The organism is Mitsuaria sp. GD03876 (genome assembly GCF_029840635.1).
Lineage (GTDB): Bacteria > Pseudomonadota > Gammaproteobacteria > Burkholderiales > Burkholderiaceae_C > Roseateles.
Map to the genome: position 1 here is coordinate 57,114 of NZ_JAOCCU010000006.1, position 102,562 is coordinate 159,675.

The 102,562-nt window shown below is 70.5% G+C and carries 91 protein-coding genes and 1 tRNA gene (1 of these 92 running past the window's edge); 43 read left to right on the top strand and 49 right to left on the bottom strand.

Going from position 1 to position 102,562, the window contains the following annotated elements; translation table 11 throughout:
* From yjjJ to ribA, 5 genes are all read right to left on the bottom strand, one after another.
* Positions 1-254, bottom strand: the 5' end (the start) of a protein-coding gene (gene yjjJ / locus N5D62_RS05675) for a type II toxin-antitoxin system HipA family toxin YjjJ (protein ID WP_279756682.1). 997 nt of this gene lie to the left of the window's left edge; only the first 254 of its 1,251 coding nucleotides appear in the window; its start codon is at positions 252-254; its stop codon lies off the left edge, out of view.
* 11 nt (positions 255-265) lie between these two features.
* Positions 266-790 (bottom strand): hypothetical protein, encoded by a 525-nt coding sequence (locus tag N5D62_RS05680; protein WP_279756683.1) that lies wholly within the window; start codon positions 788-790, stop codon positions 266-268.
* A gap of 6 nt (positions 791-796) precedes the next feature.
* Complete coding sequence (locus tag N5D62_RS05685) at positions 797-1,987, bottom strand: XRE family transcriptional regulator (protein ID WP_279756684.1); 1,191 nt, start codon at positions 1,985-1,987, stop codon at positions 797-799.
* Between the two features lie 135 nt (positions 1,988-2,122).
* Complete coding sequence (locus tag N5D62_RS05690) at positions 2,123-2,644, bottom strand: hemerythrin domain-containing protein (protein WP_279756685.1); 522 nt, start codon at positions 2,642-2,644, stop codon at positions 2,123-2,125.
* A gap of 77 nt (positions 2,645-2,721) precedes the next feature.
* Entirely contained in the window at positions 2,722-3,345 is a 624-nt protein-coding gene (gene ribA / locus N5D62_RS05695) for a GTP cyclohydrolase II (RefSeq protein ID WP_279756686.1), read from the bottom strand.
* A gap of 208 nt (positions 3,346-3,553) precedes the next feature.
* Between ribA and N5D62_RS05700 the strand changes: the two genes are divergently transcribed.
* Positions 3,554-5,290, top strand: a complete 1,737-nt coding sequence (locus N5D62_RS05700) for a M14 family metallopeptidase (protein ID WP_279756687.1) — start codon at positions 3,554-3,556, stop codon at positions 5,288-5,290.
* 32 nt (positions 5,291-5,322) lie between these two features.
* Here N5D62_RS05700 and ypfH read toward each other — a convergent pair whose 3' ends face one another.
* From ypfH to N5D62_RS05720, 4 genes are all read right to left on the bottom strand, one after another.
* Complete coding sequence (ypfH, locus tag N5D62_RS05705) at positions 5,323-6,024, bottom strand: esterase (protein ID WP_279756689.1); 702 nt, start codon at positions 6,022-6,024, stop codon at positions 5,323-5,325.
* A 16-nt stretch (positions 6,025-6,040) separates the two neighbouring features.
* Entirely contained in the window at positions 6,041-6,379 is a 339-nt protein-coding gene (locus tag N5D62_RS05710) for a thioredoxin family protein (RefSeq protein WP_279756690.1), read from the bottom strand.
* A gap of 60 nt (positions 6,380-6,439) precedes the next feature.
* Complete coding sequence (locus N5D62_RS05715; RefSeq protein WP_279756691.1) at positions 6,440-8,599, bottom strand: HAMP domain-containing sensor histidine kinase; 2,160 nt, start codon at positions 8,597-8,599, stop codon at positions 6,440-6,442.
* A 139-nt stretch (positions 8,600-8,738) separates the two neighbouring features.
* Entirely contained in the window at positions 8,739-9,449 is a 711-nt protein-coding gene (locus N5D62_RS05720; RefSeq protein WP_279756692.1) for a response regulator, read from the bottom strand.
* Between the two features lie 166 nt (positions 9,450-9,615).
* On the opposite strand from N5D62_RS05720, the gene N5D62_RS05725 reads away from it, so the two are divergent.
* Both N5D62_RS05725 and N5D62_RS05730 read left to right on the top strand, forming a co-directional pair.
* Entirely contained in the window at positions 9,616-10,947 is a 1,332-nt protein-coding gene (locus N5D62_RS05725; protein ID WP_279756693.1) for an SPFH domain-containing protein, read from the top strand.
* A gap of 53 nt (positions 10,948-11,000) precedes the next feature.
* Positions 11,001-12,785, top strand: coding sequence for a hypothetical protein (locus N5D62_RS05730; RefSeq protein ID WP_279756694.1), 1,785 nt, complete (start codon positions 11,001-11,003; stop codon positions 12,783-12,785).
* On the opposite strand, the gene N5D62_RS05735 is transcribed toward N5D62_RS05730, so the two are convergent.
* Positions 12,772-16,023, bottom strand: coding sequence for a PAS domain S-box protein (locus tag N5D62_RS05735; RefSeq protein ID WP_279756695.1), 3,252 nt, complete (start codon positions 16,021-16,023; stop codon positions 12,772-12,774). The genes N5D62_RS05730 and N5D62_RS05735 overlap by 14 nt on opposite strands.
* Before the next feature lie 205 nt (positions 16,024-16,228).
* A complete protein-coding gene (pyrF, locus tag N5D62_RS05740; protein ID WP_279756696.1) occupies positions 16,229-17,059 on the bottom strand; it encodes an orotidine-5'-phosphate decarboxylase in 831 nt (276 codons plus the stop codon).
* 155 nt (positions 17,060-17,214) lie between these two features.
* Between pyrF and N5D62_RS05745 the strand changes: the two genes are divergently transcribed.
* The 4 genes from N5D62_RS05745 (at position 17,215) to N5D62_RS05760 (ending at position 20,955) form a co-directional block, all read left to right on the top strand.
* Positions 17,215-17,982: a GNAT family N-acetyltransferase gene (locus N5D62_RS05745; protein ID WP_279756697.1), complete on the top strand. Its 768-nt coding sequence runs from the start codon at positions 17,215-17,217 to the stop codon at positions 17,980-17,982.
* Positions 17,983-18,144: 162 nt separating this feature from the next.
* On the top strand, positions 18,145-18,852 hold the full coding sequence (locus N5D62_RS05750) for a response regulator transcription factor (RefSeq protein ID WP_279756698.1): 708 nt from the start codon (positions 18,145-18,147) through the stop codon (positions 18,850-18,852).
* Positions 18,852-20,171 carry an ATP-binding protein gene (locus N5D62_RS05755; protein WP_279756699.1) on the top strand — a complete coding sequence of 440 codons (1,320 nt, stop codon included), beginning with the start codon at positions 18,852-18,854 and terminating at the stop codon, positions 20,169-20,171. The genes N5D62_RS05750 and N5D62_RS05755 overlap by 1 nt, the downstream gene beginning before the upstream one ends.
* 208 nt (positions 20,172-20,379) lie before the next feature.
* Positions 20,380-20,955 (top strand): porin, encoded by a 576-nt coding sequence (locus N5D62_RS05760; protein ID WP_279756700.1) that lies wholly within the window; start codon positions 20,380-20,382, stop codon positions 20,953-20,955.
* A gap of 207 nt (positions 20,956-21,162) precedes the next feature.
* Here N5D62_RS05760 and purB read toward each other — a convergent pair whose 3' ends face one another.
* Positions 21,163-22,530 (bottom strand): adenylosuccinate lyase, encoded by a 1,368-nt coding sequence (gene purB / locus N5D62_RS05765; protein WP_279756701.1) that lies wholly within the window; start codon positions 22,528-22,530, stop codon positions 21,163-21,165.
* A 215-nt stretch (positions 22,531-22,745) separates the two neighbouring features.
* Here purB and N5D62_RS05770 point away from each other — a divergent pair, with 215 nt between their 5' ends.
* A complete protein-coding gene (locus N5D62_RS05770) occupies positions 22,746-25,592 on the top strand; it encodes a polysaccharide deacetylase family protein (RefSeq protein WP_279756702.1) in 2,847 nt (948 codons plus the stop codon).
* A gap of 150 nt (positions 25,593-25,742) precedes the next feature.
* Positions 25,743-26,252, top strand: coding sequence for a GNAT family N-acetyltransferase (locus tag N5D62_RS05775; RefSeq protein ID WP_279756703.1), 510 nt, complete (start codon positions 25,743-25,745; stop codon positions 26,250-26,252).
* A gap of 227 nt (positions 26,253-26,479) precedes the next feature.
* Here the strand turns inward: N5D62_RS05775 and N5D62_RS05780 are convergent, their stop codons facing one another.
* The 3 genes from N5D62_RS05780 to N5D62_RS05790 all read right to left on the bottom strand — a co-directional run bounded on the left by N5D62_RS05780 (position 26,480) and on the right by N5D62_RS05790 (position 29,556).
* Positions 26,480-27,142, bottom strand: a complete 663-nt coding sequence (locus N5D62_RS05780) for a glutathione S-transferase (RefSeq protein WP_279756704.1) — start codon at positions 27,140-27,142, stop codon at positions 26,480-26,482.
* Positions 27,143-27,235: 93 nt separating this feature from the next.
* Positions 27,236-28,363, bottom strand: a complete 1,128-nt coding sequence (locus tag N5D62_RS05785) for a M48 family metallopeptidase (RefSeq protein WP_279756705.1) — start codon at positions 28,361-28,363, stop codon at positions 27,236-27,238.
* Complete coding sequence (locus N5D62_RS05790) at positions 28,363-29,556, bottom strand: YjgN family protein (RefSeq protein WP_279756706.1); 1,194 nt, start codon at positions 29,554-29,556, stop codon at positions 28,363-28,365. Before N5D62_RS05790 ends, N5D62_RS05785 begins: the two co-directional genes overlap by 1 nt.
* 256 nt (positions 29,557-29,812) lie before the next feature.
* Between N5D62_RS05790 and N5D62_RS05795 the strand changes: the two genes are divergently transcribed.
* The 4 genes from N5D62_RS05795 to metW all read left to right on the top strand — a co-directional run bounded on the left by N5D62_RS05795 (position 29,813) and on the right by metW (position 34,435).
* Positions 29,813-30,445, top strand: coding sequence for a glutathione S-transferase C-terminal domain-containing protein (locus N5D62_RS05795; RefSeq protein WP_279756707.1), 633 nt, complete (start codon positions 29,813-29,815; stop codon positions 30,443-30,445).
* 181 nt (positions 30,446-30,626) lie between these two features.
* The gene (sppA, locus tag N5D62_RS05800) at positions 30,627-32,498 is read left to right on the top strand and encodes a signal peptide peptidase SppA (protein WP_279756708.1); all 1,872 of its coding nucleotides are present in this window, start codon (positions 30,627-30,629) and stop codon (positions 32,496-32,498) included.
* Between the two features lie 165 nt (positions 32,499-32,663).
* A complete protein-coding gene (locus N5D62_RS05805; protein ID WP_279756709.1) occupies positions 32,664-33,854 on the top strand; it encodes a homoserine O-acetyltransferase in 1,191 nt (396 codons plus the stop codon).
* Positions 33,851-34,435, top strand: a complete 585-nt coding sequence (gene metW / locus N5D62_RS05810) for a methionine biosynthesis protein MetW (protein ID WP_279756710.1) — start codon at positions 33,851-33,853, stop codon at positions 34,433-34,435. Before N5D62_RS05805 ends, metW begins: the two co-directional genes overlap by 4 nt.
* A gap of 72 nt (positions 34,436-34,507) precedes the next feature.
* Here metW and N5D62_RS05815 read toward each other — a convergent pair whose 3' ends face one another.
* Positions 34,508-35,494, bottom strand: a complete 987-nt coding sequence (locus tag N5D62_RS05815) for a succinylglutamate desuccinylase/aspartoacylase family protein (RefSeq protein WP_279756711.1) — start codon at positions 35,492-35,494, stop codon at positions 34,508-34,510.
* Between the two features lie 66 nt (positions 35,495-35,560).
* Here N5D62_RS05815 and N5D62_RS05820 point away from each other — a divergent pair, with 66 nt between their 5' ends.
* The 3 genes from N5D62_RS05820 to N5D62_RS05830 all read left to right on the top strand — a co-directional run bounded on the left by N5D62_RS05820 (position 35,561) and on the right by N5D62_RS05830 (position 39,077).
* Positions 35,561-36,409: a lysophospholipase gene (locus N5D62_RS05820; RefSeq protein WP_279756712.1), complete on the top strand. Its 849-nt coding sequence runs from the start codon at positions 35,561-35,563 to the stop codon at positions 36,407-36,409.
* Positions 36,410-36,497: 88 nt separating this feature from the next.
* Entirely contained in the window at positions 36,498-37,973 is a 1,476-nt protein-coding gene (locus N5D62_RS05825; protein WP_279756713.1) for a M20 family metallopeptidase, read from the top strand.
* A gap of 99 nt (positions 37,974-38,072) precedes the next feature.
* Positions 38,073-39,077 carry a LysR family transcriptional regulator gene (locus tag N5D62_RS05830; protein WP_279756714.1) on the top strand — a complete coding sequence of 335 codons (1,005 nt, stop codon included), beginning with the start codon at positions 38,073-38,075 and terminating at the stop codon, positions 39,075-39,077.
* A gap of 115 nt (positions 39,078-39,192) precedes the next feature.
* On the opposite strand, the gene N5D62_RS05835 is transcribed toward N5D62_RS05830, so the two are convergent.
* Positions 39,193-40,317, bottom strand: a complete 1,125-nt coding sequence (locus tag N5D62_RS05835) for a phosphotransferase (RefSeq protein ID WP_279756715.1) — start codon at positions 40,315-40,317, stop codon at positions 39,193-39,195.
* Positions 40,318-40,519: 202 nt separating this feature from the next.
* Here N5D62_RS05835 and lptD point away from each other — a divergent pair, with 202 nt between their 5' ends.
* Genes lptD through rsmA form a run of 3 tightly spaced genes read left to right on the top strand, consistent with a single transcriptional unit; the run spans position 40,520 to position 45,083 of the window.
* Entirely contained in the window at positions 40,520-42,892 is a 2,373-nt protein-coding gene (gene lptD, locus N5D62_RS05840) for an LPS assembly protein LptD (protein WP_279756716.1), read from the top strand.
* Positions 42,885-44,291: a peptidylprolyl isomerase gene (locus N5D62_RS05845; protein ID WP_279756717.1), complete on the top strand. Its 1,407-nt coding sequence runs from the start codon at positions 42,885-42,887 to the stop codon at positions 44,289-44,291. The genes lptD and N5D62_RS05845 overlap by 8 nt, the downstream gene beginning before the upstream one ends.
* A gap of 18 nt (positions 44,292-44,309) precedes the next feature.
* Positions 44,310-45,083, top strand: coding sequence for a 16S rRNA (adenine(1518)-N(6)/adenine(1519)-N(6))-dimethyltransferase RsmA (rsmA, locus tag N5D62_RS05850; RefSeq protein WP_279756718.1), 774 nt, complete (start codon positions 44,310-44,312; stop codon positions 45,081-45,083).
* Between the two features lie 95 nt (positions 45,084-45,178).
* Here rsmA and N5D62_RS05855 read toward each other — a convergent pair whose 3' ends face one another.
* The 3 genes from N5D62_RS05855 to N5D62_RS05865 form a co-directional block, all read right to left on the bottom strand.
* Positions 45,179-45,301 carry a hypothetical protein gene (locus N5D62_RS05855; RefSeq protein ID WP_255488907.1) on the bottom strand — a complete coding sequence of 41 codons (123 nt, stop codon included), beginning with the start codon at positions 45,299-45,301 and terminating at the stop codon, positions 45,179-45,181.
* 41 nt (positions 45,302-45,342) lie between these two features.
* Positions 45,343-45,774, bottom strand: coding sequence for a barstar family protein (locus tag N5D62_RS05860; RefSeq protein WP_347881804.1), 432 nt, complete (start codon positions 45,772-45,774; stop codon positions 45,343-45,345).
* A 417-nt stretch (positions 45,775-46,191) separates the two neighbouring features.
* Entirely contained in the window at positions 46,192-48,489 is a 2,298-nt protein-coding gene (locus tag N5D62_RS05865; protein ID WP_279756720.1) for an NADP-dependent malic enzyme, read from the bottom strand.
* Positions 48,490-48,744: 255 nt separating this feature from the next.
* On the opposite strand from N5D62_RS05865, the gene N5D62_RS05870 reads away from it, so the two are divergent.
* From N5D62_RS05870 to N5D62_RS05890, 5 genes are all read left to right on the top strand, one after another.
* Positions 48,745-50,844, top strand: a complete 2,100-nt coding sequence (locus tag N5D62_RS05870; RefSeq protein WP_279756721.1) for an ATP-binding protein — start codon at positions 48,745-48,747, stop codon at positions 50,842-50,844.
* Positions 50,841-51,497 (top strand): response regulator, encoded by a 657-nt coding sequence (locus N5D62_RS05875; RefSeq protein ID WP_279756722.1) that lies wholly within the window; start codon positions 50,841-50,843, stop codon positions 51,495-51,497. The genes N5D62_RS05870 and N5D62_RS05875 overlap by 4 nt, the downstream gene beginning before the upstream one ends.
* Before the next feature lie 28 nt (positions 51,498-51,525).
* The gene (gene thiL / locus N5D62_RS05880) at positions 51,526-52,500 is read left to right on the top strand and encodes a thiamine-phosphate kinase (protein WP_279756771.1); all 975 of its coding nucleotides are present in this window, start codon (positions 51,526-51,528) and stop codon (positions 52,498-52,500) included.
* Positions 52,497-53,018, top strand: a complete 522-nt coding sequence (locus N5D62_RS05885; RefSeq protein WP_279756723.1) for a phosphatidylglycerophosphatase A — start codon at positions 52,497-52,499, stop codon at positions 53,016-53,018. Before thiL ends, N5D62_RS05885 begins: the two co-directional genes overlap by 4 nt.
* 69 nt (positions 53,019-53,087) lie before the next feature.
* A complete protein-coding gene (locus tag N5D62_RS05890) occupies positions 53,088-53,588 on the top strand; it encodes a CinA family protein (protein WP_279756724.1) in 501 nt (166 codons plus the stop codon).
* 90 nt (positions 53,589-53,678) lie between these two features.
* Here N5D62_RS05890 and N5D62_RS05895 read toward each other — a convergent pair whose 3' ends face one another.
* Positions 53,679-55,796 (bottom strand): tetratricopeptide repeat protein, encoded by a 2,118-nt coding sequence (locus N5D62_RS05895; RefSeq protein ID WP_279756725.1) that lies wholly within the window; start codon positions 55,794-55,796, stop codon positions 53,679-53,681.
* 198 nt (positions 55,797-55,994) lie between these two features.
* Between N5D62_RS05895 and N5D62_RS05900 the strand changes: the two genes are divergently transcribed.
* Both N5D62_RS05900 and N5D62_RS05905 read left to right on the top strand, forming a co-directional pair.
* Positions 55,995-56,720 (top strand): hypothetical protein, encoded by a 726-nt coding sequence (locus tag N5D62_RS05900; RefSeq protein ID WP_279756726.1) that lies wholly within the window; start codon positions 55,995-55,997, stop codon positions 56,718-56,720.
* 58 nt (positions 56,721-56,778) lie between these two features.
* Positions 56,779-57,189 carry a hypothetical protein gene (locus N5D62_RS05905; protein ID WP_279756727.1) on the top strand — a complete coding sequence of 137 codons (411 nt, stop codon included), beginning with the start codon at positions 56,779-56,781 and terminating at the stop codon, positions 57,187-57,189.
* Between the two features lie 23 nt (positions 57,190-57,212).
* Here the strand turns inward: N5D62_RS05905 and N5D62_RS05910 are convergent, their stop codons facing one another.
* Both N5D62_RS05910 and N5D62_RS05915 read right to left on the bottom strand, forming a co-directional pair.
* Positions 57,213-57,512, bottom strand: coding sequence for a type II toxin-antitoxin system RelE/ParE family toxin (locus N5D62_RS05910; protein WP_279756728.1), 300 nt, complete (start codon positions 57,510-57,512; stop codon positions 57,213-57,215).
* Positions 57,509-57,727, bottom strand: coding sequence for a type II toxin-antitoxin system ParD family antitoxin (locus N5D62_RS05915; RefSeq protein WP_279756729.1), 219 nt, complete (start codon positions 57,725-57,727; stop codon positions 57,509-57,511). Before N5D62_RS05915 ends, N5D62_RS05910 begins: the two co-directional genes overlap by 4 nt.
* Positions 57,728-58,149: 422 nt before the next feature.
* Here N5D62_RS05915 and N5D62_RS05920 point away from each other — a divergent pair, with 422 nt between their 5' ends.
* From N5D62_RS05920 to N5D62_RS05945, 6 genes are read left to right on the top strand one after another with little or no spacing between them, the layout of a single operon-like run.
* Positions 58,150-58,344, top strand: a complete 195-nt coding sequence (locus N5D62_RS05920; protein WP_279756730.1) for a hypothetical protein — start codon at positions 58,150-58,152, stop codon at positions 58,342-58,344.
* Positions 58,345-58,401: 57 nt separating this feature from the next.
* Positions 58,402-59,586: an efflux RND transporter periplasmic adaptor subunit gene (locus N5D62_RS05925; protein WP_279756731.1), complete on the top strand. Its 1,185-nt coding sequence runs from the start codon at positions 58,402-58,404 to the stop codon at positions 59,584-59,586.
* The gene (locus tag N5D62_RS05930; RefSeq protein ID WP_279756732.1) at positions 59,579-62,758 is read left to right on the top strand and encodes a CusA/CzcA family heavy metal efflux RND transporter; all 3,180 of its coding nucleotides are present in this window, start codon (positions 59,579-59,581) and stop codon (positions 62,756-62,758) included. The genes N5D62_RS05925 and N5D62_RS05930 overlap by 8 nt, the downstream gene beginning before the upstream one ends.
* On the top strand, positions 62,755-64,146 hold the full coding sequence (locus N5D62_RS05935) for a TolC family protein (RefSeq protein WP_279756733.1): 1,392 nt from the start codon (positions 62,755-62,757) through the stop codon (positions 64,144-64,146). Before N5D62_RS05930 ends, N5D62_RS05935 begins: the two co-directional genes overlap by 4 nt.
* 39 nt (positions 64,147-64,185) lie before the next feature.
* On the top strand, positions 64,186-64,866 hold the full coding sequence (locus N5D62_RS05940; RefSeq protein ID WP_279756734.1) for a response regulator transcription factor: 681 nt from the start codon (positions 64,186-64,188) through the stop codon (positions 64,864-64,866).
* Positions 64,859-66,265, top strand: a complete 1,407-nt coding sequence (locus N5D62_RS05945) for an ATP-binding protein (protein WP_279756735.1) — start codon at positions 64,859-64,861, stop codon at positions 66,263-66,265. The genes N5D62_RS05940 and N5D62_RS05945 overlap by 8 nt, the downstream gene beginning before the upstream one ends.
* 22 nt (positions 66,266-66,287) lie before the next feature.
* Here N5D62_RS05945 and N5D62_RS05950 read toward each other — a convergent pair whose 3' ends face one another.
* The 11 genes from N5D62_RS05950 to N5D62_RS06000 all read right to left on the bottom strand — a co-directional run bounded on the left by N5D62_RS05950 (position 66,288) and on the right by N5D62_RS06000 (position 76,881).
* Complete coding sequence (locus tag N5D62_RS05950) at positions 66,288-66,593, bottom strand: type II toxin-antitoxin system RelE/ParE family toxin (protein ID WP_279756736.1); 306 nt, start codon at positions 66,591-66,593, stop codon at positions 66,288-66,290.
* Entirely contained in the window at positions 66,590-66,847 is a 258-nt protein-coding gene (locus tag N5D62_RS05955) for a type II toxin-antitoxin system ParD family antitoxin (RefSeq protein ID WP_279756737.1), read from the bottom strand. The genes N5D62_RS05950 and N5D62_RS05955 overlap by 4 nt, the downstream gene beginning before the upstream one ends.
* 101 nt (positions 66,848-66,948) lie before the next feature.
* Positions 66,949-69,363, bottom strand: coding sequence for a bifunctional diguanylate cyclase/phosphodiesterase (locus N5D62_RS05960; RefSeq protein WP_279756738.1), 2,415 nt, complete (start codon positions 69,361-69,363; stop codon positions 66,949-66,951).
* 7 nt (positions 69,364-69,370) lie between these two features.
* On the bottom strand, positions 69,371-70,078 hold the full coding sequence (locus tag N5D62_RS05965; protein WP_279756739.1) for a methylamine utilization protein: 708 nt from the start codon (positions 70,076-70,078) through the stop codon (positions 69,371-69,373).
* Between the two features lie 27 nt (positions 70,079-70,105).
* On the bottom strand, positions 70,106-71,173 hold the full coding sequence (holA, locus tag N5D62_RS05970) for a DNA polymerase III subunit delta (protein WP_279756740.1): 1,068 nt from the start codon (positions 71,171-71,173) through the stop codon (positions 70,106-70,108).
* A 49-nt stretch (positions 71,174-71,222) separates the two neighbouring features.
* Positions 71,223-71,732: an LPS assembly lipoprotein LptE gene (lptE, locus tag N5D62_RS05975; protein ID WP_279756741.1), complete on the bottom strand. Its 510-nt coding sequence runs from the start codon at positions 71,730-71,732 to the stop codon at positions 71,223-71,225.
* A gap of 4 nt (positions 71,733-71,736) precedes the next feature.
* Entirely contained in the window at positions 71,737-74,370 is a 2,634-nt protein-coding gene (gene leuS / locus N5D62_RS05980; protein ID WP_279756742.1) for a leucine--tRNA ligase, read from the bottom strand.
* Positions 74,371-74,459: 89 nt separating this feature from the next.
* The gene (locus N5D62_RS05985; RefSeq protein ID WP_279756743.1) at positions 74,460-74,906 is read right to left on the bottom strand and encodes a biopolymer transporter ExbD; all 447 of its coding nucleotides are present in this window, start codon (positions 74,904-74,906) and stop codon (positions 74,460-74,462) included.
* A gap of 28 nt (positions 74,907-74,934) precedes the next feature.
* Entirely contained in the window at positions 74,935-75,579 is a 645-nt protein-coding gene (locus tag N5D62_RS05990; protein WP_279756744.1) for a MotA/TolQ/ExbB proton channel family protein, read from the bottom strand.
* Positions 75,580-75,589: 10 nt separating this feature from the next.
* The gene (dapB, locus tag N5D62_RS05995) at positions 75,590-76,396 is read right to left on the bottom strand and encodes a 4-hydroxy-tetrahydrodipicolinate reductase (RefSeq protein WP_279756745.1); all 807 of its coding nucleotides are present in this window, start codon (positions 76,394-76,396) and stop codon (positions 75,590-75,592) included.
* Positions 76,393-76,881 carry an outer membrane protein assembly factor BamE gene (locus N5D62_RS06000; protein ID WP_279756746.1) on the bottom strand — a complete coding sequence of 163 codons (489 nt, stop codon included), beginning with the start codon at positions 76,879-76,881 and terminating at the stop codon, positions 76,393-76,395. Before N5D62_RS06000 ends, dapB begins: the two co-directional genes overlap by 4 nt.
* A 188-nt stretch (positions 76,882-77,069) precedes the next feature.
* On the opposite strand from N5D62_RS06000, the gene fur reads away from it, so the two are divergent.
* A complete protein-coding gene (gene fur, locus N5D62_RS06005; protein WP_279756747.1) occupies positions 77,070-77,501 on the top strand; it encodes a ferric iron uptake transcriptional regulator in 432 nt (143 codons plus the stop codon).
* Positions 77,502-77,582: 81 nt separating this feature from the next.
* Here fur and hprK read toward each other — a convergent pair whose 3' ends face one another.
* The 3 genes from hprK to raiA form a co-directional block, all read right to left on the bottom strand.
* A complete protein-coding gene (hprK, locus tag N5D62_RS06010) occupies positions 77,583-78,545 on the bottom strand; it encodes an HPr(Ser) kinase/phosphatase (RefSeq protein ID WP_279756748.1) in 963 nt (320 codons plus the stop codon).
* 49 nt (positions 78,546-78,594) lie between these two features.
* Positions 78,595-79,065: a PTS IIA-like nitrogen regulatory protein PtsN gene (gene ptsN / locus N5D62_RS06015; RefSeq protein ID WP_091730784.1), complete on the bottom strand. Its 471-nt coding sequence runs from the start codon at positions 79,063-79,065 to the stop codon at positions 78,595-78,597.
* Positions 79,066-79,352: 287 nt separating this feature from the next.
* The gene (raiA, locus tag N5D62_RS06020; protein WP_279756749.1) at positions 79,353-79,694 is read right to left on the bottom strand and encodes a ribosome-associated translation inhibitor RaiA; all 342 of its coding nucleotides are present in this window, start codon (positions 79,692-79,694) and stop codon (positions 79,353-79,355) included.
* Between the two features lie 722 nt (positions 79,695-80,416).
* Here raiA and corA point away from each other — a divergent pair.
* A complete protein-coding gene (gene corA, locus N5D62_RS06025) occupies positions 80,417-81,406 on the top strand; it encodes a magnesium/cobalt transporter CorA (RefSeq protein WP_279756750.1) in 990 nt (329 codons plus the stop codon).
* A 598-nt stretch (positions 81,407-82,004) separates the two neighbouring features.
* Here corA and N5D62_RS06030 read toward each other — a convergent pair.
* Positions 82,005-82,622: a glutathione peroxidase gene (locus N5D62_RS06030; RefSeq protein WP_279756751.1), complete on the bottom strand. Its 618-nt coding sequence runs from the start codon at positions 82,620-82,622 to the stop codon at positions 82,005-82,007.
* A 181-nt stretch (positions 82,623-82,803) separates the two neighbouring features.
* Here N5D62_RS06030 and N5D62_RS06035 point away from each other — a divergent pair, with 181 nt between their 5' ends.
* From N5D62_RS06035 to N5D62_RS06055, 5 genes are all read left to right on the top strand, one after another.
* The gene (locus tag N5D62_RS06035; RefSeq protein WP_279756752.1) at positions 82,804-83,685 is read left to right on the top strand and encodes a ferritin-like domain-containing protein; all 882 of its coding nucleotides are present in this window, start codon (positions 82,804-82,806) and stop codon (positions 83,683-83,685) included.
* 175 nt (positions 83,686-83,860) lie between these two features.
* Positions 83,861-84,280 carry a VOC family protein gene (locus tag N5D62_RS06040; RefSeq protein WP_279756753.1) on the top strand — a complete coding sequence of 140 codons (420 nt, stop codon included), beginning with the start codon at positions 83,861-83,863 and terminating at the stop codon, positions 84,278-84,280.
* Positions 84,281-84,348: 68 nt separating this feature from the next.
* A complete protein-coding gene (locus tag N5D62_RS06045; protein WP_279756754.1) occupies positions 84,349-85,245 on the top strand; it encodes a DUF3034 family protein in 897 nt (298 codons plus the stop codon).
* 33 nt (positions 85,246-85,278) lie between these two features.
* Positions 85,279-85,734, top strand: coding sequence for a group 1 truncated hemoglobin (locus N5D62_RS06050; RefSeq protein ID WP_279756755.1), 456 nt, complete (start codon positions 85,279-85,281; stop codon positions 85,732-85,734).
* 149 nt (positions 85,735-85,883) lie between these two features.
* Positions 85,884-86,528 carry a hypothetical protein gene (locus N5D62_RS06055; protein WP_279756756.1) on the top strand — a complete coding sequence of 215 codons (645 nt, stop codon included), beginning with the start codon at positions 85,884-85,886 and terminating at the stop codon, positions 86,526-86,528.
* A gap of 119 nt (positions 86,529-86,647) precedes the next feature.
* Here the strand turns inward: N5D62_RS06055 and N5D62_RS06060 are convergent.
* The 5 genes from N5D62_RS06060 to rsmB form a co-directional block, all read right to left on the bottom strand.
* A tRNA-Phe gene (locus N5D62_RS06060) sits at positions 86,648-86,723 on the bottom strand.
* A 76-nt stretch (positions 86,724-86,799) separates the two neighbouring features.
* Entirely contained in the window at positions 86,800-87,531 is a 732-nt protein-coding gene (locus tag N5D62_RS06065; RefSeq protein ID WP_279756757.1) for a response regulator, read from the bottom strand.
* Positions 87,532-87,544: 13 nt separating this feature from the next.
* Positions 87,545-89,803 (bottom strand): ATP-binding protein, encoded by a 2,259-nt coding sequence (locus N5D62_RS06070; protein ID WP_279756758.1) that lies wholly within the window; start codon positions 89,801-89,803, stop codon positions 87,545-87,547.
* Between the two features lie 64 nt (positions 89,804-89,867).
* Positions 89,868-90,482, bottom strand: coding sequence for a DUF4390 domain-containing protein (locus N5D62_RS06075; protein WP_279756759.1), 615 nt, complete (start codon positions 90,480-90,482; stop codon positions 89,868-89,870).
* Between the two features lie 29 nt (positions 90,483-90,511).
* The gene (gene rsmB, locus N5D62_RS06080) at positions 90,512-91,903 is read right to left on the bottom strand and encodes a 16S rRNA (cytosine(967)-C(5))-methyltransferase RsmB (RefSeq protein ID WP_279756760.1); all 1,392 of its coding nucleotides are present in this window, start codon (positions 91,901-91,903) and stop codon (positions 90,512-90,514) included.
* Between the two features lie 104 nt (positions 91,904-92,007).
* Here rsmB and folE point away from each other — a divergent pair, with 104 nt between their 5' ends.
* On the top strand, positions 92,008-92,724 hold the full coding sequence (gene folE, locus N5D62_RS06085; RefSeq protein ID WP_279756761.1) for a GTP cyclohydrolase I: 717 nt from the start codon (positions 92,008-92,010) through the stop codon (positions 92,722-92,724).
* A 43-nt stretch (positions 92,725-92,767) separates the two neighbouring features.
* Here the strand turns inward: folE and N5D62_RS06090 are convergent, their stop codons facing one another.
* Together N5D62_RS06090 and queC are read right to left on the bottom strand one after the other, a co-directional pair.
* A complete protein-coding gene (locus N5D62_RS06090; protein WP_279756762.1) occupies positions 92,768-93,310 on the bottom strand; it encodes a LemA family protein in 543 nt (180 codons plus the stop codon).
* A gap of 14 nt (positions 93,311-93,324) precedes the next feature.
* Positions 93,325-94,086, bottom strand: a complete 762-nt coding sequence (gene queC / locus N5D62_RS06095; protein ID WP_279756763.1) for a 7-cyano-7-deazaguanine synthase QueC — start codon at positions 94,084-94,086, stop codon at positions 93,325-93,327.
* 139 nt (positions 94,087-94,225) lie between these two features.
* Here queC and N5D62_RS06100 point away from each other — a divergent pair, with 139 nt between their 5' ends.
* Positions 94,226-95,950 carry a mucoidy inhibitor MuiA family protein gene (locus N5D62_RS06100; RefSeq protein ID WP_279756764.1) on the top strand — a complete coding sequence of 575 codons (1,725 nt, stop codon included), beginning with the start codon at positions 94,226-94,228 and terminating at the stop codon, positions 95,948-95,950.
* 84 nt (positions 95,951-96,034) lie between these two features.
* Here the strand turns inward: N5D62_RS06100 and N5D62_RS06105 are convergent, their stop codons facing one another.
* Entirely contained in the window at positions 96,035-97,309 is a 1,275-nt protein-coding gene (locus N5D62_RS06105) for a glutamate-5-semialdehyde dehydrogenase (protein ID WP_279756765.1), read from the bottom strand.
* 257 nt (positions 97,310-97,566) lie between these two features.
* Here N5D62_RS06105 and N5D62_RS06110 point away from each other — a divergent pair, with 257 nt between their 5' ends.
* Together N5D62_RS06110 and N5D62_RS06115 are read left to right on the top strand one after the other, a co-directional pair.
* Positions 97,567-97,977 carry a BlaI/MecI/CopY family transcriptional regulator gene (locus N5D62_RS06110; RefSeq protein ID WP_279756766.1) on the top strand — a complete coding sequence of 137 codons (411 nt, stop codon included), beginning with the start codon at positions 97,567-97,569 and terminating at the stop codon, positions 97,975-97,977.
* On the top strand, positions 97,970-100,423 hold the full coding sequence (locus N5D62_RS06115; RefSeq protein WP_279756767.1) for a M56 family metallopeptidase: 2,454 nt from the start codon (positions 97,970-97,972) through the stop codon (positions 100,421-100,423). The genes N5D62_RS06110 and N5D62_RS06115 overlap by 8 nt, the downstream gene beginning before the upstream one ends.
* Positions 100,424-100,635: 212 nt before the next feature.
* On the opposite strand, the gene N5D62_RS06120 is transcribed toward N5D62_RS06115, so the two are convergent.
* From N5D62_RS06120 to N5D62_RS06130, 3 genes are all read right to left on the bottom strand, one after another.
* Complete coding sequence (locus tag N5D62_RS06120; protein WP_279756768.1) at positions 100,636-101,211, bottom strand: hypothetical protein; 576 nt, start codon at positions 101,209-101,211, stop codon at positions 100,636-100,638.
* Between the two features lie 437 nt (positions 101,212-101,648).
* Entirely contained in the window at positions 101,649-102,047 is a 399-nt protein-coding gene (locus N5D62_RS06125; RefSeq protein WP_279756769.1) for a hypothetical protein, read from the bottom strand.
* Positions 102,013-102,562: polymorphic toxin type 44 domain-containing protein (locus N5D62_RS06130; protein WP_279756770.1), on the bottom strand; the 550-nt coding region annotated here is incomplete at its 5' end. The genes N5D62_RS06130 and N5D62_RS06125, both read right to left, overlap by 35 nt.

Genomic DNA, 102,562 nt, shown 5'->3' on the forward strand with positions numbered 1-102,562 from the left:
CGCCCGAGGAATCCTTGCGGCCGCATGTCCTGCAGCGGATAGGGCATTCCGTCGAAGCGGCCGCCACGCATGTCCGCGTCGAGCGGCCATCCGAACGGCGCCAGGAACTCCATCGAGACGCCTTGTGGATGCAGCAGATGCATCCGGGCGATCAGCGAGGGCTGGCCGTGCAGGTCGACGCGGTACAGCGGCAGCGTGTCGCGGGAGCCGCGCAATGCGCGCGTGGCAAGGTCCTTCAGTGAGTTGGGCTTCATCGTCGCCGCCCTCACGAAGGAATCAAGTCCGCGAACGAATCGAAGTTCATCTTGTAGCGCTTCAGTTCCAGCTGCGCCTTGAACTCGTCCGCCTCTTCGACGGTGATGACACCGTGCTCGATGCAACGCCCAAGCACGGTTTCCGTCCGAAGCAATCGATGCGCTCCCAACAGTTGCTTCGCGAAGCGCTCGGCATGACGGCGCTCATCCGTGGCGACTGAATGACCGCCGGCAGCGGCGATGGCGATGCAAGCAGCTTCACCGCTCTCGATCTTTTCCGAGAGAACGTCGAACAGTTCGGAAGCCGCCGTCTCGCTCGTGTTGCAGCGATCCAGATGGCGACATTCGAAGGACTTGGCCAACGCCGTGGCCTGGTCGGCATGGGTGACTTCATCGACGACCTGGTCGGGGATCGAGAAGCGATGGCGAGGGAGGCGATTCAGAAGCTCCAGTTGCTTGAGATGAATGAAATTGATCAGGACATTGGCGTCGGTGATGACCACTTGCTGGTCGGTCAGATTCGTCGTCGGGGTCATCGTCGGTCACTCCAGGGCGAGGGCATGGACAACCGCCGCGACCGTCTCCCGCGGAATGCCGAACTTCCGGCCGATCTCGAACAGCTTGCGAATCGAGATCTCATCGCGTCGCAAGGCTTCACAGCCCAGGCCGAGCAGGCGCCCCAGGCTGGCGCTGCGACTGTCAGGTTCCGGTGGATTGAAGAGCCCCAACAACGTCGAGTACTTCGCCCCTTCCCCATTCCTTTCCTGCTCGACAAGGGACGCATGGTCGTCGTCGCGGACGAGTTTCAGATGCCGCACCCGGCGAAGCGCCGATCGGCGACTGATCCGGAAGGACTGAGCGACGGCCGCGATGTCGAGCATTTGGACCCGCGGCCACCGGCCGCCCGCGTCGCCTGCCGCCGCTTCCGCGACCTTGCGCTCTCGATGGCGGAAGAGGATCCCGACAACGTCTTCCCGCGGCATGAGGAACTCCGCGGCAAAGGCGTCAGCGCGAAGTTCAATCAGGTCTTCCCGTTGATCGATCCTGCTGAGCGACCCGAGACGATGACGATCCATCAGCACATGGGCGTACTCGTGCGCGAGGGCGAATCGCTGGCGCGCCGTGTTCAACGCCTCATTGAACAGGACGAACGCGCCGATCCTCGATTCGTGGAGCATCAGGCCCGAGACGCCCTCGGGCAGCGGGACCGCCACGCTGCCGACGCCCTGCGTCTCGAGCAGATGTTGCATGCGATCGAAACAGAGTTCGTCCAGCGTGAGGCGCTGGCGCTCCTGCGCCGCGATGCGTTCGCCTTGTTCGGTGGCGTCGTCGCAGCTCGTCGGGTCAGGAAGATCGATCGCAGGTGGAAGCACCCTGTCGCGGTCAATGCCCAGCATGGCTTCGAGCGACGAGAACTGCAGCGCGAAGGCGATGCCCCGTTGCAGGGCGATCGACAGTTGTCGACGGTCCGCGACCTGCGGGTTGGCGCGAAAGAGCGCGGAGAGCGCGCCACTGTCGACGAAGTCCACTGCGTGGAACTCCAGCGCCTGTCGACCGGTGGCATGCGCGATGCGCGAGAGCGTGCTCGACGGCATCGACCGCTCCCCTCGCTCGATCGCTTCAATGTCCTGCGTCGACAGATCGACGAATTCCCCGAGTTCCCGCGGGGTCAGGTGGAATCGTTCCCGGGCGATGCGAATCCGCTCGCCGAGCTGCTGCTGCGTCACCGTCATCACGGCTCCCATCGAGGTGGAAAGCCGCAGATCCTGAACCTCGGTTCGTCCGCGCGCGATGGCTCAGGCTGGGAGTCGTGCGTGCAAGTGCCACTCGTTTGAGGCGAACCCGCCCCGCGATGAGGAGTGCCGTCGTCAGACGCGCCGGCGGCCCGCCATTTCGCGGCCCATCGCGCTCAACTCCGGCTCCGCGAGCGACTCGCCCGCCATCGGATACGCGTCGTGATCCTCGGCGTCGATGTGGTCGGCATGCAGCGCCGTGAACGCCGCCCAGCGCGCGCGCTCGGCGGGCAGCGACGTCGGATCGAGCACGCCATCGCGGATCGCCTCCAGCCCCGGCCGGATCGCGGCCCAGGCGGCCTCCATCTCCCGATGGTCCTTCAGCAGCCGGTCCGCGAGGTCGTCTCGCCCCCGCGCCCGCAGGCGCGGAATCACGTGCAGCTCCTCGTCCTGGTGATGCAGCGGCGCGGCGATCGTGAAGTAGCGCAGCACGTCCTTCGCCGCGTCCCGCGCCTGCGCGTCGCAACCGTGCGTCGCGACGTGCTCGCCGATCCGTCCCAGCAAGCCCAGCGTGCGCGCCATCCGCTCGTGGCATGCCGCCATCAGTTCGAATGGCTCGTCGAAGCCGGCGGCGGGCGCAGCGTGCAGCGGCTTCATGGACGATCCTTTCGAGACGTCACGGGGACCACGCGGGGAACGCTCCCCTCGAGGGTCACCCGAGGCTCGCCCGAGGCTCACTCGAGGTAGTGCCCCATGCGCTTGCGCTTGGTCTCGAGGTAGCGCTCGTTGTGCGGATTGGCCGCGATGCGCAGCGGCACCAGCGCCTCGACCTCGACGCCGCCCGCGACCAGCGCGTCGCGCTTCTGCGGGTTGTTGGTGATCAGCCGCACGCTCTTCACGCCCAGCAGGCACAGGATGTCGATCGCGTCGGCGTAGTCGCGCTCGTCCTCGGCATGGCCCAGGCGCAGGTTGGCGTCGATCGTGTCCACGCCGGCCTCCTGCAGCGCGTACGCGCGCAGCTTCTCGACCAGCCCGATCCCGCGGCCCTCATGCCCGCGCATGTAGATGACGATGCCGCCCTCGTCCTTGAGCAGGTCCAGCGCCCCCTGCAGCTGCGGGCCGCAGTCGCAGCGCAGCGACTGGAACACGTCCCCGGTCAGGCACTCGCTGTGGATGCGCAGCAGTCCGCCGCGCTCCTGCAGCGGGCCGACCGACAGCACCAGGTGCTCCGACCCCGTGGCCGGGCTGCGGAACGCCCGGGCCTGGAAGTCCCCCAGCGACGACGGCAGGTGCACCACTTCCCACTCGGTCGCCCCTTGCGTCCCCAACGGGATCTTCTCGCAGTGATTCACAGCCATCTCTCCAGCAGTCCCCGGACGCCCTCGCCGGGCGCCGCGTCGTTCATGTCGTGCGGTGCGCGCCCGTCGACGGAGCGTCGTGCGCGCGGCAAGGGCAGCAATTTACCCCGTCTCAGGGAAAACGCGCTGTCGCCACGTGGAGAGGCCTCTCGGTCGCCAGGGCGTCGGCATGCAAAATCGCCGGCACCGCCATCGCCCTGGGATGCCCATGACCGCTCTCCCGCCCGCCTCCGAACCCGCGTCCGACCCGACGCTGCCGCGTCCGCGCTTCGACGAGTTCCCCCGCTACGAGGCGCTCACCCAGCTGCTGTTCGCCTACGCGGAGGCGCGGCCGAACCTGGTGTCGGTGCGCTCGATCGGCCGCAGCTTCGAGGACCGCGAGATCTGGGCCGTGATCCTGACCAACACCGCCACCGGCGCGGATGTCGAGAAACCCGCCTTCTGGATCGACGGCAACATCCACGCCGCCGAGCTCACCGCCTGCACCACCTGCCTGTACTACCTGCACGACCTGCTGAGCCGCTACGGCACCGACGCGCAGGTCACGCAGCTGCTGGACACGCGCACGATCTACCTGGTCCCGCGGCTGAACCCCGACGGCGCCGAGCTGGCGCTGGCGGACCGTCCGCGGCACATCCGCTCGTCCACGCGCCCCTATCCGTACGACGAGGAGCCGGTCGAGGGCCTGAGCGTCGAGGACATCGACGGCGACGGCCGGGTGCTGACGATGCGCGTGGCCGACCCGCACGGCGGCTACAAGGCCCATCCGGACGACCCGCGGCTGATGGTCCCGCGCGAGCCCGGCGAGTTCGGCGGCACCTACTACCGGCTGATGCCCGAAGGCCTGGTCATCAACCACGACGGGCTGACCATCAAGGTCAACCGCGACAGCGAGGGCCTGGACCTGAACCGCAACTTCCCCGCCGGCTGGCGCCAGGAGTTCGAGCAGGTCGGCGCCGGCCCGTACCCGACCAGCGAGCCCGAGGTCCGCGCGATGGTGGACTTCATGGTCGGCCATCCCAACATTGGCGCGGCGATCAGCTTCCACACGCACAGCGGCGTGATCCTGCGACCCTGCGGCACGCGCAGCGACGACGAGATGGCGCCCGAGGACCTGTGGGCCTACCAGCGCTTCTCCAAGCTCGGCGAGCAGCACACCGGCTATCCGGCGGTGAGCATCTGGCACGAGTTCAAGTACCACCCCAAGGAGGTCATCACCGGCACGCAGGACTGGGTCTACGAGCACCTGGGCGCGCTGTTCTGGGTGGTGGAGCTGTGGTCGCCGAACAAGGAGGCCGGCATCACCGGCTACAAGTGGATCGACTGGTTCCGCGACCATCCGGTCGAGGACGACCTGAAGCTGCTGAAGTGGAGCGACGAGCACTGCGGCGGCCAGGCGCACGTGGACTGGGCGCCGTTCATGCATCCGCAATTGGGGCCGGTGGAGATCGGCGGCTGGGACAAGATGAACTACTGGCGCAATCCGCCGCCGCACCTGCGCGAGCGCGAGGCCGCGCGTTTCCCCGCCTGGATCAACCAGATCGCGCTGAGCCTGCCGCGGCTGGAGCTGCTGCGCACCGAGGTGCGGGCGCTGGGGCCGGACACCTGGCGGGTGCGGATGGCGGTGGGCAACAGCGGCTGGCTGCCGGCCTACGTGACCAAGCAGGCGCTGGCGCGCAAGCAGGTCCGCGGGGTGATGTTCGAGATCTTCCTGCCGGTGGATCCGGAGGTCGGGCTGGTCAGCGGCAAGCCGCGGATGGAAGGTCCGCAGCTGGAGGGGCATGCGCCGAAGCAGACGCAGCTGGCGTTCCTGCCGGAGCGGGACATCACCGGCGATCGCGCCTATGGCGAATGGGTGGTGCGCGCGCCGCAGGGCACGCGCGTGAGCCTGGTCGCGTGGGCCGACCGCGCCGGCACCGTGAGAACGGAAGTCACGTTGGATTGAGGATCGCCGCCGGGCGGGGGTGAGGGCTCGTGTCAGTGCTGCGGCTCGTTCTTGTCCTGCTCAGCCGCCGCCAGCACCGCCTCGCGCCACAGCCGCGCGGGGATGAACGTCCGCAACTGCTCCATCGCGCGCTCGATGAGATCCGGATGCAGCTCATGCCCGACGCGCGGCAGCACGTCCGCGGTGATGTCGGCGCCCAGCGCCATCAACTGCCGCGCCGCGTTCAGCAGCGGCGCATACGGCAGCTCCGCGTCGTCCTTGCCGTGCAGCAGGTGGATCGACACCTCCTTGGGCGCATGCTCCGGCCAGTAGGCATACGCCCCGCCGAAGGCCAGCACCCGGCCGGCCAGCTGCTCTTCCTGCTGCAGCGCCTCCAGCGCCAGGATCGCGCCCTGCGAGAACCCGCCCAGCGCGACCCGCTCCCAGCTCAGCCCCAGCTTCTCCGCCCAGGCCCGCACCAGCGTCACCAGCACCGGCACCGCGGCCGTCAGCCGCTGCGCCTTGGCCGCGTCGTCGCCCTGCTCGGAGAACCACTGGTGCCCCGCGCCGCCGCCCGGGATCGCGTCATACGGCTCGAAGCCCTCGGGCAGCACCAGCGCCGCGCGCGGGTACTGCAGATGCAGCGCCTGGGCGAGCGGACGCATCTGTTCGGCATCGGCGCCGGCGCCGTGCAGCAACACGAACATCAGGTCGGGCGCTCCCTCCTTGGGGAGCAGCACATGGGCTTGGCTCATGGGCCGCGATTGTCCGTCAGCCGCCGTCGATGCGCGCCAGCGCGGCCCGGATATCCGCGGCGTTGGTGGGCCTGACCAGGCGCTCGACCTCCTGGCCGTCCTTCATGAAGATCAGCGTCGGCCAGAGCTTGACCTTGAACGAGCGCCCCAGCGGCTGCCCCTTCCCGTCCTCGACCTTGATGTGCTGGACCCGCTCGTGCCCGCCGTCGAAGGCCTGCGCCAGCAGCGGCTGCGCCGCCTCGCAGATCGGGCACCACGAGGCGCCGAACTCCACCAGCAGCGGGTGCTCCTGGGACAGCGTGTCGACCGCGTCGCGGATCGGCTCGGTCAACGCGTAATGGGGATTCATCGACATGGGGATCTCCTGGTTCGGCGACGGCGCGCGGGTGGACGGCGAGCCCGGGGACGCGCCGGCTCAGGCCGTGACGCGCCGCAGGCTCATCTCGAAGACCACGCCATCGGGCAGGTTGAATGCCTGGATGCCGCCGTCCATCTTCGCCAGGTAGGTCCGGGCGACGAACAGCCCCTGGCCGCGGCGTTCGCCGGCCGCCTGTGGCGCGGTGTCGGAGACACCGTACTCGAAGATCTGCTCGAGCATCGCCGGATCGATCGGCGGCCCCTGGTTGCGGATGCGCAGCAGCACCGTGCCGGGCTCGCCCGCCTCCAGCGTCAGGGCAATGGGCGTGCCCCGGGGGCGGTAGCGGTCGGCGTTGCGCAGCACGTGGGTGACGGCATCCTCCAGCGCGTAGGCCTCGGCCCGCACCGGTTGCGGCTCGGGCAGCGCCGTCGTGAAGGTCACGTCGTCGATGCCGGCGTAATGCGCGTTGGCGGCCACCTCGCGGCAGAAGGCCACCAGGTCCAGCACCTCGGGATGCAGGTCGGCCGAGGCCAGCGCCTCGCTCGGCGGCGCGCTGCCGTAGAGCACCTTCACCGCCTGCTGCATCCGCTGCACGTAGCGATGGCTGGGATCGTCCGCGGCCCCATGCAGCAGCATCAGCGACTGCAGCGGCGACATGATCTCGTGCCCGACCGCGTGCCACATCTCGCGCTCGCGCTCGGCGCGCAGCTGCTCGCGGCGCAGCCCGTCCTTCACGCGGCTGAGCGCGTCGGCCAGGCTGCCGGCCAGGATGCCCAGCTCGTCGCGGCCGCGCAGGTCGGCCACGTCCAGCTCGCCGATGCGCTGGTCCGCCCGCGCGTCCTGCATGTTGTAGGAGACCGCGGCCGCGCGCTTGGTCAGCACCGCGATGCCGCGGATCAGTCCCAGCTCCACCATCAGCCACGCCAGCGCGACCGCCGCCAGCATCGCCGCGGCCAGCCAGGCGAGCGGCCGCGCCTCCAGCGCCAGCTGCCGGTCCAGGCTGCGCAGGTCGCCGCGCAGCTCGAGCCGATAGCGGCCGCTGGGCGTGGCGACCTCGTCGGCGGCCGTCAGCCAACGGACCTCGGCCGCGTCGGTGTCGGCGCCCACGCCCAGGATGTCGCCCTGCACCGGCAGCCGCCGCATCACGTGGATCAGCCAGGGCAGGGCGCGCTCGGAGAGCTCCGGCCCGCGCCGCTCGGCGATCGTCTGCGGCCGCGGGCCCAGGCGTTCGATGCGCAGCGTCTCGCCGGGCTGCAGCGCCGCGCCGATGCGGTCCAGCGACAAGGCCAGCGACGCGCCCGGCCGCGCGCTGTCGAACAGCACCGGCGGCGCCTCGCCCTCGGCGCCGGGGCCGAGCAGCTCGACCCGCACCCGCGCCTGGTCCAGGTCGGCCGGCGGCCAGACCGGCCGCGCGCGGCGGCCGTCGCCGTCGAACAGCGCGTCCTGGAAGGCCTCCACCGGCAGCCGGATCGAATAGAAGGCCCGCCGCGCGCAGGCCGGGCCGCTGCTGCCCTCGGCGCAGGGGCCTTCGCGCCAGAGCCAGCCGCGGAACTCGCGCACCGGGCGCGCCTTGCCGGGCAGCTGCGGCCCCGCGCCGGCGAATCCGGTCAGCCGGCCGCGCTGCGAGCCGTCGGACGCCGCGGCGCCCTCGAACGGCGCGATCCAGGTCTGCGTCTGGCCGCGCAGCGTCAGCGTCACCCGCGCGCGATGCACGCCGCCCAGATCGAGCGCGCCGTGCTCGCGACCGACCAGCGGGCCGCTCTCCAGGCTGCCGACCAGGTAGAGGAAGCCGCCGGCGTAGGCATTGGCGCCGACGGCGGCGCACAGGCTGGCGCCGTCGGGCCAGCGCAGGCCGCAGCCGGCCATCTCGACGGCGCGCTGGGCCTTGTTCTGGTCGTCGAAGTCGATCGCCGCGAACGGCAGCAGCACCGGCGCCTGGCCGTCGCGGTCGCCGGTGCCCATCGTCGGATTGAGCAGCGCGAGCTGGCCGCTCGGATGGCGCAGCTGAAGCACGATCTCCGCCAGCGACTGGCGGAAGCCCTGCGCGTAGCGCTGGTAGGCGCGCTGCTTCTGGTCGATCAGCACCGTCAGCACCAGGCCGACCGTCGCCAGCGCCAGCAGCAGGAAGGCCAGGTGCACCACCGCGCGGCGCCGGAACGCCGCCGGCCCCAGTCGCGGCACCGCGAGCGCGGGCAACTCGACCGGTCCGAGCTTCATGCGACGCCTCGCCTGTCCGACCCGCGCCGGCATGCCCCGGCGGGCACCTGTCGGGCTTCTTCTCCCGCACCACGGGCGACGGGCGCCGGTCGGGCTCCCTCTCCCGCACTGCGGGAGAGGGTGGGGGTGAGGGCCGGGATCACCGCGGGCCCGACCACCGGAAGCCGCGCATCGGCACGTTCTCGATCGCGTCGAAGGCCGGGTCGACCTCCTTGAGCGCCTCGCGCAGCGTCGACACATGCTTGCGGACGTTGTCGCGGGTGCGGCCGCTCTTGACGACGTCGTAGAGCTCCTCGTACGACACCACCTGCGGCGCGCGCTGGTGCAGCGTGGCCAGGATGCGCTGCGCGGTCAGCGGCAGGTTGATGCGCTGGCCCTTCCACAGCGGACTGCGCTGCCACAGCGGGTCGAGCTGCAGCGTCTCGGGCGCGGCGGCGGCCGGCTCGGCCGGCGCGCGTGCCCGGGCGGCGCGCAGGATGTCGAGGAAGGTGTCGATGAACTCGGCCTCGTCGAAGCTGGTCTTCTGCAGGTAGTCCCAGGCGTCCAGCGCCTTCATGATCCCGCGGTAGATCGCCGCGGGCATCGCCGACACCACCAGCACCGGCGTGCCGGCGCCCAGCTTGTTGATCTCGTTGATCAGCGCGATCCCGGCGTTGCGCTCGCGGCCCAGCTCGATGTCCAGCACCACCATCTCGTAGGGCTCGCGGGCCAGCGCGGCCTCGGCGGCGTCGCGGTCGAACCATTGGTCGACCTGCAGCTCGGGCCGAGCGGCGCGGATCCAGCCGGCGAGCTGCTCGCTGGTGGGGCGGTCGTCCTCGATGACGGCGACCTTGTTCCTGGGGGTGACCATGGCGCCGGATTATGGACAGCCCCGGCCGCGCCGGCGCCGCCGCCCCGTGAAGGTTTCTTCCGGACCGTGAAGGGAGCCGCCGCCCGGGCGCATTGAGGCTTCCGCGCCCCATGCGGACCATGAGCGTCATCCCAACAGCCCGTGGACGGGCACCCCGGAGGACCTCATGAACGACCGCCTGCAATCGATCCGCAACGCCGCCGCCCGGCTGAAGGCTCGGCTGCCCGGTTTCTCCCGCCGCGACGGCGAGTTCGGCGGCGAAGGCGCCGGTGCCGGCGCTGGTGGCGGTGCCGGTGGCTTCGGCGCGCCGATGCGGCGCGCGGGTGCCGGCTTCGTCCGCGCCTTGCCCTGGCTGGCCGGCCTGACCGCCGTGGCCGGAGCGGTGGCGCTGCTCGTCGCCCATCCGCCGGTGCACGAGGTGCCGCGCGGCGCCGTCAGCCTGCGCACCAACCAGCTGACCGGCGGCCTGACCGAGGCCCGTTCGGGCTCGCTGCTGGCGATCCCCGGCCTGCACGACGTCCGCGACCTGCCGCTGCGCGACCGCAGCTACCACCCGACCCGCTTCGCCCGCGCCGACGGCGAGGCGCCGCTGCAGTCGCTGGAGGGCCTGTCGCTGGGCCTGGACCTGACGGTGCGCTGGACCGTCGACCCGGCGCGGCTGGCGCAACTGGCCGCGACGCTGCCCGACGACATCGAGGGCGACGTGATCGCCCCGGCGCTGCAGGGCATCGTCTACCGCCAGATCGCCACGCACACGGTGCGGGAGATCTTCTCGACGCAGCGCGGGCCGATCCAGGCCGCGCTGGAGGGCGAGCTGCGCCGCAAGCTGGCGGCCGACGGCATCGTGCTGCGCGGGCTGGAGATCGGCAATGTCGACCTGCCGCAGGAGTACCGCGCGGGCCTGGAGAACCTGCTGTCCGAAGGCCTGGCCAGCGAGAAGATGCGCTACACGCTGGAGCTCAAGGAGAAGCAGGTCAAGCAGACCGAGCTCGAGGCGGCCGCCGAGAAGGTGCGCCGCGAGACCGCGGCCGAGGCGTCGGCGCGCGAGCAGGTCATCGCCGCCAAGGGCCAGGAGGAGGCGATGAAGCACGTGCTGCCGTTCAAGCAGCGCCAGGTCGAGCAGCGCCAGCTGGAGGCCGAGGCGGAACGCGTCGCGCGGGTCCGCATGGCCGAGGGCAACGCGCAGGCGCGCGGCATCGAGGCCGACGGCGAAGCCAAGGCGCGCGAGAAGCTGGCCGACGCCGAGGCCTATCGCCAGACGCGCATCGGCAAGGTGGCGGTGGACCAGATGGCGGCCGAGGGCGCGCTGCTGAGCCGCCATCCGCTTCTGATCCAGAAGGCGATGGCCGACAAGCTGTCCGACAAGGTGCAGGTGATCATCGCGCCGCCGCCGTCGGATGGCGGATTCATCGGCAAGACGCTGCTGGGCGCGAAGCGCGACGCGCGTCCGGAAGGCGAGGAGACCGAGGGGGCCGCGCAGGGCCAGTCCTCGCAATGAGCGCGCCCGCCGCCGCCCTGGCCTCGACACGCCCGATGTTCCCGATGACCCGCATGGACTCGATTCGAAAGGGTTCCGACATGTGCCGCATGAAGCTCGTGATGGCCGCCGCCATCGCCGCCGTCGCCGTTCAACTGCTGTGTGTCCACACGGCCAGCGCCGCGACGCCCGGCGCCGCGGCCGCCGAGGACACCGCGCCCAAGCCGCCGATCAAGCGCGCCGACGCCGGCGCCGACGGCGCGACGGTGCGCACGGCGCTGGTCGTGCAGGACAACGTCGCGATGCGCGCCTCGGCGCGCGACGGCGCGCCGGCGCAGGCGCAGCTCTGGCGCGGCGAGGCGCTGGAGATCCGCGGCGAGCGCCCCGACCATTTCCAGGTCTACGACTACCGCCGCGAGCGCGGCGGCTACGTGCGCAAGGCGGCGCTGCTGCCGCTGGCCGGCCCGGCCGCGCAGCCGCAGGCGCTGCTGGCCGCGCTGCGCGTGGTGCGCCAGCAGACCGGCGCCGAGTCGCTCGGCCTGGGCCTGGCCGCCGCCTACATCCAGGCCGCGAGCGCGGAGCAGGTCAACGGCGCGGACGGCGCCGAGGCGCTCGACGCGATGGGCACGCTCGCCGAGCGGCTGGCCGACCGCGCCTCGCGCGCGCAGCCGCGGCCGGACGGCGCCGCCACCGCCGCCGAGGCGCAGGTCGCCGCGCAGCTCGACGTCGCCGCGCGCTACGGCCTGCGCTTCCGCACGCTGGAGCGCGACGCCGGCGCGATGCAGCTCTGCTACGACGGCGAGGCGTTTCGCCGCGTGCTGGCGATGCCGGCCTCGACGCCGGAACAGAAGGCGCGCGCCGCGCTGGCGCTGACGCGGACCGACTGCCTCGACCCCGCCGCGACGCCGCCGCAACGCGAGCAGATGGACCAGTGGCGCGCCGACGTGCTCGACAAGGTGGACCTGCGCGATCCGATGCTGGCGACGCACTGGCGCAACCGCGTGCTGATGCGGCAATCGGGCGTGTGGAGCAGCCTGGCGTTCATCCGCGCGCGCCGCGCGGGCGCGGCCGTCGCCGCATCGGCCGCATCGGCCGCATCGATCGCATCGACCCCGTCGACCTCGGGGATCGCGGCTGTCGCCTCGAAGGCGACGGCATCCCCCGGAACCGCCGGAGCGACCGCCGCGACGCCAGTCCCAGCGCTGCAGGTCGACGCGTCGTCGTCGGCGTCGCGCCGCGCGCTGGAAGCCTTCGCGCGGATCGTGCCGGCCGAGCTGTCGGAGGACGACCAGCCGGCCTACAACGACGCCGCGATGCGCGGCAACGCGATGCGCTGGGCCGCGCTGCCGGCCGCGGCGTCGACGCAGACGCTGGCCGGCGTGACGCTGACGGTGCTGCCTGGCCAGCCGGGCGAGACCTGCCTGACGCTGGCGCTGAACGGCGCGCGCGAAGGCGCCTCGCCGCTGCTGCGCCACTGCGCCTGGGGGCTGGTGATGACGGCCTCGGCGCGGATCAACCGCGAGGGCAACGCGATCGCGATCGCCTCGGTGCCGGCGGACGGCTGGCGCGAGCTGTGGCTGCTGCGCCGCACGCCGCAGGGCTGGCGGGTGTCGGTGCTGCCGCCGGTGGCGGCGCAGCCGGGCCTGGGCTACGCGGAGTTCGCCGGCTGGGTGCCCGGCGGCCGGGAGCTGCTGGTGGCGCGCGAGTCCCGCGCCGAAGGCCGCTACAAGCGCAGCTACGAGCAGGTCGACCTCGACACGCTGGAGACGAAGCGCCAGGCCGGCGACGCGGCGATGCTCGGCGCGTTCCAGCGCTGGCAGGCCGCGGACTGGAAGGGCGCGTCGCTCAGTCTGCGGTGAGCCGCACCAGCACCTGCCGCAGGCGCTGCGCGTCGATCGGCTTGGTCAGGAACTCGTTCATGCCGGCGGCCAGCGCCTCGTCGCGCTCCTGCACCAGCGCCGCGGCCGTCAGCGCCACGATCGGCAACTGCGCCTGGTCGTAGCGCTGGCGCAGCTGGCGCGTGGCCTCGTGGCCGCTCATGACCGGCATCTGCACGTCCATCAGCACTGCATCGAAGGGCTTGCCCATGCTCGCCGCTGCCGTCACCGCCTCGACCGCCTGGCTGCCGTCGCTGGCCTGCGAGACCTCCGCGCCCCACTGCTCCAGCATCGCCACCGCGATCATCATGTTCACCGGGTTGTCCTCGACCATCAGGATCCGCCGCCCCGCCAGCTCCGCGTCCTCCGCCGGCGCCCGGCGCTGCGTGCTCATCGGCGCCGGCGCCGCCGGCAACGGCAGCTCGGCCCAGAAGGTCGCGCCCTCGCCGGGCCGGCTGTCCACGCCGACGCTGCCGCCCATCAGCGTCGCCAGCTCACGGCAGATCGACAAGCCCAGCCCCGTGCCGCCGTAGCGGCGCGTGGTCGACTCATCCGCCTGGGTGAAGGGCTGGAACAGCCGCTCGTGCATCGCCTCGGCGATGCCGGGGCCGGTGTCGCTGACCTCGATGCGCAGCCGGCGCTCGTCCATCCGGCGCACCCGCACCGCGACGCTGCCCTGCTCGGTGAACTTCAGCGCGTTGCTCAGGTAGTTGCTCAGGATCTGGCGCGTGCGCACCGGATCGCCGATCACCCAACCCGGCACCGCGTCCTCGACCTCGATGCCGAACCCCAGCCCGCGCGCCTGCGCCAGCGTCAGGTAGCCCATGCGCATCGTCGCCAGCATGTCGCGCAGCGCGAAGGGCACCGTCTCCAGCGTCAGCCGGCCGGCCTCGATCTTGGACAGGTCCAGGATGTCCGACATCAGCCCCGACAGGCTCTCCGCGCTGTCCACCATCTGGTCCAGGTAGTGGCTGCGGGTGTCGCCGGCCAGGTCGGGCTGCTGCAGCAGCCGCGCCAGGCCCACCAGCCCGTTCAGCGGCGTGCGGATCTCATGGCTGATGTTGGCCAGGAAGGCGCTCTTGGCGCGGTTGGCCGCCTGCGCCTCGTCCTTGGCCTGCGCCAGCGCGGCCTCGACGCGCCGGCGTTCGGTCACGTCCTCCATGATCCAGATCGTGCCGCCGCGGCTCGGGTGGTTGGGATCGACCGCCCGCGCCAGGATCCGGCACAGGAAACGGCCGCCGTCGCGCCGGCGCATCAGCCGCTCGACCTCGACCTGCTCGCCCGCCGCCAGCCGCGGCCCGATCTCGCGGCCCACCGCGTCGTAGTCCTCGGTGCTGGGCCACACCACGGCGCCGGGCTGGCCGATCAGCCCGCCCGCGGGCCAGCCCAGCATCTCCTCCACCAGCCGGTTGGCCTGCACGAAGCGCTGGTCGCGCGTCAGCGCGATGCCGATCGACGCGTTCTCCAGGATCGCCGCGTGAACCAGCCGGGTGCGCTCGGTGTCGCTGACGTCGCGCGCGTTGACCACCAGGTAGGACACGCCGTCCATCACGAACGGCGCCGCCGACAGCAGCATCGGGATCGGCTGGCCGCGCCGGTTCATGAAGGTCGCCGGCATGTCGACGACGCGGCCCTGCTGGCTCAGCGCCTCGACCAGCCGCTCGCGGTCGCCCAGGTCCTGCCAGATGCCGACTTCCTCGGAGCTGCGGCCCAGCACCTCGTCGGCGGTGTAGCCGCTCATCGACTCGTAGGTCTTGTTGACCATCACGTAGCGGCCGCTGACGGTCTCGGTCAGCGTGACGACGTCCGGGCTGGTCGCGAACAGGTGCGACAGCAGCGCCTCCGAGCGCCGCAGCGCGTCCTGCGCGCGCGAGGTCTCGGTCTGGTCGATGAAGAAGGACAGCGTCGCCGGCCCCGAGGCCGCGTCCACCCGCACGCTGGTGGCCTGCACCTGGCGGCGGCGGCGCGACAGCGTGCGCAGCCGGAATTCCGTCATCGGCAGCATCGCGCCCACCGGCAGCGTCTCGATCTTGGCGGCGCGCTGGCGGGCGCGCTCCTCGTCGCCGGGCTCGTAATGCGAGAACAGGTCCTGGCCGATCATCGACGAGCGCTGGGTGTAGCCGAACATCGCCATCGCCGCCGGGTTGGCGTCCATCACCCGGCCCCAGCGGTGCAGCACCAGCGGCGACGGCGAACGCCGGAACAGCTCGCGGTAGCGGGTCTCGGTGGCCACCATGGCCTGCTCGGTCTGGACCTCGTCGGTGACGTCGCGGCCCACGCCCCAGTAGCCGCGGAAGTTGCCCTTGGCGTCGAAGCGCGGCTCGCCGCTGATCGAGACGTAATGCAGCGCGCCGTCCTCGGCGGTGCGGCGCATCACCAGGCCGCGGAAGGGGCGGTGCGATTCCAGGTCGGCGCGGTGCGCGTCGAGTTCCTCGTCGCTCAGGCCCAGGTGTTCGATCTCCCACGGCGCGCGGCCCAGCCGCTCGGCCAGCGACAGGCCGGACGAGCCGGGCTGGTGCTCGGCCAGGTGGGTGAAGCGGAACTGGCGGTCCATTTCCCAGTACCAGTCGGCCGCCATGTTGAGCAGGTGGCGGAAACGGGCGTGGCGCTCGTTGACCTCCTGCATCGCGCGCCGGATCAGCTTGGCCGTGCCCAGGCCGACGACCAGCCCGGCGGTCAGCAGCAGCAGCTGGGTCAGCAGCCGGGCCGTCAGCCCGACCGGCGCCGAGCCGACCTGGATCCAGCCGCCCAGCTCCGCCGAGGCCAGCCCGCCCAGCGCCGCCAGGCCCAGCCCGAACAGCGCCAGCCCGGCGCCCAGGCCGATCATCCCGGTGCTCAGCGCCACCATCAGGCCCATGATCCCGAGGCTGGCCGCGTTCAGCCCCAGCTGGCGCGACACCGCCAGCGCCAACGCCGTGGCCATCGCCAGGCACATCAGCACGATCGCGGCCGACGGGCCGCGGTGCGCCGGCAGCTTCCACAGCATCGCCAGCCCGGCCACGGTGGTGAGCCCGGCCAGCACCGGCGGCACCAGGCCGCCCAGCGGCTCGGCCGCGCCGGCGCTGCCCAGCAGCAGCAGCCCCGCCAGCCCGGACAGCAGCACGCACGCGGCCATGAACAGCCGCGCCGCGCGCCACTGCAGCTTGGCGGGCAGGCTGTCGCCGCGCGACAGCTCCTGGCCCACCAGGCTGCTCAGATCGTCCTGGGAATCCTTGCTCACTCGTCCCCGCCCTCGTCGTGTGTGGACCCGCCTCGATCGACCGCGCCGGCCCGGAGGCGCGCGGCGGTCTCGGAATGCAACGTCCGGTAACGGAGTCTCGGCGAGCGGCGCCGGTTCTGAAGAGACGAGGAATCCCGAAACGCGGGGCTGTCGGCGCGCGTTCGGGGTTTCTGCCAATTAATTGGCGGGCGTCGAGGGCCCCGCCTCAGGCGCCGGTGGCGGGGCGCAGCGCGTCGCGTGTCGCCAGCGCCACACGGCGGGCGGCGGCGGCGAAATCCTCGCCGGCGGACGCGTACAGGATGGCGCGGGAGGAATTCACGATCACCGTGCCGGCGTCCTGGCGCCAGCCGGCCGCGACCGTGGCCGCCGCGTCGCCGCCCTGGGCGCCGACGCCCGGGATCAGCAGCGGCAGCGTCGGGGCCAGCGCGCGCACGCGTTCGATCTCCTTCGGGTAGGTCGCGCCGACGACCAGGCCCAGCTGGCCGTTGGTGTTCCAGTCGCCCTGGGCGATCGCGGCCAGGTGCTCGAACAGGCGCGGCTGGCCCGGCACGTCGGCCAGGCGCTGCATCTGCCAGTCGTCGCCGCCCGGGTTGGAGGTGCGGCACAGCAGGAAGGCGCCCCGGTCGGGATAACGCAGGTAGGGCTCGACGCTGTCGCGGCCCATGAACGGCGACAGCGTCACCGCATCGGCCTGGTAGCGCTCGAAGGCCTCGCGGGCGTACTGCTCGGCGGTGGCGCCGATGTCGCCGCGCTTGGCGTCCAGGATCACCGGCACGTGCGGCGCGTTGCGCTTGATGTGGGTCATCAGCTGCTCGAGCTGGTCCTCGGCGCGGTGCGCGGCGAAGTAGGCGATCTGCGGCTTGAAGGCGCTGACCACGTCCTTGGTGGCATCGACGATGGCGGCGCAGAAGTCGTAGATCCGGCCGGCGTCGCCCTTCCAGGGGGCGGGGAACTTGCCCGGGTCGGGATCGAGGCCGACGCACAGCAGGGAGTCGTTCAGGCGCTCGGCGGCCTGCAGCTTCTGCATGAATTTCATGAGGTGTCCGGGAGAGGGTCGTTCGGGGCGTCCGGGCGGCGGCGGGCCGGGCCGGCGGGGTGCGGTATTGTCCCGCTTTTGCCCGGCGGCCCCGATCCACGAGAGCAGGCGGCCGCGCGGGCGTGGTCATCGCTCACGCACGCTGGGAGGCGGGGATGGAAGTGTTGAGGACGGCGCGGCTGCGCCTGCGGTGGTTCCGGCAATCGGACGCGGACTTCGTCGTGGGGCTGCTCAACGAGCCGGCGTGGATCGAGCACATCTACGACGCGCAGGTCCGCACCGCGGAGCAGGCCGCGGCCTGGATCCGCGAGCGGCTCGAGACGCGCTACTGGCTGCTGGGCTTCGGCTTCTGGGCCGTCGAGCGGCTGGAGGACGGCGAACTGGTCGGCCTGGCCGGCGTGATCCAGCGCGAGGGGCTGCCTCATCCGGACATCGGCTACGGCTTCCCGGCGCGCCACTGGGGCCACGGCTACGCGCGCGAGGCGGCCTCGGGCACCTTCGACTACTGCCGCCAGGTGCTGGGCATGCGCCACGTGATGGGCACGACCTCCACGGAGAACCATGCCTCCGGGCGGGTGCTGCTGGCCATCGGCATGACCGACGAGGGGGACCAGCAGACCGAGGCGCACGAGGGGCTGTCGCGGGTCTACACCTGGCATGACCCGGTCGAGCGCACCGACGCCGAGGAGATCGCCGCGCTGCGCCTGCGCTGGCGCGCGGCCGTGGACGGTCCGGCGCGGCCGGCGCTGACGGCCTGCCTGACGCCGGACGCGCTGGAACGGGTGATGGCCGCGCGCACCGACCTGTCGCCCGAGGCGCTGGACCACCTGGCGCGGCGCTGGGCGCCGCTGGCCGACGACCCGACGCTGCGCGCCGTGCGGACGCCGGCGGGGTGGCGGCTGGACGTGCCGGCGGACCGCTGAGGGCGCCGAGGGCGCCGAGCGTGCCGAGCGCGCCGACCAACCGCCGAGCCGGCCCGATCGGCCTGTTCCCGAGCGCGAGGGCGCATGCGGGCACGCGAGCACCCGGGCGCGCTTAAGAATCCCTGAAGGTGGCGCGGGACGGCCTCGCCTATGCTCGCGGCCATGGAACTTTCTGCCCCGCCGACGGCGCGCATCCTGCTGATCGAGGACGACGAGCGCCTGGCGCTGCTCGTCGCCGACGCGCTGCGCAAGGCCCATTACGCCGTGACCCTCTGCGGCGACGGCCTGGCCGGCGAGGCGCTGATGCGCCAGGAACCCTTCGACCTGGTGCTGCTGGACGGCCACCTGCCGGGCAAGGACGGCTTCGACGTGCTGCGCGACACGCGCCGCGACTTCGCCGGCCGCATCGTGATGCTGACCGCGCGCGACGACGACATCGACCAGGTGCTCGGCCTGGAGGGCGGCGCGGACGACTACATCGCCAAGCCGGTGGCGCCGCGGGTGTTGCTGGCGCGGCTCAAGGCGCTGCTGCGCCGCGACGCGCTGCCCGCGGCGCACCCGGTCGGCGAGGCGCTGCACTTCGGCCCGCTGACGCTGCTGCCGCAGTCGCGCGAGCTGCGCCTGAACGGCGAGACCGTCCCGCTGACGACGGCCGAGTACGAGCTGCTGAACTTCCTGGCGCAACGCGCCGGCCAGGTCGTCAGCCGCGACGACATCATGCAGGGCCTGCGCGGGCTGGAGTTCGACGGCCTGGACCGCGCGATCGACGCGCGCATCTCGCGGCTGCGCAAGAAGATCGGCGACGACGCGCAGGCGCCGGTGCGGATCAAGACGGTGCGCGGCCAGGGCTACCTCTTCGCGATCGACTGATGGCCGCCGAGCTCTCGCTGCGCGCCTCGCTGCTGCGGATGGCGCTGGGCCTCGGGCTGGCGGTGCTGGCGCTGATCCTGCTGGTCGAGGGGCTGGTGCTGATCGGCGCGTCCGAGGTCACCAACGACTACGTCCGCAACTTCATGCGCGGCACGGTGGACCTGCTGGTGCGCGACCTCGCGCCGCTGGACCCGTCGGCGCGGCGCGAGCGGGTGCAGCAGCTCGACGCGCAGTTCGACTACCCGGTGCGGCTGATCCGCACCGACCTCGCGCAGCTCAGCGCCGAGCAGCGCCGCAAGCTGGGCCGCGGCGAGGTGCTGGTCACCGGCTTCAACCGCCGCATCTACGCCGCGCTGCCGGGCGAGCCCGACCAGCTGCTGCTGCTCGGGCCGCTCGATTCGAAGCGGGCCGGCGAGCTGCCGAAGGAGCTCGCCGCGCAACTGGGCGTGGCGGTGGTGATCGCGCTGGCGGTGGCGCTGATCGCGTGGTGGCAGCTGCGGCCGCTGTGGCGCGACCTCCGTGGGTTGCAGCGCGCGGCCGAACGGCTGAGCGCCGGCCGCCTCGACACCGAGCTGCCGCCGCTCAAGAGCCGGCTGTTCGCGCCGGTGGCGGCGGCGACGCGCGCGATGCTGGAGCGGCTGGCCGCCGCGATGGCCACGCAGCGCGAGCTGACCGGCGCGGTGTCGCATGAGCTGCGCACGCCGCTGGCGCGGTTGCGCTTCGCCGTCGACGCGCTGGTCGACGAGGACGACCGCGACGCGCGCGAGCAGGCGGTGATGGCCTGCGAGCGTGACATCGCCGAGCTCGACGAGCTGATCGACGCCAGCCTGACGCTGGCGCGGCTCGACATGGGCGCGTTGCAGCCGCACGTGGTCGAGGGCGACCTCGGCGACATGCTGGCGCGCGAGGCGGCGTCGCTGGCGCCGCTGCTGGACGGCAAGGGCCTGGACACGGACCTGCGGCTGCCCGACGCGTTGCCCTTCGACGAACGGCTGCTGCCCTACGCGGTGCGCAACGGCCTGCGCAACGCGGCGCGCTACGCGAAGGCGCGCATCCTGCTGACCGCGTGGGTGGAGGCGGGCCAGCTCTGGCTCGCGATCGACGACGACGGCGAAGGCGTGCTGCCCGCGTTGCGCGAGGCGGCCTTCGAGCCCTTCAAGCGCCTGGAGCGCAAGGGCCGCGGGACGCGAGGCTTCGGCCTGGGGCTCGCGATCGTGCGGCACGTCGCGCACGCGCATGGCGGCAACGCGCGCCTGGGCGAGGCGCCGCGGCTGGGCGGCGCGCGGCTGCTGCTGCACTGGCCGGTGACGAAGGCCTGACGGCCGCCGGCGCGTGCGCTGGCCGCCCCGCGTGAAGCTTCGTCAAGGCGCAGGGCGCACGCTGTCATAGACCGTCACAGAAGCGCCCCACTCGGTCCACAGACAGCGGGTGATCGAATTCTCAGAATTGGTTCCATGTCGAACGAGCCTGGCGGATGTCCAAGGCAACCCCGGACGACATCGATCAACAGCTCTGAAGGAGTTTCGAATGAACCGCAACAACAACAACACCCGCACTTCGATCAACGGCAAGAAGGCCGGCCTGCTGGGCGCCGCCGCGCTGGCGCTGACGCTGGGCGTCGGTGTCGCGCACGCCGATCCGGTGACGCCGTATTACATCGGCGGTGACGTCGGCAAGACCACGCAGCGCGTGGACGGCAACTCGCAGAAGCGCACCAGCGACAGCTACAGCATCTTCGGCGGCTACAAGTTCAACGAGAACTTCGCGGTCGAGGCGGCCTACACCGACCTGGGCAAGGTCGACTTCGGCGGCGTGACCGCGAAGAACAAGGTGTACTCGCTGGACGGCATCGCCCGCGCGCCGCTGGGCGCCGGCTTCGGCGTGTACGGCAAGGTCGGCGTGGCGTACGCCCAGCGCGACTTCAGCAACGGCCTGGGCGACAAGGACAAGACCGGCCTGAAGCTGGGTGTCGGTGTCGACTACGCGCTGACGAAGAACGTCTCGCTGCGCGCCGAGGCGACCCGCTTCAACAACATGCCGCAGGCCAATGGCTTCGACAAGAAGGACGACCGCCTGAGCCTGGGCGTGGCCTACCAGTTCTGATCGACCGGCGAGCGATCGCCGACCACCGGTTACCGATGCCGATTCCCCCCGGCATCGGCGCCTTCCGGGGCTGCTCCTGAGCGACACCCCGATCCCCCGATACCCGGAAGGTGCCAGGGCAGTGCAGCGATGCACTGCCCTTTTTTCATGGACGCCGGAGCTCCGCCGGCGATCACGACGGCCGCGCCGACGGGCGCGGCCGCTCGATCAGATCTTCTTCGCCAGCGCCTCGGCCTTGCCGGTGTAGTTCCCTGGCGTCATCGCCAGCAGGCGCTGCTTCTCGGCCTCGGGCAGCTCCAGGCCCTGGATGAACTGCTGGATCGACTCGCGCGTGATCGTCTTGCCGCGGGTCAGTTCCTTCAGCCGCTCGTACGGGTTGGGCAGCGCGTAGCGGCGCATCACCGTCTGGATCGGCTCGGCCAGCACTTCCCACGACGCGTCCAGGTCCGCGTCCAGCGCCGCCTGGTTGAGCTCGAGCTTGTCCAGCCCCTTGCTCAGCGAGTCGTAGCCCAGCAGCGCGTAGCCCAGCGCCACGCCCATGTTGCGCAGCACCGTCGAGTCCGTCAGGTCGCGCTGCCAGCGCGAGATCGGCAGCTTCTGGCTCAGGTGCGTCAGCACCGCGTTGGCCAGGCCGAAGTTGCCCTCGGCGTTCTCGAAGTCGATCGGGTTGACCTTGTGCGGCATCGTCGACGAGCCGATCTCGCCCGCCTTCGTCCGCTGCTTGAAGTAGCCCAGCGACACGTAGCCCCACACGTCGCGCGACCAGTCCACCAGGATGGTGTTGGCGCGGGTCACGGCGTCGAACAGCTCGGCCATGTAGTCGTGCGGCTCGATCTGGATCGTGTACGGGTTGAAGGTCAGGCCCAGCTGCTTTTCGATCACCGCCTGGCTGAAGGCCTCCCAGTCCGTCTCCGGATAGGCCGACAGGTGCGCGTTGTAGTTGCCCACCGCGCCATTCATCTTGGCCAGCAGCTTGACCTCGGCGATCACCGCGCGCGCGCGGCGCAGGCGCGCCACCACGTTGGCGATCTCCTTGCCCACCGTCGTCGGGCTGGCGGTCTGGCCGTGCGTGCGGCTCAGCATCGGGTTGGCGGCCATCGCCTGCGCCATCGCGGCCAGTTTGTCGATCACCCGGTCCAGCGCCGGCAGGATCACCTGCTCGCGCGCGGCCTTGAGCATCAGGCCGTGGCTGGTGTTGTTGATGTCCTCGCTGGTGCAGGCGAAGTGCACGAACTCGCCGGCGCCCTCCAGCTCCGCCTTGCCGGCGAACTGCTGCTTGATCCAGTACTCCACCGCCTTGACGTCGTGGTTCGTCGTCTTCTCGATGTCCTTGATCGCCTGCGCGTCGGCCTCGGAGAAATTCGCCGCCAGCGCCCGCAGGAACTCGCGCGACGCGGCCGACAAGGGCTTGAACTCCGCCAGGCCGGCGTCGGACAACGCGATGAACCACTCGATCTCGACCTGCACGCGGCGGTGCATCAGGCCAAACTCCGACAGCAGCGGACGCAGCGCGGCCATGCGCGACGCATAGCGGCCATCCAGGGGCGACAGGGCGGTGAGGGCGGAGAGATTCATGGCGCGCGGCGGCCGGGCGGACCGGCCGGACAGGGATTGGGGCAAACCCGGGATTCTACAGAGGGGCCTCCCGGCGCCCGCGCACCGCGACCGCGTGTGACCTTGCTCCTCGCGTGCGTCACATCGCTGCCGTCACAATGGCGCCCGCATTCCACCAACCCGTCCGGCCCATGCCGCCGGCGAATGCATCCGATGAATGACTCGATGAGGATGGCATGAGGGAGAACACGATCCGCCGCACCGCAGCCTGGGCCGCGGCCATCGCCTTGCCGCTGGGCCTGCTGGCCGGCTGCGGCAAGTCCACCGAGGCGCCGAAGCCGCTCGCGCCGCTCCAGGCCGCGTCGGCCAGCCCGGCCGTCGCCGCCACGCTGCGCCAGCAGAGCGACGACGTGCTCGCCCGCTACCGCCAGATGATCGTGCTGATGGACGGCGAGGCCGCCCTCAAGCCCACCGAGCGCGACGCCGTGCGCGCCGTCGGCCAGCTGCTGTTCCACGACATGCAGGACAGCATCCGTGCGCTCGAGGACACCGCCGCGAAGAGCACCGACCCCGCCGGCCTGGCCGCGCTGGCCGAATTGCTCGACCGCGTCGAGCAGGAACCGTCGTGGTTCGACGCCGACCGGCTCGCCTTCAAGGAATTCCTGACGCAGCTGTCGCAGCAGTTCTCGACCTCGCAGAGCATCGCCGGGCTCAAGCTGGCCAAGCGCGCCGGCGAGGACCTGGCCGTGCTGGCTGAGATCGAGAACGCCTACGAGCAGGAATTGCGCGACACCTTCGGCCGCTTCGTGCAGCGCGGCATCGTGCCCAAGCGCGAGAAGTGGACCGACTACGTCGCCAAGCTCAAGAAGCTCTACACCCGCGAGGGCATCCTCAAGGACTACGCGACCATCCTGCCGGACCTGAGCGCGCGGCCCAGCGTCGTCGACACGCCCGAGGCCGGACCCGCGACCGCGCCGGCGACGGCCGCCGCGACCCGCGGCCCGAGCAAGGAGGAACGCGAGTACTTCGGCCGCCAGCTGCCGCCCAAGACGGTGCTGCTGACCTTCGACGACGGCCCGCATCCGCGCTACACCGACGAGATCCTGGAGATCCTCAAGCGCTACCAGGCGCCGGCCGTGTTCTTCGAGCTGGGCCGCAACCTCGGCAGCGTCGACGCCAACGGCAAGGTCAAGCCGGGCGCCGGCAGCGAGGTCGCCAAGCGCGTGCTCGCCGCCGGCCATCCGATCGCCAACCACAGCTTCAGCCACGGCGTGATGTCGAAGTTCGAGCTCGACAAGGTCCGCCAGGAAGCGAGCTCGACCGAGGCGCTGCTCGACGCCGCCGGCCGTGACGGCCAGGCGCTGTTTCGCTTTCCCTACGGCGCGCGCAACGACGCGGCGCTCGGCGCGATCGAGGCGCTCAAGCTGCGCTCGATGATGTGGAACGTGGACTCGCTGGACTGGTCCGACCCGATCCCGAAGTCGATCGCGGCGCGGGTGCTGGGCGAGCTCGGCAAGCAGCAGCGCGGCATCGTGCTGTTCCATGACATCCACGCCCGCACCGTCGAGGCGCTGCCGCTGGTGCTGGACCAGCTCAAGGCCGAGGGCTACAAGTTCGCCGCCTGGAAGGACGGCAAGATCGTGCCGGTCGACGCGCCCGCAGCGGACACCGCGCCGGACCTCGCCGGCGCCAACCTCTATCGCGACAGCTATGCGCTGGTGATCGGCATCGACCAGTACAAGACCTGGCCGCGGCTGCAGCACGCGGTGCGCGACGCGCGCGCGATCCAGGAGACGCTGCAGACGCAATTCGGCTTCCGGCCGGAGAACGTCACCACGCTGACCGACGCCGAGGCGACCCGCGCCAACATCCTGCGCGCGCTCAATGCGATGGCGCGCCGCGGCGGCGACGGCGCGAAGGTCAAGCGCGACGACCGCGTGTTCGTGTTCTTCGCCGGTCACGGCAGCACCCGCAAGCTGCCCAGCGGCCGCGATGTCGGCTACATCATCCCGGTGGACGCCGGCACCGACGACCTGCAGACCGATGCGATCGCGATGCCGCAGTTGCAGGAACTCGGCGAGGCGCTGCCCGCCAAGCATGCGTTCTTCGTGATCGACGCCTGCTACTCGGGCCTCGGCCTGACGCGCGGCGGCGCGCCGGGCGGCAGCGCCAACTTCGTGCGCGACAACGCCAAGCGGCTGGGCCGCCAGATGATGACGGCCGGCGGCGCCGACCAGCAGGTCGCCGACGACGGCCCCGGCGGCCACTCGGTGTTCACGTGGACGCTGCTGCAGGCGCTCTCCGGGAAGGCCGACCTCAACGGCGACGGGCTGATCACCGCGACGGAGCTGGCCGCTTACGTGGCGCCGGCCGTGTCGTCGATCGCGCACCAGACGCCGGCCTTCGGCAGCCTGCCGGGCAGCGAGGGCGGCGAGTTCATCTTCGAGCTCGCCTCCGCGCAGGAACAGGCGCTGAGCGGCGACAGCAACCAGCTCGACGCCAAGGCCAGCGCGCTGGCCAAGCAGGCCGACGACGCCCGCAACGCGCAGCTGCAGCCGGTGGCTCAAGCCTCCGCGCCCAGCGGCGGCGCGCCCGGCACGCCGGCGAGCGCGACGGCGGTCCAAATCACCCTCAAGGGCCTGGACGGCAGCGACACCGCGATCGCCACCAGCGCCGCGCCGGCGCCGATCAGCGCCCGCGTCGCGGCGCAGCGCGCCAACGACCGCGGCCTGCAGCTCTACAAGGAACGCCGCTACGACGAGGCCGAGGCCGCCTTCACCGAGGCGCTCAAGCTGCAACCCAAGTTCGCGCTGGCCGCCAACAACCTGGGCTTCATCTACTACAAGCGCGACAAGCCGGCCGAGGCCGCCCGCTGGTACCGCAAGGCCATCGAGATGGACGGCAGCCGCGCGCTGGCGCACCTGAACCTCGGCGATGCGCTGCTGCGCGCAGGCGACGACGCGGGCGCGCAGGCGGCCTACCGCGCCTTCATCGAGCTCTCGCCCAAGCACCCGCGCAGCGCGGAGCTCAAGGCCTGGGTCGAGCATCCGGACAGCGCGAAGAAGCCGGAACCGTCGCGCTGAGCCTTCGGTCGGCCACGCCCGCGCCAAGCCCGGCGCGGGTACCGGCGCGAGGGCCGGCGGCAGGCGGGTTGTCCCCGATGTCGGGGGCGCCCGCTTGCTGCTTAATCCGGCCTTTTCCGCTCGGTTGACGACTGGTTACCGCTCCGCTCGATGCTTTCCCTGGCCTCCGATGGCGCCGCACCGCGCCTGATCCGCGTGCATCAGATCGACCCCCTCGCCTGGGCCCCGTTGCTCGCGGCCAGCGAGAACGAAGGCTGGCAAATGCTCCGCCGTCTGATGGACGAATGGCGCACCGGCGCCAATCGCTACGAACAACCCGGAGAATCACTCTGGGCCTGGTTCGATACCCACGGCCAAGCCATCGCCGTCGGCGGACTCAACGTCGAACCTCCCCCCGGACGAACCGGCACCGCACGCATGCGGCGCTTCTACGTTCATCCGGAGTGGCGCAAGCACGGCTTGGCCAAACGCCTCGTCAACGCGGTGCTCGCCAGCGCGCAAGGCCACTTCCACCGCCTCCACGTGAATTGCGAAAGCACGGAGTCCGCCACCTTTTGGACCCGGTGCGGCTTCGCCCCCGTCGAGACGCTCGGGGAACCAGCGGCACGACCTGCCCGCTACACCCACGTGCGGTTGCTGCCGCAGTTCGTGGCGGTTTGAGGAGCCTTCCCCCTCCTTCTTTGACTCCGCCACGTCGGCACAAGCCGGGGCAGCGTCCGCTCATACGTCTCGCAGGCTCCACAAATCGCGGCCACCGCCCCGGCTTGTGCCGACTCGAACCGAGGACTTCCGCTCCATCGCGCTAAGCCGGACCGGGACTTCCGCTCAACTGCGCTAACCCGGATCGAGGACTTCGGCTCCGTGCGCTGACTCGGACCGTGGTCCGCTCAGGTCTTGGGCCAGTGGGTGGCGCAGACCTCGGCGACCTGCGGAAGCGCCTCGATGCGCTGCAGCAGCGCGAAGAACTCGGGGCGCTTGGCTTCGAGATGCTTTCTCGATCCAGACCACTTCGACACGATCACCGCCATCGCGTCGAGCGCCCCCGGCGCCTCGCCACTCAACCAGGGACGGCCCGGGAACATGTCCGCGAACACCTCCCAGTGCCGGTGCAACCGGTCCTTCGTGCCCGCGATGATTGCGTCGTGATCCGCCTTCTCGACACTCGTCGTGTAGCGGGCCGGATAGTCAATGACGCTGATGCAGCTGTAGCAGTTCGCCGCGATGTAGACGAGCCCTCGCAGGATCTGGTCCCGCTGCCGCTCGTCGCCAGCGAGCAACCCGGCCGCCGGAAAACGCAGCCCCAGATGCATCAGGATCGCGCCGCTTTCCGTCAGCACTTCGCCCTCGGGCGTGCGCAGCGTCGGGATCTGCATCAGCGGATTGAGCGCCCGCAGCGCGGCCTGCTCCGAGGCGTCCTCCCACGACGACGCATGCACCGTCCGGTAGTCCCGGCCGCACCAGCGCAAGCCGATCTCCACGATCGCCGACCCCGAACCCCGGGTGCCGTACAGGACATAACCACCATCGGAAGCCGTGCTGGACGCCGTCATCGCGAACTCCGCTGAGAGGGAGCGGCGAGTGTAGGAGCCGCTTCCCGCGGCCGCGAAACCCGCGCGCCGCGCAGGGCCGTGTTCGCCGCGCGATCAGCGCTCGAAGAAGCGCATCCGTTCCTCGTCGGCCGGGTGCGAGCTGAACGCGATCCGCAGCATCTCGCCGGCGCCGACGGTCGCCGCCTCGCGGACGTCGCGACCGAGGCCCTTGGGCTCGGACGCCGCGGCCTGCTTCGCCGCGACCTCGCGATCGTGGCGCCAGTCGTTCAGGCGCTCGAACAGCGTCAGCATCGCCCGCGGCGAGCGTCCGCTGTCGATCAGCAGCTGCCGGGCCTGCGCGTCCGCGGCCCGCTCGAAGTCGCGCGAGTAGCTGGCATTCATCAGCAGCGTCGGCGCGCCGGCCAGCAGGCTGGAGAAGTCGCCGATGGCGAACCCCAGCAGCGTGCCCACCAGGCTCGCGCGCATCATCAGCCGCATGCCGTGCTGCTCGCGGACATGGCCCAGTTCATGGGCCAGCACGCCCAGCACCGCGTCGGGCTGGTCGCCGAGCAGCTTCAGCAGTTCGTCGGTGACCACGATGTGGCCGCCGGGCAGCGCGAAGGCGTTCGGCCCGAGCCGTCTGCCGGTGTCGCGGAAATGGAGCTGGTAGGGGGTCGGCGTGCCGGGCTGGCTGGCCACCATGGCGGCGAAGCGTTCGCGCCAGGCGCGCTGCTCCGCCGCGGGAATCTGGCTCGGCTTGAGCAGGAAGCCCTCGAGCTGATCCATGGCCTCGTCGCCGATCTTCTGCTCGATCGACGCGGGCACGTTGCGCGCGACGACATCGGCCGCGACGGGGACGCCCCAGCGCCAGGTCGCCGCGGCCACGAGCACCACCGCCAGCAGCGCGACCGCGGTGTGCTTCCAGCTGGAGAACCACCGGACCGCCAGGCCCGTGCCGAGCCCGCGGCCGCCGGTCGAGGCCTGCGCCCAGTCGTCCCAGGCCCCCGCGTCCTGCGTCGTGAGCACGCCGCCGTCGGGCAGTTGCGCCTGGCGCTGGCCGTGCCGGGTGCGCTCGGGCCAGACCACGCGACGCACCGGATAGCGGCGCTCGACGGCATCCAGCTCCTGGTCGTGCACCACCAGGTGGTCGTGCTCGAGCCACAGCCGGACCGGCCGCGCGCGGGCGCTGCGGCCGTCGAAGTAGTCCGCCCGCAGCGTCGGCGCGTCCGTCGGTCCCGCCATCACAGGCCCATGTCGATGCCGAAGAAGTCGCCGGCGAATTCGCCCGCGGCATCGGGCTGGTCGGAGGCCTGGCTGGCCACCCAGGCCTCGGCGTCGCCATCCATCGTCAGGCTGACCGCCTCCAGGCGCAGGCGCGTCGTGTGGACGACGGCGAAGGGCCGGTACAGGCCGAGCGTGATCGCGGTCAGCAGCCAGTTCTTGCAGGTCAGCCAGGCCAACGGACGCACGTGCAACTGGCTAGTGAAGCTCAGGTCCTGCGAGGTGGTCGCGTTCCACAGCAGGTTCTGGAACCGGGCGGTGAAGAAGGGCCCGACGATCGCGAAGTAGAGGATGTAGCCGAGTCCGCCGATGCTGATGGCCACGATGCCCGCCACGAGCTTGGAATGGAACGCCCCGGCCACCGCCATGCCGGCGATCATGATCAGACCGGTCGCGACCGAGAGCGCCAGCGACAGCCCGAACGCCTTCAGGCACAGCCAGTACACCGAGCCGGCGGACAGCGACACCTCGCCCTGCTGGCCGGCGATGCGGTAGCCGCGGTGCTGGTAGCGCTTGACCATCGTGATGATCCAGGGCGCGCACAGCGCGGCCACCAGCATGGCGGCCAGGACGGTCATCTCGACGGCGCCGAAGCGCGGACGGCCGTCCTCGCCGATGCCGCTCGGGCCGCCGATCGCCTGGGCGGCCAGGATCGTGCCGGACATGATCCACAGCGGCAGGAAGGCGGCGTACGCGCCCTTGAGCGAACCGCCGAAGCCCAGCCGCAGGCCGCGCCAGGCGGTGTTGCCGAGCCGGAACTGCAGGCCGGCGCGCCACAGCGCGGGCCAGATCAGCGCCAGGATGCCGAAGGCCACCAGGCCGGCCAGCGGCGAGAAATGGCCCGCCAGCGAGTACGTGCCGGTCAGCACCATCAGCAGCACATGGCCGCGGAACATCTTCCAGGGGTCGCCGTGGAAGCTCAGCGCATGGCCGTCGACCAGCGTGTTGGCGTAGAAGTAGCGGATGCGCCGCGCCTTGGCGAACGGCCAGTACAGCGTGGCCGTGACGATCGTCAGCAGCAGGTTGACGATCCAGATCCGGAAGTACTCGCTGCCCGATCCGGTGAAGCGGATGTCGAGCTTGCGCTTGCGGAACTCCGAATGCGGCCACCCGGTCAGACCACCGGTCGCCGCGGCTTCCTCGTGCTGTTGCATGGATTCCCTCTCTCTGAACTTTCTTGAAGCGCCTCGTGGGGCGCCAGGTCGCTCTTGACGAGCTTGTGTGTATGTCCGCGGTCGCGAGCGTTCGACATGGAGATGTCGACGCCGGCCGCAGCCCCGCTCCTCGGCAGGGCGGGCGAGAGTGTGCGTCACCGGCGCAGGGGACGGCAATACACCCAAATGAGGGCGGCGCCGGCGTTGCGTCCGGGAGTCAGCCCGGGGAGGCGACTCGCTAGAATCCGCCGACACCATGAAGCTCATCGGATCCCTCACCAGCCCCTACGTCCGCAAGGTCCGCGTCGTCATGGCGGAAAAGAAGCTCGACTACCAGTTCGAGTTGGAAGACGTCTGGGGCAGCGACAACATCCTCAAGATGAACCCGCTCGGCAAGGTGCCGTGCCTGGTCATGGAGGGGCAGGATTCGATCACCGGCGCGATGTTCGATTCGCGCGTCATCGTCGAATACGTCGACACGCTGTCGCCGGTCGGCCGCCTGATCCCGGACCGCGGCCGCGAACGCTGCGAGGTCCGCACCTGGGAAGCGCTGGCCGACGGGATGATCGACGCCTGCGTCGCCGCCCGCCTGGAGCACACCTGGTCCGGCCGCGCGCCAGGCGAACGCAGCGAGGCCTGGGCGCAACGCCAGATGACCAAGGTCCATGCGTCGCTGCAGGCCATGGGCCTGGGCCTGGGCGAGCGCAACTGGTGCTCCGGCAACCACTTCACGCTGGCCGACGTCGCCCTGGGCTGCGCGCTCGGTTACCTGGATTTCCGTTTCCCGCAGATCGACTGGCGCGCCGCGCATCCCAACCTCGCCCGGCACTTCGAGAAGCTCATGACCCGCCAGAGCTTCCAGGACACGCTGCCGCCTTCGAACGCCTGACGGCCGCGCGCCGGCTCCCCCGCCCATGACGCCCGGCCCCGCGCCGGGCGTCGCGTTTCCCACCGATGGGCGAATCGCCGCTGACTTCCCGCCCGCCGCCCGGACTGGGCCCACAATCGCCGGATCCGGCTCGAGATCCGAGCCGGCCTGACATTCCGTTGACGGATCCCGGGAGGATTGGATGGGTGTGAAGCGAGCGTTGGCGCCGATCGGGCGCTTCTTCGGCCGGCTGTGGTGGTTCCTGGACGGCACGCGGCGGGCAGTGTTCACGCTGCTGTTCTGGCTGATCGTGATCGGCCTGGTCTGGGCCGCGACCCGCGGCGGCAAGCCGCTGCAGGACAAGACCACGCTGGTGCTGGACATTCAGGGCGAGGTGGTCGAGCAGTTCTCCGGCTCCCCGCGCGACCAGGCGATCGCGCAGATCAAGGGCGAGAACCGCGCCCAGACCCGGCTGCGCGACATCGTGCGCGCGCTCGACGCCGCGGCCAAGGACGACAAGATCGTGCAGGTGCTGGTCGACCTCGACCAGATGGGCTCGGCCACGCCGGCCGCGCTGCACGAGATCGAGGCCGCGCTGACCCGCTTCAAGGCGAGCAAGAAGCCGGTCGTGGCCTACGGCAACGCCTACGACCAGCGCGGCTACTACCTCGCCGCGCAGGCCACCGAGGTCTACGTCCACCCGATGGGCGGCGTGATGATCGAGGGCTACGGCCGCTACCGCAACTACTACAAGGACGCGCTGGACCGCCTGGGCATCGCGCCCAACGTGATGCGGGTCGGCACCTACAAGAACGCGGTCGAACCCTACTTCGCCAACGGCCCGTCCAAGGCGACGCTGGAAGCCGAGGGCTACCTCTACGACGAGCTGTGGGCCCGCTACCAGGCCAGCGTCGAGGCCGCGCGCAAGCTGCCCAAGGGCGCGATCCAACGCGCCATCGACGAGTTGCCGCAGCGGCTGCAGGCGGTCGGCGGCGATCCCGGCAAGTTCGTGCTGGCCGAGAAGCTGGTCGACGGCCTGAAGACGCAGGACGAGGTCGAGACGCTGCTCGAGAAGCGCGGCGCGAAGGACGAGAAGCACCTGCGCCGCATCGGCCTGGGCGCCTACGTCGCGCAACTGCCGGCCAAGCTGCCCAAGCCCGAGGGCCAGGTCGGCATCCTCGTGGCCGAGGGCGAGATCGTGGACGGCAGCGCCGGCCCGGGCAAGATCGGCGGCGAGTCGATGTCCAAGCTGATCCGCCAGGCCCGCGAGGACGACAAGGTCAAGGCCATCGTGCTGCGCGTGAATTCGCCGGGCGGCAGCGCCTTCGCGTCGGAACTGGTGCGCCGCGAGCTCGAGGTGACGCGCGCGGTCGGCAAGCCGGTCGTGATCTCGATGGGCGGCGTGGCCGCGTCGGGCGGCTACTGGATCTCGATGTCCTCCGACGAGGTGATCGCCGATCCGTCCACGATCACCGGCTCGATCGGCGTGTTCGGCATGCTGCCCACCGGCGAGAAGCTGATGGACAAGCTCTCGATCCACACCGGCGGCTACACGACGACCTGGCTGGCCAACAGCTATGACCCGCGTCGCCCGCTGGACCCGCGGCTGGCGCAGGTGGTGCAGTCGTCCATCGAGCACATCTACGCCGACTTCACCGGCAAGGCCGCGCAGGCGCGCAAGAAGACGCCGCAGCAGATCGACGCCGTCGGCCAGGGCCGGGTGTGGACCGGCGCGCAGGCGCTGGAGCGCGGCCTGGTCGACCGCAACGGCCTGCTGGCCGACGCGGTCGCCAGCGCGGCCAAGCGCGCCAAGCTCGGCGACGACCCGACGGTGCGCTACGTCGAGCCGGAGCGCAGCACCGTCGACCGCCTGCTGACCAGCGTCGGCGACGCGGCCGCGCCGTCGCTGCGCGGCATGGTGATGCAGGCGATGGGCGGCTTCCCCGCGATCCCCGAACCGCTGCGCGAGGCGCAGGTCGACATGACCTGGCTGGCCGAGCAGGCGAAGGCGGGCCCGGCCGGCGCCAAGCCGCCGGTGAGAGCGATCGTGCACTGCCTCTGCACGGCCCCCTGACGGGGGAGCGGGCGGGGGCCCCTATACTCCCGCCCCACGGCGCCGATTTGTCCGGCTTGCGGGCGCCCAAGAAATGCAGCTAAAGAGGGACACCCGATCCACGTGATCGAGACCCGGTGTTCCGCTTCAAGCAGCGGCGCCGGGTTTTGCTTTTTGGGGTGTTCCATGGGATCTGTCGGTGACGTCACACCGCAGCGGCTGTTGTTCGACGAGCCGCTGACACTGCGCAGCGGCGCGCGCCTGGCCGGATACGAGTTGATGGTCGAGACCTACGGCCGGCTCAACGAGGACAAGTCCAACGCGGTGCTGGTCTGCCACGCGCTCAACGCCAGCCACCATGTCGCCGGCACGCACGCGGGCGTCGAGAAGAGCGAAGGCTGGTGGGACAACCTGGTCGGCCCGGGCAAGCCGCTGGACACGGACCGCTTCTTCGTCATCGGCATCAACAACCTGGGCTCGTGCTTCGGTTCGACCGGACCGATGCATCCGAACCCCGCGACCGGCCGCGTCTACGGCGCGGACTTCCCGGTGGTGACGGTGCACGACTGGGTCGACGCGCAGGCGCGGGTGCTGGACCGATTCGGCATCCAGCAGCTGGCGGCGGTGCTGGGCGGCTCGCTGGGCGGGATGCAGGCGCTGGACTGGTCGCTGCGGTATCCGGCGCGGATGCGCCACTGCGTCGCGGTCGCGACCGCGCCCAACCTGTCGGCGCAGAACATCGCCTTCAACGAGGTCGCCCGCCGCGCGATCATCACAGACCCCGAGTTCCACGACGGCCACTTCTACGAGCACGGCGTCGTGCCCCGCCGCGGCCTGCGCGTGGCGCGGATGATCGGCCACATCACCTACCTCAGCGACGACGTGATGGAGGAGAAGTTCGGCCGCCAGATGCGCGCGGCGGAGCTGGGCTACTCGACCTCGGACATCGAGTTCCAGATCGAGAGCTACCTGCGCTACCAGGGCGACAAGTTCAGCGAGTACTTCGACGCCAACACCTACCTGCTGATCACGCGGGCGCTGGACTACTTCGACCCGGCGCGCGATCACGGCGGCGACCTGAGCCGCACCTTCGCCACGGCGCTGTGCAAGTACCTGGTGGTGAGCTTCACGACCGACTGGCGCTTCTCGCCGGCGCGCTCGCGCGAGATCGTCAAGGCGCTGCTGGACAACAAGCGCGACGTCTCCTACGCCGAGATCGACGCGCCGCACGGCCACGACGCGTTCCTGCTGGAGGACCCGCGGTATCACGGCGTGCTGCGCGCCTACTTCGACCGGATCGCCAAGGAGCATGAACACGCGCTGCCGGGCGCCGCGACGGCGCCGGTGTCGCATCGGTTGGCGGGGGTGGCGGTATGAGCGACCGGGCGGTGATGGACATGATCGCGGAACTCGTTCCAGCCGGTTCGCGCGTGCTGGACCTGGGCTGCGGCACCGGCGAGCTGCTGGCGCACCTGCAAACGACCAAGGGCTGCACCGGCTATGGCGTGGAGCTCGACGACGCGAACGTGCTGGCCTGCGCGCAGCGCGGCGTCAACGTGATCCAGCTGAACCTGGAAGAGGGCCTGGCGATCTTCGAGGACCAGAGCTTCGACGTCGTGCTGCAGCTCGAGACGCTGCAGAACCTGCGCAACACCGAGGCGATGCTGCGCGAGACGGCGCGCGTCGGCCGCGTGGGCATCGTGAGCTTCCCGAACTTCGCGCACTGGCCGAACCGGCTGCAGGTGCTGGCGGGCCGGATGCCGGTGACGCGGGTGCTGCCGTACCAGTGGTACGACACGCCCAACATCCGCGTCGGCACCTATGCCGACTTCCAGATCCTGGCGCGCAAATGCGGGCTGCGGGTGCGCGACAGCTTCGGCGTGCAGGACGGCCGGCAGGTCCGCGTGCTGCCCAACCTGATGGCCAGCATGGCGGTGTTCAAGTTCGATCGGGACTGATCGTGCGGGCCCGCGGCAAGGACAGCCGCGGAGACGATCCAGCGACGGCGGAGAGTGCGATGGCGAGGACGCTCAGTCCTCGTAGCGCCCCAGCCGCACCATGGTCTGGCCCGCTTGCCCGGCGCGGCGCGACGGCATGATCAGCACGCAGTCGTCGTGCGGCGTGGTCCAGCGGCGCTCGCCGTCCTCGGCCAGCGGCGTGCCGGCCGCGGGCACCACCATCAGGTGATGCGTCGGCAGCACGAAGCGGAAGTGCGGCGACGCCGCGGTCACCCCTTCGCCGACGCGCACCAGCCGCTGCCGCGCCGGCGCCGGCACGCGGCCTTGCGCCGCGGCCCAGTCCGCGTCCACCATGCCGAGCTCGCGCAGGAAGCGCAGCGTCACGTCGATCGCCATGTCGGCGCTCGCCCGGTCCCAGTGCGCGCCGCACTCGACCAGCACCGCCTGCCGCGCGCTCGCCGGATCGGCGAAGCCGCCCCGGTCGATCATCCGCAGCCCCGCCGCATGGCCGGTGTCCACCAGCAGCGTCGCCGGCTGCCCGAGCGCGCGCGCCAGCGCCACGCTCTTGTCGGTCTGGCCGCAGATGGTCAGCGCCGGCGCGCCGGGCTCCTGCATCGAGTGCAGGTCCAGCAGCACGTCCGCCGCGTCGACGAAGGGCGCCAGCTCGCGCGCCCGTCGCAGCTCGACCGAGACGCGGGACCCGCGCAGCACCGCGTCGTCCCAGATCCGGTTCATGTCCTCGTCGACGCAGCGCGACGCGAACGGCTCCAGCGCGTCGAAGCGCTCGAAGGCTTCGACATTGGCGAAGGCCAGCACCAGCCGGCCGCGGGCCGGCCGCACGCCCTGCGCCAGCAGCCAGTCCAGGGCGATCGCGCCGCACAGCTCGTTGCCGTGGATGAGCGCCACCACCATCGCCGACGGGCCCGGCAGTCCGGACTCGAGCACATGCACGAACTCGACCCCGGTGCCGGTGCCCCGCCGCCAGCGCTCGATCGGCGGCGGCTGCAGGCGGACGTCCGGATTCAGCGGCGGGAAGGACTCGAGCAGGGCAGGGGTCATCGCGGTTCAATCGTGGGGGGGCGCCACGGCTGGCGGACATGGCGGGCGATCCTACACTCCGGCCCCATGAAGACTCTGACCGGCCATGACGGCCTGCCGCTGCACTGGCGGGAATGGGGCGCCGACCTGTCGCTGCCCACGCGCGGCACCGTGCTGATCGTCCACGGCCTGGGCGAGCACATCGGCCGCTACGAGGCCGTCGCCCAGCGCCTGAACGACTGGGGCTGGCATGCCGCCGGCTTCGACCAGCGCGGCCACGGCGCCTCCGGCGGCCCGCGCGGCGACATCCCCGCCCACGACAGCCTGCTGCGGGACCTGGCCGCCGCCATCGACAGCCTGCGCGCCGACGACCGCAAGGGCCGCGGCCCGCTGATCCTGCTCGGCCACAGCATGGGCGGCGCCGTCGCGGCGCGTTTCGTCGCCGGCGCGCTCGAGGGCGCCGCCTGGTCCCGCCCGGTCGACGGCCTGGTGCTCAGCTCCCCGGCGCTCGACGCCGGCCTGTCGGCCTTCCAGCGCGGGCTGCTCGCCACCACGCTGCCGCTGGTGCCGCACCTGGCCGTCGGCAACCGGCTGAACCCGGCCTGGGTCTCGCGCAGCCCCGAGGTCGTGCAGGCCTACAAGGACGATCCGCTGGTCCACGACCGCATCACCCCGACGCTAGCGAAGATGATCGCGTCGTTCGGTCCGGAAACCCTGCCGCTGGTGCCGCGCTGGACCACGCCGACGCTGCTGATGTGGGCCGGCGCCGACCGCTGCGTCGCCCCGGCGGGCAGCGCCGCCTTCGCCGAGGCCGCCGCCGCGGGCGGCGCGGTGCAGGCGGTGGCCTTCCCGGGCCTGGCGCACGAGATCTTCAACGAGCCTGAGCGCGAACAGGTCTTCGCCCGGCTGCGTGCCTGGCTGGGCGCGCGCTCCTAGAATCGCCGGATCCCTCTCACTCGCCCGTCCGGCCGCCCCTGGCGCCGGACTTCGCCAAGGCGGCCGACCGGCCGCGCAGGAGACCCGCATGAACGCACGTGACCCGTCGTTGCCGCTGCAAGCCGATGAGATCAGCGCCCTGGGCGCCTTCGCCGAGAAGGTCTGGGACCAGGAGATCGTCCCCGCGCTGAGCGACTACATCGCCATTCCCGCCAAGAGCCCGATGTTCGATGCCGACTGGCAGGCCAACGGCTACATCGAGCGCGTCGTGCGCGACGCCGCCCAGTGGGTGGAAAGCAAGAAGATCCCCGGCCTGAAGCTCGAGGTGATCCGCCAGGAAGGCCGCACCCCGGTCATCTTCTTCGAGCTGCCCGCGACCAAGGCCGGCAACGCCGACACTGTCGTGCTGTACGGCCACCTGGACAAGCAGCCCGAGTTCAACGGCTGGCGCGCCGACCTCGGCCCGTGGACGCCGAAGTACGAGGACGGCAAGCTCTACGGCCGCGGCGGCGCCGACGACGGCTACGCGATCTACGCGTCGATCACCGCGCTGCTGGCGCTGGACCAGCAGGGCGTGCCGCGCCCGCGCTGCGTCGGCCTGATCGAGACCTGCGAGGAATCCGGCTCCTACGACCTGCCGGCCTACATCGACCTGCTCAAGCCGCGCCTGGGCAACGTGTCGCTGGTGGTATGCCTGGACTCCGGCGCCGGCGACTACGACCGGCTGTGGATGACCACGTCGCTGCGCGGCATGGTCTCGGGCGTGCTCAAGGTCGAGGTGCTGACCGAGGGCATCCACTCCGGCGACGCGTCCGGCGTGGTGCCGTCCTCGTTCCGCATCCTGCGCCAGGTGCTGGACCGGCTCGAGGACTCGAAGACCGGCCGCCTGCTGCCCGAGTCCTTCCACTGCGAGATCCCCGGCGTGCGCGTCGAGCAGGCGCAGGCCACCGCCGCGATCCTGAAGGAGGAGGTCTACAAGCGCCTGCCCTGGGCCTGCGGCGCGGACGGCGGCCCGGTGCTGCCGGTGACCAGCGACCCGGTCGAGGTGCTGCTCAACCGCACCTGGCGCCCGACGCTGTCGGTGACCGGCGTGGACGGCTTCCCCGAGCTGAAGAGCGCCGGCAACGTGCTGCGCCCGTACACCGCGTTCAAGCTGTCGCTGCGCCTGCCGCCGCTGATCGACGGCAACGAGGCCGCGCTCAAGCTCAAGGCGCTGCTCGAGGACAACGCCCCGTACAACGCCAAGGTCAGCTTCGTGCCGGACGGCCGCGCCGGCGCCTACGGCGCCACCGGCTGGAACACGCCCGAGCTGTCGAGCTGGCTGAGCCAGGCGCTGAACGAGGCCAGCGAGGCCCACTTCGGCCAGCCGGTCGGTTATGTCGGCCAGGGCGGCACGATCCCGCTGATGAGCATGCTGCAGAAGGGCTTCCCGGCGGCGCAGATGATGGTCTGCGGCGTGCTGGGTCCCAAGAGCAACGCGCACGGCCCCAACGAGTTCCTGCACGTGCCCTACGGCAAGCGCCTGACCGCCGCGGTGGCGCAGGTGATCGCCGCGCACCCCTGACGGCGGCGCCCTCGCGCGGCCCGCGGGCCGCGCCGGTCCGCTGAACGACCCACACAGGGGCGGCCCGCGACGGCGCGGCGACCGCCCGGAGGAGACGGGATGGATCAGGTCAAGGCCATGCGGGTGTTCACCCGCGTGATCGACGAGGGCAGCCTCGCCGGCGCCGCGCGGGCGCTGGACCTGGCGCCGGCCGTCGTCACGCGGCTGGTGGCGGATCTGGAGGAGCACCTCGGCGCGCGGCTGCTCAACCGCACGACGCGGCGGCTGTCGCTGACCGACGTCGGCGAGGGCTACCTGGAGCGCTGCCGTCGCATCCTCAGCGACATCGAGGAGGCCGAGGCGCTGGCCACCGCCGCCGTCAACGAGCCGCGCGGCAACCTGCGCGTGCTGATGCCGCCGGCGATCGCGATCCACCAGCTGGCGCGGCACATGGCGCGCTTCCACGCGATGTACCCGCTGGTCAGCGTCGAGCTGGTGGCGCCCGGGCCGGTGGACACGCTCGACGAGAGCTTCGACATCACCGTCATCTCGACCCGCAGCCCGCTGCAGGGCGACTTCATCGCCCGCAAGCTGGCCCGCACCGAGGTCATCATGTGCGCGGCGCCGGAGTACCTGGCTCGGCGCGGCAAGCCGCAGCACCCGTCGGAGCTCAAGCAGCACGACCTGATGCTGCCGCCGATCCACGAGCTCGCGCGCGGCGTGACCTTCGAGCGCTGCGGCGTCGACGGGCTCACCACGGAGAGCTTCTTCGCGATCCCGTCGCGGCCGGTGATGACGACCTCGTCGGTGGACACCAAGTACGCCTGCGCGCTGCACGGGCTGGGCGTGGCGGGGCTGCCGTCCTTCGTCGTCGGCGACGCGCTGATGGAGGGGGCGCTCGAGCGCGTGCTGTCGCAGTGGCGCATCTACAGCTACCAGCTGTGGGCCGCGATGCCGACCCGCAAGTTCGTGCCGGCGCGCACCCGCGCGTTCATGGACTTCCTGATCGAGGTCTTCGGCGGGAAGGACGAGGACCCGTGGCTCGCCGCCGCCGGCTGCCCGTCGTACCGCGCCGCCCAGGAACTCCTGGCCGCGCAGGCCGCGAAAGCCGCCGCCGCCGACTAGGAAGCACCTTCACCCGCGGATAAGCAAGCAGACGGTGCGCTGGCCAGGCGCCGCGCGGAGCCGGACGTCCTGTGCGGCGAGCGCGGCAACGACGCCAGCGTGACGTCCGCGCCGCTTAGCGGAGGGTGAAGCCGGTTTGGGTGAACTGCGGCTGTAGATCCTCGACGAGGCGAAGGAGCGGCGCGAGCTCCACGTACCGCGTCGCCGTCTTCACCACGTAGGCGTAGAAGCGCGGCAGGTCCTCGACGTAGTGGGGCTTGCCGTCGCGGTGCTTGAGTCGGCAGAAGATGCCCATGATCTTGAGCTGGCGCTGCAGCACCGTCCATTCCAACCGGCGCCAGAACAGGCCGAAGTCCAGCGCCATCTCATGCGGGTCCTCGCCGGTGGGATCGGCCGGGTCCGCGCCGAACAGCCCGGCCTGGCGCGCGCCTTCCCAGTAGCGCACCGCCCAGTCGAGCTCCTCGGCCTCTTCCCAGGAGATGAAGGCGTCGCGCAGCAGCGAGGCGATGTCGTAGGTGATCGGGCCCAGCACCGCGTCTTGGAAATCGAGGATGCCGGGGTTGGCGTCGCACACCATCAGGTTGCGCGGCATGTAGTCGCGGTGCATCGGCACCCGCGGCTGGGCGGCCACGTTGGTCGACAGCAGCGCCACCGTGCGGTCCCAGTAGCCCTGCTGCTTCTCGTTCCACTGCTTGCCGTGGTGGGCCTGGACGCACCAGTCGACGAAGATCTGCAGCTCCCGGCGCACGAAGGCGTCGTCGAAGGCCGGCAGCGCGCCGTCGGCGCGCGCGGCCTCGCAACCCTGCCAGCGCAGCAGCGCCGCGGTGGCGTCGCGCATCAGCGTCTGGGGTGTCCGCGTGTCGCCGTCACGCTGCGCGCGCAGGAGGGCCTCGAGGTAGGAACGGGTGCCCAGGTCTTCCATCAGCGCGAAGCCCAGCGCCGCGTCATGGGCCAGGATCGCCGGCACGTGCAATCCGCAACCGGCCATCAGCGCGCCGACCTCGACGAAGGGCCGCACCTGGTTGGGTGCCGCCGGGTCGTCCATCACGATCAGCGTGCGGCCGTCCGCCGCCGCCACGCGCAGGTAGCGGCGGAACCCCGCGTCGCTGCTGGCGACGGCCAGGGTCTCGGGCCGCAGGCCGTGCGCGGCCGCGAGCGGCGCCAGCCAGTGGTCGAAGCGGGCGGCGCGGTCGGCGTCGGACCAGGGCACGGGCGCGGCGTTCGGAGCGGAAGCGGTCATCGGCAAGGGCGCGCGGGGTCGCGGGCGGGGCGGGTGCGAGGAAGCAGAAGGGCCGCTGCGCGAGCGGCCCCGGGGTCGGTGACAAGGCGTGGCGGCGGTCCTGCCGGCCGGCGAGCCTCGTGGATAATGATTCTACAAACCCCGGGCAGCGCGGCGCGATCGACGCGCGGCCGCCTGACCTCTGCAAGACGCTGCCCGCCTGATGCGCCCTCCGGTTTCCCGTCCCCGCCCGATCTCCCTGGCCGCCGCGCTGGCGGTCGCGCTGCCCGCGTTGACGGCGCAGGCCCAGGAGTCCGCCGGCCAGCCGCTCGTGCTCAAGGCCGTCAAGCAACTGCACCAGACCAAGCGCAAGGACGTGCGCCCGGCGATGGCGCTGAGCGCCGACCGCATCACCAGCGAGATGGACCAGACGTCCACCGCCGAGGGCGACGTCCAGCTGCGCTACGGCGGCATGCTGCTGAAGTCCAAGACGCTGCGCTACGACTTCCCGCAGGACCTGGCCGTCGCCGAGGGCGAGGTCGAGCTGAGCCAGAACGGCGCCGTGCTGCGCGGCCCGAAGCTGGAACTGTTCGTCGACCGCTTCGAGGGCCAGCTCGACAGCCCGACCTATTTCTTCGCCGCGACCGGCGGCAGCGGCAGCGCCAAGGCGCTGCATTTCCTCGGCGACCAGCGCATGCGCGCCGACGAGGCGACCTACTCGACCTGCCCGGTCTCGGAGAACGGCGAGCGCAAGCGCGACTGGGAGCTGGTCACCAGCAGCCTGAAGCTGGACTTCGACGCCGGCGAGGGCGTGGCCTCCAACGCGGTGGTGCGTTTCCTGGGCGTGCCCATCCTGGCGGCCCCGTCGCTGAGCTTCCCGCTCGGCGACCAGCCCAAGTCCGGCCTGCTGCCGCCCAACGTCAACATCGACAACCGCAGCGGCTTCGAATACGGCCAGCCCTTCTACTGGAGCATCGCGCCCAACCGCGACGCGACGATCACGCCGTTCGTGATGACGCGCCGCGGCCCCGGCGTGGACAGCCAGTTCCGCTACCTCGAGCCCGGCCATCGCGGCCAGGTCGACTACGCGCTGCTGCCGCACGACCGCGTGACCGGGCGTTCGCGTTGGGACCTGCGGCTCAACGGCGCCGGCGACATCACGCCCAACTGGACCTACAACGTCCACACCGAGCGCGTCTCCGACGACGACTACTGGAAGGACCTGCGCAGCCGCATGCTGTCGCAGACGCCGCGCCTGCTGTCGACCGACGTGCGCACGCAGCGCGACTTCAGCTTCAACTGGGGCGAGATGCAGACCTACGCCCGGGTGCAGAAGTGGCAGCCGCTGCAGGTCGCGCAGGTCGAGGACAAGTTCGCGTCCCCCTACCAGCGCTCGCCGCAGATCGGCCTGCGGCTGCAGACCGGCGCCGACGAATCGGTGCTGGCGGGTTACCTGCCCACCGGCCGGCGCGCCCGGCTCGAGGGCGGCCTGGAGGTCGAGTACAACCGCTTCGACCTGCCCGGCGGCGCGCTCGGCACGCAGACGCAGACCGGCGAACGGATGCACCTGCTGGGCCACGTGAGCCTGCCCTTCAGCGGCGCGGCCTGGTGGGTGATCCCCAAGCTGTCGGTGAACGCGGCCAGCTACAACGTCGACCAGCCGCTGGACGCGACCGGCCGGCGCTCGATCGGCCGCACGATCCCGACCTTCAGCATCGACCACGGCTGGATCCTGGAGCGCAACACCTCGCTGTTCGGCCAGAACATGCGCCAGACGCTGGAACCGCGGCTGCTGTACGTGAACACGCCGTTCCGCGACCAGAGCGCGCTGCCCAACTTCGACGCGGCGCCGCGCGACTACAACTTCGATTCCGTCTTCGCCGAGAACCAGTTCTCCGGCGTCGACCGCGTCAACGACGCCGACATGCTGGCCTTCGGCGCGACCACGCGCTGGATCGAGGACGAGCGCGGCGAGGAACAGCTGCGCCTGGGCATGGTCCAGCGCTACCTGTTCCGCAACCAGCGCATCACCCCGGACGGCACGCCGCAGACGCACCGGCTCTCGGACGTGGTGCTGCTGGCCTCGGCGCACCTGAACCAGGCCTGGTGGACCGACAGCACCATGCAGCTGAATTCCTCCGACGGCAAGGTCGAGCGGACGGTGCTGCGGCTGCGCTACTCGCCGGGGCCGTTCCGGACCGTCAGCGCGTCCTATCGCCTGGCCCGCGGCCAGAGCGAGCAGGTCGAGCTGGCCTGGCAGTGGCCGCTGTTCGGGCCGGACCGCAAGGCGGTGGCCGGCGGGCCGGGCTGCGCCGGCGCCTGGTACGGCGCGGGCCGCCTGCAGTATTCGATGCGGGACAAGCGCTTCACCGATTCGGTGATCGGCGCCGAGTACGACTCCGGCTGCTGGATCCTGCGCATCGGCGCGGAACGCCAGGCCACCGGCCGCGCGGAAACCAACACCCGGCTGATCCTGCAGCTGGAGCTGGTCGGCCTGTCGCCGCTCGGTTCGAATGCGCTGAAGGTGTTGAGAGACAATATTCCGGGTTACCGATCGCTCAGCTCCGAGCGTTCGGCATTTGGCACTTATGACTGAACTGCGTTCGATGCGACATCTCAAGCCTGTGGCGGCCACGCTCCTGTCCCTGACCGCCGCCCTGGCCGGCACGGCATCCTTGGCGCAGACCCCGCCCGCTGCGGCCGCGACGGCCGCGGCCGCCGCGTCGGCCCCCGCGCCCGCGCGGCCGGTCGTCGAGCAGCGTCAGCTCAAGCCCGGCGACTACATCGCCGCGATCGTCAACACGGACATCGTCGCGGCCTCCGAAGTGGTCCAGCGCACCGAGCGCATGCGCGACGAGGCCCGCCAGCGCGGCCAGACCGTCACCAACGAGCAACTGCACAAGCAGGCGCTGGACGGCCTGATCGACGAGCGCGTCGTCGTCACCTACGCCCGCGAGAACGGCCCCCGCGTCGACGAGCCGGAACTGGACCGCGTGGTCGCCAACGTCGCCACGCAGAACAAGCTGACGATGCCGGAGCTGCGCCAGCGCCTGTCCGCCGAGGGCATCGACTTCAAGCGCTTCCGCGAGAACCTGCGCGACCAGATGCTGAGCGAGCGCGTGCGCGAGCGCGAGGTGCAGGGCCGCATCCGCATCACCGACGGCGACATCGACAAGTACCTCGACGAGCGCCAGGCCTCGCTGCAAGGCCGCGCCCAGCTGAACATCGCGCAGATCCTGGTGCCGGTGCCCGAGGGCTCCGGCCCGGTCGTCCTGGCCGAGCGCAAGGCGCGCGCCGAGGCGGCGCTGGCCCGCATCCAGGGCGGCGAGGACTTCGCCAAGGTCGCCCGCGAGGTGTCGGAAGACGCGAACAAGACCCGCGGCGGCGAGATCGGCCTGCGCGGCGCGGACAAGCTGCCCGACGTGTTCGTCGACGCGGTGAAGGACCTCAAGGATGGCCAGACCCGTCCGGAGCTGCTGCGCTCCGAGGCCGGTTTCCATGTGCTCAAGCTGATCGAGCGCCAGACCGGCAAGACGTCGATCAACGTGGTCGTGCAGACCCACGCCCGCCACATCCTGCTGCGCCCGTCCGAGCAACTGAGCCCCGAGCAGGCGACCCGCCGGCTGCTGGAGTTCAAGCGCGCGATCGAATCCAAGCGCGCGACCTTCGAGATGCTGGCCCGCGCCAACTCCGAGGACGGCAGCGCCGCCGAGGGCGGTGACCTGGGCTGGGTGTCGCCGGGCGGCTTCGTGCCGGAGTTCGAGCAGGCCATGGACGCGCTGCCGCTGATGGGCGTGTCGGATCCGGTGCCGTCGCGTTTCGGCATCCACCTGATCCAGGTGCTGGAGCGCCGCGACGTGGTGCTCGACACCAAGCAACTGCGCGAGCAGGCCCGCAACGCGCTGCGCGAGCGCAAGTACGAAGACGCCTACAACGACTGGATGAAGGAAATGCGCGCGCGCGCCTTCATCGAGACCCGCGAGTGGCTGGACTGAGCGGCCGGGACTGAGTTCATGGGACATGTCGCGCGCAAGCGCTTCGGCCAGCACTTCCTGACCGACAAGGCGGTCATCGACGGCATCGTCGACGCCATCGGCCCGGGCGAGGACCAGGCGATGGTGGAGATCGGCCCCGGCCTGGGCGCGATGACGCTGCCGCTGCTGCAGCGCCTGCCGGCGTCCAGCCAGCCGCTGACGGTGATCGAGCTGGACCGCGACCTGGCCGCCCGCATGCGCAAGCGCGGCGACGTCACGGTCGTCGAATCCGACGTGCTGAAGGTCGACTTCGCGGCGCTGGCCGCCGAACGCGGCCGCAAGCTGAAGGTCGTCGGCAACCTGCCGTACAACATCTCGTCGCCGATCCTGTTCCACCTGCTGGGCGCGGTCGACCACGTCGTCGACCAGACCTTCATGCTGCAGAAGGAGGTCGTCGACCGCATGGCCGCCAGCCCCGGCGGCAAGGACTACGGCCGGCTCAGCGTCATGCTGCAGTGGCGCTACGAGGTCGAGGCGCTGTTCGACGTGCCGCCGGAAGCTTTCGATCCGCCGCCGCGGGTCGTGTCGGCGATCGTGCGGATGGTGCCGCGCTCGGCGCCGGCGGTGCTGGACGAGGCGCTGCTGAGCGAGCTGGTCCAGTCGGCGTTCTCGCAGCGGCGCAAGCTGCTGCGCCACTCGCTGGGCAAGTGGCTCGAGGCGCGCGGCTTCCAGGGCGAATTCAACCTGCAGCGCCGCGCCGAGGAAGTGCCGGTCGACGAGTTCGTCGCGCTGGCGCAGGCGGTCGCGGGCTGACGGCAAAAAGGCCTTCCGTCGCCGGAAGGCCTTTGGGCTTGCGTCCGGCCGGAGCCGGGGAACGCGATGAACCCGCCGGGCGGCGGGTCAGTCGATCATGCGGCGCTGAGCCACATCGACGTGTCGAACGCGCTGCACATCATCGGCATGTTCATGCCGAAGTTGGGGTTCGGATTGGTCTTGGTGCTCTTGAGCACCGGCTTCGCTTCGGGGGCCACCTCAGTCGCCCGCTCCCATGACCCTGATTCTTGGGAGCGGGCTACTGAAAAGAATAGAAACACCGGAATGAGACCTTCCGCTCGGCCCAGAAGTCGGCCGCCTCGCGGAACACGTCGAGCAACTGCTCGCGGGCCTCGCGGTCGAACTTCGCATGGTCGGGCAACTGGTCCAGCACGACGACGAAACCTGGTTGCGCGCCCGACTTGTGGACCAGGTTGGTCATGCAGTCGTACAGCGCGTCCATGTTCTTGCCGAAGTGCGCCGGGAACAGGAAGCTGCTGGCGATCAATTCCAGCACGTCCTGTCTGGTGTCCGCGGACACCAGGTTGGCGTACAGGAAATGTTGGCCGGCGTCCTGCGCGGCCTGCATCAAGTCCTCGACCCGGTAGGCTCTGATCGCCTGCACGATGTTGGGACGGACTGTCTGCAAAAGCATTGTCGCGTTCCTCCTAGATGGGGTATCCGAGTTCATTCTGGGTAGGGCCGTGGCACCGGACAGTGCCCGCCACGGGGCCTGCGATCGTCGGTGGGGGAGGGCTCGCCAGCGAGGGTTAACCCTGAACTCTGAAACCAAGATGGTACAGAAATGGCCCCGAATGCTCAAGCCGGTGTCTGCCACAATGCCTTAAAAAGCGGCATTGTGAGCATGTGCACACATTCGTAGTAGCCCTAGCAAATACGAGTAGTCATCTCGCAGAAATTGGCTGGTGAGCCACTACAAACTTTTTCTATAGGCTGGGTCCGGGGTCGGGATTAGACGGCGTCCGATGACCCCGAAACGGGGGGCGCGGGCCCCTTGGGACCGTCCGCGCCGGGCGGATCCGGACGAAGGAAAGGGGGCCGACGGCCCCCTTTCGACGCACTGCGCGGCGACTCGCGCGGGGCGATGTCAGCGTGCCGCGTTCGCGTCGGCGACCGTCAGGGCGGTCATGTTCACGATCCGGCGGACGGTGGCCGACGGCGTCAGCACATGCACCGGCTTGGCCGCGCCCAGCAGCACCGGGCCGATCGCGATGCCGCCGCCGGCGGCCGTCTTCAGCAGGTTGTAGGCGATGTTGGCCGCGTCGATGTTGGGCATCACCAGCAGGTTGGCCTCGCCGGTCAGCGGGCTGTTGGAGACCAGCTCCGAGCGGTACTTCGGGTCGAGCGCGGCATCGCCGTGCATCTCGCCGTCGACTTCCAGCCAGGGCGCGATGTCCCGGAGCAGCGCCAGCGCTTCGCGCATCTTGACCGCGGACGGGCAGTTGCTCGAGCCGAAGTTGCTGTGCGACAGCAGCGCCGCCTTCGGGCGCAGGCCGAAGCGTCGCATCTCCTCGGCCGCCATCATCGTGATCTCGGCGATCTGCTCGGCGGTCGGGTCGTAGTTGACGTGGGTGTCGACCAGCATCACCTGGCGGCCCGGCAGGATCAGGCCGTTCATGCAGGCGAAGTTCTTGACCCCGGGACGCTTGCCGATGACCTGGTCGATGTACTGCAGGTGCATCGCGGTGTTGCTCCAGGTGCCGCAGAGCATCCCGTCGACCTCGCCCTTGTGCAGCATCATCGCGCCGATCAGCGTCAGGCGGCGGCGCATCTCGATCTTGGCGAGCTGCTGCGTGACGCCCTTGCGCTCGGTCATCGCCAGGTAGGTCTGCCAGTAGTCGCGATAGCGGTGGTCGAACTCGGTGTTCACCACGTCGTAGTCGCGGCCTTCCTGCAGCCGCAGGCCGAAGCGCTCGCAACGCTGCGCGATCACCTGCGGGCGGCCGATCAGCGTCGGGCGGGCGATGCCCTCGTCGACGACCACCTGCACCGCGCGCAGCACCCGCTCCTCCTCGCCTTCGGCGTAGGCGACGCGCTTGTGCTGCGCCTTCTTCGCGATCTGGAAGATCGGCTTCATCGTCGTGCCGGAGGCGTAGACGAAGCTCTGCAGCTTCTCCAGGTAGGCCGGCATGTCGGCGATCGGACGCAGCGCGACGCCCGAGGCCTCGGCGGCCTTGGCCACCGCCGGCGCGATCTTCATCATCAGGCGCGGGTCGAACGGCTTGGGGATCAGGTACTCCGGGCCGAAGCTCAGGTTGGCGCCCGCGTAGGCGGCGGCGACCACCTCGCTCTGCTCGGCCTGGGCCAGCTCGGCGATCGCGTGGACGGCGGCGATCTCCATCTCGTCGTTGATCGTCGTCGCGCCGCAGTCCAGGGCCCCGCGGAAGATGTACGGGAAGCACAGGACGTTGTTGACCTGGTTCGGGTAATCGGTGCGGCCCGTGGCCATCAGCGCGTCGTCGCGGATCGCGTGCACGTCTTCCGGCGCGATCTCCGGATTCGGATTGGCCAGCGCGAAGATGATCGGCTTGGCCGCCATCGTCGCGACCATGTCCTGCTTGAGCACGCCGCCGGCCGACAGGCCCAGGAAGATGTCCGCGCCGGCGATTACGTCGCGCAGGCTGCGCTGCTCGGTGGGCTGCGCGTAGACGGCCTTGTCCGGGTCCATCAGCTCGGCGCGGCCCTCGTAGACGACGCCGGCCAGGTCGGTCACCCAGATGTTCTGGCGCGGCAGGCCGAGCTTGACCAGCAGGTTCAGGCAGGCCAGCGCCGCGGCGCCCGCGCCCGAGGTCACCAGCTTCACCGAGGCGATGTCCTTGCCCGCGACCTTCAGCCCGTTGAGCAGGCCGGCCGCGACGACGATGGCGGTGCCGTGCTGGTCGTCGTGGAAGACCGGGATCTTCATGCGCTTGCGCAGCTCGCGCTCGACGTAGAAGCAGTCCGGCGCCTTGATGTCCTCGAGGTTGATGCCGCCGAAGGTCGGCTCCAGCGCGGCGATCACGTCGACCAGCTTGTCCAGGTCGTGCTTCTCGTCGATCTCGAGGTCGAAGACGTCGATGCCGGCGAACTTCTTGAACAGGACGCCCTTGCCCTCCATCACCGGCTTGGAGGCCAGCGGGCCGATGTCGCCCAGGCCCAGCACGGCGGTGCCGTTGGAGATCACCGCGACGAGGTTGCCGCGCGAGGTGTAGCGGAAGGCGTTGGCGGGATCGGCGACGATCTCCTCGCACGCGGCGGCCACGCCCGGCGAGTAGGCCAGCGCCAGGTCGCGCTGGTTGATCAGCTGCTTGGTCGCGGCGATCGCGATCTTGCCCGGGGTCGGAAACTCGTGATATTCGAGCGCGGCCTGGCGCAGCTGGGCGCGTTTTTCTTCGGACGTGGGCATGGGGGCACTCTTGTGGTTGAAACCGGTCCGCCTTCGGAGGGCGGGTCGGCGATTGTAGGAGTCCGACCCGGCGGCGACAGTGCGGACTATGCGTATGCTGCATGTCGGCCAGGCCGCAGGGGCATACGCGGAAACGCGCATCGGACGGGGCTTTCGCGGCGCCATACTGCCTGCCCCGCCCGCGCGCGAGACGCGTGCGGGCGAACCTTTCAAGCGGCTTTCACGTCGCGTTCACGCCGAGCTTCTCCCCCCGCCATGCTGTCCGCCTCTTCCCCACCCCTGGCGCCGGGCGCGCGGCCGCGGCGCTGGCGCCGCGCGCTGCTGTGGGGCACGCTGGTCGCGCTGCTGCTGATCGCGCAGTCGCTGCTGCTGTCGCTGACGCTGAGCCACGAGGCCGCGCGGGCGCAGGAGGCCTCCGACCTCGCCGCGGCCGAGGTGACCGCGCGCGCCAAGCAGCTGATCGGCCGCGACCTGCAGGGCCTGCAAGGGCTGATGTGGGCCGAGGACGACGACTGGCGCGGCAACGCCGCGGCGCTGCTGCGCCAGACGCGCGTGCTGCTGCGCATCGAGCTGCGCGACGCCGAGCGCCAGGTGCGCCGTGCCGTCGACACGCCGTATGCGCCGCCGCTGTTCTCGACGCTGTCGCGCGAGCAGCTGCAGATCGAGACCGAGCTCGCCTGCATCGCCGCGCTGCGCCAGGGCACGCCGCTGTTCTCGCGCTCGTACTTCGTGCCGGGGCCGGGTGGCGACGGGCTGGAGGTCGCCGACCTGTGCCTGCCGCGCGTGCGCGCCGGCGAGCCGCGCTCCTACGTCGTGGCGACGATGGGACTGCGGCCGCTGCTGGAGGAATCGGTCTCGCAGGAGCAGGCGCGGCGTTTCGAGATGTCCTTCGTGGAAGGCGACGGCACGCGGCTGGCGCGCACCGGCCTGACGCGCGGCAGCGGCTTCTACCTGACCGAGCGGCTGCTCGACCTGCCGGGCCTGAGCCTGCAGCTGCGCGTGGACAACGCCACCGGCCGGCCGCAGCTGATCCCGAACCTGGCCACGGCGCTGGTGATCGGCTTGTCGATGGCGCTGTTCGCGCTGGTCATCGTGCTGGCGCGCGACACCCGCAAGCGCGCGCAGGCGGAACATGCGCTGGCGGAGTCGCTGGCGTTCCGCCAGGCGATGGAGAACTCGCTGATCACCGGGCTGCGCGCGCGCGACCTGGACGGCAACATCAGCTACGTGAATCCGGCGTTCTGCGCGATGGTCGGTTATCCGGCCGAGGAGGTCGTGGGCACCGGCCGGCCGCCGCACGCGCCGCCGTACTGGCCGCCGGAGTTCGTCGACGAATACTGGCGCCGCCACCACGACCGCGAAGCCCGATGGGAAGCGGGCCTGCCGCCGCGCGAGGGCTTCGAGACCGTCTTCGCGCGCAGCACCGGCGAGCGCTTCCCGGTGATGATCTACGAGGCGCCGCTGCTGAACGCCGAAGGCCAGCAGACCGGCTGGATGAGCGCGGTGCTGGACCTCAGCGCGCAGCGCAAGGTCGAGGAGCTCTCGCGCCAGCAGTCGGACCGGCTGCAGGCGACGGCGCGCCTGGCCACGGTGGGCGAGATGGCCTCGCTGCTGAGCCATGAGCTGAACCAGCCGCTGGCGGCGATCGCCAGCTACGCGACCGCGTCGATCAACCTGATGGTGCGCGAGGCCGACGATCCGCAGACGCCGGCGATGGTGCGCCAGGCGGTGACCCGCATCGCCGAGCAGGCCGAGCGCGCCGGCCGCGTCATCAAGAGCGTGCACGACTTCGTGCGCCGGCGCGAGGCGGCGCGCGAGTGGGTCAACGTCGAGCAGCTGCTGGACGCGGTGCTGCCGCTGATCCGGCTGCAGGCGCGCAAGAGCGGCGCGCGCATCGAGATGGACGTGCCGCGCGGCCTGCCGCGGGTGCGCTGCGACCGCACGATGGTCGAGCAGGTGCTGCTGAACCTGACCCGCAACGCGATCCAGGCGATGGACGGCCCGACGCCGCTGGCCGATCGCGCGCTGGTGCTGCGCGTGCGGCGGCTGCAGCCCAAGTGGCTGAGTTTCGCGGTGATCGACCATGGGCCCGGCATCCCGGCGGAGGTCGCGCGCCAGCTGTTCACGCCGTTCTTCACGACCCGCACCGAGGGCATGGGCCTGGGCCTGAGCCTGTGCCGCACGGTGGTCGAGCAGCACGGCGGCGCGATGGACTTCGACAGCCGCGTCGCGCCCGCCTCGCCCACCGGCACCGAGTTCCGCTTCAGCCTGCCGTGCGAGGATGCGCCCGGCGCCGCGGGCCGACCCGGGGCCGACCGCTTGCCCGTCACTGGATCAGGAGAGTCCTCCGCATGAAGCCGCAGTCCCTGCCGATGGTCTACCTCGTCGACGACGAGGAGGTGGTGCGCGACGCGCTCGCGTGGTTGCTGCGTTCGCGCCGGCTGCTGTCCGAAGGCTTCGGCAGCGCCGAGTCGTTCGAGTCGATGCTGGACGCGCTGCCGCGCGCCGGACGGGACTGGCCGTCGGCGCCGAGCTGCCTGCTGCTGGACGTGCGCATGCCCGGCATGAGCGGGCTGGCGCTGTTCGAGCGGCTCATCGAGCGCGGCCTGCTGCAGACGCTGCCGGTGATCTTCCTGACCGGCCACGGCGACGTGCCGACGGCGGTCGCGGCGGTGAAGCAGGGCGCGTACGACTTCGTCGAGAAGCCGTTCTCGGACAACGCGCTGGTGGACCGCGTCGAGCAGGCGCTGGCGCAGAGCGCCGAGGCGATCGCCGCGCGCGACACCAAGGCGGCGCTGGGCTCGCGCGTGGGCGAGCTCACCGAGCGCGAGCGCGAGGTGATGCAGCTGGTCGTGCAGGGCCTGCCCAACAAGCTGATCGCCGACCAGCTCAACATCAGCGTGCGCACGGTGGAAGTGCACCGCGCGCGGGTGTTCGAGAAGATGGACGTGAAGTCCGCGGTGGAGCTCTCCAACCTGCTGCGCGGCGACAATGCCGCCCATGGGTGAATCTTCCGAATCGCAGGACCGCCGGCCGCTGGGCGAGTTCGACCTGATCGACCGGTATTTCGGCCGCGGCGCGCGCGCCGGACGGACCGAGGGCGGCGCGGTCGCGCTGGGCATCGGCGACGACTGCGCGGTGCTCGCGCCGACGCCGGGCCACCAGTGGCTGGTCACGGCGGACATGCTGGTCGAGGGCCGGCACTTCCTGTCGACGGTGTCGCCGCGGCGGCTGGGCCACAAGGCGCTGGCGGTCAACCTCAGCGACCTCGCGGCCTGCGGCGCGTCGCCGAAGGCCTTCTTCCTGTCGCTGGCGCTGCCGCGCGTCGACGAGGCCTTCCTGGCGGGCTTCGCGCAGGGGCTGTTCGAGCTCGCGGACGCGCACGGCATCGTGCTGGCCGGCGGCGACACGACCGCCGGTCCGCTCAACATCAACATCACCGCGATGGGCGAGGTGCCCGCCGGCCAGGCGCTGCTGCGCTCGGGCGCGCGCGCGGGCGACGAGGTCTGGGTCAGCGGCACGATCGGCGACGCGCGGCTGGCGCTGGAGGTGTTCCGCGGCACGCTGTCGCTGAGCGCCACGCAGTTCGACGAGGCCCGCCGGCGGATGGAGCTGCCCGAGCCGCGCGTCGCGCTCGGCCGCGCGCTGCGCGGCATCGCCACCAGCGCGGTCGATGTCTCCGACGGACTGGCCGGTGACATCGGCCATGTGCTCAAGCGCTCGAACGTCGGCGCGACGCTGCGCCTGGCGGACCTGCCGCGCTCGGCGGTGCTCGGCGCGATGCCCGAGGACGTCCAGCAGCTGTGCCTGCTGAGCGGCGGCGACGACTACGAACTCGTCTTCACCGCGCCGGCCGACGCCCGCGAGCGGGTGCTGGCGGCGGGCCGCGAGGCCGGCACGCCGGTCTACCGGGTCGGCACCGTCGACGAGGCCCCCGGCCTGCGCGTCGTCGACGGCGCGGGCCGCCCGCTGCAGGGCGCGCTGCAGGGCTTCGACCACTTCAAGACATGAGCGCGGTGCGTCCGACCTTCGGTTTCATGGCGCGGCATCCGGCCCACTGGATCGCGATGGGCTTCGGCAGCGGGCTGTCGCCGCGCGCGCCGGGCACGGCGGGCACGCTGTGGGGCTGGGCCGCGTTCGCGGTGCTGAACCTGTGGCTGACGCCGCTGCAATGGGGCCTGCTGATCGCCGCGAGCATCCCGGTGGGCTGGTGGGCCTCGACGGTGACCGCGCGGCACCTGCGGACCTGCGACCCCGGCTCGGTCGTGTGGGACGAGATCGTCGCCATCTGGATCATCCTGTGGCTGCTGTCGCCGGCGGGCTTCTGGTGGCAGCTGGCGGCCTTCGGCGTGTTCCGCTATTTCGACGCCGCCAAGCCCGGGCCGGTGCGCTGGGCCGACGGGCTGTTCAAGATCGAGCCCGGCCAGCCGGTGACGGCGTGGCAAGGCTTCGGGATCCTGTTCGACGACCTGGTCGCGGCCGGATGTACGCTCCTGGTGTTGGCCGGCGCGCGCGCGCTGCTGCACTGACGCCGCCTTCCCCCCGCCTGCCGCCCGGCCGGTCCATCGGTTCCCAGATCCATCGACGAGGAGATCCCCATGCTGTTTCCCGACGACTCCGAACTGATCGAACGCATCGCCCTGGCGCTGATCCAGCGCAAGGAACGCATGGGCACGGCGGAGTCCTGCACCGGCGGGCTGATCGCGGCGGCCTGCACCAGCCTGGCCGGCTCGAGCCAGTGGTTCGAGCGCGGCGTGGTGAGCTACAGCAACGAGGCCAAGACCGAGCTGCTGGGCGTGCCGGCCGCGCTGATCGGGCTGCATGGCGCGGTCAGCGGCGAGGTCGCCGAGCAGATGGCCCGCGGGCTGCTGGCGCATGCGCCGGTGGACTGGGCGATCGCGGTGACCGGCGTGGCCGGGCCGGGCGGCGGGACCGAGTCCAAGCCGGTCGGCACGGTGTGGCTGGCGTTGCTGCATGGCCGCCAGCGCATCCGGGTGTGGAAGGAGCTGTTCACCGGCGACCGGCACTCGGTGCGCGCGCAGACGGTGCGCGCCGGCCTCGAGGCGCTGTGCGACGCGCTCGAGGACCGCGACTCCTGATCGACATCCGCCCGTCGATGCCCGGCCGTGACGCTGGCCGCGTGCCGGCGGGCGGCCGGTCCGGCCGCGGACCCGGCGGCTGACGCCGCGTCAGGTGACGCGGACATCCTCGTCCGCGAGGCCGTCGAGGCGGCGGCGGTGGAGCTGCTCCAGTCCCGCCTCGAGGTGCCTCGTGAAGGCCGGCGCGTCGAAGAGCCGGCCCGTGGCCGCCGCTTCGGCGACGCCCTCGCGGATCCGGCGGTATGTCGCCGGCTCGGTCGCCATCGCCACCGCCTTGGCCACGTAGTCCGCGGCATCCGACGCGATCAGTTCCTCCTGGCCGAGCGCCGCGAGCACGCTCGTCGCCATGCGCGCGGCGAAGCTCCGGCCGGGCAGCGTCAGCACCGGCAGGCCCATCCAGAGCGCGTCGCTGGCGGTCGTGCCGGCGTTGTAGGGCAGCGTGTCCAGGAAGAGATCGGCCAGCGACAGCCGCGCCAGGTACTGCTCGCGCGAGCCGCGTGCCGAGAAGACGATCCGCTCCGAGGCCACGCCGTGCGCGACGGCATGCGCGCGCAGGTTCGTCGCGGCGGCGGCATCCTCCTCCAGCACCCACAGCACCGAGTCCGGCGCCCCGCGCAGGATCTCGGCCCAGCGCGCGAATTGCTCCAGGACGATCTTGCAGGGGTTGTTGAAGCAGCAGAACACGAACGCGTCCGCCGGCAGGCCGACGTCGGCGCGGGTCAGCCCCGTGGCGGGGCGGGGACGCTGGCGGTCGTTGGCCTGGTACCAGGGCAGCGACAACAGGCGCTCGTCGTAAAAGGGGCGGGCCTCGGCGGGGATCAGGACGTCATCGGCGATCAGGTAGTCGTAGACCGTCGTGCCCGAGGTTCCGAGGTAGCCGAAGTACAGCAGCTGGATCGGCGCGAGCCGCGCGGCGAACAGGCCGCTGCGGGCGCCCTGCGTGAAACCGGTCAGGTCGATGGCGATGTCGATCTCCAGCCCGCGGCACAGCGCGACGACCTGCTCGTCGCCCAGCCGCTCGACATCGTGGAACGCGTCGAACGCGGCGCGCAGGCGCTGCTGCATCGGGTCGTCCTTGGGCGAGCCGTAGTTGATCGCGACGACCTCGAAGCGCTCGCGGTCGTGCAGCTCGATGACCTCGGCGATCAGGTAGGAGACCGGATGGGACTTGAAGTCCTTGGACACGTAGGCGACCTTGAGCCGCGGCGTGTCGCGCGAGGGCAGCGGCGCGACGGCCTCGCGCGGCGCTCGGGCGTCGGGACTCGCCATCCAGACGCGGGAAGCGGCCTGCTGGGTCGCCGGGTCGTCGCTGAGCGTCTGCAGCACCAGCGGCTGCATCACGCGCCGGCCGAGGTGGATGTCGCGCGTGAAGGCGGCCAGCCGGGTGTCGAAGTCCGTCCAGTCGAACAGATGCATCGCGGTGTACTGCCGGATGCCGGGCAGCCAGGCGAGGTCCGGCTTGATCGCCAACGCGCGGTCGAAGTCGGACAGCGCCTCGGAGAAGCGGCGGTTCAGCAGCAGCAGGTTGCCGCGGTTGTTCAGCCCGTCCAGGTGGCGCGGGTCGAGCGCGACGGCGGCGTTGAAGGCGGCGAAGGCGTCGTCGGCCCGGCCGATCTCCTTCAGGAACAGGCCGCGCTGGTTGTGGGCGTCGGGGCTGGCGGGAAAACGGGTCGCCAGGTCCGCCAGCGCGGCCAGCGCTTCGGCGGTCCGGCCGGCGTCGATCAGCGTGCTGATGCGTTCCTGGATCGGCTGGGGATTGCCGGGCAGGGCGGCGTCCGCGCAGTCGAAGGCGACCAGCGCGGCGTCCTCGGCACCGAGCCGCCGGTAGGTCGCGCCCAGCCCGAGGAAGGCCAGGCCGTGGCCGCCGTCCAGCGTCAACGCGCGCTCGAAGGCGTCGACCGCCTCGTTCAACTGGCCGGATTCGCGCAGCGCGGTGCCGAGGTTGAAGTGGAGGTCGGCGCGGTCCGGCTGCAGCCGGGTGGCGATCGTGAAGCAGGAGGCGGCGCCCTGCCAGTTGCCGCCCTGCGTCATCACCGCGCCCAGGCGCAGGTAGGGGCGCCAGTCGTCGGGGAACTGCTGCGTGGCGGCGTACAGCGTGCGCATCGCGCCGTCGAGGTCGCCCTGGCGTTGCTGGCGTTGCCCGGTCTCGAGCAGGGCGTCGGCGCGCCGGCCGGCGCCGCCGCCGGGACGCGAGGTCTTGGAATTCATGTCAACAGCCCTTCCCGGCGCTCGGCGGTGCCGGATCCGGCGCGACGTTAACGCATTGGCACACATTGCCGGGCCGTCGGCGGCCGGGACGGGGCGGGAATAGCCAAGAGTCATTTGCGCGGCCGGGGCGGGGCGGGCAGGATGGCGCGATTGCCGGCGGGCCGTCGCCCCGCCGCGCGCACCCAAGGAGGGTTTCTCATGGCTCACGCCGTTCTTGCGGGTCCGCTCGGGATGGACACGCGCCAGACCATCACCGACGAAGGCACCGGGCTGCTCAGCCCCTCGCCCCGGCCGGGGCCGGTGGGGATGGACACGCCCTCGGGCGAGAACTGGACGCTGGAGGCGCCCGGCGTGCCGCCCCAGATGCGGCCGTTCACGCCGTCCAAGCCGGCCGTGCCGGCGGTGACGCCTGACGGCGAGTCCCGGCCGCTGACCTCCGGCGAGATCGCCATGGCGCGCCTGATCTTCAAGGACTCGATCGACTACAACCAGGTCCGGGTGCACCGGGAGGAGTACCTGCCCTTCGGGCTGCAGAACGACGACACCGCGATGACGCCCAACGGCGAGATGTACTTCAACCCGAAGCGGTTCAAGGAGGACTTCTCGAAGGAGGCCAACTGGCTCAAGCACTGGTACATGCACGAGATGGTGCATGTGTGGCAGCACCAGCTGGGCTACTGGGTGCGACTGCGGGGCGCCATCCGGATCGGGCTGGGCTACGACTACGAGCTGAAGTCGGGCACGACGCTGGGCGACTACAACATGGAGTCGCAAGGGGATCTGCTGTCGGACTACTACGCGCTGAAGTACCTGAACGATCCGGACGCGATGATCCAGAAGCAGTTCGCCAATCAATTGCCACTTTTCGAAGAGGTGCTGGATGCCTTCCTCAAGAACCCCGCGGACAAGAAGAACCTCCCTTGAAGGGGCGGTCGCGCTGGCGCTGTGCGCCGCGCTGAACAGCGCCTGCGCGATGTCCCGGATGGGCGACGCGGAGGTGCTGGAGAAGGACGGCCAGCCGTGTTTCGTGGTGCCGGCCAAGGAGCTGTCGCGCGGGCCGAACGTGCGGGTGCAGGCGGTGTCGGTCGGCGACCAGTCGGCCAAGCCGGTGGTCACGGTGTGGAAGGCGCCGATCGATCCGCCGGCCACGCCGAGTTCGCTCGCCAATTGCGTCGCCTATGGGCAGTTGCCGTCCCGGCCAGGCGACCCACCGGCGGCGGAACTGCAGACCGGCAAGGTCTACGAGGTCTACCTCAATGGGCGCTCGTCGGATTCGTCGGATCCCACGCGGGGATACACCGCGAAGTTCTGCTTCGTCGCCAATGGCGCCGGCAGAAAACTGGTGCAGGTGACCTACCCCTCGCGCGCGTGGGACGAGGGCGTCTGCCGCTGAATGCAGGTCATCTGCAAGCTCGGTCATTCATTGAATAGCCTCTCGATGTCCTGCGACGAATGAACGATGCGGTGGACATCGACGCAGGCAGCTTCGATGTCGATGGAGTAATAGATCGCGTAGCGGCCATGCAGCCGGCGGCGCACATCGGGATGCTGGGGGAGGCGGGCGAATGGGAACGAGCTCGCCATGGTGGACAGGCCGTCCGCCTTGATGCCGAGCTCGGCGACAAACGACTCGGCGCGTCCGGGGTTGTCCCTGGCGATGTACAAGCCGATTGTTCGGAGATCACGCTTCGCCTCCGGGAGGAGGCGAACGATCATTTCCTGGCGTTCCCCATTGCGCGGATCTCCGCGATCAGCGGGCCGACGACCGCCTGGACGGATTCGCCTTCACCGGCCGCGGCGGCGGCCTTGCTCCTCGCGATCGAGTCCTGGAACTCGTTCAGCGTCGCCTCTCGCCACCCGCGCAATTCCTCGCTCTCACGCAGCACCTGCGTGCGCGACGCATACCTTCCGCTTTCGATCAGATCCAGCACGATGGCCTCCAGGTCGGGTCCCAAATCTGCGTGAATCATCTCGAGCGTTCCGTCGGAAGGAAATCGCATCGTAGGGGGTGACCCCCTCCCCAACAAGCGGGCCCCCTTGCCGCGAAGTTGTTCGCACAGGTCGGTGTTCGCGCGACACCTGACCCCCTTCCGAGCCGCGAAAGACCGCGCCGGCCTGCCCGGAAGTTCAGGAAACCTTCAGGCACCCCCTCGTACTCTGACGCCCGTCTCGTCGCCACGGCGAGCCGGCCTTCCCCACCACCCAGGAGCGTTCATGGATCCCGACCCTAGTCCCCGACGTCCCGCGGCCCCAGCCGCCCCGACCCTTTCCTCGCATTCATCGCGAGCGACGTCCGACCGGATCCTCCGCGCCTGAGCGCGAGGGGCCGCGGCCGTCGCCGCCGGAGCCCCTCATGCTGAACTTCCTCACCCGCTTCCCGCGCCGCGACACGCTGCGCGACCTGGTCGACCTCGCCGTGGCGCGCCGCCGCGCCCGCCGCACCGCCGCCCTGATGGACCTCCACGGTCCCCACGAGACCCACGCGCCGTACCACGCGCCCGCACCGCGCCGCCCGCTGCAAGGGCTGCTCGTGCCGCTCGGCGACTGACCGCCGGCTCGTTCCCCCTTCCTCCCTCTTCCTCCCCCTTCCTTCGGAGAACCCCTCATGAGGACCCTCCTCAGGCCCCGTCGCGCGTCGACGAGTCCACGCCCACGCCCGCGCCCGCTCGCCCTGGCGTCCTCGCTCGTCCTCGCGCCGCTGCTGTCGCTGACGCTCGGCGGCTGCGACGGCGAAGCCGCCCAGGCCGACCCGCTGTCCGCCGCGCCGGGCGCCGCGGCCACGCTGCGCCACGAGGGCGCCGAGGTCGTCGTGCCCGAGCGCTCGCCGCTGCGCGAGCGGCTCGTCGTCGCCGCGGTGCAGCGCCGCGCGGTCGAGCAGCCGATCACCGCGCCCGGCGCGATCGAGGCGCTGCCGGATCACCTCGCGCGCATCACGCCGCCGGTCAGCGGCCGCATCGAGCAGCTGCATCGCGCCCTCGGCGACGCGGTGCGCGCGGGCGACGTGCTGGTCACGCTCGCCTCGGCCGACCTGAGCGCGGCCCGCGGCGACGCCGCCAAGGCCCGCGACGCCGCCGCCCAGGCGCGCCGCGACCTCGACCGCCAGCAGTTGCTCCTGGACGCCGGCATCGCCGCGCGCAAGGACCTCGAGGCCGCGCAGCTCGCGAGCGCCCAGGCCGAGAACGACCTGCGCACGGCGCAAGCCAAGCTCGCGCAACTGGGCGCCGGCGAGACCGAGGGCCGGCGCCTGGTGGTGCGCGCGCCGCTGGCCGGCCGCGTCATCGAGATGAGCGCCGCGCCAGGCGGCTACTGGAACGACATCAACGCGCCGCTGATGACCGTGGCCGATCTGAGCCAGGTCTCGCTGACGGCCGCGGTGCCGGAGAAGGACCTGGCGCAGGTGTTCGTCGGCCAGCGCGCGCAGGTGCGCCTGAACGCCTATCCCGACGCGCCGCGCGAGGGCACCGTGCGCTACCTCGGCGAGGTGCTCGACACCGACACCCGCACCGTCAAGGTCCGCTTGATCCTGGACAACGCCGACGGCCGCCTGCGCCCCGGCATGTTCGCCAAGGTGCTCTTCGCCGGCCCGTCGCACGAGGCCCCGGTCGTGCCGGCCTCCGCGCTGCTGCAGAACGGCCTGTTCACCCGCGTCTACGTCGAGCGCGCGCCCGGCCGCTACGCCGCCCGCGACGTCACCGTCGGCGCGGCGCTGGGCGACGCGGTCGAGATCCTGTCCGGCCTGAAGCCGGGCGAGCGCGTCGTCGTGCGCGAGGGAGTGCTGCTCAATGATTGAACGCCTCGTCCGCCTGTGCTTCGAGCGCCGCGGCATCGTCTGGCTGGTGTTCGTGTTCGCCGCGCTCTACGGCGTGCACAGCTTCCGGCAGCTGCCGCTGGAGGCCTATCCCGACATCGCCGACGTCACCTCGCAGATCGTCACCCAGGTCAACGGCCTGGCCGCCGAGGAGGTCGAGCAGCAGATCACCATCCCCATCGAGCGCGCGCTGCTGGGCACGCCCGGCATGCAGGTGCTGCGCACGCGCAGCCTGTTCGGGCTGTCGCTGGTGACGGTGGTGTTCCAGGACGGCGTCGAGGGCTACTGGTCGCGCGAGCGGCTGCAGGAGCGCCTGTCCGACCTCACCTTGCCCTACGGCGCCAAGCCGGGCCTGGACCCGTACACCTCGCCCACCGGCGAGATCTACCGCTACACGCTCGAGAGCCCGACCCGCGGCCTGCGCGAGCTGTCCGAGCTGCAGACCTGGACCGTCATCCCGCGCCTGAAGAAGGTCGCGGGCGTCGTGGACGTCACCAACTTCGGCGGGCTGACCACGCAGTTCATGCTGGAGCTCGATCCCGCGCGCCTGACGCAGTACGGCCTGACGCTGAGCCAGGTGGTCGACGCGATCAACGCCAACAACACCAGCGGCGGCGGCAGCGTCGTCGACCGCGGCGAGCAGACCTACGTCGTGCGCGGCGTGGGCCTGCTGACCTCGCTGCGCGACATGGGGCACGTCGTGGTGAAGAGCACCGGCGGCGTGCCGGTGCTGGTCGAGGACCTGGGCCGGCTGCGCTACGGCAACGTCGAGCGCCGCGGCATCCTCGGCAAGGACCGCAACGGCGACACGATCGAGGGCATCGTGCTGCTGCTCAAGGAAACCAACCCGTCGCGCACGCTCGACGGGTTGCACGCGGCCGTGGCCGAACTCAACGGCGGGCTGCTGCCCGGCGACGTCAAGGTCGTGCCCTACCTGGACCGCTCGACGCTGATCGACACCACGGCGCGCACCGTCGGCCACACGATGGTGGAGGGCATGGTCGTCGTCACGCTGGTGCTGCTGCTGTTCCTGGGCAGCCCGCGCGCGGCGCTGGTCGTGGCGGTGACGATCCCGCTGGCGCTGTTGTCCGCGTTCATCTTCATGCACCACGCGAAGGTGCCGGCCAACCTGCTGTCGCTGGGCGCGATCGACTTCGGCATCCTGGTCGACGGCGCGGTCGTGGTCGTCGAGCACCTGTTGCGCCGCCGCGAGCGCGAGGCGGGCCGGGCGCTGACGCCGGGCGACGCGATCGCGGCCACGCTGCAGGTGGCGCGGCCGATCTTCTTCGGCATGGCGGTGATCGCCGCCGCCTACCTGCCGCTGTTCGCCTTCGAGCGCATCGAATACAAGCTGTTCAGCCCGATGGCCTACGCAGTCGGCGCGGCGCTGGTGGGCGCGCTGCTGGTCGCGCTGGTGTTGACGCCGGCGCTGGCCTGGCTGGCGTTCCGACGGCCGCGGCCCGCGGTCCGCAATCGGCCGCTCGAGGCGCTGCAGGTCCGTTATGCCGCGTTCCTCGACCGCGCCGTCGGCGCGCGCCGGGGGCTGGCACTGGCGGTGGCCGGCGCGGCGGTGGCGCTGGTGGCGCTCGCCGGCACGATCGGGCGCGACTTCCTGCCCTACCTGGACGAGGGCTCGATCTGGCTCCAGGTGCAGATGCCGCCCGGCATCACGCTGGACAAGGCCGCCGCGATGGCGGACGAGCTGCGCCGCGTCACGCTCGAGTTTCCCGAGGTGTCGCATGTCGTGACGCAGACCGGCCGCAACGACGACGGCACCGACTACTGGACGCCGTCCCACATCGAGGCCAGCGTCGGGCTCAAGCCCTACGACACCTGGACCACGCCCGGCGGCAAGCAGGCGCTGATCCAGCGCCTGAGCGAGCGTTACGCCCGCATGCCGGGCTACGCCGTGTCCTTCATGCAGCCGATGATCGACGGCGTGCAGGACAAGCTGTCCGGCGCGCACAGCGACCTGGTGGTCAAGGTCTTCGGCGACGACCTCGACGAGGGCCGGCGCATCGCGGGCCGCGTGGCCGAGGTGCTGCGCGGCATCCCCGGCGCGGCCGACGTGGCGGTCGACGTCGAGCCGCCGCTGCCCAACCTGCGCATCGACCTGGATCGCGCGGCCGCAGCGCGGCTGGGCATCAACGCGGCCGACGTGGCGCACCTGATCTCGACCGGCATCGGCGGCGCGTCGATCGGGCAGGTCTATGTCGGCGAGAAGAGCTACGACATGACGGTGCGCTTCACGCCGGCGTCGCGCGAGAGCCCGCAGGCGATCGGCGACCTGCGGCTGACCGGCGCCAACGGCGCGCAGGTGCCGCTGTCGGACGTGGCGCGCATCCGCACCACCGTCGGGGAAAGCGTCATCGTCCGCGAGATGGGCGAGCGCCACCTGATCGTGCGGCTCAACACGCGCGGGCGCGACCTGTCGAGCTTCCTGGCGGAGGCCCAGCCGGCGCTGGAGCGCGAGGTCCGCTTCGACCGGCAGCGCTTCCACCTGGCCTGGGGCGGGCAGTTCGAGAACCTGCAGCGCGCGCAGCAGCGCCTGGCGGTGATCCTGCCGCTGACGCTGGGCGTGATGCTGCTGTTGCTGTTCGGCGAGTTCCGCAACCTGCGCCAGCCGCTGCTGGTGCTGGGCGTGGTGCCGCTGGCGATGATCGGCGGCTTCGCCGCGCTGCACCTGCGCGGGATGACGCTGAACGTGTCCAGCGCGGTCGGGTTCATCGCGCTGTTCGGGGTGGCCGTGCTGGGTGGCGTGCTGATGGTGGCGCAGATCAACCGGTTGCGGCAGGTCGACGGGCTGCCGCTGCGCGAGGCGGTGCTCGAGGGCGCGGCCAGCCGCATGCGGCCGGTGCTGATGACGGCGACGGTGGCCGCGTTCGGGCTGACCCCCGCGATGCTGGCCACCGGGCTGGGCAGCGACGTGCAGCGCCCGCTGGCGACGGTGGTCGTCGGCGGGCTGGCGAGCGCGACGCTGCTGACCCTGTTGTTGCTGCCGGCGCTGTACCACTGGATCGAGCGGCGCGTCGAAGCCGCCGCCGCGCGGCGGGCAGCGACCGATACCGCCGACGCCCCCGAAACGCCCGACGCCCGCGGCCGGCACGGCCCGCGCGGCGCCCATGACGACACCGCTCCGGAGACCCTCGCATGAACCGCCTGGTCCGCTATCGCCGTGCCGTGCGCATGGCCCGCCTGGTCCGATTCGCCCGCATCGCCGGACCGATCGCGGCGTCCTGGCTCGCGGCCGCGCTGGCCGCCGCCGCGATTGCGGTGCCCGAGGCGCGTGCCGCCTCATTGGACCCGCTGCCCGGCGACGTCGCGCTCGCGCGCTACCTGGAGGCGGTCGAGCAGACGAGCAACGACCTCGCCGCGCAGCGCGAGGCGGTGACCTCGGCGCGGGCCGGCATCGCCATCGCCGGCCTGCGGCCGGATCCGACGCTGTCGCTGGGCGCCGGGCCGGTCGAGTTCAGCCGGGAGGTCGATCCCAAGCCGCGCCTGGCCCGCAGCGTCGGCCTGTCCTACACCGTCGAGACCGGCGGCAAGCGCGACCGCCGCCTCGACGTCGCCCGCAGCCAGCTGCGCGCCAGCGAGGTCGCGCTGGACGGCGTGCGGCGCCAGGCCTCGGGCGACGCGGCCGCCGCCTTCATCGAGTCCTGCCGCTCCCGCGAGGCGCTGCAGCGGCAGGAGGCCTCGTTGCGGTCGCTGTCCGAGATCGTCCGCGTGAACGAGCAGCGGCATCGGGCCGGCGACCTCGGTGGCCTGGAGCTGCTGCAATCGCGCAATGAGCGCGACCAGTTCCTCGCGACCGTCGTGAAGGCGCGCGCCGACGCGGCGGCGGCGATGGAGGGGCTCTCGGTGCCGCTCGGCCGGCGTTGGCGCGAGGTGTTCGGCGACCAGTTGCCGCTGTGCGCGTTCCATGACGAGCCGCCGCCGCGGGACGTCGACACGCTGGTGACGCAGGCGCTGGACGCGCGGGACGACGTGCTCGGCGCCCGCGCCGCGCTCGACGCCGCGCGCGCCGCCGCCGACCTGACGCGCGCCAACCGCTACGTCGATCCGAACATCAGCCTCAGCTATGGCTACACGCCGCGCGGACGCATCGGCGAGGCCGCGGATGGCTCGCCGACGGCGCCGTCGCCGCGCTCGAACACGCTGTCGCTGTCGCTCTCGGTGCCGATCCCGGTGTCGCGCCTGGCGCGCGGCGACCTGGTCCAGGCCGAGTCCGCGGTCACGCAGGCGATGCTGGGGCTGCGCCAGACCGAGCTCAAGGCGCAGGCGGATGTCCGGGTCACCTTCATGCAGGTCCACGCGGCCTTCGACAACCTGGCCCGCTACCGCGACGCCACGCTGGTCGACGCGGAACGCGTGCTGGCGGGGATGCGGACCTCGTACCAGCACGGCGCGGCGTCGCTGCTGGAGCTGCTGTCGGCGCAGCGTGCGGCCGACGACACCTACCTGGCCTACCTCCAGGCGCGCAGCGACCTGGCGGGCGCGACGGTGCGGCTGCAACTGAGCGTCGGCCGCGCGCCGGCGCCCTGACGACATGCGAGACTGCCGCCGCACGGGAGGAGGGGCGCGATGAGGATTCTGCTGGTCGAGGACGATCGCAAGGCGGCGCGCCTGCTGGCGCGCGGCCTGCGGGAGGAGGGGTTCCTGGTCGACCAGGCCGGGACGATCGCCGAAGCGGACGAGGCGGCCTTCGTCACGACCCACGACCTGATCGTGCTGGACTGGATGCTGCCGGACGGCGACGGCATCGCGCTGTGCCGCACCCTGCGCGAGCGCGGACAGCAGGTGCCGGTGCTGATGCTCACCGCGCGGGACGCGTTGTCGGACCGGGTGACCGGGCTCAACGCCGGGGCGGACGACTACCTGACCAAGCCGTTCGCGTTCGAGGAGCTGCTCGCGCGCATCCGCGCGCTGCTGCGGCGCTCGGAGATGACGCGGCCGCCGGTGCTGAAGGCCGATGACCTGGCGCTCGATCCGGCCTCGCAGCAGGTGACGCGCGGGGGCAAAGTGATCCCGCTGACGCCCAAGGAATTCGCGCTGCTGCAGGCGCTGATGCGCCAGCCCGGCGTGGCCGTCGCCCGGCAACGGCTGGTCGAGCAGATCTGGCAGGGCGATCCGCTGGCGATCGACAACCTGATCGATGCCCACATCAGCAAGCTGCGCCGCAAGATCGATGCGGCCGGCAGCCGGCCGCTGATCGAGACGGTCCGCGGCCACGGCTTCAGGATCCGCGGGGACGACGATGCTTAGCTTCCGCCGCCGGCTGGCGCTGGTGCACGTCGTCGTCGTGACGGCGGTGCTGGCGGTCGCGGCCACGCTGACCTACCTGAGCCTGGTGGCCGCGCTGCGCGACCAGCTCGACGGCGCGCTGCTGGCGCTGGCGGAGCAGGAGGCCAGCATCCTCGCCGCCAATCCCGGCCTGCCGGTGGCGGTGCACGAGGCGGCGAGCGCCGGTGCCGCGCCGCCGTCGTACGCGCGGCTGGACCGGCTGGTGCAGGTCATCGGCGCCGATGGGCGGGTGCTCGCGCGCAGCGCCAACCTGGGCGCGGCGACGCTGCCGAGCGACGGCGTGCTGCTGGCGCGGCTGGCGCGCGGCGAGACGGTGTTCGAGAACCTGGACTTCGGCGACGAGCCGACGCGGCGCGTGTCGGTCCCGGTGCCCGGCGGCCGCGCGCTGACGGTGCAGGTGGCGGGCTCGCTCGACGACGTCGACCACGCGGTGGTGTCCGCGGGCTGGATGTTCCTGGTGATGGGCGTGGTGCTGGTGGTCGTGCTGACGGTGGCGGGGGCGGGGCTCACCGGCCGCGTCTTCGGCGCGGTGGACGATGTCGTGCGGCAGGCCAAGCGGATCGGCGACCGGACCTTGTCGGACCGGCTGCCGCATCCCGGACCCCGCGACGAGATCGGGCGGCTGATCGACACGCTCAACGACATGCTGGGGCGGCTGGAACACGCGTTCGAGGCCCAGCGGCGGTTCACCGCCGACGCGTCGCATGAGTTGAGATCGCCGCTGTCGCGGCTGCGCACGGAGTTGGAGATCACGCTGCGCCGGCCGCGGGAGCCGGAGGAATACGTCGATGCGCTGCGGTCCTGCCTGGACGAGGTGGGGCGGCTGACGACGATGGTGGAGGAACTGCTGACGCTGGCGCGCCTGGATGCCGGGCAAGAGTCCAAGCCTTCGATGCCCGTGGAGATCGCACCGATCCTCGAGGAGGTGGTGCGCCGCGCGAGTGCGGCGGCGCAGCGGCGACGCATCGACCTGCGCGTCGCGTTCGACGCGGCGCACGGGGCGACGGCCGACCTGTCGCGGGAGCTGCTGATGCTGGTGGCGACCAACCTGGTCGACAACGCGCTCAAGTTCGGCGCGGCGGGCGGATCGGTGCTGGTGTCGCTGGACGTGGTCGATGGCGAGGCGGCCTGGTCCGTCGAGGACGACGGCCACGGCATCCCTGAGGAGGAACGCGCGCGCCTGTTCGAGCGCTTCTATCGCGGCGCCGGCGCGCGCGCGGCGGACATCCAGGGAACGGGTCTCGGCCTCGCGCTGTGCGACGCCATCGTGCGCGCCGCGGGTGGACGCATCGAGGTTGGCGTGTCGCGATGGGGCGGTGGCAGGTTCACGGTGAGGCTACCGGTCAACGGCGAGCGGTGACAGCGACTGTGGCCACCGCGGCCTACTCGAATGCGCGAAGCAGTTCGGCGAGGTTTCGTGAGGAGTGAAGGACCCGCAGGACGTCCACGCGCTCAAGCTCCTCGTTGGCCAAGTAGAGGATCTGGTAGGCCCCGTGGACTCGCCGTCGAAGGCCGGAGACGGCATAGCGAGGCACCACCCTGAAGGACCTGCCCATGGTGGAGAGCTGCTCGATCTTTTCGCGTAGTTCCGCAGCGAAGCTCGCTGCGCGCCGGGGATTCGCTCGGTCGATGTACGCGGCGATCTCGCGCAGGTCATTCAATGCCTCCGGTTGGAGGCGCACCTTCATTCGTCGCGAGGCCTCAAGGTCGGGAACTCGCTGTACAGCGTCTCGAAAGCCTCTTCAACGGAGATCCCCTTTCCCGCGCGTGCGTCAGCGATGCCTCGCTCGATCGACGCATCGAACTCCCGGAGCTGAGCATCCCGCCAGCCCTGCAATTCCTCGCTTTCGCGCAGCACCTGCGTGCGCGACGTATACCTTCCGCTCTCGATCAGATTCAGCACGATGGCCTCCAGTTCAGGTCCCAGATCGGCGTGAATCATCTCGGTCTCTCCATCGCAAGGAAATCGCTTGGTAGGGGGTGATCGCATCCCCAACTAGGGGGGCACCTCTGGGCGAATTTGTTCGCGTGGGTCAGCGCGCCTCACAACCCCGCCAGGATCGTGCTCGCGCGCGCGTCGCCGAGGTCCGGCGGTTCCCAGTCGCGCAGCCATTGCGCGAACTGCTCGGCCGGCATCGGGCGCGACAGGAAATAACCCTGGCCCTGGTCGCAGCCCAAGGTCTGCAGCAGCGTCCACTGCTTCGTCGTCTCCAGCCCCTCCGCCACCACCGACAACCCCAGGTTGTGCGCCAGCTCGATCGTCGAGCGCACGATCTTCGCGTCGTCGATGTCGCGCTCCATGTTCATCACGAAGCTGCGGTCGATCTTGAGCTCGTCCACCGACAGCTGCTTCAGATACGCCAGCGACGAGTACCCCGTCCCGAAGTCGTCGATCGACAGCTTGAAGCCCAGCGCATGCAGCTGCTCCAGCGTCTGCAGCGCGCGCTGCGGGTCGTCCATGATCGCGGACTCGGTGATCTCCAGGCACAGCGCCGGCGGCGGCACGCCCGCCACCAGGTCCGCCACCTTGATCGGCAGGTCCTGGTCCATCAGGTCTCGCGTCGACAGGTTCACGCTGATCGGCAGCGCCAGGCCATCCCGCTGCAATTCCATCCACGCCATGGCCGACGCATGCAGCACCCACGCGGTGATCTGCCGGATGAAGCCGGTCTGTTCCGCGAAGGGAATGAACGCCATCGGCGGCACCAGCCCGCGCTCCGGATGCTGCCAGCGCACGAGCGCCTCCGCGCCCGAGATCCGCTGCCCGTGCAGGTCCACCTTCGGCTGCAGGAACAGCCGCAATTCCCCGGCGTCGATCGCGTGTCTCAACTCGCTCAGCAGCGACAGCGATTCCTGGCTCGCCGCGTCCATGCTCGGCGCGTAGACCTCGCACCCGCTCTGCCCACGCTTGGCCGCGTGCATCGCGAGCTCCGCCCGCGCCAGCAGCAGCATCGGATCGCGCCCATGCTGCGGGAACAGCGCCACCCCCATCCCCGCCGACAGGTCCACCGTCTGGTCGTCGATGCTCAGCGCCCGCTCGAAATCACGCTGGATGCGCTTGCAGATCGCCTCGGCCCGCGTCGCCCCGGCGCCTTCGATCAGCAGCAGGAACTCGTCGCCGCCGACCCGCGCGATCAGCCGCACCTCGTCCTTCAGCAGGTGCTGCAGCCGGTCCGCCACCGCGCGCAGCAAGCGGTCGCCGAAAGCCCGGCCCAGCACGTCGTTGACATGCTTGAAGCGGTCCAGGTTCAGCATCAGCAGCGAGAAGCGCACGTCGCTGTCCGCCATCCGCCGCGCCAGCGCCTGGTGGAACTGCTCCCGGTTCGGGAGGTCCGTCAGCGGGTCCCAGAACGCGAGCCGGTTGACCTCCTCCTCGCGCGCGCGAATGCCCTGGCGCATCGCCTCGAAGGCCTCGGCCAGGTCGCCGATCTCGTCGCTCGACGGCCGCGTCACCGGCCGCGCGTAATCGCCTTGGCCGAGCCGGTGCGCCTCGCTCGCCAGCGCCTTCACCGGACCGCTGATGCGCCGCGCCGTCAGCACCGCGCCGACCGCGAACAGCAGCACGCCCGCCGCGCTCAAGCCCAGCAGCATCCACTGCAGCCGCCGGTACGGCGCCAGCGCCTCGTCCACCGAGCGCAGCAGCAGCATCGCCACCGACTTGTCGATGTCACCCCCGTGCGCCAGCGGCTGCAGCCGGGCCTGGAACTGCTCGCCGTCGAGCTCCAGGTGGAAGGTCTGCACGCCGCGCTCCGCCGCGGACTGGGCCGGCAGCGCCTGCACCGCGCGCGCGGTCGCCGCCTCGTCCAGCACCGACGCCAGCACCTGCCATTGCCCCGACGTCGACTGCGCCAGCAGCACGCCCTGGATGCGCACGATGCGCTTGAGCTCCGCGAGCTGGTCGCCCTTCATCTCGAAGCCGGTGAAGATCCAGCCGCCCAGCCCGGCCGCCCGCATCCGCGCCACCACCACCTGGTAGGCCTTGCCGTCGAGCAGCAGCAGCTGGCTCTGCGTGCGTCCCTGCTGCTGCCGCGTCACGCCGCGCAACAGCGGCGCGACCTTGGCGGCGATCTCGCCGGTGGCCGTCACCAGCTTGAAGGTGTCGTCCGCATACCCGATGAAGGAGGCGTCGCCCCGCGCGCTCAGGTTGGTGAAGACCTCCTGCATCATCGCCCGCAGCTCTTCGCCCTGGATGCCCTCGGCCACCAGCTGGCGCAGCCCGTAGTCCGACTGCAGCAGGTCGGCCACCAGGCCGCGCTGCTCGTTGTCCTCGTCGATCAGCTGGATCAGAATGCGCTCGCCGGCCTCGAGCTCCTCGGCCACCGAGGCCCGCGCGTTGCGGCTGATGCCCTGGTTGATCAGGGTCAGGTTCAGCAGCTGCACGACCAGCAGCAGGGCCAGGAACAGCGCGACGATGCGCCCCTCCAGCCGCCGCAGGTTGAGGAAGTCCGGCCAGCGCATCGGCGCGTCAGTCCTTCAGTTCGACCTTGAGCACGCCCGGCGCGCCCGTGCCCACCGTCAGCGGCTGCACCGTTGGCGCCGCGTTGCCCAGCCGCGCGGCCCACAGGCGCAGGCGATGGCTGCCCGGAGGCAGGTCGAGCCGGACATCGCCCTTGGCGTCGGCGATGCCGAACAGCGGCGTGTCGACGACGACGATGTGCGCGCTCATCCGGTCGTGGATGTTGCAGCCGAGCTGCGCCACGCCGGCCTTGTCGAACACCACCGGCTCCGCCGGCGTGCCCGAGTACAGCTTGAGCTCGAACTTCTTCGTCGGCGAGAACGAGTAGACGTGGTGCCGGACGGTGTCGAAGTTGGGGAAGGTGACCGCGGTGCCGGTCTGGATCGCCAGCAGCTGGGGCTGGAACTGCCGGTCGCGCTGCGCCATGACGGCGGACTTGCCGACGGCGGGCGGCGCGGGCTGGCCCTTGAGCTCGACCGCGACCACCGCGTCGGGCACCGGTGCGCCGCTGGCGTCGACGACGTGGATGGTCCAGTCCGCCGCCCGGGCCGGCGCGGCCCCGAACAGCGCGCCGGCCGTCAGCGCGAGCGCGGACGCGGCGCGCCAGCTCGCGGCGGCGCGGGCACCGGTGGCGGGCACCGGCGGGTCGATCGAAGGGGGATGCGGGGGAAAGCCGGACCGGCCGGCAGCGGGAGCAATGAAGCGGTGGAGGCTCATCGGCGGCGCCAGGTGGACGACATGGCGTCAACCATAGCGGGTTTTGCGGGCCGGTGGTCGCAGGGCTTGCTCCAACATCAGGGCCAGCCGGCCCAGCGCTTCCCACGGATCGGTGGGCCATTCCGGGTGGCGCAAGCCCTTGACGATGCCGTCGCAGACCTGCGCCGCCACCACCAGGCGCGTCAGCGCCGCGCCCTGCAGCTGCGGCACGATGCGCTCGAACAGCCGTTCCTTCGGCCCCCAGATGCGGGATTCGCGCAGCGCCATCGGCAGCGGCTTGCCCGCCGCCACCGCGTCATGGACCCGCTTGAGGCCGCGGATGTCCTCGGCCATCGTCCAGTGCACCAGCACCGCGGCCTCGCCCTCGGCCTTCAGGCCCTCGAGCATCCGCAGCACCCGGCCGACCTTGCCGCCCAGCAGCGCCTCGCTCAGCTTGAAGACGTCGAAACGCGCCACGTCCAGCACCGCCGCCTCGATCTGGTGCAGGCCCAGTTCGCCCGGCGGGTGCAGCAACGCGAGCTTCTGCAGCTCCTGGTGGGCGGCGAGCAGGTTGCCCTCGACCCGGTCGGCGAAGAACTCCAGCGCCTGCTGGCCCTCCGGCCCGGCCGCGACCGACTGCCCCTGCTGCTGCAGCCGCCGCGCGATCCAGGCCGGCAGCTCGCGCCGCTCGACCGGGTCGACCTTGACCGAGACGCCGGCCGCGTCCAGCGCGGTGAACCAGGCGCTGCCCAGCTGCGTCTTGTCCAGCCGCGGCAGCGTCACCAGCGTCAGCACGTCCGGCGGCAGGCCGTCGACGTAGCGCTGCAGCGCCTCCGAGCCATCCTTCCCCGGCTTGCCGCCAGGGATGCGGATCTCGATCAGCTGCTTGTCCGCGAACAGGCTCATCGCCTGCGACGCGGCGATCACCGGCGCCCAGTCGAAGTAGGCGCCGCTGACGATGAAGACCTGGCGCTCGCTGTAGCCCTGCTTGCGGGCCTCGGCGCGCAGCGCGTCGGCCGCCTCCTGCGCGAGCAGCGGCTCGTCGCCGTGCACGACGTAGACCGGCTTCAGGCCCTTGGACAGGTGAGCGGCCAGGGCCTCGGCTTTGATCTGCATCGTCGGGGGTGATCGGGCGGATGGGACAGGTGGGACGAAGGCGCGCGCCTCAGGACGGCAGGTGCACCGCCGCCAGGCGGCGCAGCAGCAGGCCGACGGCCTCCACCTGCATCGCCTTCTGCAGCGAGGCCTCTTCCTGTTCCTTGGCCAGCGCCGCGCTTTCGCTGTAGTTCATGTCGCGGGTCAGCCGCAGCTCGGTGCGCGGCAGCAGGATGTCCCCGCCCGCCGTACGCAGCGAATAGTCCAGCGACAGCCGCAGCTGCCATTCCGTGATCTGCCCGGCCGCGGTCGTCGCCACCGAGGTCCGGTCGCGCACCTCGCGCTCGATCTCGATGATCACGTCGGCGCGGTTCGGGTCCTCGACCAGGCGCACCGTGCTGCGCTGCACCTGGCGGCGCAGCTCCTGCGCCAGCGGCGAATGCGGGATGAAGCCGGTCAGCGCCAGCGTCTTGAAGTGGTAGACCGGCTCCTTGCGCAGCTCGAAGCCGCAGCCCGACAGCAGGGCCGTGGCACCGAGCGCGCCGAGCGCTCCGAGGGACAGCAGGTCGCGGCGCTTCATGGCGTCAGACCACCACGTTGACGAGACGGCCCGGCACGATGACGACCTTCTTGGGCGCCTTGCCTTCCGCGAACTTCTCGAAGTCCGGGCTGGCCAGCGCGACCGCCTCGATCGCCGCCTTGTCGGCCGACGCGGCGACCTTGATCGCGCCGCGCAGCTTGCCGTTGACCTGCAGCATCAGCTCGATCTCGTCCTGCACCAGCGCCGACTCGTCGACCTGCGGCCAGGCGGCGTCCAGCAGCTCACCCAGCTCGGCCGCGAAACCCAGCTCCGTCCACAGCGCATGCGCGATGTGCGGGCAGGCCGGGTAGATCACGCGCAGCAGCACCGAGAAGCCCTCGCGCACCGCCGCGGCCTGGCCTTCGGCCTTGAAGCCCTCGAGCGCGTTGAGCAGCTTCATCGCGCCGGAGACGACGGTGTTGTATTGCATGCGCTCGTAGTCGTACGAGACCTGCTTGAGCACCAGGTGCACCTCGCGGCGCAGCGCCTTGCCGTCGCCGTTCAGCGCCGCGAAGTCCGCGCCGCCGCCCTTGATCGCGTCCGCGTGCTTCGCGCCGAAGCCCCACACCCGCTTCAGGAAGCGGTGCGCGCCTTCGACGCCGGCGTCGTTCCACTCCAGCGTCTGCTCCGGCGGGGAGGCGAACATCACGAACAGGCGCGCGGTGTCGGCGCCGTATTCGTCGATCAGCGCCTGCGGGTCGACGCCGTTGCTCTTGGACTTCGACATCGTCGTCATCTCGTACTCGAGCGGCAGGCCGTCGGCCTTCAGCGTGCCGCCGGTGGGCAGGCCATGCTCGTTGCGGATGACGTCGACCTCGTGTTCCCAGTAGTAGTGCTTGCCGGCGTCTTCCGGCTTGCGGAAGAACGCGCCCTTGAGCACCATGCCCTGCGTCAGCAGGTTGGTGAAGGGCTCGTTGAACTTGATCAGCTTCAGGTCACGCATGACCTTGGTCCAGAAGCGCGCGTACAGCAGGTGCAGGATCGCGTGCTCGATGCCGCCGATGTACTGGTCCATCGGCATCCAGTAGTCGGTGCCGCCGGCGACCATCTGCTCCGGGTTGGTCGCGTCGCAATAGCGCATGAAGTACCACGAGCTGTCCACGAAGGTGTCCATCGTGTCCGTCTCGCGCTTGGCCGCGGCGCCGCACTTGGGGCAGCTGCAGTCCAGGAAGTCCGCGCGCTTGTTCAGCGGGTTGCCGCTGCCGTCGGGGATGCAATCCTCGGGCAGCACGACGGGCAGGTCCTTCTCCGGGACCGGCACCGGGCCGCAGCTGTCGCAATGGATGATGGGGATCGGCGTGCCCCAGTAGCGCTGGCGGCTGATGCCCCAGTCGCGCAGGCGCCAGGTCGTCTTCTTCTCGCCCAGGCCCTTGGTGCCGAGCAGCTCGGCCACCTTGTCCACCGCCTGCTTGTGCGTCAGGCCGTCCAGCGCGCCCGAGTTGATGCAGGCGCCGCGCTGCTTGTCGCCGTACCACTCGGCCCAGGCGTCGGTCGAGTAGGCCTCGCCCTCGACGCCCACGACCTGCTTGATCGCGATGCCGTACTTCTTCGCGAACGCGAAGTCGCGCTCGTCATGCGCCGGCACGCCCATCACCGCGCCGTCGCCGTAGCTCATCAGCACGTAGTTGCCGACCCAGACCTCGACCTGCTCGCCGGTCAGCGGGTGCGTGACGAAGAGGCCGGTCGCCAGGCCCTTCTTGTCCTGCGTCGCCAGCTCGGCCTCGGTGGTGCCGCCCTGCTTGCATTCCTCGATGAACGCGGCCAGCGCCGGCTTCGTCGCCGCGGCGTGCGCGGCCAGCGGATGCTCCGGCGCCACGGCGCAGAAGGTCACGCCCATGATCGTGTCGGCGCGCGTCGTGAAGACGTACAGCAGGCCGCCCTGGATCGGCTGGCCGTCGGCGCCGGCGATCGCGTGCGGGAAGGCGAAACGCACGCCCTCGCTCTTGCCGATCCAGTTCTCCTGCATCAGGCGCACGCGCTCGGGCCAGCCCGACAGGTAGTTCTTGTCCGACGGATCGGCCACCGCGGCCAGCAGCTCTTCCGCGTACTCGGTGATCTTCAGGTAGTAGCCGGGGATCTCGCGCTTCTCGACCGTCGCGCCCGAGCGCCAGCCCTTGCCGTCGATGACCTGCTCGTTGGCCAGCACGGTCTGGTCGACCGGGTCCCAGTTCACGACCTGCGTGCGGCGCTCGGCGATGCCGGCTTCCAGCATCTTCAGGAACAGCCACTGGTTCCAGCGGTAGTAGTCCGGCTTGCAGGTGGCGATCTCGCGCGACCAGTCGATCGCCAGGCCCATCGCCTGCATCTGCGACTTCATGTAGGCGATGTTGTCGTAGGTCCACGCGGCCGGCGGCACCTTGTTCTTCATCGCCGCGTTCTCGGCGGGCAGGCCGAAGGCGTCCCAGCCCATCGGCATCAGCACGTTGTAGCCCTTCATGCGCAGCTGCCGCGTCAACATGTCGTTGATCGTGTAGTTGCGGACATGGCCCATGTGCAGCTTGCCGCTCGGGTACGGCAGCATGGAGCAGGCGTAGAACTTGGGCTTGGACGCGTCCTCGACGACGCGGTAGGCGTCGCGGGCGTTCCAGTGATCGCGGGCGGCCTGTTCGACCTCGGAAGGGGCGTATTTCTCGTTCATGGTGGCTCGGGCAACGTAGCCGCCGATTGTAGGAGGCGCCGCGCGGCCGGCCATCCGCCTGGCGGGGGCCGCCCTGCGGGGGTGAGCGATCAGCGCTTCGCCGCCGGCGCGGGCTCGTCGCCCTCGCCGTTCTCCGCGACGAAGGCGATCCGGTTCAGCCCGGCCTTCTGCGCCCAGCCGATCAGCTGCGCCACCTGGCCGTAGGGCACGGACCGGTCGGCGCTGAGCCGCAACTCGGCCTCGGGCTGGCGGTTGGCCAGCTGCACCAGGCGCTCGCGCACGGCCTTGGCGTCGAGCGGCTCCTCGCCCAGCAGGTACCGCCCATCGGGGGTGATCGCCAGCGCGATGAAGCTCGCGCCGGGTCCTGGCGCCGCGGCGTCGCTCCGCGGCAGGTCCAGCTTGAGCGCGCTGCCCATCAGCGGCGCCGCGATGATGAAGATCACCAGCAGCACCAGCATGACGTCGATCAGCGGCGTCATGTTGATCTCGCCCATCGGCTTGGGCGCTTCGCGGCGTTCGAGGCGGCCGAACTTCATGGCGGCGATCGGTGGTCGGGAAGGGCGCTCAGGCGCCGCCGGCCAGTTCGCGCAGGTCGTGCGCGAAGCCTTCGAGCTCGGCCTCGCAGGCGGCGACCCACTTGCCGAACAGGTTGTAGGCCAGCACCGCCGGGATCGCCACGGCCAGGCCGGCGGCGGTCATGATCAGCGCCTCGCCGACGGGGCCGGCGACCTTGTCCAGGCTGAAGTTGCCGGTCGAGGAGATGCTCAGCAGCGCGTGGTAGATGCCCCAGACGGTGCCGAACAGGCCGACGAAGGGCGCGGTGGCGCCGATGGTCGCCAGCACCACCTGGCCCCGGCTCAGGCCGTTGAGCACGCCATGCAGCGCGTCGCGCAGGCGCCGGGTCAGTTGCGAGGTCTTCTGCGCCGAGGCCGCCAGCGTGCCCGCCGGGCTGTCCTGCATCGCGGCGTCGATCAGCGGCAGCATCAGCGCGCCGCGGTCCAGCGCGCGCAGCTGCTCGCGGCCCTGGGCGACGTCGGGCGCGGCCCAGAACACCGGCAGGCCGCGGCGCAGGTCGGCGCGCGCGCGCGCCAACGCCCAGCCGCGCCAGAAGATCAGCACCCAGCCGCCGACCGACATCGTCAGCAGCAGCAGGGAAACGAAACGGGCGACCCCGTCGCCCGCTTGCCAGAGGTGGAGGAGTTCCGTCATCGCGTCGCGCTCAGGCGATGCCGAGCACGTCGTTCATGTCGAACAGGCCGGTCTTGCGCCCGCCCAGGAAGCGCGCCGCGCGCAGGCTGCCCTGGGCGAAGGTGGCGCGGCTCGAGGCCTTGTGGCTGATCTCGATGCGCTCGCCGATGCCCATGAACATCACCGTGTGGTCGCCGATGACGTCGCCGCCGCGCACGGTGGCGAAACCGATCGTCGACGGATCGCGCTCGCCGGTGACGCCCTCGCGGCCGTAGACCGCGCAGCTCTTGAGGTCGCGGCCGAGCGCGTCGGCGACGACTTCGCCCATCTTCAGCGCGGTGCCGCTGGGCGCGTCGACCTTGTGGCGGTGGTGGGCCTCGACGATCTCGATGTCGTAGCCCTGGGCGAGCGCCTTGGACGCCTGCGCCAGCAGCTTCAGCACCACGTTGACGCCAACGCTCATGTTCGGCGCCATCATCACCGCGGCGCGTTGCGCGAACTCGCCGATCTTCGCCTTCTCGTCGGGGCTGAAGCCGGTCGTGCCGATGACGGTGCGCACGCCCAGCTCGGCGCACAGCGCCAGGTGGGCCATCGTGCCTTCGGGGCGGGTGAAGTCGATCAGGACGTCGGAACGGGACAGGCCCGCCTTCACGTCGCTGGTGATCGCGACGCCGGTCGCCTGGCCGAGGAAGGCGCCGGCATCCTGGCCGATGGCGGGGCTGCCCTCGCGGTCCAGCGCGGCGCTCAGCTCGAGGTCGTCAGCCGCCAGCACCGCCTCGACCAGCATGCGGCCCATGCGGCCGGACGCGCCGGTGACGGCGATCCGCAGACGGCTCATCGGCGCGCCTCCAGCGGCGGGTAGTCGCGCGTCGGGCCGATCGGCTCCGGCGCGGAGGCCGCGGCCGTGCGCACCGGCGGCGGCAGCGCCTTGCGTTCTTCCTCGGTCAGCTCGAGCTTGGGTTCCTTGCCGGAGACCTTCAGCGTGTTGATCGACGCGATGAATTCCTTCTCGGTCGGCAGGTCGTCCGGGGCATCGATCTTCGTCAGCTTGTCGCCGTCGAAGGTCAGCAGGATGTGGCGGTTCTGCGGCGCGGCGCCCTGGCGCCGGATCGTGAACACGTAGTCCCAGCGGTTCTCGTGGAACAGGTCGGTCAGCAGCGGGGAGCCGAGCGCGTCGCGGACCTGCGCGCGGGGCATGCCGGGCTTGATCAGGGCGAGCTGTTCCTTGGTGACGACGTTGCCCTGGACGATCTCGACCCGGTACGGACGCACCAGGCCCAGCACCTTGTCGCCGCTGACGGACAGCGCGTCGAACTTGGGCATCTGCGAGCAACCGCCAAGCGCCAGGAGACCGACGACCAGGCCTGCCATCGCGGCGCCGGGAGCGTTCCGGCGGACGATGCGGGCGATACGGGAATTCAATGACATGGCGCGGAATGGCCGAGGCGCAAGGGCTATGATCCGGGGATTCTAGCGGCACGCACCCACGCTCTCCCGCAGGCGCAACCCCCATGAACCGGTCAGACGAAATCAAGAACAGCGGCCTCAAGGCCACGCTGCCTCGCATCAAGATCCTCGAGATCTTCCAGACCGCCCAACAGCGGCACATGACCGCCGAGGACGTTTACAAAGCTTTGCTCGATGAGCGAGCCGACATCGGCCTGGCGACGGTCTATCGCGTCCTCACCCAGTTCGAGCAAGCCGGCCTGCTGTCGCGCAATCACTTCGAGTCCGGCAAGGCGGTGTTCGAGCTCAACGAGGGCCATCACCACGACCACCTCGTGTGCCTGACCTGCGGCTTCGTCGAGGAGTTCTACGACCCGCAGATCGAGGAACGCCAGCACGCGATCGCGCTCGACCGCGGCTTCCAGCTGCAGGAGCATTCGCTCGCGCTGTACGCGAACTGCGTCAAGAAGGACTGCCCGCACAAGAACGTCCGCTGAGCGGGGCGACCTGCCGGCGGCAACGACAAGGGGCTCCGATGGAGCCCCTTCGCTTTTGGCGCGTGCGCCGTGCCGGGACGCTCAGTTCGCGTCGTTCAGGCCTTGCTCGATGGCGCGTTGGTGGCGCTCGACGAACTCGCGGTAGGTGTCGATGCCGCGCAGTTGGAGGATGGTGTTGCGCACCGCGGCCTCGACCAGCACCGCCAGGTTGCGGCCGGCGTCCACCGCGATCACGACCTTGCGCACCGGCATGCCGAGCACGTCTTCGTACAGCGGCTCGTAGGGCAGGCGCTCGAAGTCGCGCTCCATCGTTTCCTTGCGCACGAGGTGCACGATCAGCTTGAGCCGCATCTTCCGGCGCACCGCCGTCTCGCCGAAGATCGCCTTGATGTCCAGCAGGCCGATGCCGCGGACTTCCAGCAGGTTCATCAGCAGCTCGGGGCAGCGGCCTTCGATCGCCGTCTGCGCGATGCGGAAGAAGTCGACCGCGTCGTCCGCCACCAGGCCGTGGCCGCGGCTGATCAGTTCCAGGCCCAGTTCGCTCTTGCCCAGGCCGGATTCGCCGGTCAGCAGCACGCCCAGGCCGAGGATGTCCATGAACACACCGTGCCGGGTCGTGCGGTTCGCGCAGACATGGGCCAGGTAGGCGCGCACCAGGTCGATGACGTGGCCGGCGCTTTCGGCGGTGGTGAACAGCGGGATCTCGGCGCGGTCGCACATCGCGACCAGCCGGTCCGGCGGGACCTGGTCGTCGGCGACGATGATCACCGGCGGCTCCAGCGTCACGATGCGCGCGATGCGGCGGTCCAGCACGTCGCCCGAGGCCTGGCTCAGGTAGGCGACCTCGCGGCGGCCCACGATCTGGACGCGGTACGGATGGATGTAGTTCAGGTAGCCGACCAGGTCGGCGGCCGACTGCGCGTCGCGCAGCGCGGCTTCGTCGAAGCGGCGTTCAGGATGCGCGTGGCCGGCGATCCACTCCCAACGCAAGGCCTCCCGGTGTTCCTCGAACAACCGGTCCGCGCTGATCGAGGTGGCTTTCAAGGTGGGCGGGCGCTGGGGAGAAGGTTCGGGGCGAGGGCGTCGCGGGCGGTCAGGCGACCGACTTCAGCGGCTCCCAGTCGGCGATCAGGCGATGCACGGTCGCGGCTTCGGCTTCGGTCTTCAGGCGCTCGCGCAATTCGCGGTCGGAAAGCATCTCGGCGATCTCGGACAGGATCTCGAGGTGTCTTTGCGTCGCAGCCTCGGGCACCAGCAGGAAGATCAGCAGCGTGACCGGCTCGTCGTCCGGCGCGTCGAAGCCGATGGGCTGCTGCACGCGCAGCACGGCGGCCAGCGGATTCTTCAGGCCCTTGATCCGGCCGTGCGGGATCGCGACGCCGTGACCCAGACCGGTGGAGCCCAGGCGCTCGCGGGCGAACAGGTTGTCCGTGACCGCGGCGCGGGAGATCGAATGGTTGTTCTCGAAAAGCAGCCCGGCCTGTTCAAAGACCCGCTTCTTGCTGGAAGCGTCCACATCGACCAGCACGTTGCTGGCGGGAAGGATGGCGGCGAGACGGTTCATCGGGCAATGACCGGTCGCGACGACCGGTTGGCTGGGGAAGCAGCCTGCGCACCCGCAGGGCGCAGATTCGAGGACTGAAGGACCGGATTATAGGAATCCTGCTACCGACAGGGGGCGTGACGGATGCGACGGTCCTGTGAAAACGTCGCGCCTGGTGTTGCATTGCAACAATTGTCGACAAAAAGGCGGCCCGATGGGCCGCCTTGCGGTGGGAGCTTCGGGTAATCCCGGAGTTCCCGGGAGGACCCCGGCCAGGCAAGCGCCCGGGCCGGCGTCCAGCTCGCCGTTCAACCGGCGCTCAGGTCCATGCGCTTCACCGATTCGTGGTGGTGGTTCTGCACCCGGTCCTTGTGGCGGCAGACCTGCCGATCCAGCTTGTCCATCAGCTCGTCGATGGCGGCGTAGAGGTCTTCGTGCGAATGCTCGCAGAAGATTTCGCGTCCCTTCACATGCAGCGTCACTTCAGCGCGTTGGCGTCGATCCTTCTCCTTTTGCTTCTCCACGGTCAGCAGGACGTTCACGTCCACGACCTGGTCAAAGTGGCGGAGCACCCGGCTGAGCTTGTTCAGCACGTATTCGCGCAGAGCCTGTGTCACTTCGAGATGGTGGCCGCTGATGGTCAGGTTCATAAAGCCTCCTTTCACAAGGGCTTGGTCGGAAACAGAGTCGGAGTCGGCGGCGGATGCCGCGGGAAAAGAGCGAGGCTGGGTCTTGGTCAGTGGGAGTTGTCGAGGGTCGGAGGGCACGCCGCCGGCTTGCGGGCCGGTGACGCGGAGGAAGCGGATGGAGAGTCGGAAATGGTTCGGAATTGAACGGTCCGCGAGGGACCCGGAAGGCCGCGAGGGCCGATGGCATGCGGGTTCTGAGGCGAGATCGATGAAGAAGACGGGTCCAGTCTGCTCCCGTTCCACCGCCCGGGCAAGAGAACAAAAGCAAGGTTTGGGGGCGAATATTCCCGCCTTGCGACATGGCGAGGTCCGTGCTGGAATGCTGGATGTTGTGCGGCACCCCCTTCTCCCGGGGCGCTTCCTTGCCGCCCTCGGAGGCGCGATGTGATAATCCCGCGTCCCGATTACTGGAGTCCCCCTTGGACAGCGATCACCCTCGGTGGCCGTCCGCTCCAGCGTCAATCCGCCGCAGCCTCTGAGCGTTCCGCTCAAGCGCATCCAGCGCCGCCGCGACGCTTGTCCGGAGTGAGACGGGCCCCTTCGATACCCCTTCGCGCGTGCCGCCCGCCGGCACCGCCCGCTCCCGACAACTCTCCTGCGCCGCGGCGATCCCGATCGATCCGTCAACGCGCTCTCCGGCTTGCGCGTTCGCCTGGGCGCGCTACCGCCGACGAAGGATCTGCATGCTGAATGTGTTCACGCTGGATAACGGCCGCCTCAAGGGCGGCATGGTCCAGGAAGAGATCGCGAACGCCGCCGAACTGGCCTCGCTGGAGGGCGCCGACCGCCACCCGGTCTGGGTCGACCTGCAGTCGCCCACCGCGGAGGAAAAGGACTGGATCCGCCAGCGCTTCGGCCTGGTGATTCCCGAGGACATCGTCGACGAGGACCTGGAAGAGTCCGCCCGCTTCTACGAGGAAGACAACGGCGAGCTGCACATCCGTTCCGACTTCCTGATCGACGACATGGAGGCGCCGCGCAACGTGCGCGTGGCCTTCATCCTGGTCAACAACGTGCTGTTCTCGGTCCACAACGAGGACCTGCCGGTGTTCCGGCTGCTGCGCCTGCGCGCGCGCCGCATCCCGGCGCTGATCGAGGACGCCAAGGACGTGCTGCTCAAGCTCTACGACGCGGACGCGGAGTACTCGGCCGACGTGCTCGAGGGCATCTACGACAACCTCGAGAAGGTCAGCGCCCGGGTGCTGAAGAAGGCCGTCAACGACACCGAGGCCGGCGAGGTGCTGGCGGCGATCGCGCGCGAGGAAGACTTGAACGGCCGCATCCGGCGCAACGTGATGGACACGCGTCGCGCGGTGAGCTTCATGATGCGCAGCCGCATGCTCAACGCCGAGCAGTTCGAGGAATCCCGGCAGATCCTGCGCGACATCGATTCGCTCGACTCGCACACCGCGTTCCTGTTCGACAAGATCAACTTCCTGATGGACGCGACGGTCGGCTTCATCAACATCAACCAGAACAAGATCATCAAGATCTTCTCGGTCGCGAGCGTCGCGTTGCTGCCGCCCACGCTGATCGCCAGCGTCTACGGCATGAACTTCGAGGCGATGCCCGAGCTGCACTGGAAGTACGGCTACTTCTTCGCGATCGGGCTGATGGTGGCGTCGGTGGCGGCGCCCTTCATCTATTTCCGGCGCAAGGGCTGGCTGGCCTGAGCGGGCGGATCTCGCCACCGGGAACTAACGCGCCTTCGGGCGCGTTTTTCATTGGCGGGCGGCCCAAATGCGAAGGGCTTCCGCGAAGCGGAAGCCCTGGGTAGAAAAGAAGCCTCAAGACGCCCCTGGCCAACGAGGGAGGGAGGGAGGAGGAGGAGAAAGGCCTCGGGATTGCAGCTTCACGAGGAAGCAGGTCTTGCGGCTGAAATGGTTGCGTCGACTGTACCCCCATCGCTCACGGGACTGGTGAAAACCCGGAATGTCCTCGAAGCCTGCTGCGCCTTCCGGCCCGTTTAAGCGTCCTCAAAGCGAGCGCTGCTACGGGTCGTCGGTGCTGCGGTTTCTCGTCAGCGATGTGTTGATCGAGTCGTTATGGTGCAGCGCATCGCGGCCGCTGTCATCCCGCCGATGAACGAAAAAGTGAGCAACTGTCACCGGTGTCCCGGCTAGCCGGGACAGTTTTCAGCCTGATGAAGGCCCCTCGCGACAGGCGTGCGGTTTGCCACAACCGGCCCTTCTTTTTCAGTTTTTACAAGCTTGAATGATCCGTTTGGATCAGGATTTTCCGAACTGGCGCGCCACGACCTCGCCGAAGCGCTCATTGCGGCTGCGCCAGCAGCTTGTCCAGCGCCTGGGTGAAGGCGGTGCTGTCGGGGCTGACGCCGGAGGCGAAGCTCATGACCTGCTTGCCGTCGCGGGAGATCAGGTACTTGTGGAAATTCCACTTCGGCGCCTGTCCGGTGCGCTTGGCCAGGTCGGCGAACAGCGGGTTCAGATCGGCTTTCCCGGCAGAGACGCTGCTCTTGCTGAACATCGGGAATTTGACGTTGAACGTGTTCTCGCAGAACTCGGCGATTTCCTTGTTGGAGCCGTACTCCTGGTTGCCGAAATCACCGGATGGAAATCCCAGCACCACCAGCCCCTTGTCCGCATAGCGCGCGGAGATGGCTTCGAGCGCCTTGTACTGCGGCGTGTAGCCGCAGAAGGAGGCGGTGTTCACCACCAGCACGACCTTGCCGGCGTACTGGCACAGCGCCTGGGGCTTTTCATCCTGCAGCCGCGGCATCGAGCGATTGAGCAGTTCGGGGCAGGAGGCGCTCGACCCGGCCGGCTCGGCCGCGGGCGCGGCGTGTGCCGAGGTGGCGGCGAAGGGGGCGATCAAGGCGGCGGCCACGAAGGCGGCGCGGCGCAGGAAGGAACCGAAGGACTTGTTCATGTCGTTGTCTCCAGGATCGGTCAATCCGAAATGCGGCGAATGGCGTTCACTTCGGAAGAAGCGAACCTGCCGTGAGATTCGTCAAACGCGGGATTAGGCCAGATCGCCCCACGGCGCGGTGCCGTAAGGGATTGTCATGGTGCGACCGGTAGAATCCGGCGCGCTTAACAGGACGCAGACGATGCTTTATCCCGAACTTTTCAAGCAACTCGAAGCCGTTCGCTGGAACATGGACACGGACATCCCGTGGGCCACGTTCGACGCGTCCAAGCTGACCGACGACCAGGCGCGCACGATCAAGATGAACGCGATCACCGAGTGGTCCGCGCTGCCCGCCACCGAGATGTTCCTGCGCGACAACAAGGACGACAGCGACTTCTCCGCGTTCATGAGCGTCTGGTTCTTCGAGGAGCAGAAGCATTCGCTGGTGCTGATGGAATACCTGCGCCGCTTCCGTCCGGACATGGTTCCGACCGAGGCCGAGCTGCACGAGGTGCGTTTCGAGTTCGACCCGGCGCCGGCGCTGGAAACGCTGATGCTGCACTTCTGCGGCGAGATCCGCCTGAACCACTGGTACCGCCGTGCCGCCGAATGGCACACCGAGCCGGTCATCAAGGCGATCTACGAGACCCTGTCGCGCGACGAGGCCCGCCACGGCGGCGCCTACCTGCGCTACATGAAGCGGGCGATGGCCAAGTTCGGCGACGAGGCGAAGGCCGCGTTCACCAAGGTCGGCGTGCTGATGGCCAGCGCGCGCCGGACGGCGCAGGCGCTGCATCCGACCAACCTGCATGTGAACGCCAAGCTGTTCCCGCGCGACACGATCCAGAGCCGCCTGCCCGATCCGGAATGGCTCGAGCGCTGGCTGGACAAGCAGATCCAGTTCGACAGCGTCTGGGAGAACAAGGTCGTCGAACGGATCCTGCACAACATGAGCCTGCTGATGGAGCGCAGCTTCGCCAGCGTCCAGGAGCTGAACCGCTACCGCAAGGAACTGGCCCAGCGCGTGGCCCAGGCCGCGCAGCAGGCGCAGGGCGGTGACGCCGCGCCCCAGGCGACCTGATCCGGTCGCCCCGTTCTCCGCACGAAGGCCCGCGCTCGCGGGCCTTGTCGTTTCCGGACGCCGCGATCGCACGCCGTCACGCTGTCCGCACATGGCCCCCACGCATGCACGCGAGGCCCGGCGCGGCCACAATGCGCCTTCCCGTCCCTCTCTCCACCGCCATCCCCGATCGCTCATGAAGTATCTGCACACCATGGTCCGCGTGACCGACATCGAGGCCTCCCTGAAGTTCTATCGCGACGCGCTCGGGCTGCAGGAAGTGCGCCGCAGCGAGCACGAGGCCGGCCGCTTCACGCTGGTCTACCTGGCCGCGCCGGGCGACGAGGACGCGCAGATCGAGCTGACCTACAACTGGGATCCGGAGGCCTACACCGGTGGGCGCAATTTCGGGCATGTCGCCTACGCGGTGCCCGACATCTACGCCGCCTGCCAGCGCCTGATGGGCGAGGGCGTGACGATCAACCGCCCCCCGCGCGACGGCCGCATGGCCTTCGTGCGCTCGCCCGACGGGATCTCGGTCGAACTGCTGCAGGACGGTCCGGCGCTGCCGCCGGCCGAGCCCTGGATCTCGATGCCCAACACCGGCGCCTGGTGATCCAGGCGATGGGCGCGGCCCATCGCCTGACGCCTGGCGAGTCCCTCGTTGATGTCCAGCCCCTTGCCATGACCCAGCCGACGCTTCGATCGCTCCTTCCCCTGCTGCTGGCCGTGCCGCTGGCGTGCGCCGCGCAGGCGGACGGCAAGCTGCTGTTGACCGGCGGCGTCAGCAGCATCGATGGCGCGGCCGGCGGCGGGCTGTCGCCGTGGGCGCTGACCGGGAGCTACGCGACCAAGGGGCAGATTGGCGCCACGGCCTATTTCACGCGCCTGCCGGTGCAGGACTACAGCCTGACCGGCTACGGCGTCGCGGTGGCGCTGGGCGAGCGCGCCGAGTTCTCGCTCGCGAAGCAGGACTTCAATGCCGGCGGCACCGGCGCGGCGCTGGGCCTGCCCGGGCTGCGGCTCCGTCAGACGATCCTCGGCGCGAAGGTCCGGCTCCTGGGCGACGCGGTGCTGGACGCCGACACCTGGATGCCGCAGATCGCGCTCGGCGTCGAATACAAGCACCTGGACGCGGGCGGGCTCGCGCCGACGCTGAGCGTGCTTGGCGCCAAGCGCAACGGCGTCGATGTCTACCTGAGCGCGAGCAAGCTGTTCCTCGCCCAGAGCACGCTGGTGAACGTGACGCTGCGCGCGACCCGCGCCAACCAGAACGGCCTGCTGGGCTTCGGCGGCGCGGCGAGCGGGAGTTACTCGCTGGTGCCGGAGGTGTCGGTCGCCTACTTGCTGAGCAAGCAATGGGCGGTCGGCGTCGAGTACCGGGTCAAGCCGGACAAGCTCAATCCGTCGATCCTCGGCGACGCGCTGCGCGAGGACGACTGGAAGGATGTCTTCGTCGCCTGGGCGCCGAACAAGCGCTTCTCGCTGACGGCGGCCTATGTGGACCTCGGGCGCGTCGTGCCGGGCATCCAGCCGCGGCGGCAGCGCGGCGTCTACGGCTCGATCCAGTTCGCGTACTGACGGCGCCGCGCGCGCCTTTCCGGGAGGCAGAAGATGCGATCTCGTCGAATCACCGCGGCAACCGCGGCATGGCTGCGGGCCGGCCTGCTGGCGACGGCGCTCGGGGCCGGCGTGGGGGCATGGGCGGCGGATGACGCGCTCCATCGCGCGCTGGGCGGCGACGAGGGCATCGCGCGCATCGTCAACGGCATGGTCGACCGGGCCTATGCCGATCCCCGCATCCAGAAGAAGTTCGACGGCGTGAATCCGAAGGCGCTGAAGGAGTCGTTGAGCAACCAGTTCTGCGTGCTCGCCGGCGGCAGCTGCCGCTACGAGGGCGAGACGATGAAGAACGCCCATGCCCACCTGGCGCTGGACAAGGCCGACTTCAACGCGTTGGTCGAGGACCTGCAGCTGTCGATGGACGAGCAGCGCGTGCCGTTCACCGTCCAGAACCGCCTGCTGGCGCTGCTGGCGCCGATGCATCGCGACATCATCACCAAACGGTAGCCCGTTGTCCGATAGCATGCGCCCCGAGCCTTGTCCGGCTTGATCTCCAGGGAGGCGCTGAGCAACGGCGCATTGCGGGGTCAGGTCTTGAGGGGTTCGCGCCGGAAACCCGGGTTTCCGGCTGCCTCACCATCCAACCAGCAATGACGATGCAAGCCTTCAAGAATCCATTCGCCTCGATCACGGCCGATCGAGGCGTCGATCCCATCCGGACGACGTCCGGCCGCCACCTCGCGACCGCGCTCCTGGTCGCCGTCGGCGGGTTGGGCGCGAGCGGCGCCGCATTCGCCCAGCCCTTGCCCGGCTGCCTCTACACGCTGGGCGCCGGCGCCTACAACCGGTCCTTCGTGGCCGGACAGGGCGGCACGCTGAGCATCTGGGCGAGCAACTCGGCCCAGCCGAACTCGAAGACGCCGACGATCGAGTGCTATCCGGGCGTCAATCCGCTGCCGCTGCGGATCTACCTGCGGCCTGGCAACTACTTCGTCGGCGACATGGCGATCGCGGTCACGGCCCGGCCGGACCCCACCCATTTCACGCAATGGGGCCAGGCCAAGTTCCCGCTGCCGCCGGTGCCGGTGGGGGTCTACACGCTTGAGGCGGATGGCTTCGATGGCATGGGTGTCATGAAGATCTTCGACAAGATCACGGTGTCGGCGCCTCCCGCGCCGGCCCCGGCGCCCACGCCTGCACCGTCTCCCGCGCCTGCGCCGTCTCCGGCCCCGTCGCCCGCTCCCGCGCCCAAGGTCCCGCTGGCGCCGATCATCGACCTGCTGCTCGACGACGGGAAGTAAGCCCAACCGGTCCTGGCCTCCGCTGCTCGCGGCGAGAGGCCAGACCCGCCGCCTCGTCCGCAGTGCGAGGCCCAAAGCAAAAGCCCCTGACTCCGTTCGGAATCAGGGGCTTGGTGTTTTGGTGGCCAAGGGCGGAATCGAACCACCGACACGCGGATTTTCAATCCGCTGCTCTACCAACTGAGCTACTTGGCCATGAGACTGGGTCTCTGCTCCACCGTTCGGCCCTCTTGCGACGACGCGTTGAACAGCGAAGACCGCGACTATAACACTAAATTCCGCTACCGCGCTTGTTTCTCGACAGATCGACCCCGAGCTGCTTGAGCTTGCGGTACAGGTGCGTGCGTTCGAGACCGGTCTTCTCCGCCACGCGGGTCATCGAGCCGTTCTCCTTGGCCAGGTGGAACTCGAAGTAGCTCTTCTCGAAGGCGTCGCGAGCCTCGCGCAGCGGACGGTCCAGTTCGAAGACCTGCTCCGACGCCAGGCCCTGGTGCGGCAGCGGCGCCACCGGCACCAGGTTGGCCGAGGGCATCGGCATCACGCCCGCGGCGATCGGCGCCAGCGTCTCCGGACGCGGGAAGCTGTTGTTCACGCCGATCGCGCCGACCACCGGCGCCGCCGGCGGGGCCGGGCGGGGCGTCGTCTTGACCAGCGCCTGCTCGACCGCGCGCAGCAGCTTTTGCAGGGTGATCGGTTTCTCGAGGAAGGCCATCGCGCCGAACTTGGTCGCCTCGACCGCGGTGTCGATCGTGCCGTGGCCGCTCATCATGATGACCGGCATCGTCAGCTGGCCGGAGCTGCCCCATTCCTTGAGCAGCGTCACGCCATCGACGTCGGGCATCCAGATGTCCAGCAGGACCAGGTCGGGCCGCGAGCGCTCGCGGGCGGCGCGCGCCTGCTGGGCGTTTTCCGCGAGTTCGATCGTGTGCCCCTCGTCCGAGAGGATTTCCGACAGGAGGGCGCGGATGCCCAATTCGTCGTCAACAACAAGAATGGTTGCCATGTATGCCTACTGTTCACGCGGGCCGAGGCGCGTCCTGCGCAGGGCTCGGTGCAGTCGCGAGTTTTGAAAATGATAACGAAACTTGTGCGCCGCTCGGCGGCAGATCGCTGCCGCTGACGCCTGGGAGATTCACCAGCCGGATGCGCGCGCCGTGCTCATCCGCGATTTTCTTCACCACCGCCAGACCCAGCCCCGTGCCCTTGGGCTTGGTCGTGACATACGGTTCGAAAGCCCGCTTCAGCACGTTTTCCGCGAAGCCCGGACCGTTGTCCGTCAGGACCAACCGAAGTGCCCGCAGCTCGCCGGCGTCGTTCAGCGCCTTCTGCGTGCGCACCACGACCTTGCCGTCCGGCCGCTCGCTGACGGCGTCCAGCGCGTTCTGGACCAGGTTGTGGATCACCTGGCGCAGCTGCGGCGCGTCGCCGAGGATCTGCGGTGGGTCGGTCGCCAGGTCGGCGCTCAGCCGGCCCGACTCCTGCTGCTCCGCATACAGCGTCAGCACCTCGGCCACCAGCTCGTTCAGGTCGAGCGCCGAGAGCTTGGCGGCCGGCAGCCGCGCGTAGTCGCGGAACTCGTTGACCAGCTGCTTCATCGCCTGCACCTGGTTGACGATCGTGCCCACCGAGCGCACCAGCATCGACTGGTCGGCGCCCTCCAGCTTGGACTCCAGCTTGAACTGCAGCCGTTCGGCCGACAGCTGGATCGGGGTCAGCGGGTTCTTGATCTCGTGCGCCAGGCGCCGCGCGACCTCGCTCCAGGCCGCCGAGCGCTGCGCCGACACGACCTCGCTGATGTCGTCGAACACCAGCAGCCGCGCGTCCTGCGGCAGCACCGCGCCGCGCACCAGCAGCGTCAGCGCGGTCTTCGTCAGCGCGGTCTTCTCGTCGAGCTGCAGTTCGAAGGAGTCCTGCCAGTGCTCGCGCTCGCCGGATTCGGGGCTCTGCAGCTCGAAGCGCTGCCAGATGTCCTTGCCGAAGGCGGCCAGCTCCGGCAAGTCCTCCAGCGGCCGGCCGACGTAGGCCGACAGCGGCAGCTTCAGGATGCGCGTCGCGCCGGGGTTCACCGTCTCGATGCGGCGGTCGGCGTCGAACACGATCACGCCGGCGGTCAGGTTGTCCAGGATGGTCTGAACGTGCGTGCGGGCGCTCTCGAGCTGCGTCACGCTGTGCTCGACCAGCGCCCGCGCGTCGGCCAGCTGCTGCGTCATGTCCGCGAACGAGCGCGTCAGCCCGCCGAGCTCGTCGCGCGAGCGGAACACCGGCTTGGCCTTCAGGTCGCCGGTGGCGACCTCGCGCATGCCCTCGGCCAGCAGCAGCAGCGGCTGCACCAGCTGGTTGGACAGGGCCACCGCCAGCAGCAGCGCCGCGAACACCGCCAGGATCAGCACCAGCGTCAGCGTGCCGAGGTACATCCGCCGCAGCCCGTCGCGCAGCAGCGAGCGCTGCAGGTACTCCTGGTTGGCCGTCGACACGTTCAGCGCGTTGCTGATGACCTTGCCGGAGATCTGCCGCACGACCATCAGGTAGCGGTCGCTGTTGGTCAGCTGCAGCGCGCTGCTGGGCAGCAGCGCCAGCGAGCGGATGCGGGCCTCGCCCAGCATGGCCTGCTGCTCGTCCTCCAGGCCCTCCAGCCGCGACGCGATGCCGTTGTTGCGCGCCTGCGAGAGCAGCGCGGCGCTGGGCCGCTCGGGGATCTCGCTGGACTCGCCGCCGGCCGACAGCAGCACCTGTCCGTTGCCGGCGACCAGCGCGACGTTGCGCGCGCCCATCTGGTCGCGCAGCCGCTCCAGCGCCAGCGGCGCCAGCGCGCCGTCCTCCCAGCGCTCGGCGGCGGCGCGGGTGCGCGCGGTCTGCTCGGCGCGCAGGTTCTCCAGCGTGTCCTGTCCCAGCGCCAGGCCCGCCTCCAGCGCGCTCGCCAGCCGCTGGTCGAACAGGCTTTCGATGCTGCGGTTCACGAACTGGTAGGAGACGGTGTAGATCAGCAGGCCGGGGACGACGCCGACGAACGCGAAGATGCCGGCGAGCTTGAGCAGCAGCCGGCTGCCGAAGCGTCCGCGCTTGACGCGCAGCGCCAGCCGGGTGCCGGCCACCCCGATCACGACGATCAGCGCGGTGGCGACGGCGACGTTGACCCAGAACAGCCAGAGGTAGTGGCGTTCCAGGAAGCCGCGCTGCGCGGTGGTGCTGATCGACAGCAGGAAGGCCAGCATGCCGCTGGCGCCCGCGATCGCGGCCACGGAGATCAACCACGCCAGGCGTGCCGACTTGGTCACGGGTCAGGATCCTTGCTGGGTCAGGAGGGAAGGGGCGGGGAGGGCCAACGCGGCGGCGGTCCGGTCAGGGCTGCGGCTTGTTGGGCGGCGGCGTGGCGGGCGCCTCGAGGTTGAGCGTCAGCGTGCGGTCGACGGCCAGCGTCCAGCCGTGGTTGCCGCCCAGGCCGATCTGCATCGGCCGCGGCAGCTGCGCGGTGTCCAGCTTGTAGCTGAACTCGAGGTAATAGCGGCCATCGTCCTCGATCTCCTTGGCGTCGGCGACGCGCCAGCTGGACACGCCGCGCAGCGAGGCGACCGCCTCGCCCAGCGTGTCGAAGCTCTGGTGCAGGCCACCGGTGCTGACGCGGTACTGGCGCGTCAGCGGCTGCCAGGTCAGGCGCCAGGTGCGGGCGGCCTGGGCGACGCGGGCGTCGCGCCAGTACCAGCGGTTGCGCAAGACCTGGACCTCGGCGACGAAGTAGATGGCCACGCCCTTGAGCAGCGCGTCCTCGGCGGCCTTGGGCAGCTCGAAGCGGGTGCTGAAGCTGACGGCCAGGCCGTCCTCGGCGCGCTCGGCGTTGAGCAGCTGCAGCGTCACGCCCTGCGCCATCGCCCAGCCGTGCAGCGCCAGCAGCGCCACGACCAGGGTCAGGCGCTGCCACCAGGAACGCAGCGGAACGGGACGGGACGGCGGGGACACGCGGAGCGGCGGACGAGGGAAGTCGAGGGTCAGGCCTTCTGCAGCAGGGCGTAGTAGAAGCCGTCGGTGACGGCGGCCTCGCCCGGCGCGGAGTCCTGCGAGGCATTGTCCGCGAGCGGCAGCAGATGCCCGGCCCCGCTGTCGAACTGACGCGACCGCGCATCGCCATGGCGTTGCAAAAACGCGTCGATCTGGTCCTGGCCCTCGGCCTTGAACACCGAGCAGGTCGCGTACAGCAGACGGCCGCCGGGCTTGAGCGTCGGCCACAGCGCCTCCAGCAGCGCGGCCTGCGTGCGCGCCAGCGACGCGATGTCGTCGGGCCGGCGCAGCCAGCGTACGTCGGGGTGGCGGCGCACGATGCCCGAGGCGCTGCAGGGCGCGTCCAGCAGGATCGCGTCGAAGGGGCGGCCGTCCCACCAGGCGGCGGTGTCGCGCGCGTCGGCGGCGCGCACCGCGCCGTCCAGCGCGAGCCGCGACAGGTTCTGGCGCACGCGCTCCAAGCGCTTGGCGTCGGCGTCCAGCGCCAGCAGATCGAGTCCGTTGCCGGCGAGTTCCTGCAGATGGGCGGTCTTGCCGCCGGGCGCGGCGCAGGCGTCGAGCACCCGCGCGCCGGCGCCGAGCGTGGGCCAGGCCTCGCCGGGGGCCAGGTCTTGCGGCGGCCGCCGGCCCAGCAGCAGCGGCGCGGCGAGCTGGGCGGACGCGTCCTGCACCGAGGCGTGGCCGGCGTCGAAGCCGGGCAGGGCCTGGACCGGGCGCGGCTCGTCGAGCACGACGGCCTGCGGGAACAGCGCGCCGGCCGGATGGGCGGCGATGCCGGCCTCGCGCAGCCGGGCGAGGTAGCCCTCGACGTCGTCGTGGGCCGGATTGACGCGCAGCGTCATCGGCGGGCGCTGCTGGTTGGCGCGCAGCAGGCCTTCCCACTGGGCGGGCCAGTCGTCGCGCAGGCGGTCCTGCCACCAGCGGGGGTGGTTGAAGCGGGCGAGCGGGTCGGCCTCGACGGCGGCGACGAGGGCGTCGCGCTCGCGCAGGAAGCGTCGCAGCACCGCATTCACGAAGCCGGCGCTGTTGGGCGCGCGTTGCCGGACCGCGTGGACGGCCTGGTCGACGAGAGTGTGGTCGGCGTAGGCGGTCTCGCCGGGCCACAGCAGGGCCAGCGCGGTGACCAGCAGCGCGTCGACGCGGGGCGGCGGGTTCTTGGGCGCGAGCAGGGCGCGCGCGGCCTGGGCGGCGCCGAGCCGCCGCAGCACGGTGAAGCTGAGGGCCTGGACGCCGGGCCGCACGTCGGCGGGGCAGCGGGCGAGCCAGTCGGTGAGCGAGTGGCCGTCGCGGACGGCCTGGACGGCGTCGGCGGCGTTGGCGAGGAGCCGGTGCAGCGGCTGCGCGCCGCCGGCGGCGTTCTTGGGGGAAGGAGCGGAAGACACCGCGGGAGTTTAGTGGGCCCGCTCCGCCAGGCCCGAAGGACCTTGCTTTCGCAATGTCACTCCGAACCCCCGACAATCGCGGGTCCCAAGAGAAGACAGACCCCATGACAGGCACCCCGATCCTGAGCCCCGAGGACCTGGCCGCGCTGCCGGCCTCGGACCGCATCCGCTACCGGCTGGTCCAGGCCGGCCGTCGTCACCATGCCAACGACAACATCGCCGGGTTCATCGAGCCGGGCGAGCTCGAGCAGCTGCAGGCCGAGGTGCAGGCCCGGATGCAGGACGTGCTGCAGGCGCTGGTGATCGACACCGCCAGCGATCACAACACGCAGGAGACGGCCAAGCGGGTGGCCAAGATGTTTGTGCGGGAGGTCTTCGCGGGCCGTTACGCGCCGCCGCCGCCGGTGACCGAGTTCCCGAACGCCGAGCGGCTGAACGAGCTGATGATCGTCGGCCCGATCACGGTGCGCAGCGCCTGCTCGCACCACCTGTGCCCGATCATCGGCAAGGTCTGGATCGGCCTGCTGCCCAGCGAGCACTCGAACCTGATCGGCCTGTCGAAGTACGTGCGCCTGACCGAGTGGATCATGAGCCGCCCGCAGATCCAGGAAGAAGCCGTCGTGATGCTGGCCAACGAGCTGCAGGACCGGGTCAAGCCGGACGGCCTGGCGATCGTGATGGACGCCGACCATTTCTGCATGCACTGGCGCGGCGTGAAGGACATGGACTCGACGATGACCAACAGCGTCATGCGCGGCTCGTTCCTGAAGGACGCGACGCTGCGCGCGGAGTTCCTCGCGCTGATGAAGAAGAAGGGCTGATCGCCCCCTTTGCCGGCCCCGCGGGACGCGGGGGCCGTGCCGGTCAGAGGCTGCGCGCCTCGCCGAAGCCGACGAAGCTCATCAGCACCCGCGTCGGGAACTGGCGAATCGCCTCGTTGTAGGCGTCCACCGCCTGGTTGAAGACCTGGCGCGAGAACGCGCGCTGGCGGTCGATCATCTTGAGCTCGTCGACCGCGCTGGAGAGCTCGGGATCGATGCTCAGTTCGGCATGGTGCTCGACCAGCGACACCAGCCGCGTCAGCGCGGCGCCGTGCACCGCCGCCGCGATGGCGAGCTGCGCCACCGGATCGGCCGCATGGGGCCGGGCCCGCACCGCCTGCGTGGCGACCTTGGCCTCGGCCTGCGTCGAGGCCAGCGCGTCGAGGCTGGCCTGCTCGCTGGGCAGGCGCTCGCGCAGCCGCTCCAGCAGCAGGTCGCCGTGGGCGAAGCGCCGCGTCAGCGCGTCGTCCAGCTGCGCGAAGGCGCGGCCGATCTCATTGCGCAGCAGCATCACGCGGTTGTAGGCGCCGATGCACCAGAACACCAGCACCGCGCCGATGCCCCACAGCCACCAGTTCCAATGCATCGCGGCCCCGGCGCTCAGGCGGACGGCGCCGCGCCGGCGGCCTTGGCGCGCTGGAACTCGTGCCAGCCCTTGGCGCGCAGCTCGCAGGCCGGGCAGTGGCCGCAGCCCCAGCCCCAGGCATGGCGCGTCTTGCGCTCGCCCAGGTAGCAGGTGTGGGTGTGCTCGACGATCAGGTCGTTGAGCGCCTCGCCGCCGAGCGCCTCGGTCAGGCCCCAGGTCTGCGCCTTGGTCAGGAACATCAGCGGCGTGTCCAGCGTCATCGGCGTGTCCAGCCCCAGCGACAGCGCGACCTGCAGCGCCTTGAGCGTGTTGTCGCGGCAGTCGGGATAGCCGGAGAAGTCGGTTTCGCACATGCCGCCGACCAGCACTGACGCGCCGCGGCGATAGGCCAGCGTCGCGGCGAAGGTCAGGAACAGCAGGTTGCGTCCCGGCACGAAGGTGTTGGGCAGGCCGTTGGCCTGCAGCTCGATCGCGCGTTCCTGCGTCAGCGCGGTGTCGGAGATCTGGCCCAGCAGGCTCAGGTCGAGCAGGTGGTCCTCGCCCAGCTTCGGCGCCCAGTGCGGGAACTGCGCGGCGATCCGCTCGCGGACGACCTGGCGGCAGTCGAGCTCGACGCGGTGGCGCTGGCCGTAGTCGAAGCCCAGGGTCTCGACCTCGGCGAAGCGGTCCAGCGCCCAGGCCAGGCAGGCGGTGGAATCCTGGCCGCCGGAAAACAGCACCAGCGCCTTGCGGCGCGAGGCGTGGACGGCGGGAATCGGGGCGGAGGCGTCGGACATGGGGATAGTCGGGGGCGCTGGGAGGAATCGGGGGAGATCGAGGGGAGATTGGGGGGAGTCGGCCGCCGATCGCTCCCGATCGGCAGGGCGGAAGTGTGCCAGCACCGTGCTACCGTCGCCGCCCGAAGGAGGAAAGGCAATGCAACGACTGTTCCCTGAACTCGGCCTGGACGCGGTTCGCCGGCAGGTTCTCCCGCGCGTGATCGCCGGCGCCGCGCTCCCGCGCGCGACCGCCCGGGCGGCAGCCCTCGCCGCGAGCGGCTTCGCGATCGCCGCGACCGCCCTGACGACGGTGGCCACCGCATCGGCGGCGACCGCCGCCCCGTCCGCCACCCCGTCCGCTGCTCAGGCGCCGGGCGCCTCGACCATCGCGCAAGTGCTGCTGTACCCGGGCGGTGCCCAGGTCGACCGCACGCTGCGGGTGCCGGCGGGCGCGACGCAGGCCCGCTTCGCCTGCCTGCCCGCGGCGCTGGAGCGCGACGTGCTCCAGGTGCAGGCGCCGGCGGGCTTCAACCTCGGCGAAGTGAAGATCGAGCGGGTCGCCCGCGATTCCCTGCCGGAATGCCGGCAGCGCGACCCGCGGGTGCGCAAGGTCGAGCAGGACCGCGAGGCCGTCGAGGCCGAGATCGCCGGCGTCGACCTGGCGCTGGGTTACCTGAAGGGCCTGTCGGACCGCGAGGCGCGGCCGGGCCCGGCGCTGGCGGCCAGCCTGGACACGCTGCGCCGCAACGCGCAGGAGATGACCGCCCGCCGCCAGGCGCTGAAGGAGCGCCTGACCGACCTGAACAACGAACTCGCGGGCGCGAAGGCGCAGGCGCCCACCGCCTCGTCGCAGGTGTCGGTGGTGACGCTGCGGCTCTCGACGGCCGAGGGCGGCGACCTGGGCCTGTCCTATCAACTGAACGGCGCTGGCTGGCAGCCCCAGTACCGCGCGCGGCTGGACACCGCCTCCGGCGCGCTGACGATCGAGCGCCTGGCGCAGATCGCGCAGGTCAGCGGCGAGGACTGGGTCGACGTCAAGCTCCGGCTGTCCACCGTGCGGCCGCGGCAGGCGATCGGGCTGGAACCGCTGGTGCCGTGGACGCTGGGCCTGGAGACGCCGCGCTTCGAGGAGCGGCTGCGCATGGCCGTCGCGCCGGCGCCCGTCGCGATGGCGCAGGCCAGGCCGGCCGACCTGAACAACGTCGAGGTCACCGGCTCGCGGGTCACCGCGCTGCAGACCTTCGACCCGAGCGTCTTCGAGGGCGAGTTCGGTGCCGACTACGACCTGCCGCAGCGCGTGACGCTGCGCGCGGACGGCGCGACCTCGACGGTCAGCCTGGGCCGCACCGCCGCGCAGGCTCGGCTGATGGCGCGGGTGCAGCCGCGCAGCGAGCCGGCGGCCTACCTCGTGGCCGAGCTGCCGCGCCCGCAGGGCTCGTGGCCGTCGGGGCCGGTGCAGCTGTTCCGGGACAACGCCCTGATCGGGCAGACGCCGCTGCACTTCGGCGGCGAGACGACCTGGACCTTGCCCTTCGGCCGTGACGAGCGGCTGCGCGTGCGGGTCGAGCCCGACAAGCGCGACGGCGCCACTACCGGCCTGATCGGCTCGCGCCGTGAGAGCGTGGTGACGCGCCAATGGCAGGTGGAGAACCTGCGCGAACGGCCGGTCACGCTGCAGGTGCTCGAGCCGGCGCCGGTGTCCGAGCACGAGGACATCCGCGTGCAGGCGCAGTTCTCGCCGCCGGTCACGAAGGCCGACTTCCGCGACCAGCGCGGCGTCCAGATGTGGGAGCTGCCGCTGGCGCCGGGCCAGACGCAACGCTTCCAGGCGATCTATCGCGTCAGCGTGCCGAAGGACGCGGCGGTGTCGAACTGGCCCTGAGCGGCCGCGGGCCTGAACGGCCGCGGTCCTCGACGGGCCGCGGTCCTTGAAAGGCGGCCGCCGGGAGGCGCCGCCCGGGCGGGATCAGGTCCTGATCTCGCCCTGTCCCAGCACCACCCACTTCATCGAGGTCAGCCCCTCGAGCCCCACCGGCCCGCGGGCGTGGAACTTGTCGGTGGAGATTCCGATCTCCGCGCCCAGGCCGTACTCGAAGCCGTCGGCGAAGCGGGTGCTGGCGTTGACCATCACGCTGGCCGAATCGACCTCGCGCAGGAAGCGCATCGCATGGGCGTGGTTCGTCGTCAGGATCGCGTCGGTGTGGTGCGAGCCATGGCGGTTGACGTGGGCGATGGCCTCGTCGAGCGAGTCCACCACCTTGATGCTGATGACCGGCGCGAGGTACTCGGTGTCCCAGTCCTCGGGCGTGGCGGGCTTGAGCAGGTCGCGCGGCACGGCCTCCAGCAGCGCCAGCGCGCGCTCGCAGCCGCGCATCTCGACGCCCTTGGCCGCGAACACCATGCCGATGCGGGGCAGGAAGTCCGCCGCCTGCCTGGCATGCACCAGCAGCGACTCGGTCGCGTTGCAGGGGCTGTACTTCTGCGTCTTGGCGTTGTCGACGACGGTCACCGCCAGGTCGAGGTCGACCTCGGCGTCGACGTAGCTGTGGCAGTTGCCGTCCAGGTGCTTGATCACCGGCACGCGGGCCTCGCGGCTGATGCGCTCGATCAGGCCCTTGCCGCCGCGCGGGATGATGACGTCGACGTGGGCCGGCATCGTGATCAGCAGGCCGACGGCGGCGCGGTCGGTGGTGTTGACCAGCTGCACCGCGTCGCGGGGCAGGCCGGCTTCCTCGAGGCTCTCGGCCACCAACGCGGCCAGGGCGAGGTTGCTGTGCAGCGCCTCGGAACCGCCGCGCAGGATGCAGGCGTTGCCGCTCTTGATCGCCAGCGAGGCGGCCTCGATGGTCACGTTGGGGCGGCTCTCGTAGATCATGCCGAACACGCCCAGCGGGACGCGCATCTGGCCGACGCTGATGCCGGTCGGGCGGCGCTTCACGCCGGTGATCTCGCCGATCGGATCGGGCATCGCGGCGATCTGCTCGCAGCCTTCGGCGACGGTGGCCAGCACCTTGGGCGTCAGCCGCAGGCGGTCGACCATCGGGGCGTCCAGGCCGGCGGCGGTCGCGGCGGCGAGGTCGCGTTCGTTCGCCGCGGCGAGGTCCGGGCCGGCCTCGCGCAGGCGGCGGGCCAGTGCGACGAGGGCGCGGTTCTTGGCGGCGGTCGGGGCGGCGGCCATCAGCGTCGCGGCCGCGCGGGCCGCCTCGCCGACGCCGGTCATGTAGGCGCTGAGGTCGGTCATAGACCTGGGATTCTGACCGATGCCCCGCCGCCCCGGCCCCGCGGGGGCCATCGCAAGCGGCAAGCCGAGCCTTCGCGGGCCGCCCCTTCCTGCTCACGCCGCCGCTTCTTGCCCCTCTCCCGCAGTGCTGGAGAGGGCGCCATGAGAGACCGTGTCTTTCGACATGCCGGGTATGTCCCAGGAATGCGGCGCTTGCGGTGGATCGGCTCGATCTTCTACAGTCGTAGTACGACGGATGTAGAAATTCAGGATCCGCGATGGACGAGTCGATCAACGAGGACGGCAAGGGCGACGTGTCGCTCAGCGAGCTGCAATTGGCGCTGATGCGGGTGCTGTGGACCCGCGGCCAGGCGAGCACCGCCGAGGTGGCCGAGGCGCTGCGCGAGCAGCAGCGCCCGCTGGCGCACACCACGGTGGCGACGCTTCTGTCCCGGTTGGAGAAGCGCGGCCTGCTGGCCAGCGAGCGCGACGGCCGCGCGCTGGTCTACCGCGCCGCGGTCAGCGAGCCGGAGGTGCAGCGCTCGATGGTGTCGGGGCTGCTGAGCACGCTCTTCGGCGGCCGGCCGGCGGCCTTGCTGAGCCACCTGGTGGAAGAGGGCGAGCTCGGCGAGGACGACCTGACGCGGATGCGGGCGCTGCTCCAGCGCAAGGGGGGCCGCCATGATTGAAGCGCTGACCGGCTGGTTGCTGAACTACCTGGTGCACAGCACGGTGCTGCTGGGCGGCGTGTGGGCGTTGGAGCGCGCGGGCGTGCTGAAGCACCCGGCGTGGCGCGAGGCGCTCTGGCGCTGGGCCTTCTTCGGCGCGGTGCTGACGGCGAGCGTGCAGCCGCTGACGCAGGGAACGCGGATCGCGGTGCCGGACGTGTGGGCGACGGCGCGGACCGGCGCGAGCGCGCTGGGGATCCTGGCGGACGAGACGCGATCCGGCGACGACGCGGTCATCGATGGCGAGCAGGGCGCGACGGCGTCGAGCGGTGCCGATCGATCGAATGGCGCGAGCGGCTGGAGGGCCTCGACGGGTGCCGACGGCTCGGCCGCTCATCTGGAGAAGGTCCGCGAAGCCGGTGCATCGGGGGACATCCCGTCGACGCCGGCAACGGCGCGAGCGCCGAGCCCGTACGTCCTCACCGAGGACCACATCGGCGACAGCAGCGACGATGCGCTCGAGCGCCGGCGCGCGCTGCTGCGCGACGCGCTGGCCGCGTTGCTGCTGTCGTGGCCGGTGGTCTCGGCGATCGGCCTGGGCCTGACGATGCTGCGCTGGCTGGCGCTCCGCCGCCAGGTGCGGGCGTTGCCGGTCTTCGAGGACGACGAACTCCGCCTGGCCGCCGCCGAGCTGGCCCGCAATGCCGGCGTGCGCACGCCGACGCTGCGCTTGAGCCCGGCGTGGCCGAGTCCGCTGGTCGCGCCCGGCGGCCAGGTCTGCCTGCCGGCGACGCTGATGCGCACGCTGGACGGCCAGCAGCGCGTGGCGGTGCTGGCGCACGAGATCGCCCATCTGCGCCGCCGCGACCTGGCCTGGCGGCTGGCGGCGCGGCTGGTGTCGCAACTGGGCTGGCTGCAGCCGATGAACCGGCTGGCGATGCGCCGGCTGGACCTGCTGGCCGAACTGGCTTGCGACGCCTGGGCGGCGGCCGAGGCCGGCGCGATGCCGCTGGCCGAGAGCCTGTACGTCTGCGCCCGCGACGGCGCCGCCGCCTCGACGGGCGCCCGGCGCGCCACGCGGCCGATGCCGGTGCTGGCCAGCGCGATGGCTGCGGCCCGTTCCCCGTTGATGGCGCGCATGGACGCGTTGCTGGAGGAGACCCCGATGTCCGATTCGACTCCTGGACGGCGCCGTCTGCGCCGCGTGCTGCTGGCCGGCGGCCTGTGCGCGGTGGCGCTGGCGGTGCCGATGCTGGTCATCGGCAAGGCGCCCCGGATCGCCGTCGACCTGAGCGACGTGCGCGGGGCGATGTCCTCGGCGCTGTCCAGCGTCAAGGTCACGCGGCAGATCATGATTTCCGAGGGCCTCGAGCGCCGGGTGAACTACAGCGGCGACCTGGTGTTCAACGACGACGAGACGGACGTCGTGTCGCTCGACGACAAGCTGTCGATCCTGGAGAAGACCGGCGGCGTGACGCGCAAGCTCGACATCGTCGCCGATGGCAAGGGCGGGCAGACGCGCCGGTTCTGGGTGGATGGCGAATCCAAGCCGATCGACGGCCCGGCGCGGGCCTGGATCGCGGGCCAGATCGGCCAGATCGCGGAATCCGCGAATGGCAGCGGGGCGCGCGTGCAGCGGGTGCTGCAGCGGGGCGGCGTGGAGGCCGCGATCGAGGACATCGGGCAGGCGAGGGATGCGATGGTCCGCCGCGGCCGCATCGAGGCGCTGCTCGCCAGCGGCCCGCAGGACGACGCCACGATGTCGCGGCTGATCGCGCTCGCCGGCCGGATGGAGGACGACTTCCAGCGCCGCAGCACCTTCATCGCGCTGATCGAGCACCGCCCGCTGTCGCCGACGACGCAGCGCGAGCTGCTGGAGCTGGTGCCCAACCTGAACAGCGATTTCGACCGTCGTGAGGTGATGGTGGCGATGTCGCCGCAGCTGGCCAACGACCGCGCGGTGCTGGCGGCATGGCAGCAGGCGGTGCGGCGCTTCGGTTCGGACTTCGACAAGCGGACCGCGATCGTGGCGCTGATCGACGAGGACCACGAGGCGACGCCGGAGCGGCTGCGCACCGCGCTCGCGGCGAGCGGCATGGTGGGCGGCGACTTCGACCGGCGCAGCGTGCTGGAGGTGGCGGCGCGCCGGATGGGCGGCGACGCGGCGTCGTACGCGGCGGCCTACGTGGACGCGGTGCGGGGCATCTCGGGCGACTTCGATCGCCGCTCGGCGCTGGTGGCGCTGATGGACGAGGTCAAGATCGACCGCGAGGTGGCGCAGCAGGTGCTGCGGGCGACGGGCGGCATGAGCGCGGGCTTCGATCGCGCCGAGCTGCTGATCGCGCTGGCGGAACACCTGCCGGCGGACGCGGACCTGCTGGTCCAGTACCGGCAGGCCGCGCGCGGGCTGGGCACGCACGACCGGGGCCGCGTCGAGGCGGCGATCGATCACTTGATGCCGTCGTAATCCGCGGCGGCGGCGGTGCTCGGGGCTTCTCCGGGCGATGACCGCTCCACGATGAAAAACGGGCGCCTCACTTGGCGCCCGTTCCTTTTGCATGTTGCTCTTCGAGTTGGACTCGGCTCAGTCATTTCCGCTCTGGATTCGCCCAAGCCTTCCAGAAGTCATTCACCCTGATGCGGCAAGGCTAAATTGTTCGGGTGAGCCGAGGCAGGCAATCACTCATTTCTCATTCCATCAGAAATGATTTGAACAATGTCATCGCGAACCTGATTCAGGTTGGCCAGCAGACTCTTCGGCGAAAATTCATCGTATGCCTTCAATTGCTCACTCAATTGATCTGATCGTGTGCTTACTTCAATAATTGGAGAATCGCCATAGCGATAGATTGCAAGATAACCATCTTTACTATCCATGGCAGACAATCCGGCAACCCTCTCGTAGAAGTTTTCGTCTTCTGGCAATGTCAAATCAGCTTGCACTCGATCCCAATAGGACACCATCCATTCCGCCCAGCCCCCATGAGTGATGATCGCGTCGAGGCCTGGTACCGATGGCGGACTCTCCACTTGCTTGACAATATCCTTCAGATCCTCAAGAAAATTTCCGGGATTGGCGCTAGAGGCGATTAATTCGCGCCTTTGACCAATAATTAGCCATAACTCGACGGCGGCAAACAAAAAGTCCGCGCCATGGTGGATATATTTTTTGGTGTAGAAAATAGATAAGGGAACGTCAACAACAACTTCGATGCAGAACTTACTTGTTGCCAATAGAAGCTTCTTAAATGTCATCATTTTGGCTTTCTTGGCCAGTTTGGATAGCCGGCATCCCGCCCGGCCTTCCATTGCTCAGGGGTCAGGTCTCGCTGATATACGACATAACCATGCCAATGGCGAATGCATCAGCTGCGTCCCGCCGACCATGTGCATCAGCCAGCCGCGCACGCCGCCGAAGGGTTCCCACTGGGCGCCGCTGATCAGCGGGGGCGCGCGACGTCCTTGGCGATGCTCATCGCCGAGGTGGTGTCGGTGGAGGCCTCGGGGGCGGGACGCCGCTTCGTCTGCCGCGCGGTGAGCGCGGAGGCGGTTCGGCAACGTCGATACGGTCGCGTGGCGCGCGCATCATCCTGCCCGCGAGAAGCTCGCCGAGATCGAGTGCTCGTTGCAGGTGTGAAGCGGTCGCCTCGGAAAGTGAAACGCCCGGCTTGCCGGGCGTTTTCATTTGAAATTCACTTGTATCGAATATCCACATCGCGCCACGAGCGCTTTGCAAGGAAGACGTTATCCCCTTTTGACGTTGATTTTATTACCAGCGTGCCACTTTCCCATTCCATCGCAATATTTGCTTGGCCTGCGTAGATGTAAACAGGCTCGCCATATTCGTTCGTCGGCACACTGGCATCCGCTGCGCGCAGGTACACGATCTTGGCGCGAGCGGTCGTGGCTCCGCAATCTCGATCAGCGATAGTTGCGACGTACTTTTCGTCCGCCGACTTGGCGGCAAGTATCGCAGAGCTTTTACAGCCGTCCTCATCAAAGATGGGAGAGCAACCTGCCAGAATAACGAGAGCAAGAGACAGCAAGCACTTCATATCAATAACCCATGCATCTACAGTATTCAATGCCATCCTGAATCATGCGCTGATCATTTGGGTCGTCACCAAATGGAGCTTTTCCCCCATAGATATCCAAACGGCTCGCCGGCGGAAATCCCCATTCGGGCCGAGACGTTTTCGCCGCCACCTGCGCTCGCCCCGCTTCTCTCAACAGAACTTGGTCATAGAAGCCGAACGATCGACCCACTGCACCATAATGGAAGTTTCCAAAGTCCTGATACAGGGAGCCTCGCTGCTTGTAGTCCCATGGACCTTTATTCTGGACCATGTTCTTGAACCAGAGCGGATTCAGTTGGGCTTTCGCGAGCCACATGTTCTTCTCAATATCAGTACCGGGGGGTGACGGAGGAATCAATCCGCAACGAGTGGCAGTCATCTGCGACGTGCGATATCCACCGGGCGGAAGTGGGCCAACGAAGTCGTCGGGAAACCGCTCCAAGCCATTTGGATCGCTGTACCTCAACGGATCAGCCTGAACATATGAATAGGTATTCAGACCTCCTGCCAGCCCAATCGGATCACTCTGA

Bases quoted from the DNA above. Each gene is read 5' to 3' on its own strand.
- N5D62_RS05680 (WP_279756683.1), bottom strand. From the start codon at position 790: ATGACCCCGACGACGAATCTGACCGACCAGCAAGTGGTCATCACCGAC.
- N5D62_RS05685 (WP_279756684.1), bottom strand. From the start codon at position 1,987: ATGACGGTGACGCAGCAGCAGCTCGGCGAGCGGATTCGCATCGCCCGG.
- N5D62_RS05690 (WP_279756685.1), bottom strand. From the start codon at position 2,644: ATGAAGCCGCTGCACGCTGCGCCCGCCGCCGGCTTCGACGAGCCATTC.
- ribA (WP_279756686.1), bottom strand. From the start codon at position 3,345: ATGGCTGTGAATCACTGCGAGAAGATCCCGTTGGGGACGCAAGGGGCG.
- N5D62_RS05700 (WP_279756687.1), top strand. From the start codon at position 3,554: ATGACCGCTCTCCCGCCCGCCTCCGAACCCGCGTCCGACCCGACGCTG.
- ypfH (WP_279756689.1), bottom strand. From the start codon at position 6,024: ATGAGCCAAGCCCATGTGCTGCTCCCCAAGGAGGGAGCGCCCGACCTG.
- N5D62_RS05710 (WP_279756690.1), bottom strand. From the start codon at position 6,379: ATGTCGATGAATCCCCATTACGCGTTGACCGAGCCGATCCGCGACGCG.
- N5D62_RS05715 (WP_279756691.1), bottom strand. From the start codon at position 8,599: ATGAAGCTCGGACCGGTCGAGTTGCCCGCGCTCGCGGTGCCGCGACTG.
- N5D62_RS05720 (WP_279756692.1), bottom strand. From the start codon at position 9,449: ATGGTCACCCCCAGGAACAAGGTCGCCGTCATCGAGGACGACCGCCCC.
- N5D62_RS05725 (WP_279756693.1), top strand. From the start codon at position 9,616: ATGAACGACCGCCTGCAATCGATCCGCAACGCCGCCGCCCGGCTGAAG.
- N5D62_RS05730 (WP_279756694.1), top strand. From the start codon at position 11,001: ATGGACTCGATTCGAAAGGGTTCCGACATGTGCCGCATGAAGCTCGTG.
- pyrF (WP_279756696.1), bottom strand. From the start codon at position 17,059: ATGAAATTCATGCAGAAGCTGCAGGCCGCCGAGCGCCTGAACGACTCC.
- N5D62_RS05745 (WP_279756697.1), top strand. From the start codon at position 17,215: ATGGAAGTGTTGAGGACGGCGCGGCTGCGCCTGCGGTGGTTCCGGCAA.
- N5D62_RS05750 (WP_279756698.1), top strand. From the start codon at position 18,145: ATGGAACTTTCTGCCCCGCCGACGGCGCGCATCCTGCTGATCGAGGAC.
- N5D62_RS05755 (WP_279756699.1), top strand. From the start codon at position 18,852: ATGGCCGCCGAGCTCTCGCTGCGCGCCTCGCTGCTGCGGATGGCGCTG.
- N5D62_RS05760 (WP_279756700.1), top strand. From the start codon at position 20,380: ATGAACCGCAACAACAACAACACCCGCACTTCGATCAACGGCAAGAAG.
- purB (WP_279756701.1), bottom strand. From the start codon at position 22,530: ATGAATCTCTCCGCCCTCACCGCCCTGTCGCCCCTGGATGGCCGCTAT.
- N5D62_RS05770 (WP_279756702.1), top strand. From the start codon at position 22,746: ATGAGGGAGAACACGATCCGCCGCACCGCAGCCTGGGCCGCGGCCATC.
- N5D62_RS05775 (WP_279756703.1), top strand. From the start codon at position 25,743: ATGCTTTCCCTGGCCTCCGATGGCGCCGCACCGCGCCTGATCCGCGTG.
- N5D62_RS05780 (WP_279756704.1), bottom strand. From the start codon at position 27,142: ATGACGGCGTCCAGCACGGCTTCCGATGGTGGTTATGTCCTGTACGGC.
- N5D62_RS05785 (WP_279756705.1), bottom strand. From the start codon at position 28,363: ATGGCGGGACCGACGGACGCGCCGACGCTGCGGGCGGACTACTTCGAC.
- N5D62_RS05790 (WP_279756706.1), bottom strand. From the start codon at position 29,556: ATGCAACAGCACGAGGAAGCCGCGGCGACCGGTGGTCTGACCGGGTGG.
- N5D62_RS05795 (WP_279756707.1), top strand. From the start codon at position 29,813: ATGAAGCTCATCGGATCCCTCACCAGCCCCTACGTCCGCAAGGTCCGC.
- sppA (WP_279756708.1), top strand. From the start codon at position 30,627: ATGGGTGTGAAGCGAGCGTTGGCGCCGATCGGGCGCTTCTTCGGCCGG.
- N5D62_RS05805 (WP_279756709.1), top strand. From the start codon at position 32,664: ATGGGATCTGTCGGTGACGTCACACCGCAGCGGCTGTTGTTCGACGAG.
- metW (WP_279756710.1), top strand. From the start codon at position 33,851: ATGAGCGACCGGGCGGTGATGGACATGATCGCGGAACTCGTTCCAGCC.
- N5D62_RS05815 (WP_279756711.1), bottom strand. From the start codon at position 35,494: ATGACCCCTGCCCTGCTCGAGTCCTTCCCGCCGCTGAATCCGGACGTC.
- N5D62_RS05820 (WP_279756712.1), top strand. From the start codon at position 35,561: ATGAAGACTCTGACCGGCCATGACGGCCTGCCGCTGCACTGGCGGGAA.
- N5D62_RS05825 (WP_279756713.1), top strand. From the start codon at position 36,498: ATGAACGCACGTGACCCGTCGTTGCCGCTGCAAGCCGATGAGATCAGC.
- N5D62_RS05830 (WP_279756714.1), top strand. From the start codon at position 38,073: ATGGATCAGGTCAAGGCCATGCGGGTGTTCACCCGCGTGATCGACGAG.
- N5D62_RS05835 (WP_279756715.1), bottom strand. From the start codon at position 40,317: ATGACCGCTTCCGCTCCGAACGCCGCGCCCGTGCCCTGGTCCGACGCC.
- lptD (WP_279756716.1), top strand. From the start codon at position 40,520: ATGCGCCCTCCGGTTTCCCGTCCCCGCCCGATCTCCCTGGCCGCCGCG.
- N5D62_RS05845 (WP_279756717.1), top strand. From the start codon at position 42,885: ATGACTGAACTGCGTTCGATGCGACATCTCAAGCCTGTGGCGGCCACG.
- rsmA (WP_279756718.1), top strand. From the start codon at position 44,310: ATGGGACATGTCGCGCGCAAGCGCTTCGGCCAGCACTTCCTGACCGAC.
- N5D62_RS05860 (WP_347881804.1), bottom strand. From the start codon at position 45,774: ATGAACTCGGATACCCCATCTAGGAGGAACGCGACAATGCTTTTGCAG.
- N5D62_RS05865 (WP_279756720.1), bottom strand. From the start codon at position 48,489: ATGCCCACGTCCGAAGAAAAACGCGCCCAGCTGCGCCAGGCCGCGCTC.
- N5D62_RS05870 (WP_279756721.1), top strand. From the start codon at position 48,745: ATGCTGTCCGCCTCTTCCCCACCCCTGGCGCCGGGCGCGCGGCCGCGG.
- N5D62_RS05875 (WP_279756722.1), top strand. From the start codon at position 50,841: ATGAAGCCGCAGTCCCTGCCGATGGTCTACCTCGTCGACGACGAGGAG.
- N5D62_RS05885 (WP_279756723.1), top strand. From the start codon at position 52,497: ATGAGCGCGGTGCGTCCGACCTTCGGTTTCATGGCGCGGCATCCGGCC.
- N5D62_RS05890 (WP_279756724.1), top strand. From the start codon at position 53,088: ATGCTGTTTCCCGACGACTCCGAACTGATCGAACGCATCGCCCTGGCG.
- N5D62_RS05895 (WP_279756725.1), bottom strand. From the start codon at position 55,796: ATGAATTCCAAGACCTCGCGTCCCGGCGGCGGCGCCGGCCGGCGCGCC.
- N5D62_RS05900 (WP_279756726.1), top strand. From the start codon at position 55,995: ATGGCTCACGCCGTTCTTGCGGGTCCGCTCGGGATGGACACGCGCCAG.
- N5D62_RS05905 (WP_279756727.1), top strand. From the start codon at position 56,779: ATGGGCGACGCGGAGGTGCTGGAGAAGGACGGCCAGCCGTGTTTCGTG.
- N5D62_RS05910 (WP_279756728.1), bottom strand. From the start codon at position 57,512: ATGATCGTTCGCCTCCTCCCGGAGGCGAAGCGTGATCTCCGAACAATC.
- N5D62_RS05920 (WP_279756730.1), top strand. From the start codon at position 58,150: ATGCTGAACTTCCTCACCCGCTTCCCGCGCCGCGACACGCTGCGCGAC.
- N5D62_RS05925 (WP_279756731.1), top strand. From the start codon at position 58,402: ATGAGGACCCTCCTCAGGCCCCGTCGCGCGTCGACGAGTCCACGCCCA.
- N5D62_RS05930 (WP_279756732.1), top strand. From the start codon at position 59,579: ATGATTGAACGCCTCGTCCGCCTGTGCTTCGAGCGCCGCGGCATCGTC.
- N5D62_RS05935 (WP_279756733.1), top strand. From the start codon at position 62,755: ATGAACCGCCTGGTCCGCTATCGCCGTGCCGTGCGCATGGCCCGCCTG.
- N5D62_RS05940 (WP_279756734.1), top strand. From the start codon at position 64,186: ATGAGGATTCTGCTGGTCGAGGACGATCGCAAGGCGGCGCGCCTGCTG.
- N5D62_RS05945 (WP_279756735.1), top strand. From the start codon at position 64,859: ATGCTTAGCTTCCGCCGCCGGCTGGCGCTGGTGCACGTCGTCGTCGTG.
- N5D62_RS05950 (WP_279756736.1), bottom strand. From the start codon at position 66,593: ATGAAGGTGCGCCTCCAACCGGAGGCATTGAATGACCTGCGCGAGATC.
- N5D62_RS05955 (WP_279756737.1), bottom strand. From the start codon at position 66,847: ATGATTCACGCCGATCTGGGACCTGAACTGGAGGCCATCGTGCTGAAT.
- N5D62_RS05960 (WP_279756738.1), bottom strand. From the start codon at position 69,363: ATGCGCTGGCCGGACTTCCTCAACCTGCGGCGGCTGGAGGGGCGCATC.
- N5D62_RS05965 (WP_279756739.1), bottom strand. From the start codon at position 70,078: ATGAGCCTCCACCGCTTCATTGCTCCCGCTGCCGGCCGGTCCGGCTTT.
- holA (WP_279756740.1), bottom strand. From the start codon at position 71,173: ATGCAGATCAAAGCCGAGGCCCTGGCCGCTCACCTGTCCAAGGGCCTG.
- lptE (WP_279756741.1), bottom strand. From the start codon at position 71,732: ATGAAGCGCCGCGACCTGCTGTCCCTCGGAGCGCTCGGCGCGCTCGGT.
- leuS (WP_279756742.1), bottom strand. From the start codon at position 74,370: ATGAACGAGAAATACGCCCCTTCCGAGGTCGAACAGGCCGCCCGCGAT.
- N5D62_RS05985 (WP_279756743.1), bottom strand. From the start codon at position 74,906: ATGAAGTTCGGCCGCCTCGAACGCCGCGAAGCGCCCAAGCCGATGGGC.
- N5D62_RS05990 (WP_279756744.1), bottom strand. From the start codon at position 75,579: ATGACGGAACTCCTCCACCTCTGGCAAGCGGGCGACGGGGTCGCCCGT.
- dapB (WP_279756745.1), bottom strand. From the start codon at position 76,396: ATGAGCCGTCTGCGGATCGCCGTCACCGGCGCGTCCGGCCGCATGGGC.
- N5D62_RS06000 (WP_279756746.1), bottom strand. From the start codon at position 76,881: ATGCCCAAGTTCGACGCGCTGTCCGTCAGCGGCGACAAGGTGCTGGGC.
- fur (WP_279756747.1), top strand. From the start codon at position 77,070: ATGAACCGGTCAGACGAAATCAAGAACAGCGGCCTCAAGGCCACGCTG.
- ptsN (WP_091730784.1), bottom strand. From the start codon at position 79,065: ATGAACCGTCTCGCCGCCATCCTTCCCGCCAGCAACGTGCTGGTCGAT.
- raiA (WP_279756749.1), bottom strand. From the start codon at position 79,694: ATGAACCTGACCATCAGCGGCCACCATCTCGAAGTGACACAGGCTCTG.
- corA (WP_279756750.1), top strand. From the start codon at position 80,417: ATGCTGAATGTGTTCACGCTGGATAACGGCCGCCTCAAGGGCGGCATG.
- N5D62_RS06030 (WP_279756751.1), bottom strand. From the start codon at position 82,622: ATGAACAAGTCCTTCGGTTCCTTCCTGCGCCGCGCCGCCTTCGTGGCC.
- N5D62_RS06035 (WP_279756752.1), top strand. From the start codon at position 82,804: ATGCTTTATCCCGAACTTTTCAAGCAACTCGAAGCCGTTCGCTGGAAC.
- N5D62_RS06040 (WP_279756753.1), top strand. From the start codon at position 83,861: ATGAAGTATCTGCACACCATGGTCCGCGTGACCGACATCGAGGCCTCC.
- N5D62_RS06045 (WP_279756754.1), top strand. From the start codon at position 84,349: ATGACCCAGCCGACGCTTCGATCGCTCCTTCCCCTGCTGCTGGCCGTG.
- N5D62_RS06050 (WP_279756755.1), top strand. From the start codon at position 85,279: ATGCGATCTCGTCGAATCACCGCGGCAACCGCGGCATGGCTGCGGGCC.
- N5D62_RS06055 (WP_279756756.1), top strand. From the start codon at position 85,884: ATGCAAGCCTTCAAGAATCCATTCGCCTCGATCACGGCCGATCGAGGC.
- N5D62_RS06065 (WP_279756757.1), bottom strand. From the start codon at position 87,531: ATGGCAACCATTCTTGTTGTTGACGACGAATTGGGCATCCGCGCCCTC.
- folE (WP_279756761.1), top strand. From the start codon at position 92,008: ATGACAGGCACCCCGATCCTGAGCCCCGAGGACCTGGCCGCGCTGCCG.
- N5D62_RS06090 (WP_279756762.1), bottom strand. From the start codon at position 93,310: ATGCATTGGAACTGGTGGCTGTGGGGCATCGGCGCGGTGCTGGTGTTC.
- queC (WP_279756763.1), bottom strand. From the start codon at position 94,086: ATGTCCGACGCCTCCGCCCCGATTCCCGCCGTCCACGCCTCGCGCCGC.
- N5D62_RS06100 (WP_279756764.1), top strand. From the start codon at position 94,226: ATGCAACGACTGTTCCCTGAACTCGGCCTGGACGCGGTTCGCCGGCAG.
- N5D62_RS06105 (WP_279756765.1), bottom strand. From the start codon at position 97,309: ATGACCGACCTCAGCGCCTACATGACCGGCGTCGGCGAGGCGGCCCGC.
- N5D62_RS06110 (WP_279756766.1), top strand. From the start codon at position 97,567: ATGGACGAGTCGATCAACGAGGACGGCAAGGGCGACGTGTCGCTCAGC.
- N5D62_RS06115 (WP_279756767.1), top strand. From the start codon at position 97,970: ATGATTGAAGCGCTGACCGGCTGGTTGCTGAACTACCTGGTGCACAGC.
- N5D62_RS06120 (WP_279756768.1), bottom strand. From the start codon at position 101,211: ATGACATTTAAGAAGCTTCTATTGGCAACAAGTAAGTTCTGCATCGAA.
- N5D62_RS06125 (WP_279756769.1), bottom strand. From the start codon at position 102,047: ATGGCATTGAATACTGTAGATGCATGGGTTATTGATATGAAGTGCTTG.